Raw genomic sequence first — 114106 nt, 5'->3', positions numbered from 1 at the left:
TACGATGCATGTGACCTCCTTGACATCGGATTGTTGGATTCTGACGGTGTCGCCGGGTTGGTCTACAGCGCGGCCGTTAGCGCAAGCGGCAATGACGCGGATATAGTGTGCGCTCGTGCCTGCAAGGAAAGAATCGGCAGATCGGCTAACGGAACGGTTGGCCGAACAGTTTGCCAGGCGCCTTGGGCACGTTGTGATTATTGGGCGAAGTATAGAAGGTCACGCCGGATCGCGCAGGCGGTGCGCCATGCCCGCCGGCGCTGTCCCAAATGGCCGTCCGCCAACCTGTCGCCGTAAGGGAGTCTGCATGAATGTCACACTGAGCCTCGGCCCCATCGTTTCGCTGATCGCGGGCATTCTCATCCTCATCATGCCGCGCCTCTTGAACTACATCGTGGCGCTCTACCTCATCATCATCGGGCTCATCGGGATCTTCGGCATGGGCGCGTCGCATCTCTGAATGCGCGAGCGGCGCAAGCAATGCGTGCAGCCCGCAACGGCGCTGCACCAGCGCGAGCGGGCCGCCACGTTAGCCATTCGGACGACTGTTTCGTAGCCGGCTGCGGACTGACAATGAGCCCGTGTCAGTCGCAGGAGCCTTGTGCGCGAGCGTCGGGTGGGGTCAGCCGTTCGCAAGCTGGTCGAGGCGCAGCCTGCCCTGCAGTGACAAACCGCCCACGGCATAATGGCCGTCGCCGTCGCGGTAACGCTTGAAGCAGGCTCGCTCGATCAGGAACGCCGCAGCCGTTTCCATCCCGTTGCGGGTCAGCCCCAGGCGGCTCGGGTCCAGTGACAGCAGGGAGTCGTCGGCAAGTTCGCTTGCAGCGGAAAGAATCGTGATGCAATCGGATTTCGACAGCATGGCTTCTATCCTCGAAAACGTCGCGTGGGGCTCAACACGACGAGGCGAAAAGGACCGGCACACGTATCACAACCCGTGCACGGCGCGCTGCGATGAAGAGGTGACGCAAAGGGAACTGCAGACGCATCGGCGGTTGTGCTTCAATCATCTCGCCGTCGCCCGCTGTGGGATTGTAAGCAGTGAAAATGTCAAACGCTAGCGCCAAATGTCCAGATACCGGGTAAATGATGAGTCACGCCTGATGAGCAAGCGGCTGCGTCTCGCCGCGCACGGTGTCCCGGTAACATCGGTCTTACTCCGCTGCACCGAGCACACTTCTCGCGCATTTCTTACCTTCCGATCATGCCCGCCCTGATTGAAGACTACGCACTCATTGGCGACGGCCACACCGCCGCGCTCGTCTCGCGCTCCGGTTCGGTCGACTGGCTCTGCTGGCCTCGCTTCGATTCCGCCGCGTGCTTCGCCGCGCTGCTCGGCACGCAGGATCACGGCCACTGGCAGATCTCGCCGGCGGTAGGCGGTGACGTGAAGATTACGCGCCGCTATCGCGGCAAACCCGGCGGCGAAACGCTGATTCTCGAGACCGACTTCGAGACGTCCGAAGGCGCCGTTACGCTCATCGACTTCATGCCGCCCGGCAACGGCTGGTCCGAACTCGTGCGCATCGTCGTGGGCCGGCGCGGCACGGTGCCCATGCATATGAGGCTCGCGCTGCGCTTCGACTACGGCTTCTCCGTGCCGTGGGTCAGCCGCCTCGTCTACGAGAGCGGCATCAAGGCGATTGTCGGCCCCGATACCGTGGTGCTGCGCACGCCCGTGGAGCTCCGCGGCGAGAATATGCACACCGTGGCGGACTTCACGGTCTCCGAAGGCGAACGCGTGCCGTTCTCGCTCGCCTACGCGCAGTCGCATCTGCGCCTTCCGCCGCCGCGCGACCCGCACTCCGCGCTGGCGCGCACGGAAAACTTCTGGGCCGAGTGGTCCTCGCGCAATACCGTGACAGGCCGCTGGGCCGCGCCCATCCGGCGTTCGATGCTCACGCTCAAGGCGCTTGCCTACGAGCCCACGGGCGGCATCGTCGCTGCGCCCACCACCTCGCTGCCCGAGCAACTGGGCGGCACGCGCAACTGGGACTACCGCTACTGCTGGCTGCGCGACGCCACCATCACGCTGCTCGCCCTCATGCGCGGCGGCTACTACGACGAGGCACGCGCGTGGCGCAGCTGGCTTGGCCGCGTGATGGCGGGCTCGCCGCAGCAGTTGCAGATCATGTATGGCATTGGGGGCGAGCGCCGGCTGCCCGAGTCGGAGATCGACTGGCTGCCCGGCTACGAAGGCGCGAAGCCGGTGCGCATCGGCAACAACGCGGTAGGCCAGTTGCAGCTCGACGTCTACGGCGAAGTGATGAACGCGCTGCATCTGGCGCGCGTGGGCGGCCTACAGGCCGACGAGACCGCGTGGTCGATCCAGTGCACGATGCTCGAACATCTGGAAACCATCTGGGAACAGCCGGACGAGGGCATCTGGGAAACGCGCGGCGGCCGGCAACACTTCACGTTCTCGAAGGTCATGGCATGGGTTGCGTACGACCGGGCAATCAAATCGGCCGAGTCGTTCGGGCTGCCGGCGCCGCTCGAACACTGGCACGCGATGCGCGCAAAGATTCACGCGTCCGTCTGCGAGCACGGCTGGAACCCGCGCATCAACGCATTCACCCAGGTCTACGGCGGCGACGATCTGGACGCGAGCGCCCTCCTGCTGCCGCTCCTTGGCTTCCTGCCGCCCAAGGATCCTCGTATAGCGGGCACGGTTGCTGCGATAGAAAAGCATCTGATGCACGATGGGTTCGTGATGCGCTACCGCACCATGGACGTCGACGACGGTCTGCCGCCCGGCGAAGGCACGTTCCTCGCCTGCAGCTTCTGGATGGTCGATAACCTCGCGCTGCAGGGTCGCGTGCAGGAGGCTCACGAGATGTACGAGCGCCTGATCGGGCTCGCCAACGACGTCGGGCTGCTCGCCGAGGAATACGATCCGGAGGCTGGCCGGCTGGTAGGGAATTTCCCTCAGGCGTTCTCGCATGTCGCGCTCGTCCATACCGGCCTGAATCTGATGCGCCACGAGCAGGAAATGGCCACGGCGACAGGCCAGCCGCCGCACAACGGCAAGGGAGACCGGCACGGGAGCGGCAGCGCGTTCAGCGACGCGAGCACGTCGCAATGACTGCACGATGAAGGATTACCCCTATATTGTCGGACTGTTGTTGCGTTGCACAATGATTGCCCGTCGGATATCATCGATCGACGCCATTGGCCGATAATTACATTGACCGTTTACCAGCCAAAAGCCAGTCACACGCAACCTTAAGCAACCCCCGGAAGGCCCGCCTCCAGGACCGCGCCAGCCCCGCGGCCCCGTGCGAACCGCCCTAACGCCCGGAGCGCCCACATGCTCTATCAGTTTCATGAATTCCAGCGGGCCCTGCTGGGCCCGCTGACCGCTTGGGCTCAGGCCGCGTCGAAATCGTTTGCCAATCCGGCCAGTCCGCTCGCCTATGTGCCGGGCGCGTCGCGCCTGTCGGCCGGGTACGAGCTGCTGTACCGGCTCGGCAAGGATTACGAGAAGCCCCAGTTCGACATTCACCAGATCGTCAAAGACGGCCACAACATCCCGATCGTCGAACAGACCATCGTCGAAAAGCCGTTCTGCCGGCTGTTGCGCTTCAAGCGCTATGCCGACGACAGCGAAGCCGTCTCCCAGCTCAAGGACGAACCCGTCGTTCTGGTGTGCGCGCCGCTCTCGGGCCACCACTCCACGCTGCTGCGCGACACCGTGCGTACGCTGCTGCAAGACCACAAGGTCTACATCACCGACTGGATCGACGCGCGCATGGTGCCGGTGGAAGACGGCCCCTTCCATCTCGACGATTACATCGCCTACATCCAGGAGTTCATCCGCCACATCGGTGCGAAGAATCTCAACGTGATTTCGGTCTGCCAGCCTACGGTGCCGGTGCTCGCGGCCATCTCGCTGATGGCGAGCCGCGGCGAGGACACACCGCGCACCATGACGATGATGGGCGGCCCGATCGACGCGCGCCGCAGCCCGACGTCGGTCAACTCGCTCGCCACGCAGCACTCGTACAGCTGGTTCGAGAACAACGTGATTCACACGGTGCCGCCCAACTATCCGGGCGTGGGGCGCCAGGTGTATCCGGGCTTCCTCCAGCACGCAGGCTTCGTCGCCATGAACCCTGAACGGCACGCCGCCTCGCACTGGGACTTCTATCAAAGCCTCCTGCGCGGCGATGAAGAGGATGCCGAAGCGCATCGCAACTTCTACGACGAATACAACGCAGTGCTGGACATGGCCGCGGAGTATTACCTCGACACCATCCGCATCGTGTTCCAGGAGTTCCGTCTGGCCGAAGGCACGTGGGACGTGGCGGGTGAGCGTGTGCGTCCGCAGGACATCAAGCACACGGCGCTCTTCACGATCGAAGGCGAGCTGGACGACATCTCCGGCGACGGCCAGACGCGTGCCGCGCAGGACCTGTGCAGCGGGATTCCCGAGGCGCACCGGCGTCATTTCACCGCAGAGAAATGCGGGCATTACGGCATTTTCTCGGGGCGGCGCTGGCGCACCATCATCTATCCGCAGCTACGCGACTTCATTCAGGAACACGCGAAGGCACCGCGCGTCGAGACAGAACACGCCGAAGCTTGAGGTTCCTCCGCCGCAACAACGCTTGTTGCGCAGCCGGTTCACACGCCGGCTGCGCGCATGGACCCCTGCACGGTGCTCAAAGGACGGTCAGCTTCAGCGCCTCATGAGATACGCGAGCAGCATCTCCGTATTCATCTGGACAAGCTCGGAGCGCTCGGCGGGCGTGCTGAAATCGCGGCCCAGCGTAGCGGTCAGCGTGAAGCGGTTGGACACGATGTAGTAGCCCATGCCGGAGAGCGTCACATAAAAGCGCAGCGGATCGACGTTGCTGCGAAAAAGCCCCGCCTTCTGCCCGCGTTCGAGAATGCTGCCGACGGTAGCGACGATCGGCGAGATCATCTCGCGAATGCGCGATGACTTCTGCATGTAGCGGGCTTCGTGCAGATTTTCGTTGTTCACGAGCCGCAGCAGATCGGGATGATCCCGGTAGTAGTCCCACACAAAATGCGCAAGGCGCGTCATCGCTTCCACAGGCGCCACGCCGTTCAGATCCAGCGAGCGTTCGGCCTCGTTGAGTGCGCTGAACGCGTACTCGAGTACCGCCGTGAAAAGCTGTTCCTTGCTGCCGAAGTAGTAATAGAGCATGCGCTCGTTCGTTTCTGCGCGCCTCGCGATCTGATCGACGCGCGCTCCGAAGAGCCCTCCGTTCGCGAACTCCTCCGCGGCCGCCAGCAGGATACGGCGACGCGTGCCTTCAGGATCTCTTTTGATTTTTGGCTGGTTCATGGTCTCAAGATGCTGCGTGAGCCGCGTTATCCGGGCCGCTGCCGAACGTCTCCTCGCCATGCATCGGCAGCGGTGAACTGGAGCGCCTTGGCTGGCGCGCCCCGCCGTTCCTGGGGTCTTTCCTGTAAAGCGTTTTGATTATGGCACATGGGTCGCCAATGGCAATCGGGGAAATCGGCGATAATGCCGCATTTGGCAAACGCGCGGCGGCAAGGCCTCTCCGAGCCCTGTTCACCTCATAACAGGCCGCCCAACACGGTGCAAACAGGCCGATCAGCAGGCTGATTTGCAGCCGTTTTGCGACCGTTTCGGCCAGCTCCTCATGTCGTGACCGTGACCGATTCGAAGACACTCGCAGATCGCATCGAAGATCTGCTTCCCCAGACGCAATGCACGAAGTGCGGCTACGACGGCTGCCGGCCCTACGCCGAAGCCGTCGCCGCCGGCACGGCGAACTACAACCAGTGCCCGCCCGGCGGCGCCGAAGGCGTGGCGCGCCTTGCCCGCCTGCTCGGCAAGCCCGTGATTGCGCTCAATCCCGTCAACGGCGTAGAACGGCCGCGTCCGCTCGCCGTGATCGACGAGAACCTGTGTATCGGCTGCACGCTGTGCATGCAGGCATGCCCCGTCGATGCGATCGTCGGGGCACCGAAACAGATGCATACGGTCGTCGCACCGCTCTGCACAGGCTGCGATCTGTGCGTGGCGCCGTGCCCCGTCGATTGCATTTCGATGGTGCCCGTGACGGACGGTGCGACGGGCTGGGACGCCTGGTCCCAGGAACAGGCGGACGCCGCACGTGAGCGTCACGACCGGCGCCTCGCGCGCATGGAGCGCGAGCGCGAGGCCGCGGAAGCGCGCGTGGTAGCCCGGCGCGCGGGCCTGCACACCGCACAGCAGGCAGCAAACCCCGCCACTCCGTCAGCCGAAACCGCGGCCCCAGCGCAGACGCAGATGGCCGCGACGCCTGCCGCGCCCGCCGCTCCGGCAAGCGACGCCGAGGCGAAGAAGCGCGCCATCATCCAGGCTGCGCTGGACCGCGCCCGCAAGAAAAAGGAAGAACTGGCCGCCAAAGGACTGGGACCGCGCAATACCGACCATGTCACCGCCGACGTGCAGGCGCAGATCGACGAAGCCGAAGCGCGCCGCCGGCGTCTCGGCATCGGCACCGACGAGGAAGGTGACGCGCCCTCGCGACCCGATACCGAATGACCGCCCAGCCAGCGCTGATCCTCGCCTCCACCCTGCACTCATTGCCCGCATGAACGCGAACAAACGCCGCGCCATCTTCGAGACGTTGCAGAGTCTCAACCCGCATCCGACCACCGAGCTCGAATACACCACTCCGTTCGAACTGCTGATCGCCGTGATGCTCTCGGCGCAGGCGACGGACGTATCGGTCAACAAGGCCATGCGGAAGATGTTCCCGGTGGCCAATACGCCGCAGCAGATCGTCGAACTGGGCGAAGCAGGCGTGGCCGACTACATCAAGACGATCGGGCTGTACCGCACCAAGGCGAAGAACGTCGTGGCAGCGAGCCGCATCCTGATCGAGCGCTACAACGGCGAAGTGCCCGAGGATCGCGAGGCGCTGGAAAGCCTGCCCGGCGTGGGCCGCAAGACGGCCAACGTGGTGCTCAATACCGCGTTCGGCCATCCGACCATCGCGGTGGATACGCACATCTTTCGGGTTGCGAATCGAACGGGACTCGCGCCCGGCAAGGACGTGCGCGCCGTTGAAGCGGCACTCGAGAAGTTCACGCCCGAGCCGTTTCGCCAGGACGCGCATCACTGGCTGATTCTTCACGGGCGATATGTCTGCAAGGCGCGGCGGCCCGAATGCTGGCACTGTGTGATCGAACCGCTGTGCGAGTTCAAGCAGAAGACTCCGCCGCCGCAGATGTGAGCCGCGGCGCCTCAGGTATGCTGGGGCCGCACCTGCGACAATTTGTCGCCACCCCTCAGCAACCGCCAATACGCCGCAACTGCCCCAACCCCGTAACGCACTCCCAAGCCGATCGCCCACGATGTTCAATCCCAGCCGTGACGAAGTCCGCCGCTTTTTCACCGAAACCTGGCGCAAGCAGCGCGAAGGCGAAATCCTGACGCCGCTCGAGGCCATTGCCGCCGACTGGATCGTCGAGCACCCCGAGTACCATGCCGCACTCGCCGACACCGACAGCGCGAATGCCGAGCATTACTCACCCGAGCGCGGCGAGACGAACCCGTTCCTGCATCTCTCGATGCACCTCGCCATCAGCGAGCAGCTTTCCATCGACCAGCCGCCCGGCATTCGCGCCGCGCACGAACGCCTCGCCGCGAGGCTCGGCTCGAGCCACGACGCACATCACGCGATCATGGAATGCCTCGGCGAAACGCTCTGGGAAGCCCAGCGCACCAACACGCCGCCGGACAGCGACGCGTATCTCGCCCGCATCGAGCGACGCGCCACGCGGGACTAAGACCACGCGGAACGGCGGGGCCCGCACGCGTCCGGACGCGCGCACATAAAAAAACGACACCCCGCCGGAAAGCGGGGTGTCGTTCTGTCATCGTCGTCGCCAGCCATCCGGCAACCAGGCTGCGGCGTTGGGCGCCGCGCAGCTTACTTCTTCTGCACGAGGTCGCCCGGAAGCGACTCGACATAGGCCGCGATGTCCTTCATGTCGCCCTGCGAAAGGCTTTGCACCTGCGCCTGCATGATCGGATTGTTGCGGCCCAGATGCGGGTTGCCGTTGCCCATCTGATACTGGCGCAGCGCCCAGTACACGTAGTCGGCGTGCTGGCCCGCGAGCTTCGGATACTCGGGGCTCACCGGCTTGTTGAGGCCCGCGCCATGGCAGGCCGCACAGTTGTGGCTGTCGGCGAGCACCTTACCGTTCGCGGCGTCGGCCGCGTGGGCGCCGGCAGCAAAACCGGCCAGCGCGAGCGCGGCACAAGCCGTCTTGAGCATCGCTTGAAGGGTATGAAGAGCCGTGTGGGGCTTGTTCATGAATTCTCCTGTCCCGTGAAATTAGAGTGCCGGGTGACCGCGCCGGTCACTTCTCGGGATTGTTCTTCGACGTGGACGACTGGGCCGCGTAGTAGGCCGCGATGTCCGCAATGTCCTGATCCGACAGCGAAGCCGTGATGGCGTGCATCGTGTCGAAGTGGCGATCGCCCTTCTTGTAGCCGTGCAGCGCGTTCTCGAGATATTTCTGGTTCTGGCCGCCGAGCATGGGAACCCGGTAGACCTCGGGATACGCGGTGCGGTAGTCCGGAATGCCGTGGCAACCAATGCACATCGCGACCTTGCCCTGGCCCGCCTTCGCGTTGCCGACGACGTCCGCGTTCGCGTTGGCGGCGAAGCCCGCGAGCACAGACACCGCTGCGATCACGACGTGTTTGCCGACGAATTTGTTCATAGCATGTAACCTGGCTTGAGGGGAAACGGACGCCCGAAAAGGCCACGGCCCGCGCCGTTATTTCTTCGAGGGCCGGACGCAGGCCAAAAAAATCGACCCGATTGTACCGCGACGCCGTGCCGCACGTCCACACGGCCAACAAGGGCGGCGGCCCGCCGGGCACGGCTCCTGCGGGTTGTCCCGAGGCTCGCCGACGATCGCCGGGAAAGCGCGAAGAGCGCAAGGCAACGCGGTTCGCGAATAGGCGATGGACGCCCGCGAACCAGAAGCGAATGCGCCGGAGAAAGCCCGGCTGAACGATACCGGAGCCCCTCCCGAGGCAACAGGGCTTCTGACTTATACTGGATTTTTTTCGCCCAGGTAGCCGCCATGCGCTTCGAAGGCTCTTCTCACTACGTCGCCACCGACGATCTCAAGCTCGCGGTCAACGCCGCCGTGACGCTCAAGCGTCCGCTCCTCATCAAGGGCGAGCCCGGCACCGGCAAGACGATGCTCGCCGAAGAAGTGGCCGCGGCGCTGAACATGCCGCTCCTGCAGTGGCACATCAAGTCCACCACGAAGGCGCAGCAGGGGCTCTACGAATACGACGCGGTCTCGCGTCTACGCGATTCGCAACTGGGCGACGAGCGCGTCAAGGACATCCGCAACTACATCGTGAAGGGCGTGCTGTGGCAGGCGTTCGAAGCCGATCAACCCACAGTGCTGCTCATCGACGAAATCGACAAGGCCGACATCGAGTTTCCCAACGACCTGCTGCGCGAGCTCGACCGCATGGAGTTCTACGTGTACGAGACGCGCGAACTCGTGCGTGCGGTGCACCGGCCGCTCGTCATCATCACGTCGAACAACGAGAAGGAACTGCCCGACGCGTTTCTGCGCCGCTGTTTCTTCCACTACATCCGCTTCCCCGATCCGGCCACCATGGAGCAGATCGTCGAGGTGCACTACCCCGGCATCAAGAAGACGCTGCTGCGCGCGGCGCTCGAAAGCTTCTTCGAGCTGCGCAACGTGGCGGGGCTGAAGAAGAAGCCGTCGACGTCCGAACTGCTCGACTGGCTCAAGCTGCTGCTCGCCGAAGACATTCCGCCCGAAGCGCTGCGCTCGCCCGACAACCGCCAGATCGTGCCGCCGCTCGCGGGCGCGCTGCTCAAGAACGAGCAGGACGTGGGCCTCTTCGAGCGGCTCATCTTCATGAACCGCAACAACCGTTGAAGGCCGCGGCGCATTCGCCACGGGTGAGCCATGAAGGAAGTTCCGGCATGCTGATCGATTTCTTCTACTCGCTGCGCGAAGCGAAACTGCCCGTTTCGGTGAAGGAGTACCTCACGCTCATCGAGGCGCTCAAGGCGAACGTGATTGCGCCTTCGCTCGACGAGTTCTATTACCTCGCGCGCATGATCCTCGTGAAGGACGAGCAGTACTACGACCGCTTCGACGCGGCATTCGGGGCGTACTTCCACGGCGCCGAGGCGAAGTCCACGCTCGCCTTCGAGATCCCCGACGAGTGGCTCAAGAAGAAGCTCGATCGCGAATTCACCGCCGAGGAAAAGGCGCAAATCGAAGCCATGGGCGGGCTCGACAAGCTGATGGAGCGCCTGAAGCAGCTCTTCGACGAGCAGAAGGAACGCCACGAGGGCGGCAACAAATGGATCGGCACGGGCGGCACGTCGCCCTTCGGCCATGGCGGCTACAACCCGGAAGGCGTACGTATCGGCGGCGACGCGGCGGGGCAGCGTTCCGCCGTGAAGGTGTGGGAAGCGCGCGCGTATCGCGACTACGACGATCAGGTCGAAATCGGCACGCGCAACATCAAGGTCGCGCTGCGCCGGCTGCGGCGCTTCGCGCGCGAAGGCGCGGCCGAGGAACTCGATCTGCCCGACACGATTCGCAGCACGGCCGCGAACGCCGGCTGGCTCGATCTCAAGATGGTGCCCGAGCGGCACAACAACGTGAAGGTGCTGATGCTGCTCGACGTGGGCGGCTCCATGGACGATCACATCCGCCGCACCGAAGAGCTTTTCTCGGCAGCGAAGACGGAGTTCAAGCACCTCGAGTTCTACTACTTCCACAACTGCGTCTACGACTTCCTCTGGAAGAACAACCGGCGCCGTCACACCGAGCGCACGCCGACGTGGGACGTGCTGCACCGCTTCACGCCCGACTACAAGCTGATCTTCGTCGGCGACGCCACGATGGGCCCCTACGAAGTGCTGCAGCCGGGCGGGTCCGTGGAGTACAACAACGCCGAAGCGGGCGCCGTCTGGCTGCGCCGGCTGGCCGACCACTTCCCGCACTTCGCGTGGCTGAATCCCGAACCGGAGGCGCTGTGGCCGTACCGTCAGTCGATCTCGGTGATTCGCGAGGTGCTCGGCCAGCGCATGTACCCGCTCACGCTCGCCGGACTCGAAGCGGCCATGCGCGTGCTCTCGAAATGACGCGGCACGGCGGTCGCGGTGTCAAAACAGCATCATCCGATTCGCCATAAAATAGCAGCACGAAGTGGCGCCTCAAGCCATACTGGCCGCCCCGGCAACACCCGCGGCAGAACCCGGCAAAACAACGGGCAGCCCAACGAACCACCTGACGGGCGGCCCCCCTTTCAACTCTTCTGGACCACGGCGCTCACGCGCTTTTCAAGGCTCGACATGACTACCTCACTCGACCAGCTGAAACAGTACACGACCGTCGTCGCGGATACCGGCGACTTCCAGCAGCTCGCGCAGTACAAGCCGCAAGATGCGACCACCAATCCGTCGCTGATCCTCAAGGCCGTCCAGAAGGACGACTACAAGCCGCTGCTCGAAAAAACCGTGCGCGACCACGCGTCGAAGCCGGTGGGCGCCATCATCGACCATCTGCTGATCGCGTTCGGCACCGAAATCCTCAAGATCATTCCGGGCCGCGTCTCGACCGAAGTGGACGCACGGCTTTCGTTCGACACGAAGGCATCCATCGACAAGGCCCACGAAATCATCAAGCTCTACGAAGCGGCCGGCATTGGCCGCGAGCGCGTGCTGATCAAGCTCGCCTCCACGTGGGAAGGCATTCGCGCGGCCGAGGTGCTGCAGAAGGACGGCATCAAGTGCAACATGACGCTGCTGTTCTCGCTCGCGCAGGCCGCGGCCTGCGCTGAAGCGGGCGCGCAGTTGATCTCGCCGTTCGTGGGCCGCATCTACGACTGGTACAAGAAGGCCGCCGGCAGCAACTGGGACGACGTGAAGAACGGCGGTGCCAACGACCCGGGCGTGCAGTCCGTGCGCCGCATCTACGCCTACTACAAGAAGTTCGGCTACACGACCGAGGTGATGGGCGCCAGCTTTCGCACCACGAGCCAGATCGTCGAACTGGCCGGCTGCGATCTGCTCACCATCAGCCCCGACCTGCTGCAAAAGCTGCACGACAGCACGGAACCGGTGCAGCGCAAGCTGTCGCCCGAAACCGCGAAGGGCGAGCAGATCGACCGCGTGCCGGTAGACGAGCCGTCGTTCCGCTTCCTCGTCAACGACGACGCGATGGCCACCGAAAAGCTGGCCGAAGGCATTCGCGCGTTCGCGGCCGACGCGATCAAGCTCGAAAAGCTGATCGAAGCGCTGCGCTGATCCCCGTCACGCTCGCGTGTCGTTGAGCGGATCACGGTGCTTGCCACCGTGCCGTGATCCGTTCGGTACAGCGAAGCGGTCGTCTGCCGTCACGGCCGAAGCGAGTCACGAAGCCGCGGCGTGCCGCTCGATATTCCACTGCGGCTCGGTTTCCACGAGCAAGGCTCGCAGGCAATCCACCTGCCCCGCAATGCGTTGCCCTAGCCAGCACGGGCCCAACAAGTCCAAAGAAGCACCGGCTGACGATGCAGCCTCCACTGCGCTGATCTCTCCCTCCGGCACCCCGACCATCGGCGTATTCGCCATCCGCAACCCTTTCGCGCCCGCGAACCGCAAGGCTCTTGCCATCGCGAGCAGGGCCGCCCTCACCTCCGGCGCATCGACATTCGCCGCGCGTGCGAATGCTGCGCGCGCGGCGGGATCGGTCTGTCCGAGCGCGGCTGTCGAAAGCATCTCCAGCGCGCTCAGGAGCGAGCGATGCAGCCGCTGGATGTCTTCCAGTGTGCTCATCGGCACGCCGGTCTCCTTCGTCACGGACGGCATCAGCGAGCGCAGCTGCACGAGCCGCTCGCCGAGGCGCAGAAAGGTCTGCACCTGCGCTTCGGCGTCGAGCGCTTCGCCGCTCATGATCTTCGCGTAGACGCGCGCGGATTCACGCAGATTCTGCGCAAGACGATAGCGCCACGAGTACGTCGCATAGAGCGGCAGCGCAAACGAAAACGCGAGCGCGATCACGATGCCCACCAGCACGTTGAACGTGCGCCACAGGCCGACCGAGATGAGGTTGTCGCCGTGGCCCGCCACGATGTACATCGTGATCGCCGTGAGCAGCGCGACGTAGGCCGGCTTGCCGATCGCGTAGTAGCCGCACACGCCGGCCACGATCGACATCAGCACATAGGTGAGCGCAGGTGATCCGATGACGTTCGCCTGCAGGATCACCGCAAGACCGATCACCGCGCCGAGCAGCGTGCCGATGGCGCGCTCCGCCGCCTTCTTGCGGATATTGCCCTGATGCTGAAGGCCGCCGATTACCACGAGCAGCGTCACCGAAGCCCAGATGCCATGCGGCAAGTCGATGCCCGTCGTCGCGAGAATGGAGACGAGCATGGCGAGCCCCACGCGCACGCTGTGAATCACGGCCGCATTGCGATAGCGGTAGTACGGCGACGTGACCGCGCGCCAGGCACGCGAGACGTGCGAGAGCGGCGCGCGGCGGCGCGTGCTGGCAGAGCGGGGCGAACGGTCAGGATCGGATGAAGCCATGGGCGAACGAGGCAAGGTATCGAAGGCAGGCACAAGGGGAATGCCGTGAGCCGCAAGACGAAGCAACGGGCGATCAGCACGCCGGGCGAGGCTCAAGCACTCAAGGCAGGCACAGGCGAACCCAGGCAGGCTCGATATCGTGCACCGGAAAAACAAATGCCCGCAACCTTGCGGTGCGGGCATCGGTGTCGGCGTGTCGAAACGCCGGTGAAGCCGCTACGAAGCCGGTCAGCTTTCGACCACGTCCAGATAGTCCTCCGGCCGCGTGCGGTCTTCGGCCTTCTTCACGCCCGCCACGTGGATCAGCACGCTCACCACCACGGCCACCACGAGGTTCACGATGAGCGACCACACGGCGGCATAACCGGGAATCGCCATCCCGAACAGATGCACCGTGAAGATGGAACTAGCGAGCTTCAACGACACCGCCATCCACGTGCCCGTCACGATGCCCACCGCCCAGCCGATCAGCAGACCGCGATAGTCCAGCACACGCGTGTAGAGCCCGAGCACGATGGCCGGCAGCGTCTGGATGATCCAGATGCCGCCCAGCAGTTGCAGCTGGATCGCGTACGTGAGCGGCAGCCCGAGGATGAACGCCACTGCGCCCACCTTCACGATCAGCGAAACCAGCTTCGCGACGTTGGTCTCCTGCTCGTGCGTCATGTTGCGGTTGACGAACTCCTTGTGGATGTTGCGCGTGTAAAGGTTCGCAGCCGCGATCGACATGATGGCCGCCGGCACCAGCGCCCCGATGCCGATAGCCGCGAACGCGACGCCGACGAACCACGACGGGAAGAAGTGCAGGAACAGCGCCGGCACGGCGAAGTTCGGACCGAAGGCCTTGAAGTACGGCGCGAATTCCGGCATGTCCTTCACGCCCGAGGCCAGCGCCATGTAGCCGAGCAGCGCGAGCAGGCCGAGCACGAGCGAGTACGCCGGCAGCATCGCCATGTTGCGGCGAATGGTGTTGCCCGACGACGACGAGAGAATCGCCGTCACGGAGTGCGGGTACAGGAACAGCGCCAGCGCCGAACCCACGGCGAGCGTGGCATAGGCGCTGAAGCCGTTCAGGCTCGCGGCATCGGGCGCCTTCAGCAGCAGCTTGGCCGGCGGCACCGCGCTGAAGATGTGGCCGAAGCCGCCCATCTGCGCCGGAATCACGATGATCGCAACGGCGATCGTGACGTAGATGAGCAGGTCCTTGACGATGGCGATCATCGCCGGCGCACGCAGGCCCGACGTATACGTGTACGCCGCCAGAATCGCGAACGCGATGATGAGCGGCAGGTCGCCGACGAAGCCTGTCGTGTCGAAGCCGAGCGCGCCGATCACCACTTCGATACCGACCAGTTGCAGCGCGATGTACGGCATGGTCGCCACGATGCCCGTCACGGCGACCGCGAGCGCCAGCGTGCGGCTGCCATAGCGCGCGTTGACGAAGTCCGCCGAGGTCACGTAGCCGTGGCGCTTGGCGATGCTCCAGAGCTTCGGAAACACCACGAACGCAAACGGGTAGATCAGGATGGTGTACGGCAGCGCGAAGAAGCCGGTTGCCCCCGCGCCGAACACCAGCGCCGGCACCGCGACGAACGTGTAGGCCGTGTAAAGATCGCCGCCCAGCAGGAACCAGGTCACGATGGTGCCGAAACGGCGGCCGCCCAGACCCCACTCGTCCAGATGCGCCAGGTCGCCCTTGCGCCAGTGCGCCGCAACGAAGCCCAGGATAGTGACGCCGATGAAAAACAGCACGAAGACGAACGTGGCAGTGAGGTTCATCGTGCGCCTCCCGTCGTGCCGCTACCCTTGCGGGACTTGGTCTTGTGATAGACGAGCGCGGTGATCACGGCGCTGATCAGCACCCACAGCAGCTGGTACCAGTAGAAGAACGGGAAATCCCACAGCGTGGGCTCGATCTTGTTGTACGAGGGGACCCAGATCATTGCGAGCCAGGGAAGCACCAGCAACCAGAGCCACGCTTTGCGTGACTTGTTCGCGTCGGCGTCGTGTGCCATGACGTCTCCTTTTTCCTTTTATATTGAGTTGCCGCATCGCCTGGGGTGGGCAACCGTCCCGCAAGCGGATAGCCCGCGGGATACCCCGAAACCAGGACAGAGTATAGGCGCGCCGAACGGGCGGTCAAGCAGGGGCGACCCGGAGCGCCGCGCGGCGTGCGGCTCCCCGGGCGGTCAGCCGTTATCGACGGCTATGGGCTGGAATGCTGGCGGGCGGCTCGGGTGGGCACGCCACTGACGGGCGGCGAGCAGGTCGACGAGATCTGATGCCAGCCAGCCCGTTGGATTCAGATGGCAAACGACGCGCCCGTCTGCCCCGTCGATTCGCGCAGACCCTTTATCCACTTGCGCGCGGGCAGCCCGAGCTTCGCCTCGATCAGCTTCGCGCGCTGCTCCAGCTGTGCGTACGGCACGTCGAGCGCCGGGCCGGAGAACGCGATGGCGATCCGGTTACCTTCGTGCACTTCGGGCAACGCAACCACGCGGCCATCGAAGGCGGCCTTCAGATGCTTCATGTTGCGCACGAAGCTCGGGTGGTCGCCGAACAGGTTGATGGTCACGACGCCCGCCTCCGTGAGGCAGGCCCGCACCGCGCGATAGAACCCGACACTGTCGAGCACGGGGCCACGCGCCGTGGCGTCGTAGACGTCGATCTGCATGGCCCCGACGGTGCCGTGGTTGGCGCGGTCGTTGACGAAGTCCCACGCGTCGCGCTCGTGCACGGTGAGGCGCGCGTCGTCGGGCGGCAGCGCGAACATGGTGCGCGCGGCCACCACCACGGCCGGATTCAGCTCCACCGCTTCCACTTTCGCGGGACGCAGGAAGCGGTACGCGAACTTCGTCAGCGCCGCCGCGCCGAGCCCAAGCTGGACGATCCGCTTCGGCGTACCCAGGAACAACAGCCACGCCATCATCTGCTCGGCATACTCCAGTTCGATGACGTCGGGCTTGCTGAGGCGCATGGCGCCTTGCACCCACTCCGTGCCGAAGTGCAGGTAACGCACGCCACTCTCTTCGGAAAACGTGACGGGGGCGAAGCGCGGCTTGCGCGGCGCCTCGATGAGGTACGCGTTGTCCGTTGCAGCGTCGGATGTCGCGCCGTGGCGCCGCATGCGCTTCGGGCGCGCGGTCTCGTGGCGGTTGCCGGCTTTCGGGCCTGGAGCCGCGACAGCGAGGCCAGTGCGGGTTTCGCCGCTGTCGCGGCTGTCACGAGCAGGACGAGAGGCGCGGGCCTCGGCGGAAGCGCGTTTGATAAGCGTGGTCATGAAGGAAGGCCGGCTGAAGTACCGAAATTTCAAAGGATCGAGAGGATAGCATCCGGCGGTGCGGCGGCTGTCCGCGGGCCGCCGCTGCGGCAAAGGACCGGCAGGCCCTCGCGCGAACGCCATCGCCGCACGGCGCGGCTGCGGCTGCAGCACGTCACGCGCACCATTGCGCCCACATCTGGCGATACGCGCGCTCCACATTCGCCGCGAAGCGCGCGCCGTCCATCAGCGGCGACTGCGTCATACGCGGCCGCAGGCTCGCGCGCAACGTCGCCAGCCGTTGCGTGTCGTGGGCCAGATCAACGGCAAGCCGGACGAACTGCTCATCCGTGGAAGCGGCGAGTTCGGTGAGCCCCAGGTTTGCCAGTTGACTCAGTCCACCCCGTCCCACCACCGAGCGGCCCATCCGCGTGACGACCGGCACCCCCATCCACAGCGCGTCGAGGCTCGTCGTGTGGCCGTTGTACGGGAACGTGTCGAGCGCGAGATCGATTTCGCGATACGTCTCCAGATACTGCTCGCGCGGACGGAAAGCGCGGAACACCACGCGCTGCATATCGATGCCGTGCGCCGCAAGCCGCGCCGCGAGGCGCTCCCGCACCTGGCCCGACGGCGCCATCAGAACGAGGCGCGCTTCGGGCACGGCGCGCATGACCGGCGCCCACATGCCGAGCGTGCGGTCCGTGAGCTTGCAGGGATTGTTCAGGCAGCCGAACGTGAACTGTTCGCCCGGACGTTGCGGCGAAGGCTCGACAGGCGGCACCGAGCTGTGCGGGTCGTAGCACCAGAACGAGTCCGGCAGACGCACGGAGCGCTCGCTGTATTGGCTGTCTACGTGAGGGTCGCCAGCCGGATCGAGCCACGGGTCCGTCAGCCGGTACCCGATCGCCCGGCTGCCCGTCGTGCCCGGATACGCCAGCCACGCCACCTGCACCGGCGCGGGTTGCCGCGCGAACAGCAGCGGCCGGCCGTCGGCCATGTGCATCGTGAGGTCCACGAGAATATCGATGCCGTCGTCGCGAACGGTTTGCGCGAGCTGCGCGTCGTCGAGCGTGCGCACGTCGCGCCAGACGTCGGCCCACCCGGCGATGCGCTGCGTAAAGGTGTCGGGCCGCACCACGCTCGAATAGCAGACGATCTCGAACGCCTCGTGATCGTGATGCGCGAAAAGCGGCGCGGTGAAGAGCGACTGGCAATGATCGCGAAAATCCGCGGACACGTAGCCGACGCGCAGACGCTTATGCGGATCGCGACGATTCGCGTGGCTTGGCGCGCCGGCGAGCAGCGGTGCCTCGTGACGCGCGGCGAAGCGTTTGCACTCGTCGAGCACGGCATAGCCGTCCTCGGTCTGGAACGTGAGCCCGTACGCCAGGTTGCTGTGCGCCACGACGTTATGCGGATCGCAGTCGAGCGCCCGCCGATAGCAGTCGAGAGCCTCGTCCAGCGCGCCCGTGTCTTTCAGCACGTTCCCGAGATTGTTCCAGCTTGCCGAATGACGCGGGTCCGCCGCGAGCGCCGCGCGGTAGCGCGCCTCGGCGTCGTCCATGCGACCGAGCGCGCGCGCGAGGCTGCCCGCGTTGTTGTACGCGGCAACGAAGCCGGGCCGCGCGCGGATGGCCGACTCGAACGCCGCGGCCGCGGCCTCGTGGTCGCCCAGTTCCTTGAATAGGTTGCCGAGGTTGTTGTGGGCGTCGGCATGGGCGGGCGCGAGCGCGATGGCCGAGAGGTAGTGCGCACGCGCCTCCTCGCGTCGACCTTGCGCGTGCAGCACGCTCGCGAGGTTGTAGGCGGCATCGGCATGCTGCGGATCGAGCGCGCGCGCCTGCTCGAGGACTGCGGTGGCTTCGGCGTGTTCGCGTTGTTCCGCGAGCGCCACGCCCAGGTTAACGCGATGCGCCGCCACGCCCGGCTCGGCAACCACCGTCTCGCGCAACAGCGCAACAGCTTCGTCCAGATGGCCGCGCGTCTGAAGAAGCGTGGCGAGATTGGCGAGCGCGCTCGCGTGAGCAGGCTGTGCGGCGAGTGCGCGTCGATACGCCCCTTCGGCCTGCGCGATGTCGCCCTGCTGCCGGTAGCAGTTGCCGAGATTGTTGAGCGTGTCCGCGTGGAACGCATCGAGTTCGAGCAGCGCGGCATAGGCCCCGATCGCTCCCGCCCGGTCCCCGGACGCTTCCAGCACGGAGGCGAGCGCGAACCACGCGTCGATACTCGCCGGCGCATGCGCGAGCGCCTCGCGATACGTCCGCACCGCCTGCTCGTAGCGGCCCAGGGTGGCGAGGATCTGCCCTTCGCCCAGGCAGTAGCGCGGCTCGGCCGGATGTTGCTGCCGCGCGAGCCCCACCCATACCAGCGCCTCGTCGGTCTGCCCCGTCTGTAGCGCCAGGATGCCCAACCGGAAGGTCACTTCATGGTTCGAAGGCGCAATGGCCAGAATGCCGTGGTAAAGCTCGCGCGCCGCGGCGAGATCGCCGGCCAGGTGTCGCGCCTTGGCCTCGGCAAAGCGTTCTTCGATCGACATGACCCGTTGTCTCGCAGGAATGGAAGCCGCGATTCTAAACGGGCCGGATTACATAAAGCCGATGCAAGGAAGACGCGAACGGGCCGCTGCAGGCGGCTTCGGTGATTGGGCGTCCTCACACCTTCGCCACACACGCCGGGCCGCCAAACCAGGTGCCTGCCTGCGCAGCGGCCCGCGCGTTTAGCCTGGCCGGCGGAACTCGTTTTCCACCCAGCTAGCGGCGCTCGCCTTGCTCAGCTTGAAGTTCGGCGGCACCTGCACTTGCGCGAGCTGCTCGCCGAAGGCGTCGAGCGCCGTCAACAGTGCGTAGGGCTCGTCCTCGTCGGGAACGATGTCCAGCGTGATTTCCAGTTCGCCATCGCCCTCTGCGGCCGCTACGGTCACGCTCTTGTGCAACTGGGCACGCAGTTGCTGCTCGTGCCGACGCAAGACCTCCGAAGCGGTTTTCACCAGCGTATTGAAGGCCGCGGTATCGAGCGGCTTCGGGTCCTTCTTGTTGCGGCCCATCGTCCACGGGCCGACGAGGGCCGGCTCCTGCTCGCCGTCCTTGATCATCTCGACGGCCCAGCCATCGTCGTCCTCGTTCTTGATGACGCGCGCGGTCCAGCCGCCGTCACGCCACAGGCCGTCCTCGTGCACGGTTTCGGGCACGTCTGCGTCATGGCGTTCGGCCGCGGAATCGAGGGTGGAGTCGGACGAGGAAAGGGACGTGTCGGTCATGTGTGGTTCGCTGATTTCGTACGGTGCATTCGGCACAATGCATGCGATTTTACCTGCGGCGGCACGCGAAAAATGCAGCGCTATAACGAACGGATAAGACGGTCGCGTTGCTGCGTCGCCCGATCGCCGATTGCCGCGCAATGCGGGAATCCGGCATGAATTGGCCGCGAAAAGCGAAATTCATCATTGCGGACAACGCACCTAGTGCTCTGCTGCCGCTTTCCTAAACTTGGCATTACGCGGCGCAGACTCGATTTCGTACAGTCGGCTAATTGCAACCCGTCGATGCTGCGCAATGCCAGCCCCACCAATCGTACCGTGCGCGGCTTGAATGAACGGGTTTTGTCTGCGTCGAAAATTCCGGTCCACAGTCCAATCAGAGAGGAGCGAGTCATGAACAAGGCAAACAGCACACTGATCGCAGCCGGTATTGCATCCGTTATTGCACTCATGCTGTCGGGTGGTGCTTATGCACAAGGCAACAACACACTGGCGACACCGACCACAAAGTCGCCGGCCGATACAAAGAGCGGTTACGGCACGCCGAGCGACACCAACTCGGAAAGCGGTAGCGGCTCGCCGACGCCGAGCCAGCGCAACAGTACGAACACCGGCACGGCGTTACCGTCGTTCGGGGGCAACAACACGCTCGCGACGCCCAGCACGAAATCACCCGCAGCCCACGATTAGCCACACGAAGAATAGTCAAAGGCGTGTCGTCGAACATGCGCAAGATGCGCCAAGGCAGGCAAGCGACTGAGGAACAGCGCGTGTGCAGGCCGTCCCGCCACATCAGCCTGGCGACGCGCTTACTCCAACCACGTCCGCAACGCCTCCCACGCCTTCAACTTCTCGGCGTAGGGAACGGCTGCATAAGCGGGGCTGCTTGAGGGAAGCCTGACGAGATCGAGCGACAGGCGGCTCTCCGCCAGCGCCTGCATACCGATCTTTGCGGCCGTGCCGCCGTTGAACGCGACAGCGACAAGATTCGGCAGACCGGCCACGAGCGCGGCAAGATCGTTCGTCGCATGGTCGCGAATCCGGCTGTCCAGGCTGCCCTCTCGCCGCGCTTTCGCGATCACATCCCAAAGCCCGACGCGATGATCGAGGAGTGCCTGCAGCCGCGCCTCATAGTCCATGCCGGGCAGCGGCTCCCCAATCACATCGCCGATCAGGTGCCAAAACCGATTCTGCTTGTGCGCGTAGTACTGCCCTTGCGCGAGCGACATCTCGCCGGGCAGGCTGCCGAGTATCAGGAGCCGCGTATTGCTGTCCACGACGGGCGCAAAGCAGCGTTTCAGTGACATAGGATCGGACGCTCTCAAGAGCGCGGGCGCCCAAGCGGCGCCTCCATCGCGCCGCGACGCCTCTGCGCGACGCCTTCATTGCTCGCGGGCCGTACATCAGCCGCATGCCATCCATGTGCCGTATGCGCGCGCGAAGCGACATGATCGAGCGGACCACGCCCGCGCAACGAATGCGCGCCGCGCGAGACAGCGGCCGTCATCGCATCGAGGTGCGCCCACAGCGCCGGCAGCATGCATTCGGTCACCATGAGCGGCGCGCCGTATCGCGTGAAGACGGAGCGCCGTGCCACCAGCGCGTGCGGCCGCTTCTCTTCGCCGCCCAGCGCCGCAGCCAGCCGATAGAGCGGATGCCGCGCATTCACGCGCCGGCTCACGAGCGCCGAGCGCGCCACGCTGCTGTCGCTGTAGAGCAGTTCGGCGAGCGGCCGCGTGCGCAGCCGCCGCATGGCCTGCCACACGCCGATGCTCGCTGCGAGCGGTGCAACGCTGTGTGCCGCGACGAACGGCACACCGTCCACGGCCAGCACGACCTCGCGCACCCACACGGGCGCACGCGGCGCGAGCCCCAGCGGACCATGCTCGTCGGCCCACGGCAACGCCACGGCCTCGCGCGTCACGCGCACCGCGACCGGCCCGAGCGTGCGCAGATGCGCGGTGAGCGAGCCACCGCGCGTGAGCCAATCTTTCTGATGGGATGTGAAGCCGGGCATGGGCGCGACGCGCCAGTGCGCGTCGGCAGCATCGAAACGGATAACCATGGCGGGCATTATAGGACGGGGGCCGCACCGGCGACGGCGAGCCGCCCGACAGCGGCCCGCCGCTCAACGGCCCCTGCTGCCCTGCTGCCCGTTACCCCGCCCGCGCGATCAACAGCGCATTCGTGCGCTTCACGAAGGCCGCCGGATCGTCCAGCGCGCCGCCCTCGGCGAGCAGCGCCTGATCGAAGAGCAGATGGCACCAGTCGTCGAAGTCCGCGCTGTCGGTGCGCAGCGCCTTCACGAGCGCATGCTCCGGGTTCACTTCGAGGATGGGATGGAACATGGGCGCCTGCTGGCCCGCCGCCTTCAGCATGCGCTGCAGGTAGCCGCTCATCTCGCCCTCGTCGGCCACGAGGCACGACGGCGAATCGGTCAGGCGGAACGTGAGGCGCACGTCCTTGGCCTTGTCCTTGAGCGCCTCTTTCATCTTCTCGACGAGCGGCTTGAGTTCGTCGGAAACCTTCTCCTGCTGCTTCTTTTCCTCGTCGTCGAGCGCGCCCAGGTCGAGGTCGCCGCGCGCCACGCTTTGCAGCGGCTTGCCGTCGAACTCGGTGAGGAACGAGAGCATCCATTCGTCCACGCGGTCGGTGAGCAGCAGTACTTCGATGCCCTTCTTGCGGAACACCTCGAGGTGCGGGCTGCTCTTTGCGGCCTGCCACGTGTCCGCGGTGACGTAGTAGATCTTCGTCTGCTCGGGCTTCATGCGTGCCACGTAGTCGGCCAGCGACACGTTCTGCTCGGCCGAATCGTTGTGCGTCGAAGCGAAGCGCGCGAGCTTCGCGATGCGCTCGCGGTTCGCGAAGTCTTCGCCGATGCCTTCCTTCAGCACCTGGCCGAACTCCTTCCAGAAGGTGGCGTACTTCGCCTTGCCTTCATCGGTCTCGGCGTTCGCCAGTTCTTCGAGCATGGACAGCGCGCGCTTCGTGACGCCTTCGCGAATCGCCTTCACGTCGCGGCTTTCCTGGAGAATTTCGCGCGACACGTTGAGCGGCAGGTCGCTCGAATCCACCACGCCCTTCACGAAGCGCAGGTAGGCCGGCAGCAGTTGCTCGGCGTCGTCCATGATGAACACGCGCTTCACGTAGAGCTTCAGGCCGCCGCGATGGTCGCGGTTCCAGAGATCGAACGGCGCATGCGCGGGCACGTAGAGCAGCTGCGTGTATTCGCTGCGGCCTTCCACGCGGTTGTGCGTCCACGTGAGCGGGTCCTGATGGTCGTGCGAGAGGTGCTGATAGAACTGCGTGTACTGCTCGTCGGTGATCTCGCTCTTCGGACGGGTCCACAGCGCGCTTGCCTGGTTGACCGTTTCGTCTTCGTCCTTCGTGACCATCTCGCTCTTTTCGGCGTCCCATTCCTCCTTCTTCATGAGGATGGGCAGCGCGACGTGATCCGAGTATTTCTGGATGATCGACTTGAGCTTGAAGGTGGAGAGCAGGTCGTCCTCGCCTTCGCGCAGATGCAGCGTGATGGTCGTGCCGCGTGGCTTGCGCTCGATGGTCTCCACCGCGAAGTCGCCCTCACCCGCGCTTTCCCAGCGCACGCCTTCGGAAGCCGGCAGACCGGCGCGGCGCGTTTCCACGGTGATGCGGTCGGCCACGATGAAGCCCGAATAGAAGCCCACGCCGAACTGGCCGATCAGCGCCGCGTCTTTCTGCTGGTCGCCCGAGAGCTTGCTGAAGAATTCCTTGGTGCCCGAGCGCGCGATGGTGCCGAGGTGCGAGATCGCCTCGTCGCGGCTCATGCCGATGCCGTTGTCGTCGATGGTGACGGTGCGCGCCGCCTTGTCGTACGAGACGCGGATGCGCAGGTTCGGATCGTCTTCGTAAAGCGCGCTGTCGGCGATGGCTTCGAAGCGCAGCTTGTCCGCCGCGTCCGAAGCGTTCGAGATCAGCTCGCGAAGAAAGATCTCCTTGTTGCTGTACAGCGAATGGATCATCAGTTGCAGAAGCTGCTTCACTTCTGCCTGAAAGCTCATGGTTTCTTGTGCCATGGTCGAATTTCCCTTCGGTTGCTGGTTGAGCCAGTGTCGTTGATCACGCGAGCGCCGAAATGGGGCCGGCGCCCGCTCTTTTCAAGAGGCCCGGCGCACCACGCTTTCCAGATAGCGATTGAGGAATGCGGGCAACGCCGGGTCGCCGCAATTGGCGACGTTGAAGCGCATCCAGGTGGAGGGCGACTGGTTCGGCGAGAACAGGCTGCCCGGCGTGAACAGGAAGCCGGCCTCGTGCCCGGCCGCGGCGAGCGCGTCGGAATCCACGCCGGTGTCGGCCCACAGGAACATGCCCGCGCCCGGCGCCGAGAAGAGCCGCAGTCCGGTCTTCTCGAGCATCCGGGCGGCCTTGTCGCGCACGCCGTCCAGCCGCGCACGCAGGCGCTCCACGTGGCGCCGGTAGTGCCCTTCGGTCAGCACTTTGTACAGCACGCGCTCGTTCAGTTCGGGCGTCGTCATGCCCACCAGCATCTTCTGGTCGGTCACGGCTCTCGTCACCGGCAGCGCGGCGGCGACGAAACCCACGCGCAGATTTGCCGCGAGCGTCTTCGAATAGCTGCCGAGGTAAATCACGCGCCGCAACTGGTCGAGACTGGCGAGCCGCGTGGCCGGATAGCCCGGCGGGCACAGGTCGCCGTAGATGTCGTCTTCCACCACGATGAAGTCGTACTCTTCGGCCAGACGCAGAATGCGGAACGCCTGCGCCGCGGTAAGCGACGTGCCCGTGGGGTTCTGCAGCACCGAATTCACGACGAGCATGCGCGGCCGCCAGGTCTGCACCAGCGTTTCGAGCGCGTCGAGGTCCGGCCCTTCCGGCGTGTACGGCATGCCGACCAGCCGCGCGCCTTGCGAAACGAAGCGGCCGAACATCTGGAACCACGCCGGGTCGCCCACCACAACCGTGTCGCCGGGCTGCACGTAGAGGCGCGCGAGCAGATCGATGGCCTGGGTAATGCCGGAGACCAGCACGATCTGTTCCGGCGACGCGCCGATCTCCAGTTCCTCGAGCCGCGTCTGCAACTGCTGGCGCAGCGGCAGAAAGCCTTGCGGCGTGCCGAAACCGAGCAGCTGGCCGCCGCTCTGACGGCCGAGCGAACGCAGCGCGCCCGCAATCAGTTCGCCGTTCAGCCAGCGGTTGGGCAGGTAGCCGAGACCCGGCCCCTTCTCGGGCCGCGTCGAGGTGTGCAGCATGTTACGCAGGAGCCAAACCACATCGATGGTGCTCGGCGCGGGGCCGGCATCCATTACGTTCGCCGCGTTCGCGGCTCCGCCGCCCGCGGCGCGGCGTTCGCCCGCCACCGGCGCGATGAGCCGTTCGCGCACGTAGAACCCCGAGCCGCGCCGCGAATCCAGATAGCCCTGGGCGACGAGCCGCTCGTATGCTTCCACCACGGTGAAGCGCGAAACGCCCTTGTCGAGCGCCAGCTTGCGGATGGAAGGCATGCGCATGCCCGGCCGGAACACGCGTTCCTCGATGCGGCGGCGGCCCCACTGCACGAGCTGGTCGACGAGCGTGAGCGTGGCCGCGTCGTGCGGCGCGGGAATCTGGTCGAGCGGGACGGACATGGCGGCTCCAACTGTACCGAACATTACCCGGCCGATTGTACCGTTACTGTGCAGGTCAGAACCGTTACATTCGACCGGACACGCTGCTTACCCTGGCGTCCTTTTGCCTTCCGAACGCTCATGACCGCACCGAAGCTCAGTCTCGACCACCTCGTCATCACCGCCCGCACCCTCGAAGAGGGCGCCCGCCATGTCGCCGACACGCTGGGCGTGGAACCGACCGGCGGCGGCGCGCATCCGCTGATGCGCACGCACAACCGCCTCGTGAACCTCTGGGGCGGCGTGTACCTCGAAGTGATCGCGATCGACCCGGACGCGGTGGCCCCGGCAGCCGGCACCCGTCCCCGGCTCTTCGCGCTCGACGACCCGCTCACGCACGCGCGCCTCGAAAACGGTCCGTACCTGTCGCATTGGGTGGCGCGCGTCGAGCGGCCGCGCAATCTCGCCCTGTGGCAGGCGCAGTACCCGGAGCGCATCGCGCCCGTCGTGCCCATGACGCGCGGCAACTTCAGCTGGACACTCACCGTTCCCGCGGACGGCGCCTTCCCCGCCTGGCACGGCGCGGGCGACGGCATCGTGCCCTCGCTGATCCAGTGGGACACGCCGCAGCATCCCACGACGGTGTTGCCCGAAACCGGTATCGCGCTGCGCTCGCTGAAGGGCTTTTGTCCGCCCACGCAGGTCGCGGCGCTGCGCGAGCAACTGGAATGGCTCGGCGCCGCGCATCTGATCGAGCTGAACGAGTGTGCCGAAGACGCGCTGCCGTCGCTCGCCGCCGAATTCGAAACACGCGACGGTTTGCGCACGCTGGGCGGAGCGACGCGATGAACGCACGCGAAGCGAGTTCCGGCTCAGGCCCGGCCACGATAAAGGCGGGCCACGCGCGCGAATCCCAGGGCATGCTGCTCGGGCTTGTGGGCGTCGTGATCTTCAGCCTCACGCTGCCGATGACGCACATCGTCGTCGAGCAGTTTCATCCGCTGCTCAACGGGCTGGGCCGGGCGCTCGTCGCCGCCGTGCCGGCCGGCGTGCTGCTCGCATGGCGGCGCGAACGCCTGCCAACGTGGCCGCAGGTGAAGGGCCTCGCGCTCGTCGCGCTGGGCGTGATCGTGGCGTTTCCCGTGTTCTCGGCATGGGCGATGAAGACCGTACCCGCCTCGCACGGCGCCGTGGTGGGCGGCCTCCAGCCGCTTTGCGTCGCGCTCTATGCCGCCTGGCTCTCGCACGAGCGGCCGTCGAAGGCGTTCTGGGTCAGCGCGTTGGCGGGCAGCGCGATCGTCGTCGCCTTCGCGTTGCAAGCCGGCGGCGGTCGGCCCGCCGCGGGCGATCTGCTGATGCTCGTGGCCGTGGGCATCGGCGCGCTGGGCTACGCCGAAGGCGCGCGGCTCGCGCGGCAAATGGGCGGCTGGCAGGTGATCTGCTGGGCGCTCGTGCTCTGTGCACCCATCCTGCTCGTGCCGGTGGGGTGGCTTGCGTGGCAGCATCATCTCCAGCATCCCGAACCCGTCGCGCTCAGAACGTGGCTCGCGTTCGGCTACGTGACGCTCTTCTCGCAATTCATCGGCTTCTTCGCCTGGTACGCGGGGCTCGCCATGGGCGGCACTGCACGCGTCGGCCAGGTGCAGCTGCTGCAGATTTTCTTCACGATGGCGTTTTCTGCGCTGTTCTTCGGCGAGGCCGTCGCACCCTCGACGTGGCTTTACGCGGCAGCCGTGATCGTCACCGTCGTGCTCGGCCGCAGGGCCGCGGTGCACACGGCGCTCAAGCCCGCCCGCGCCGCCTGAGGAACTCGCGTCATAATTGCAGTCTTTCCCGCGGACGTGGGGCTTGATACCCACGTCCGCGCAACCCGATTCATACACCGAGAATCACGCCCCCACCGAACGAGGAGACATATGGACCATAGCGACCTTCGCGCCCCTGCGTGGCAACTGTCCGAACGCGCCCGCAAGCTCACCAGCTCGGCGATTCGCGAAATCCTCAAGGTCACGGAACGGCCCGAGGTCATCTCGTTCGCGGGCGGCCTGCCCTCGCCCGCCACGTTCCCGGTAGCGCAGATGCGCGAAGCCTCGGAGCGCATTCTGCGCGATGCGCCCGCCGCCGCGCTCCAGTACAGCGCCACCGAAGGCTACCTGCCGCTGCGCGAGTGGGTGGCCGCGCGCTACTCGGTGGGCGGCGTGCAGATTCGCCCGACGCAGGTGCTCATCACGACGGGCTCGCAGCAGGCGCTCGATCTGCTCGGCAAAGTGCTGATCTGCCCGCAGAGCCCGGTGCTCGTGGAAACGCCTACCTACCTCGGCGCGCTCCAGTCGTTCTCGCTCTACGAACCGCGCTACGTCCAGGTGCCGACCGACGACGCCGGCCTGATTCCCGCCGGGCTCACGTCCGAACTCACGGCGGGCGCGCGCCTGCTGTACGCGCAACCGAATTTCCAGAATCCGACGGGCCGGCGCCTGTCGCTCGAACGCCGCCGCGCGCTGGCCGAATTCGCCATGAATGCGCCCTTCCCCGTGGTGGAAGACGATCCCTACGGCGCGCTCGACTACGCGGGCGAGCCGCTGCCTACGCTGCTTTCGATGGCGCCCGAGCACATCGTGCATCTCGGCTCGTTTTCGAAGGTGCTCGCGCCGGGCCTGCGCGTGGGCTACATCGTCGCGCCCGAGGAACTGCACTTCAAGCTCGTGCAGGCCAAGCAGGCAACGGATCTGCACACGCCCAGCTTCACGCAGCGCATCGTGCACGAGGTCGTGAAAGACGGCTTCCTCGACCGTCACGTGCCCACCATCCGCGCGCTGTATCGTGACCAGTGCGCCGCGATGCTGGCCGCGCTCGAACGCTACATGCCCGAAGGCGTGAGCTGGAACCGGCCCGAGGGCGGCATGTTCATCTGGGTGTCGCTGCCGGCGCACATCGACAGCATGAAGCTGCTCGAAGCGGCCGTCGCGAACAACGTGGCGTTCGTGCCGGGCGCACCGTTCTATGCGGACCATCCCGAGCACAACACGCTGCGTCTGTCGTTCGTTACCGTGCCGCCCGCGAAGATCGACGAGGGCGTGGCGAAACTCGCGGCGCTCGTGCGTACGCACCTGTAAACCTGTAAGCGGGTAAAAACGCGCGCCACCCCACCTTCTTTTTTGACCGAACCGAACGAGGACCTCTCACCATGGCTCAATCCAACGTCTACGACCGTCTCAAGGAACTCGGCATCGAACTGCCCGTGGCCGGTGCGCCTGCCGCCGCCTACGTCATGAGCGCGCAGACCGGCAACACGGTTTATCTGTCCGGCCATATCGCGAAGAAGGACGGCAAGGTGTGGGCCGGCAAGCTCGGCGACACACTGGCAACGGAGGAAGGCAAGGCCGCCGCGCGCGCCATCGCCATCGACCTCATCGCCACGCTGCACGCGCATGTGGGCGACCTGAACCGCGTCACGCGCATCGTGAAGGTGATGAGCCTCGTGAACTCCACGCTGACGTTCACGGAGCAGCATCTCGTGACGAACGGCGCGTCCGAACTGTTCGTGGAAGTTTTCGGCGAGCGCGGCAAGCATGCACGCTCGGCATTCGGCGTGGCGCAGATTCCGCTCGGCGCGTGCGTCGAGATCGAACTCGTGGCCGAAGTCGAGTAAGCCATGCCTGCGCAAACCGTGCGTTTCGCGCAGGTCGACGTCTTCACCGCAGTGCCGTTCAAGGGCAACCCGCTCGCCGTGGTGTTCGACGCCGACACGCTCACGACCGACCAGATGCAGCAGATCGCGCGCTGGACCAATCTGTCCGAGACAGCGTTCCTGCTTGCGCCTACGGACCCGGCCGCCGACTACCGCGTGCGCATCTTCACGCCGGGCGCGGAGCTGCCGTTCGCGGGACATCCGACGCTCGGCAGCGCCCACGCGGTGCGCGAGAGCGGCTATCAGCCGAAGCAGCCGGGCCGGCTCGTGCAGCAGTGCGGCGCCGGTCTCGTCGAGCTGACCGCGCGCGGCGGGCACATCTGGGCCTTCGCCGCGCCGCCTTGCCGCATCACGCCGCTGCCGGCAGAGCGTTATGCGGCGCTGTCTGCCGGGCTCGGCCTCGACGTGGATGCACTCGTCGAGGCGACGGGCGAACCGCCCTTCGCCGTGGACAACGGCGCGCCGTGGCTCGTCGTGCGGCTGCCCTCGGCCGAGGCTTGCCTCGCGGTGACCGCCGATCCTGCCGCGCTCGGGCCGGTCACGCACGCGGCAGGCACGCATGGGGTCGCGCTCTACGCGCCTCATCCCGCAGGCGGTCCTGCCACGTTCGAAGTACGGTGCCTCATGTCCGGCGGCGGCTTCGGCGTTGGCGAAGACCCCGTCACGGGCAGCGCGAATGCAGCCATCGCCCAGCTTCTGTCGTTGCGGCAGAAACAGCCGGGCCCGTCCTACACCGCGCGCCAGGGCACCGCACTTGGCCGCGACGGACGCGTCTACGTGGACTACGACCCGGGCGCCGGCAAAACCTGGATCGGCGGCGAGTCCGTCACGGTGATCGAAGGCACGTTCCGGCTGCCGTGAATGGGCAGCGGCGTTCGTGCCGGGGTTCGTGCCGTGGCGAACGCCGCCACGAACGCCTTCGATCGCCCCCACCTGCCTCCGCCGTTTTCCGGCCACGCGTTCCCTCCCTATCCATTGCTCATATCCGCCAAAAGCCGCGGCATGACAAAACAATGCAGACTGGATAGGAACGGCGCAAAACGATAAGACCAGGAAAGAAAACATTGGCGGCACGGCACGCCGCGTGCGGTGGATGAAATCCTCGAAAAGCCGCGCGGTGTCTGGGTTTGACCGCCGGCTGGGGAGCCCCGGCATAGCGGCGTTTTAGCGTGCCATTTCAGGGGCGCGTATACCCGGAGCGGCGACGCTTCCTTATTCCATTGCCATTCAGTAATATCGGGCCGTATATGGCGCCTGGTTGCGGCGGGCGCCTTCTCGTTCCCGTTTCCGTGCAGGCTTTGCGTTCCATTCCAGACCTTCATGCAGGGTTTGCACGCCACGGTTTGAGCACGGGGTTGTGCACATCGCCTCGCTCCGTCCGGTACTTCTGATCACCATGCAGCCAACCACTCGATACGCGCGGTCGACGTACACGGAGCCACTCGCTCGACATCAGGGGCGCCGGCCGGCACGATGAATCCTCTCCGGTTCCCCACGACGCGCGACGCCCTGTCCTGGCGTGATCCGGCCTCGGCCTTGTCGCGCCGGCGAGCGCTGCTTGTCATTCCCGCGCTCGGCGTCCTGATCCTGGTGCTGCTGTGGGCGGTCATCTTCGCCCGGCTTTCGGTGGAAAAGGAATCGGCCTATCGGGAAGCCATGGCGTCCGCGGCCATTCTTTCCTCGGCGCTCGAACAGCACACCGTGAAGGCGATTCACCAGGTCGACCAGATCACGCGCTTCGTCAAGTTCGAGTTTGAGAAGTCGCCGGACCGTTTCGATCTGTCCAGCACCGTGGAAAAAGGCGTCGTGCAGAGCGACACGCTGATCCAGGTCTCGCTGATCGACGAGCACGGCAAGCTCCTCGCCAATACCGCGGACCCGAACGCAAAGCACATCGACCTCTCGGACCGCGAGCACTTCCGCGTGCACGAGCACGAGAACGACGACCAGCTCTTCATCAGCAAGCCGGTGCTGGGCCGCGTGTCGGGCCACTGGACCCTGCAGATGACGCGTCGGCTCAATCATCCGGACGGCTCGTTCGCGGGCGTCGTGGTGGTGTCCGAAGATCCGAGCTACTTCACGAGCGATTTCTACAACAACGCCGCCATTGGCCGCGACGGCGTAATCGCCGTGATCTCGGACAACGGCACGGTGCTCGCGCGCCGCACGGGCAGCGCCGAGCGGGCCCTGGGCGCCTTCACGGCAAGCGGCATCTATCCGACTTCGGAGCACGTCTCGGGCACCTACGTCGACCCGATCGATCACGTGACGCGCATCGTCTCGTACCGGCATATCGACGGCTATCCGCTCGGCGTGCTGGTGGGCCTCTCGCAGGCCGAGGAATTCGCGGACTACAACCACACGCGCAACGTCTACCTGCTGATGGCGACGTTCATCTCGCTCGCCATGCTGTCGTTCTTCGCGGTGGCCACGGGTCTGATCGGCAAGCTGCTGGGGCGCGAGCGCGAGATGACGCATCTCGTCGAATACGACCTGCTCACGGGCCTGCGCAACCGCTACGCCACGCTGCAGAACCTGCGTCACGACGTGGCGCTGCCCGCGAACCTGGGGCGCCTCGCGATCCTCTTCATCGACCTCGACGACTTCAAGGCGGTGAACGACACGCTCGGCCACAACGCCGGCGACATCGTGCTGCAGATGACCGCCACGCGCCTCGCCGTGGCCGTGGGCGAAGCGGGTACGCTCTCGCGCATCGGCGGCGACGAGTTCGTGGTGGTGGTGAAGGGCGACAACGTCGAGAAGCGCGCCGTCGAACTGGCCGGCGCGATTGCGGGCGTGTTTTCGAAGCCGTTCGAGGTGCGCGGCAGCTCGTTCGTGCTGCATGCGAGCATCGGCATCGCGCTCTATTCGGTGGCGCACGAAAGCGAAATCGATCTGCTCAAGAAGGCGGACCTCGCGATGTACAGCGCGAAGGACGCCGGCAAGAACTGCTACCAGTTCTACTCGCCACAGCTTTCGCACCGCGCGGATCACCTGATGAAGTGGGAGCAGCAACTGCGCGTCGCGCTGGCCGAAGGGCAGCTCTTTCTCGCCTACCAGCCGAAGATCGATCTCGCGCAGCGTTGCATTACGGGCTTCGAGGCGCTCGTGCGCTGGAACCATCCGCAATACGGGCTCATTCCGGCCAACGAATTCATTCCCGTTGCGGAATCCACGGGTCTCATCGTGCCGATCGGCGACTTCGTAATTCAGACCGCCTGCCGCCAGCTGGCCGAGTGGCAGCAGCAAGGGTACGAAACGCTCTCCCTCGCGGTGAACATCTCGGCGGTGCAGTTCTGGCGCGGCGACCTCTATGAAACGGTCTCGCAGGCCGTGGAGGAAACCGGCATTTCGGCGCGGCGCCTCGAACTCGAAATTACCGAGACGGCGATGATGGAGTATCCCGAACTCGTGTCCGAAAAGATTTTCGCGTTGAAGCGCCTCGGCATACGTATCGCGCTGGACGACTTCGGCACCGGCTACTCGTCGCTCTCGTACCTGAACCGTTTTTCGGTGGACACGCTGAAGGTGGATCGCACCTTCGTGCAGGCCATTCCCGGCGACCGAAGCGTCTGCGTGATGGTGAGCGCCATCGTGAACCTCGCACGCTCGCTCGGCCTCACGGTCGTGGTGGAAGGCACGGAAACCGAAGAGCAGATTGCCTGGCTCGCGCAGCTCGGTCAAATCGAAGCGCAAGGCTTCCTGTTCTCGAAACCCGTGCCTGCGGAAGGCATTCCGGCGCTGCTCGAACGCTTCGGCGTCTGCGGCACCGAACGTCAACCGATTGCGCACGAGGGCCACGCCGACATCAGCGACGCGTCCAGCGCGGGCTGAGCGGCTGAGCGGCTGGGTATCAGCCTCGCTGACGTTGTCGGTTTTTCGCCCGCACGGCAACAGCCCGTCACTATCAATAACGGGCGCACACGCAGTCGATACAGTTTGGCCCGCGCCGTCCGGCCTGACGGCGCAAGGCCGCGCATCCATCCGGCCGAAAGAGGAGCACGCGCGCATTGCGAGCGCGCCGCAATCATGCCGACCACGACGACTGTCGAAACCACCGCGAGCACGAGAGCCGCCGAGAGTCGGCAGGAGCCGCTTTGGGTGCTGTTCCGCGTGGTGTTCCTGCTTTCCGCGATGTCGTGGGGCGGGCTCGCGTTGATGGCGCAGCTCGAACATCACTACGTGGAGCGCGAGGGCCGGCTTTCGCGCGTGGCGTTCTCGGACCTGATCGCGCTCGCGTGGATGGTGCCGGGCCCCGTGGGCTGCAACGTCGCTGTCCAGCTGGGTCATACGTTGCGCGGCAGTGCAGGTGCCTGGGTGGCCGGCGTGGCGAGCGTGCTGCCCTTCTTCCTGTTGATGACGCTCTTCGCGACCTTCTACCAGACACCCGCCATGCGCGCGATGGTGTCGCCCACGCTCATCAATCACTTCAGCGTGGTGCTCGCGTCGCTAATTCTCGTCACCTGGTACAAGCAGACGCGTGCGCTGGTGCGCGGCAGGCTCGAATGGGCCGCCATGCTCGCGGCCACGGTAGCGCTCGCCTACGCGCACGCCGCGGCGGCCTACGTGGTGATCCTCTGTGCGTCCTTCGGCGCGGGCTGGGCCGCGAGTCCCGAACGTCAGTCGCGGTTGAGACTCACCGTGGCCCGCGGCGACTGGCAATTGATTGCCGGCCTCGCCGGATTGATCGTCGTGTTTGCCGTGCCGCTACCGCATCGCTTCGAACTTGCGTTGCTGTGGCCGCGGCTCGCGGGCGCCGGCATGACGCTGTTCGGCGGCGGGTTCTCGGCGCTGCCCGTGTTGAAGACCTTGTTCGTTACGCCCGCCGTGGGCATTTCCGACAGCGACTTCACGCTCGCGTTCTCGCTCTCGCCGTTGTCGCCGGGACCGCTGCTCAACGTCGTGCCGTTCTTCGGCTACCTGGTGGACGGCTGGCCGGGCGCGCTCATCGCCACGCTCGCGCTCTTCGTGCCGTCGGGATGTCTTGTCGTGCTCGCGCGGCGCCATCTGCTTCAACTGAAGACGAACGCCCGCTTCGAGCACGGGCTGCGTCTTCTGCGCGCGGCCACCACGGCATTTCTCGCCGTGGCCGTGTTGCGCATTGCACGACATGTGCCGTTGCAACCGGCCTACTTCGTTACCGCCGCGTTCTCATGCGTGTGTTTCGCGCGGCTCAAGCTGCCGGTCTATCTGGTGTACGGCACTGTCGCCGTGGCGTGCGGACTGTGGCTCTTCTACGCGCACGTGCTGTGACGTGGCATGAAAAGAGGCGCCTATGCGCGCCTCGTCAGAAGGGTCTTGCGGGAATGCCTAGAAGCCCCGACCCAGCACCGCCATCCCCACCGTCACCACGCCCAGCACGATGTTGATGATCACGAGCTGACGCATGGTGCCGACGGCGCGCGCGCCATCGGGCCACTTCTGCGCCTGGACGGCACGTTGGATACGGGGAAAGACGGCAAAGCGGATGTGGCCGAAGATCAGCATCATCACGACGCCGATGCCGGCCATGGCGTGCATGGGCCACGACGCCTGGCCGCCGCCGAACTTGACGAGCAGAAAGCCGCCGGTGCCGAGAATGACGAGCACCGAGCCCGCCACCCAGTTGAAGAAGCGCCCGAACACCGACGCGACGAGCGGCAACCGCAACTGCGGCGACAGGTCTTCGAGTGCGGGGCGCAGGCAGAAACTCGCGAACACCATGCCGCCCACCCAGATGGCGACGGCCAGCAGATGCAAAAAGAGCGCGATGTCGATCGCCTTGCCCATGTGTGTCTTCCTCTCGTGATATAGAACCGCCGCGCAAGCCAGCTTTCGACCCGTCTCGCGCGGCGCAGTTCAGTGCATCGACGCATTCGAACGCAGTGCAGTGCAGCGCACCGCGACCGATGCCTCGATCAGTTGCCGGAGCCCGCCGGCAGCGCAGGCCGCAGGCTGCTCACCTTGAGCCGCGTCTCCGGCGCGCGGCCTTTGCGCGCACGCTTGCCGACGTGCGGTGCGAGCGCCGCACCCGCGAGCTTCTCTTCGGCCGCCTTGCCGCCGCGCCCCGTGCCCATGAGCACCACGCCCGCATCGCTGATCGCGAGGGCCTGGATGAGCGGCTCGTCGGGATCGAGCGCCATCAGCGTCACGCCGCGGCCGCCGCCCGAGAGCGTCTTCATCTCGTCGAGGCCGAACACCAGCAGCCGGCCGCCACCCGAAAGACACGCCACCTGGGTCACGCCCGGGAACATCGGCATGGGCGCGAGCGGTCGCGCGCCTTCGTCGATGGTCATGAACGACTTGCCCGCCTTCACGCGGCTCACCATGTCGCCCACCTTCGCGATGAAGCCGAAGCCGTTGCTCGACGCGAGCAGCAGCGCCTGCTCGGCGGGCGCCGCGAAGTAATGCATCAGATGCGAACCCGATTCGAGTTCGATCAGTGACGTCACCGGCACGCCGTCGCCGCGCCCGCCCGGCAGCAACGCCACGGCCACCGAGTAGACGCGTCCGTTGCTGCCCCATGCGATGAGCGTGTCCGGCGTGCGGCACTGGAACGCCGCGTAGAGGCCGTCGCCGGCCTTGAACGTGAAGCCGGCCGGATCGAGCCCATGCCCCTTGAGCGCGCGCACCCAGCCGCGCTGCGACACGACCACCGTGACCGGTTCGTCCACTACGCGCGCTTCGAACGTGGCGCGCTTTTCCTGCTGGATCAGCGTGCGGCGATCGTCGCCGTATTGCTTCGCGTCAGCCTCGATCTCCTTCACGATGAGGCGCTTCATCGACGACTCGTTCGCGAGCAGTTCTTCGAGCTTCGCCTTCTCGTCGCGCAGCTCTTCGAGTTCCTTCTCGATCTTGATCTTCTCGAGCCGGGCCAGCTGACGCAGCCGGATTTCGAGAATGTCGTCGGCCTGGCGCTCGGTGAGCCCGAACGCGGACATCAGCGCGGACTTCGGTTCGTCCGACTCGCGGATGATGCGGATCACCTCGTCGATATTCAGGAAAACGATCATCCGCCCTTCGAGGATGTGGATGCGATCGTTCACCTTGGCGAGCCGATGCTGGCTGCGCCGCGTGACGGTGGCGAAGCGAAAGCCGATCCACTCGGCGAGAATTTCGCTGATGCCCTTCTGACGCGGCCTGCCGTCCCCGCCGATCATCACGAGGTTCAGCGTGGCGTTCGATTCGAGACTCGTATGCGCGAGCAGCGAGTTCACGAACTCGGTCTGGTCGATGCGGCTCGACTTCGGCTCGAACACGAGGCGCACGGGCGCATCTTTGCCCGACTCGTCGCGCACGGTGTCGAGCAACGCGAGCATGGACTGCTTGACCTGCAACTGCTCGGGCGTGAGCGACTTCTTGCCGAGCTTGATCTTCGGGTTCGTGAGTTCCTCGATTTCCTCGAGCACCTTCTGGCCCGAGGTGTTCGGCGGCAGCTCGGTAATGACGAGCTGCCACTGGCCGCGCGCGAGGTCTTCGATCTTCCAGCGTGCGCGCACCTTGAGGCTACCGCGGCCCGTTTCATACGCGGCGGCAATCTCGGCTTCGCTCGAAATGATCTGGCCGCCGCCGGGGAAGTCGGGCCCCGGCAGCTTCTCCATCAGTTCCGCGTGCGAGATGTTCGGATTGCGGATCATCGCCACGGCCGCCGAGGCGACTTCGCGCAGGTTGTGCGACGGAATCTCGGTGGCAAGACCCACCGCAATGCCCGATGCGCCGTTCAGGAGCAGCATCGGCAGACGCGCCGGCAGCGTCTTGGGCTCCTGGAACGAACCGTCGTAGTTCGGCATGAAGTCGACGGTGCCCTGATCGATTTCGTCGAGCAGGAGCTTCGCAATGGGCGTAAGCCGCGCTTCGGTGTAGCGCATGGCCGCCGCACCGTCGCCGTCGCGCGAGCCGAAGTTGCCCTGGCCGTCGATGAGCGGATAGCGCATCGAGAAGTCCTGCGCGAGACGCACGAGCGCGTCGTAGGCGGACTGGTCGCCGTGCGGGTGGTACTTGCCGAGCACGTCGCCCACCACGCGCGCCGACTTCACGGGCTTGGCGTTGTCGCCCAGCCCCATCTCGTTCATCGCGAACAGGATGCGGCGCTGCACCGGCTTCTGGCCGTCGCAGACGTCGGGCAGCGCGCGGCCCTTCACCACGCTCACGGCGTAGTCGAGATACGCGCGCTCCGCGTAGTGGCCGAGCGTCAGGAACTCGCCCTCGGGGGCTGTCGGCTCGGTGAAAAGATCGTCCTGTTGGTCCATTGAATCAATCCGTGTTCTGGTCCTGTCCTGCGTGGTGCGCGGGCCTCACACGTGCACGCGCGCCGCGCTCAGATGTCCGCTTCGACTTCGTTGCCCTTCTCTTCGAGCCAGCTGCGCCGCGCAGCCGCTTCGCCCTTGCCCATCAGCATGGTCATGCGCGCGACGGTGGAATCGAAGTCGAGGTCGCCGAGCGCCACGGGCGAGAGACGCCGGGTGTCGGGGTTCATGGTGGTGTCCCACAGCTGCTCGGCGCTCATTTCGCCGAGGCCCTTGAAGCGGCTGATGGTCCATTGCGATTCGCGCACGCCGTCCTTGCGCAGCTTGTCGAGAATGGCGTCGAGTTCGCCTTCGTCGAGCGCGTAGAGCTTCTGCGCGGGCTTCTTGCCGCGCGCCGGCGCATCGACGCGAAAGAGAGGAGGACGCGCCACGCACACATGGCCGCGCTCGATCAACTGCGGGAAATGCTTGAAGAACAACGTGAGCAGGAGCACCTGGATGTGCGCGCCGTCCACGTCGGCGTCGGAAAGAATGCAGATCTTGCCGTAGCGGAGGTTGGAGAGGTCGACGGTGTCGTCGGGTCCGTGCGGATCGACGCCGATCGCCACCGAAATGTCGTGCACTTCGTTGTTCGCGAAGAGCCGGTCGCGCTCGGTTTCCCAGGTGTTGAGCACCTTGCCGCGCAGCGGCAGGATGGCCTGGTATTCCTTGTCGCGGCCCATCTTCGCCGACCCGCCCGCCGAGTCGCCTTCCACGAGGAAGAGCTCGTTGCGCGAGATGTCAGTGGATTCGCAGTCGGTAAGCTTGCCCGGCAGCACCGCGACGCCCGAACTCTTGCGCTTCTCGATCTTCTGGCCCGCGCGCGTACGCGCCTGGGCCTGCTTGATGACGAGATCCGCGAGCTTCTTGCCGTGCTCGACGTGCTGGTTGAGCCACAGTTCGAGCGCGGGCCGCGTGAACGAGCCGACCAGCTTGACCGCATCGCGGCTGTTCAGACGCTCCTTGATTTGCCCCTGGAACTGCGGATCGAGCACCTTGGCCGAGAGCACGAACGAGACGCGAGCGAACACGTCTTCGGCCAGCAGCTTCACGCCCTTGGGCTGCAGATTGTGCAGCTCGATGAAACTCTTCACGGCCTGAAAAAGGCCTTCGCGCAAACCCGCTTCGTGCGTGCCGCCGGCGGGCGTGGGAATCAGGTTCACATACGACTCGCGCATGAGCGAACCTTCCTCGCTCCATGCGACCACCCAGGCCGCGCCCTCGCCTTCGGCGAAGGTGTCGTCGCTCGCGCGCGAACCTTCGGCATAGCGCTCGCCTTCGAAGAGCGGAATCACGAGGTCGCTGCCTGCGAGCCCTTCGAGCAGATAGCCGCGCAGGCCGTCTTCGTATTTCCAGCTCAGGCGCTCGCCGGTTTTCTCGTTGACGAGCACGACCTCGACGCCGGGCAGCAGCACCGCTTTCGAGCGCAACAGGCGCTGCAGCTCGCCCACCGGCAGGTTGGCCGAATCGAAGTACTTCGCGTCGGGCCAGACGGTGACGCGCGTGCCGCTCTTCTTGTCGTCGCGCGTCGCCGCACGCGTCTTCAGCGGCTTCACGACCTCGCCGTGCGCAAAGCCGATGTCGGCCACCTTGCCGTCGCGCCAGACCGTGACGTCGAGCTGCTTCGAGAGCGCGTTGGTGACCGACACGCCCACGCCGTGCAGGCCGCCCGAGAAGGTATACGCGCCGCCCGCGGCCTTGTCGAACTTGCCGCCCGCGTGCAGGCGCGTGAACACGATTTCGACCACGGGCACGCGTTCTTCGGGATGCAGGCCGAACGGAATGCCGCGGCCGTCGTCGTCCACGGACACGGAGCCGTCCGTGTTCAGCGTGACGGTGATCTGCTTGCCGAAGCCGCCGAGGGCTTCGTCGGACGCGTTGTCGATGACTTCCTGGATGATGTGCAGCGGATTCTCGGTGCGCGTGTACATGCCGGGCCGCTGCCGGACCGGTTCAAGGCCTTTGAGTACCTTGATGGACGCTTCGCTATAGGCCGCGTTTGACTTCTTCGTAGACATGGTGGATTGGGGTCCGTCCGTTCATCGTGGTTGTCCACATGTTCTGTGGACATCTGCGTGGACAAGGCGTTGAGTTTTCAAAATATCCGATACGAAACAACGGGCTGGATTGGGTTGCTCGCTACGCGGGCGGACCTGCGGCTGCCGGCTCATACGACAGGCCGGGCCGCACGGCGCGCCTGCGAAGGCGTTCGCGGCGGGCGCAGGACCACGGCACAGGGCCGCCGGCTGGCGGGTTCGCGGGGTATTTTACTGATTTCGCCCTGGGCGGCAATTCGCGACGCGCGGCACGCGCCTGGGTCGTGCACGCCCCGCGCCACGCAAGCACGCTCACTTGCGCTTGCTCTCCAGTTCTTCCCAGCGCTCGAGCGCGACCAGCAGTTCCTCTTCGATTGCGCCGTAACGCTCGGTGAGGCGCGTGCCCTCGGCGGCGTCTTTCGCGAAGATGGAGCCGTCTTCGAGTTGAACCGCAATGGTCTTCTGCTCGGCTTCGAGCGACGCGATGCGCTCCGGCAGCGCATCGAGTTCGCGCTGCTCCTTGAACGACAGCTTGACGGCGCGCGGCGCACTGCGCGCAGCGGCACTCTCCTTGTTCGGCGCTTCCTTCGCGCTCTCACGCGGCGCCTGCGCTTCGCGTAGCTGTTCCGAGCGATCGCGCTGGATCTGCCAGTCCGTAAAGCCGCCCACATACTCGCGCCAGCGGCCTTCGCCCTCCGCCGCGATCACGGAGGTCACCACGTTGTCCAGGAACGCGCGGTCGTGGCTCACGAGCAGCACCGTCCCTTCGTAGTCGGTGAGCAGCTCTTCGAGCAGTTCGAGCGTGGGAATGTCGAGGTCGTTGGTGGGTTCGTCGAGCACCAGCACGTTCGCGGGCCGCGCGAACAGGCGGGCGAGCAGCAGACGGTTGCGCTCGCCGCCGGAGAGCGACTTCACCGGCGAACGGGCGCGCTCCGGCGCGAACAGGAAGTCGCCGAGGTAGCTCATGACGTGCTTTCGCGCGCCGTTGATCTCGACCCAGTCGCTGCCGGGGCTGATGGTGTCGGCGAGCGTCTTTTCCATGTCGAGCTGCGCGCGCATCTGGTCGAAGTACGCGACCTGCAGATTGGTGCCGACCCGCACCTGGCCTTCGTCCGGCTTGATCTCGCCGAGAATCAGCTTGAGCAGCGTGGTCTTGCCCGCGCCGTTCGGGCCCACGAAGCCGATCTTGTCGCCGCGCATGACGGTGGCCGAGAAGCGGTCGACCACGGTGCGGTTGCCGTAGCGCTTCGTCACGTCGGTGAGCTCCGCGACGATCTTGCCCGACTTCTCGCCCTGCCCGACATCGAGCTTCACGTTGCCCTGCACGTTGCGGCGTTCCTCGCGCTCGCGGCGCATCTGCACGAGCCGCGCGATGCGGCCCACGCTGCGCGTGCGGCGCGCCTCCACGCCCTTGCGGATCCACACTTCTTCCTGGGCGAGCAGTTTGTCGAACTTCGCGTTCTCGATCCGCTCCACTTCGAGCTGCTGCGCCTTGCGCTCCTGGTAAGCGGAAAAGTTGCCCGGATACGAGAGCAGCCGGCCGCGGTCCAGTTCGACGATGCGGGTGGCCACCCGGTCGAGGAACGCGCGGTCGTGGGTGATGAAGAAAAGACTGGCGCGCTGGGAGAGCAACAGATCTTCGAGCCAGCGGATGCCGTCGAAGTCGAGGTGGTTGGTCGGTTCGTCGAGCAGCAGCACGTCGGGCTGCACGACGAGCGCCCGCGCCAGCGCCACGCGCTTTTGCATGCCGCCTGAGAGCGCGCCCACGCGCGCCTGCCCGTCGAGGCCGATCTGCGCGAGCGTGGTGGAGACGCGCGTGCGCCAGTTCCATGCGTCCGCCGCATCCAGCGAGGATTGCAGCGCGTTCATGCGCGCAAGCAGCGCGTCGTGCTCTGCGCCTTCAGGCGTCTCGGCGAGGCGGTGCGCAACGGTGTCGTATTCGTCGAGCAGTTGCTGCGCATCGGCGAGACCGGAAGCCACCGTGTCGAACACCGTTGCGTCGACGTCGAACTCGGGCTCCTGAGGCACGTAGACCGTCGTGAGATTCTGCTGGCGCGTGACGAGGCCGTCGTCGGGCTTCGTCAGGTCCGCGACGATCTTGAGGAGCGACGACTTGCCCGCGCCGTTGCGGCCGATCAGGCCGACGCGCTCGCCCGCTTCCAGCGAGAAGTCCGCGTGGTCGAGCAGCGCGACGTGGCCGAACGCGAGATGCGCGCCGGTGATGGTGTAAAGCGACATGGAAGAGACCGAGAAAACTGCGATGGACCGGAATCGCTCATTGTACCGGGCGTCGCGGCAGCGGCAGCCTGGCCAGATGGACAGCGAATGCGGCAGGGCCGGCAGAAGCGACCCAGGCGGGCCGCGCAGGCGCCCGCGCGGCGAATTCCGGTAAGATTGCGGCTCGCCGCCGCCCGGCGAGCCGCAGAGCCGGTCGCGCCTCGTGGCAATCGCACCGAATGTGCATTGAACGGATCGAAGAGTACGCCGTGAGTGATGTTGTCGAATACAAAAGCTGGGTCTGCCTGATTTGCGGCTGGATCTACAACGAAGAAGAGGGACTGCCGGACGAAGGCATCCCCGCCGGCACCCGTTTTGCCGATATTCCCGAAGACTGGCGCTGCCCGCTTTGCGACGTGGGCAAAGGGGACTTCGCGGTCGTGGAGTTCTGAAGAACCTTGCCGGAGTGCGTCGCGCGGTTCGGCTCAGCCCGGCAACGCGTGGTCACGGCTTCATGAGCGTGTCGCCACCACGATCAATTCAGGCGAGTCGGCGCCCAACGGCGCGCCCGACCAGTCGCCATACCACTGCGTCACGCTGAATCCGGCTTCGTCCAGCGTGGCCGCGAGTTCGTCCTTCGAGCGGAATCGCAACTCGCTCCGCACCACCACCTCGTCGTCCGTACGCTCGAACCGGTAGTGCGTCTCGAAGCGCACGCGCTGGCCGTCTCCGTCGGTTCGCACCTCGATCAAGCGCTGCCACACGACGGTCGCGCCGACTACCGGATGATCGACGGTTCGACGCGATCGCTCCGGCGTCCACCGCTCCCAGGGCCGCGCCTGCGGATTGCGGCTCTCGAACGCCAGCCAGCCGCCCGGATACAGCGCGCGACGAATGGCGGTCAACGTGGCGAGCCAACTGGCGTCATCCAGAAAAATCTGGGCGACGTGGCCCGTCATGAGCGCAAGCCCCGCGCTTGAAGGCGCCGCCGCGCGCGCGTCGCCCTCGATCCAGCGCACCTGCTGCGCTCCGCCGGCTCGCTGCCGCGCGACTTCGAGCATCGCACGGGCCGGGTCGATGCCCGTCACGTCGTGGCCGCGCCGCGCCAGTTCGCTGGCAAGCAAGCCTGTGCCGCAGCCGATGTCGAGGATCGGCACCCGCGGCAACGTCGCCGCAAGGTGCAGATAGAACGCCGTGTCGGCGGCGAATGGATTCAGCGCGTCGTAGAGCGCGACGAGGCGTGCATCGGTGTAGAGCGACATGGGGTCAGGCGTGGTCATGCAGCCATCGTAGCGGCTTGCCGATGCCTGAACCATCGTCCGAACGGTCATTCTCCGGCCCGACCGGCTTTGCTATACTCTTGCCCCTGCGGCGCCCGGTCCCTCTCCCCGTAGTTCAATGGATAGAACAAGTGCCTCCTAAGCGCTAGATACAGGTTCGATTCCTGTCGGGGGGACCAGCAGCGCCACGCCCCCTTTCCTCGCAGCAACCGCCGCCCCCCCTTCCGCTCCGTCACGTTTCCATCGTCCACGCCACGTCGTGCCATCGGCGCGAGGTCTTCGACCCGAGCCTGTTGGGCGGATAGCGGCCATTCTGGAGTTCGGCGAGCGCGCGCTCGTCGATTGCGGGATCGCCGCAGCCGCGCTTGAGCTGAACCGCCTGCACCCGGCCGGCATCGTCCAGCAGCACCCGCGCCAGCACGCGTCGCTGCGTACTTTGCTGCGGATTGGTTTTCGCGAGTAGTTTGTCCAGCAGACTCATCGTTGCGCCCTCCTCCACTGTTCACTGTTCCATTGCAGAACGACCCGAGCGGGCCATGTGCGAGAGGCAATTGTGGGTACTTCGCGCCGTTGCGCCCACCAATGTCAAGACGATCGCCGCCATTCTTTACAATCGCCGCCGCGGCACCTCGATGATGTCAACCCACGCCGCGTTGATACAGCGCACCGGTCCCTATCAAAACTGACAGGTAGCGCGACGTGCAAAACGTCATACATTACGAACATAGCAAGCAGCGACGTCCCGAACGTCGACAGAAACGCAACATCCATCACGGGGGCACACCATGGTCAGCCTTCTCGACCAGGAAATCGCGCACATTCAACGTGTGATGCGCGCATCGCTGGCAGTCGATGCCACCCGGGCGCTTTTGCCGCCCAGCTACTGGCGGCACCGCCTGCAGCGACTGCTCGCCGGCAAGCGCATCACCCAGCAGCAGTTTTGCGCCATCGACGGCCTGCTCGTCCAGCTCGACGCCTTCGATCACACCACCCCGCCAGCCCATGAAGTCCACGCCAAGGCCAGTTGAGTGAAATCGGCCGGCTGGCTGATCCGCCGCCACGGCGTCGCCGCGGGGCGGCGGATGAACTCCGGCCGACGCCAGCAGGCGCCGCCGTGCTGACAGCCCCACAGCGAGCCTAACGATGCACGGCGCGCCGCACGCCGCAGCCCGCCCGCAGCCGGGATACCGCAACATCGGGACATCCCGGACTCAAGTAACCGCCCAACGTGCCGTAAAACAGAGATGGCAGATCCCGCGAAATCGCAGGTGGGCTCGTATATGGCGAGCCTGATAGACGAAGACATCGCTCATATCGAGCGGGCGATGCGGCTTTCGTTCGCCCCCGATTACGACAGCAACGTGCTGCCCGCGGGCTACTGGCGCAAGCGCCTGCACCAGTTGCTGGACACCGTGCATCTCAACAAGGCCCAGTTGCGCGGCATCGACGCCCTGCTGCTGCAGCTCGATCGCCTCGAAGCTGAAACGGGACGCCGGCTCGCCGCCGCCCCGTCGCGCGCGCAAGCCGCCGAGGAAACGACGGTCGTGCCGCTGCGCCGCCAGGGCCAATGATCTGACGCCGTTGCGTCCAATTCCTCAAGAGCTCGCGCATTCCTTTTCCGTTCGCGACGCCACGTAGCAAAATCCCCTCGTTCCAGAACCAAAGCGCGACCGCGGGTCGTCTATCGGTCATAATGTCCGCCAAAATTCCCAGCGAGGACCTTCCGTGACCCCGGCTCCCCTGCCAGATCTGCTCAAGCAGGCACGCACCCGATTCACCCAGCGGCAGATCGCCGATCACGTCGGCAAGGACGTCAAGACCGTGCGTCGTTGGGAAAAAGGCGAAACGCCCTGCCCCGCGATGCTCGAAGCCGCCCTGCGCGAACTGCTGCGCACACCCGCGGCGACCCGCGTGCCGGAGGCGCCGCGCTTTCGCTTCGTCGACCTCTTCGCCGGCATCGGCGGCATCCGCATGGGCTTCGAGGCGCACGGCGGCCAGTGTGTGTTCACGAGCGAGTGGAACGAGTTCTCGAAGAAGACCTACATCGAGAACCACGGCGCCGACCATCGCTTCATCGGCGACATCGTCTCGTTTCCGGCCGCCGACGTGCCCGCCCACGACGTGCTGCTCGCCGGCTTTCCGTGCCAGCCGTTCTCGATTGCGGGCGTGAGCAAGAAGAACGCGCTGGGACGCCCGCACGGCTTCGAATGCACGACGCAGGGCACGCTCTTCTTCGACGTCGCGCGGATCATCGCGGCAAGACGCCCCGCGGCGTTCCTGCTCGAAAACGTGAAGAACCTGCTCTCGCACGACCGCGGCCGCACCTTCGAGGTGATCCTGCAAACGCTGCGCGACGAGCTGGGCTATGAAGTCCACTACCGCGTCATCGACGGCAGCCACTTCACGCCGCAACATCGCGAACGCATCATCCTCGTGGGCTTTCGCGAGCCGAGCGCGTTCTCGTGGGACGACCTGCGGCTACCGGCCGACGGTCCGCGGCTCGGCGCCATCCTGCATCGCACGGACGGCAGCGAGCCCCTGCTGCCGTGGGACGGCGACCGCTTCTTCGACCACGCGGCGCGCTGCGTGCAGCCGCGCTACACGCTGACGCCCGGTCTCTGGACGTACCTGCAGCAGTACGCCGAAAAGCATCGCGCCGCGGGCAACGGGTTCGGTTTCGGCATGGCAACCGCGGACAGCGTTACGCGCACGCTGTCCGCGCGCTATCACAAGGACGGCTCCGAAATTCTCGTGCATCAGGGCAACGCACAGCGTCCGCGTCGCCTCACGCCGCGCGAGTGCGCGCGCCTGATGGGCTTTCCCGACACCTTCCGCATTCCCGTGAGCGACACCCAGGCCTACCGCCAGTTCGGCAACAGCGTCGTGATGCCCGTGATGCGCGAGGTGGCGCGCATCATGCTGCCGCATCTGGGTGTCGCCACGAGCACGGCGGCCGTCAAACGCAGATCCGTTCGCACCGCGGCCGCGCTCGCGGCCTGAGCGCCAACCGCCGCTCGCCGCCCGCCGGATGCGCCCGCAGGCGGCAGAGGAGCCATGCAACATGGTGGATGTCGTCGACGCCGCAACGCGCAGCCGCATGATGTCCGGCATTCGCGGACGCAATACGAAGCCCGAGATGCTGATTCGCCGGCTACTGCACCGGCGCGGCTTCCGCTTCCGGCTCGATGTGCGCGAGCTGCCGGGACGCCCCGACATCGTGCTGCCCCGCTATCGCGCGGCGATCTTCGTACATGGCTGCTTCTGGCACGGCCACGACTGTCCGCTCTTCAAGTGGCCGCAGACGCGCCCTACGTTCTGGCGCGAGAAGATCGCGCGCAACCGGGCCAACGACGCGAAGGCGCTTGCCGCGCTCGCCGCGCAGGGCTGGCGCATCGCCATCGTGTGGGAGTGCGCGATTCGCGGCGCGGATCGCGACGTCGACGCGCTCATCGAACGACTGGACGCGTGGCTGCGCAGCGGGGCGTTCACGCTTTTCGAAGCACGCGGACCGCGCGCGGCTGAGCCGTTGCGGGCGCCTCGCTGAGATTGTCGGTCGGCGCTCGGGCTGCAACGGCCCGCACGCAGCTCGCTGCACCTGGCTGCAAGGAGCACCGCACATCGTGATGACGGGAACGATTCGTGCCCCTAGCAGACTGGCAGACGTTCGGTCTCATCGGCCCGTAGTCGGTAGCCCGTGGAGTGAAAGCACCATCCGTGCTGCTGCGCTAAACTCGGTCGATTGCGCCGGCCGCCTGCAGTAACCGCTATCGCGGCAACCGAGGCGGCGAACATCGCCGCCGACTTCCGGCAAAACGGCGTGGCAGTGGAAGACCCCATGGCCTGCGGTTTCATCCCACGCTGAACCGTTCTTGAGGAGACGTCCAATGGCTGATTTCCGGATCTGGTCCGACGACTTTCCGGCCAACGGCTTCATGCCGAAGGCGCAGGAACTGAACGAGCCCGCGTTCGGCTCCGACGGCGAAAACATCTCGCCGGCGCTGCAATGGGACGCGCCGCCCGCCGACGCGCAAAGTCTCGCCCTCACCGTCTACGACCCCGATGCACCGACCGGCAGCGGCTTCTGGCACTGGGTCGTGGTCAACCTGCCGCCCGATGCGCGGTCGCTGCCCCGCAACGCGGGCAAAGCCGACGGCAGTCTGCTGCCGCCCGGTGCGGTGCAGGTGCGCAACGACTACGGCACGGTAGGTTTCGGCGGCGCCGCGCCGCCGCGCGGAGACAAGCCGCATCGCTACATCTTCCGCATTCACGCGCTCAAGGTGCCGCAGTTGCCCATCACCGCGGATACGACGAACGCGGTGGCGCGCTTCATGATTCACCTGAACGAAATCGACTCGACAACCTACACGGGGCTCTACGAACTGAAGTAGCCCGCAACGGCGCTGCCGTTCTGATGGACCGCAGCGCAGGATGGCGTGGCGGCACCCAGCCGCCGCGCCGCTTCGATACCACCGATGCGCACCTCATTCCTTTCATCCGCACCCTCATCCGAAACCCTCGGCGCTGCCGCTGTGTCCGACGACACGCTCGCCGCATCCGGCGAGGCGCGTGCCAGCCGCCCTGCCGACGCCGGACAGCCGCCGCCACGCGGCAACGATCCCGAGCCGGGATTGCCATTGCCGCAGCGCTACGCGGCTATCGTCGTCGTGGCGCTCGGCATTACGCTCGCCGTGCTCGACAGCGCGATCGCCAACGTGGCGCTGCCCACCATCGCGCGCAACCTGCACGCGAGCGCCGCGTCGTCCATCTGGGTCGTCAACGCGTATCAGCTCGCCGTGACGATTTCGCTGCTGCCGCTCGCCTCGCTGGGTGATCGCATCGGCTACCGGCGCGTGTATCTCGCGGGTCTCGCGCTTTTCACGGCGGCGTCTTTGGGCTGTGCGATGTCGGGCTCGCTGCCGGTGCTTGCCATGACGCGCGTGATCCAGGGGTTCGGCGCGGCCGGCATCATGAGCGTCAACACGGCGCTCGTGCGCATGATCTATCCGCCGGGGCTGCTCGGACGCGGCGTGTCGATCAACGCGATGGTGGTGGCCATTTCGTCGGCCGTGGGGCCGACCGTGGCATCCGCGGTGCTTTCGGTCGCGCCGTGGCCGTGGCTCTTCGCCATCAACGTGCCGATCGGCATTGCGGCCTTCGCGTTGGGTATGCGCGCGCTGCCCGTCAACGTGAAGCACCGCGCGCCCTACGACTACGTGAGCGCCGTGATGAACGCGATCGTGTTCGGATTCCTGATCTTCGCAGTCGACGGTCTCGGCCACGGAGAGTCGGGCGTCTGGGTGTCCGCGCAGTTCGTCGTGGCCGCCGTGACCGGCTGGTTCTTCGTGCGTCGCCAATTGACGCGCCCCGCGCCGCTCTTGCCCGTCGACCTGCTGCGCATTCCCGCGTTCGGACTTTCGGTGGGCACCTCCGTCTGCTCGTTCTGTGCGCAGATGCTCGCCTTCGTTTCGCTGCCGTTCCTGATGCAGGAAACCTTCGGGCTCTCGCAGGTCGAGACCGGTTTTCTCATGACGCCATGGCCGCTCGTGATCGTGGGCGCCGCGCCGCTCGCCGGCATCCTCTCGGACCGCTACCCGGCGGGCATCCTCGGCGGCATCGGGCTCGCCGCGCTGACGGTGGGCCTGCTGCTGCTCGCCACGCTCGGCGCTCATCCTTCAGCCGTCGATATCGCGTGGCGCATGGCACTGTGCGGCGCGGGCTTCGGCATGTTCCAGTCGCCGAACAACCGCCAGATGCTCGCTTCCGCGCCTCGCGAACGCAGCGGCGGTGCGAGCGGCATGCTGGGCACCGCGCGGCTCACGGGCCAGACGCTGGGTGCCGCGCTGGTCGCGCTGATTTTCGGCGTGTCGCCGCATCAGGGGCCCGTCATCGCGCTATATCTGGCGGCGGGCTTTTCGATGCTTGCCGCTGCGGTGAGCCTGCTGCGGCTGAGACAGCCGGCGAACAGCGCGGCGGCTTGACGCGTACGCTGGACCAGGTCGTTGCGACTGCACGCGTGGCGCGCGTCCCCGCAAAAGAAGGAAGAAGAGAAAAACGACGGGCGCGGCGGAAGGATCTTGTGCCTTCCGCCGCGCCCGTCGTTCGTAGCTTGTGAGGCTGCTGCGTAGCGCTTACGCGGCGGCCATCGGGTAACCACCACGCGCCACTAAGCCGCCTTTGCGTGCGCGAGTTTGATCGGTTGCTTGACGGCCTTCGCCGTCACCGATGCCGCCGTCGCGACGTTGCGCAGATCCGCGAGGAACGTGTCGCGCCACACCGAGAGGTTGTTCTCGCGCAGCGAGGTCATCATGTCGGCGTGCCGCGCCTGACGCTCGGCGAGCGGCATCGAGAGCGCGCGCTCCAGCGCCTCGGCCATCTGCGAGAGATCGAACGGATTCACCACGAGCGCGCCCGGCATCTGCTCGGCTGCGCCCGCGAACTGCGAGAGCACGAGGACGCCCGGGTCCGAAGGATCCTGCGACGCCACATACTCCTTCGCGACGAGATTCATGCCGTCGCGCAGCGGCGTCACGTAACCCACCTGCGAGGTGCGGAAAAGCGCCATCAACAGATTGCGTTCGTACTTGCGGTTCAGGTACTGGATCGGCGTCCAGTCGAGTTGGGCGAAACGTCCGTTGATACGCCCCGCCTCGCCTTCCAGGTTCTGCCGAATGCGCTGGTAGGTCTGCACGTCCGAGCGGGTAGGCGGCGCGATCTGCACGAGCGAGACGCGCCCGTGCCAGCCCGGCCCATTCTGCAGCAGCCGCTCGAAGGCCTGGAAGCGTTCCACGAGGCCCTTCGAGTAGTCGAGCCGGTCCACGCTCATGATCAGCTTGCGGCCGCGCAAGCCGTCGCGCAGGCTGCGCACGGCCTTGCGGTCGGTGTACTGCGTGGCGGCCTTGGCGATCGCATCCGGATAGATGCCGATGGGGTACGCGGCCACCTTCAGCAGACGGTCGTAGGCATGCAGCATGCCGTCCTCGCTCGCCGAGCCGTGATGCCCGCGCTCAATGAAGTCGATGAACGACTGGCGATCCGCTTCGGTCTGGAAGCCGACCACGTCGTAGTCGCACATGAAGTGCACCAGTTCCTGGTGCGGCGGCACGGTGCGCAGCACCTCGGGCACGGGAAACGGAATGTGCAGGAAGAAACCGATGGGGTTCGTCACGCCCAGATTGCGCAGGCAGCGAGCGAACGGCAGCAGGTGATAGTCGTGCACCCAGATGATGTCGTCCGGGCGGATCATCGTGACGAGGCGTCGCGCGAGTGTTTCGTTGACGCGCAGATACCCCGCATAGTCTTCGCGCTCGAAGTGCGAGAGGTCGTTCCGGTAGTGGAACGTCGGCCACAGCGTAGTGTTGGAAAAGCCGCGGTAATACTGGTCATAATCGCGCCGCGTGAGACCCACGGTCGCGTACGTGACGTTGCCCTGCTGCTCGATTACCGGCTCTGATGGTTCGCCGACGATCTCGCCGCTCCAGCCGAACCAGACACCGCCCGTTTCCTTGAGCGCGTCCAGCACGCCGATAGCGAGACCGCCGGCGGAAGGTCGCCCCTCCTGGGTCGGCGCGACACGATTCGATACCACGATTAGTCTGCCCATGCAGCAGTACCTCCTTTCTCGTTGCATGCGGGATGCCCGCCGAACACACGCAATTCGCGTGCCGCCTTGCCCGAGAAAGAAAAATAAAACCGCAAGGCGCGGGCACGCCCGAGCGAATCTGTGCCACCTCGCGCCGCGAGGTAGCAATAAACTTTCCGCTGATACGACTGAAACGCGAATATTGCTTAGGCGTCCTGCTCTGAACCCAGATCCCGTTGGTAGTCGAGACCTTCGGCACGCGCGCCGCCCTGGTTGTGCTCGCCGTCTGCCGGGATGCCGGGCGCGGGGCGGTTTTGCGCCGCCGGGTCGCTCAAGTCCGGCGGCGGACCGCCCAGTACACCTTGGGGTGCGCCGTCGCGCGCGTTGCGCTTGCCCGAGTGACGTGCAGAACGCCGCAATGCAGGGTGTCTCATGATCGAAGCCTCCAGGTGGAAGCGGTCACCCACGCGGGTGACATCTTTTCAGTCTAGGTCCGGCGAACCGGATTGCCGGTAAAAAAGTTGGGCTGCCTTGTAACAAGTACATCAATTCGCATCCGGTGGCGGGTGGGGTCATACCAGCATTTACAAGCCGCGAAGTTCGCCGCGGTGCCCGTGGCCCGGCGCTTTCGGCACGGCGTGCGGTACCTCGCCCGGCTGCGCGGGCGGATCGCCAATCGGCGGTGCCTCGGGTTCGTCCGGCTCGTGCGAAGGTTCGGGCGGCATCGGCGTAGGTTCGCCGGGCTCGGGCGGGTCCTCGGGCTGCGGGGTATGGGCACGTACGGGTATCGCGGGCAATACGACCCAGGCCGCCGAGGGCTGCATGGGAAGCGATGGCAGGTGACGCAGCATGTCGGGCTCCTTCGTCGTGTCGTTTGTCGATGAAGTGCGCGGTGAACTGCGCAACGAACTGCGCGGTGCACGACGCGTGCCCCAGTGCGTTGCCCGGCACGCTCGTGCAGCATGCCGGGCGCAACGCTCACACGTTCGCGCGCCCCACCGCCTGCGATTCGTCGCTGGCTTCGCCTTCTGCGAGCTTCGCGTCGTTGCCGTACTCCACGAGCCGGTTATAGAGCGTCTTCAGGCTAATGCCGAGAATTTCGGCCGCGCGCGTCTTCACGCCACCGCATTGCTCGAGCGTGGCGAGAATCAGTTGCCGGTCCGCTTCGGCGAGCGACGTGCCGAACGGAATGGTGATCGCGGTACCCGCCGAGGGCTTCGCAATGGAGATCTGCAACGGCACGACGGCGGTGGCGTCCGAATCCGCGCTCGACATGATGTGCGCGCGCTGCACGTAGTTCTTCAGTTCGCGCACGTTGCCGGGCCACGGGTACGACAGCAGCATGTCCTTCACCGCGGGCGGGAAGTGCTTGCGCGTGCCGTACCGCTCGTTGAGTTCTTCGAGAAACGCCTGCGCCAGCAACTCGACGTCTTTGCCGCGCTCGCGCAGCGGCGGCAGGCTGATCGGAAACACGTTGAGCCGGTGATAGAGGTCGAGCCGCAGCTTGCCCTCCACGACGGCCTGCTCGGGGTCGCGGTTGGTGGCCGCGATCAGGCGCACGTCGGTCTCGATTTCCTTCGTCGTGCCGACGCGCATGAACATGCCTGTCTCGAGCACGCGCAAGAGCTTCACCTGAAGCTCCACGGGCATCTCGGTGATCTCGTCGAGGAACAGCGTGCCGCCGTTGGCGCGCTCGAAATAGCCCTTGTGTTGACGGTCCGCGCCCGTGAACGAGCCGCGCTCGTGGCCGAACATCTCGGACTCGATGAGGTTCGGCGAAATGGCGCCGCAATTCACGGCGAGGAACGCATGCTTGCGGCGCAGGCTCAGCTGGTGCACGGTCTGCGCGGCCACTTCCTTGCCGGTGCCGGACTCGCCTACGAGCATCACCGATGCCGCCGTGGGCGCCACGCGGCCGATCTGGTCGTAGACCTCCTGCATGGCCGGCGAGCTGCCGAGCATCAGTCCGAAGCGTCCCATGCGGCGCAGCTCGCCGCGCAGCGTGCCGATCTCGGCCTTGAGGTCGCCGGGTCGCGGCAGGCGGCTCAGAATCGCCTTCACGCGCTGCATGTTGATGGGCTTGACCAGATAGTCGGTCGCACCCATCTTCAGCGCGTTCACGGCCGACTCCACCGTGGCATGGCCGGTAATGACGATGACTTCGACGCCCGACGTGGGATCGAGGTCTTCGAACAGATCGACGCCGCTGCCGTCGGGCAGCTTGAGGTCGGTGAACACCACGTCCGGGGTCTGGCGCACGAGCTGGATGCGGGCCTCGCGCAGGTCGCCGGCCAGCGCGGTCGTCAGACCGTCTTGCGCGATGATGGCGGCCAGCGCCTCGCGGGTATCGGAATCGTCGTCGACAATCAGTACGTGTGACATCGCTTCTCGTCAGGGTTGAACATGAGCGAACCGGGATGCGGCGGCGGCGCGGGAACTGCCATCCGGCCAATCTGCGGATGCTCCCACGCCCAACTGAAGCGTTGCCGCCTTCGGCTCTTGAAACGCGCGGCAGCGCGGCCGCGCGGCGGTTTCGGGGCGTCGCGTTTCGCGAAAATGCGCCCCGTTCGGCGCATAGCTTCAGCAATGAATTCGCGAAAGCTGCATGCACAACGGTGTGCACGCCAACATGCAGCCACGCGAATCCAAACATTGTAAGACGATATCGATGGGGCCGTAACGGCCTTCACGTACCGAGCGACTCGAGCGGTGCCCCAGCGCCTGCTCAGCCGCGCGGAAACGGCCAGGCGTCCCTGCGCGCGGAGTGGTCTTCGCCGTTTGCCATCGCGCGCTGTGCCGCCATCGAATGGGCCGGCGCCTGCTGGGTTGCGTCAGTCGTATTGACGACCGTGCCGCCCTCTTCCTCCCAGCGGCTCAGATCGCGATTGAGCCACGCCTGCGAGGCGCGATGCTTCTGCGCCCAGCGCCACGCCAGTACGCCGCCCACGGCAACCAGGGCGCCGAATATGCCGATTTTCTGTCGAGCCATGGGTCTAGCCATCTCTTGCTCCTTCTTCTGCTGTATCGGATGAGCCCGCCTGCATGCATGCCGCTACCAGCGTCACGCAACGGGCCTTCCCTTTGCCGACGCGCCTCAGCTCGCCACGAGCACGCCCAGCAAAAAGCCGGCGCCGGCCGCCATGGCGAGCGACTGCCACGGATTGCCGCGCACGTAGCGTTCGGTACGCACCGTGGCCGCGCGATACTGCCGCTGTGCCGTGGACTGCGTCGTGGCAAGCGTGCCCTGCAGGGACTCGACGTGCATGCGCAGACGTTCGCGCAGCGCCTCCACACCCTCGCCCGTGAGCGAGGCAGTGAGCCGCAGCATCTCTTCGGAATCGGTCAGCAAAACGCGAAGGTCGTCGGCAATCTTCTGCCGGCCGAGAGCGAGTTGCTCGGTGGTCGGGGACATCGACGGAGACATCGTGGTGGACATCGGGCTCCTCCTTCGTTCGGTTTCAGTCGTTGTTTCAGTAGTCGCGTTGCAGCAGGACCTGCAACCGCTGCGTGTGCCGGTGAACGTGTCCGGTACTTGTCTGTCGATCGTTTTGCGCGTGACGAGTTCCACATGAGAGCGCCACCGCATGGGCACGGTGCGCCAAAACGGCAAACCTTGCCTGGACGCAAAACGCCGGCAGTCAATGTTGCCGCACTGCGCTACAACTAAAGCCCTCGTTCACGCCCGCGGAAAACGGTACGTTGCGGCGCGCGCCTGGCCAGTGGTTAAATGTTGACGAGATTCGCGCGGCAAGCCGGCCATGTCGAAGAGGCAAGGAACGATCCCGGCCCGCCGCCGCGCCAGCGAATGCCGCGCAGACGCAACCAGGAAGTGACAGCGACGATGCGTTGCGGCAAGAACCCTTTTATGCGGAACACCTTCACCATGGCGTCAATCGAGCTGGAAGCGCCCACCTCCGACCGCGCAGCGGCCGGGTCGGCGAACCCACGCGCTGGAGCGCTACAGTCGTACGGATTGCTGTACGGCTCGTCGCCGGCAATGCAGGAGTTGTACGAGCAGATCGAACGCGTGGCGAGCACCGATGCGACGGCGCTCATCATCGGCGAATCGGGCACGGGCAAGGAGCTGATCGCGCGCACGATTCACGAGCAGAGCACGCGCAAGGAAGCGCCCTTCATCGCCGTGAACTGCGGTGCGATTCCCGACGAGCTGATCGAAGCCGAACTGTTCGGCCACGAAAAAGGCAGCTTCACGGGCGCCATCCAGGGCCGCGTGGGGTACTTCGAACACGCGAACGGCGGCACGCTGTTTCTCGACGAGGTGACGGAAATGACGCCGGTGCGCCAGGTCAAACTGCTGCGCGCACTGGAAACCGGCACGTTCTATCGCGTGGGCAGCAGCGAGGCGAGTTATAGCGACGTGCGCGTGATTGCGGCCACCAATCGCGACCCCGTGACGGCGGTGAAAGAGAACGGACTGCGCGAGGACCTGATGTACCGGCTCGCCGTATTTCCGCTGCGCGCACCGCCCCTGCGCGAACGCGACGGCGATCGCGAACTGCTCGCCCAGCACTTCCTCAATGAACTGAACGAGCGCGAAGGCACGCAGAAGGTGTTCAGCAAGCGGGCGCTCGAAACGGTACGCAGCTGGTCGTGGCCGGGCAACGTGCGCGAACTGAAGAACGCGGTGTATCGCGCATTCATCCTCGCCGAGAAGGTGGTGGAGATTCCGCACCCGCACCTCGTTTCGAGGGTGAAGAAGCCTGTCACGCAGGGCGACGCGATGAGCGTGTGGATCGGTACGCCGCTCGCCGATGCGCAGAAGCAGATCATCCTCGGCACGCTCAAGTACTGCGGCGGCGACAAACGCCGTGCGGCGCGCGCCCTGGGCGTCAGTCTGAAGACGCTCTACAACCGGCTGGGCGCATACGGCAGCGAGGAACGCGAGGGCGAAGAAGAAGCTTGAGGCGTTCGAGGGCGCGAGCGCGCCGCGGTACGTTGCGAACCGCGCGCCGTCGCTCGGCCGGCACCTTCACGACACGCTGAGACTCGCATTCATACGCGCGTGTGCAATGCACGCGCTTTTGCAATTGCTTGCATTTTTTCTATGTCGCTCACACTTCGCGTATTGCACAATGCTGCACCGTGAGAAGCGCGCGGCACACGGGCTCATCACTCATTTGAGCCCGTAAAACAAGGCCCGCGCGCACGATACGGCCACGGGAAATGTTCAAAACAAAGCTTCCGATGCAGCGCATCACGCGCTGTCGCAACACGCCGCACGCACTGCACCGCGCCTTCGTCGTGAGCGCGCTCTGCACCACACTCGGCGCCACGGTACTCAGCGGCTGCAGTTCGATGTATTCGGAAGGCGCCACGGCGGGCGCCGGTATCGCAGGCGCCGCGCTCGCCAGCAAAGTGACGCGCAATGCGGCCGTCGCCACGGGCATCGGTCTGGGCACCGTCGCGGCGGCGAAGGCCGGCGTGCAGTACTCCGAACGCATCGTTCATCGCGACACCCAGGACACCATCGCGCGCGCGGCAGGCAGCCTCGACGTGGGCGCCGTCGCGCCGTGGTCGGCCACACATTCGGTGCCCATCGAAGACGACGAGCATGGCCGCGTCACGGTGAGCCGCACCATCAGCAGCGGCACGCTCGACTGCAAGGAGATTGTGTTCTCGGTCGACACGGCGGCGAAGCAGAACGCGCCTGCATCGAGCGCCTTCTATGTGGCTTCGATCTGCCGCGACGGCAATGCATGGAAGTGGGCCTCCGCCGAGCCCGCGACCGAACGTTGGGGCGCGCTGCAATGATGGGCGCCCTGCCACGATGGCATCGTCAGGCACGACCGGGCGGCGGCGAACAAAGTCGAAGCACGGCATGCACGACGAGCCTTGCACGCATCGCTGCCACAGCCGCGCTATGCGTTGGCGCAGCGCTCGTGATGAGCGGCTGTGGGTCGATTGGTGCCGCGAGCGGTGCGGCGGCGGGTGCCGCGTCGGGCCTCGTCACGGCCAACCCCGCGGTGGGTATCGGCGTGGGCATCGCCGTTCAGGCGGCCACCGACGAAGCCGTGAACCGCTACATGCGCGAGATGCACGGCGACCAGCAGGACATGATTGCGTCGCTCGCGGGTTCGATGCCGGTCGGCGACGCAAAGCCGTGGCGCGTGAAGCACACGCTGCCCATCGAGAACGGTCACGGCGAAGTGCGCGTTACGCGGGCGTTCACATCGGCGCTCGCGATCTGCAAGGAGTTCGTGTTTTCGGTGGTGGACGGCGACGACGCGAATGCGCCGACGCACTGGTTCACCGGCAGCGCGTGCCTTCAGGACAAGGGGTGGAAATGGGCCGCGGCGGAACCGGCTGTGGAGCGCTGGGGCACGCTGCAATAGGTCGGCATCCGCTGGTTGGCCGTGTGCCTGCGCGATAAGCGAGCGGGCCCCTGGTGTGGCATCTCCAGCCGGCGCTCAAGACTCCACATCCTCGAGACTGAAGATCTCCGTCTGGTCGTTATACGAGAAGATCTCGGCATAGCGCCCCCAGTCGATCACCGTATCGAGCGTCTCTTCCGCGGCCTGGTCCGACAGGAAGTCTTCCAGCTCCTGCTCGAAGCGCACGCGCGGTGCGCGGTGCCCCGGCCGCTCGTTGAGCACCTTCTTGATACGCGCGGCCAGCGGCACGTTGCGCAGCAGGTGCTCCGCGAACATCATCTTGCGCTCCTGCGTGCCGAACTCCGCGAACACCCGCCCCGGCGGCGTCAGGAACACGTCCCCCTCACGCACGTCCGCGAACCCCAGGTGCTGCAGCATCTCCGCGATCGGAAACAGGTCGTCCACCTCCAGGTGCAGCGAGCGCGCAATCTCCGGCATGTCCGCCCGCCCGTGGTACGGCGGCATCGCCAGCGTCTCGATCAGCCCCGCCATCAGGTTCGTCGACACCTGCGGCAGCCAGCTGCCCAGCTCCAGCTCCTTCTTGCCCCATCCGCCCGTCTGCCGCGCCGTCATCTTCGCGTAGATGTCGTCCACCAGCCGCCGGAACGCCGGGTCCAGCCGGTTGCGCGGATGCCGGAACGGCACCCGGATCTCCGCCAGCACCCGCCCGGGGTTCGACGACAGCACCAGGATCCGGTCGCACATGAACACCGCTTCCTCGATGTTGTGCGTCACGATCAGCACCGAGCGGATCGGCAGCCGACCCTGCGTCCACAGGTCCAGCAGGTCCGTGCGCAGCGTCTCGGCCGTCAGCACGTCCAGCGCCGAGAACGGCTCGTCCATCAGCAGCAGCGTCGGGTCCACCACCAGCGCACGCGCAAACCCCACCCGCTGCCGCATGCCGCCCGACAGCTCGCGCGGGTACGCGTTCTCGAACCCGTCCAGACCAATCAGGTCGATCGCCGCCAGCGCCCGCTCGCGGCGCTCGCGCGCCCCCACCCCGCGCGCCTCCAGCCCCGCCTCCACGTTCTGCAGCACCGTCAGCCACGGAAACAGCGCGAAGGTCTGGAACACCATCGCCACCCCCTCGGCCGGGCCCCTGAGCGGCTGCCCCAGGTACTCCACCTCCCCCGAGGTCGGCTCGATCAGCCCCGAGATGATGCGCAGCAGCGTCGACTTGCCCGAGCCCGAGCGCCCCAGCAGCCCCACGATCTCCCCCTCGTGCAGCGTCAGGTTCGCGTCGTCGAGCACCAGCAGCTCGCCCTGCGCCTTGTTGAAGCCACGGCTCACGTGCTTCACGTTCAGGATCTCGGCGCCCGCCACCGGCGCCACGTTCGCCGCGGGCGTCTGTCCGCCCGCCGCCGTTACCGTCTTTGGTTCCTGCATGATCTGCTCTCCGCTTCGCGCATTCAGTCGAGCCGCAGCCGCGATTCGGCGTACGCGTACAGCGGACGCCACAACAGCCGGTTGAACAGGGTGACGAACAGCGACATCACCGCCACCCCAAGGATGATCTTCGGGAAGTCCCCGTCGGCCGTGGTCTGCGCGATGTACGCCCCCAGCCCGTGCGCCACCAGCTTCGTGTCGCCCCACTGCACCGCCTCCGCGACGATGCTCGCGTTCCACGCCCCGCCCGAGGCCGTGATGGCCCCCGTGATGTAGTACGGCAGGATGCCCGGCAGCATCGCCTGGCGCCACCACTGCCAGCCCCGGATGCGGAAGTTCGTGGCCGCCTCCCGGTAGTCGTTCGGGTAGGCGCTCGCGCCCGCCACCACGTTGAACAGGATGTACCACTGCGTGCCCAGCACCACCAGCGGCGAGAGCCAGATGTCCGGGTTCAGGTGAAAGCGCACGATCGCCATCACGAACACCGGAAACAGCAGGTTGGCCGGAAACGCCGCGAGAAACTGCGCGAGCGGCTGGATCTTCTCGGCCAGCGCCGGGCGCAGCCCGATCAGCACGCCCAGCGGCACCCACACCAGCGACGACAGCGCGATCAGCACCACCACCCGCAGCAGCGTGATGAAGCCCAGCACGAACACGTGCAGCACCTCGTCCATGCCCACGCCCGTGTGCACGTACGCGATCACCCGGTACAGCACGTAGGCGGTGAGCAGCACCACGAAGATGCCCCACACGATGTCGGCCGCGCGCGTGCCCAGCGTGCGCGTCACGCCGAACGGGCTGGGCCGCTCGAACGCGGGCAGCTTCAGCGGCACGCGTGCAAGGCGCGCCAGCAGCCAGCCGAACGGCACCAGCATGCGGTGGATGAGCCGCGTGCGCCGGATCAGGTCCAGCAGCCAGGAGCCGGGCGCCGTGCCCGAACTGGTGTTCTCCATGCGGAACTTGTCGGCCCAGGCCACCAGCGGGCGGAACAGCAGCTGGTCGTAGGCGAGGATCACCACCGTCATGGCCAGGATCACCCAGCCCACCGCGTGCAGGTTCTTCTGCGCGATGGCCTGCGCCAGGTACGCGCCGATGCCCGGCAGCGTGATGGTGCTGTTGCCCACCGTGATGGCCTCCGAGGCCACCACGAAGAACCAGCCGCCCGACATCGACATCATCATGTTCCAGATCAGCCCCGGCATCGAGAACGGCACCTCCAGCTTCCAGAAGCGCTGCCAGGCGGTCAGGTGAAAGCCGCGCGAGACCTCGTCCAGGTCGCGCGGCACGGTGCGCAGCGACTGGTAGAAGCTGAAGGTCATGTTCCAGGCCTGGCTCGTGAAGATCGCGAAGATGGCCGCCAGCTCCGCACCCAGCACGCGCCCCGGAAACAGCGCGAGGAAGAACGTCACCGTAAACGAGATGTAGCCCAGCACCGGCACCGACTGCAGGATGTCGAGCACCGGCACCAGCACCATGCCCGCGCGCCGGCTCTTGGCCGCCAGCGTGCCGTAGGTGAACGTGAACACGAGCGACGCCACCATCGCCGCGAGCATGCGCAGCGTGGTGCGCATGGCGTACTCGGGCAGCATCGCCGTGTCCAGCGAGATGGCCTGCGTCTGCAGCGTCGACATCGGCGCGAGCGTCTGGTGAAAGCCGATGGCCGCCATCGCGATCAGGCACAGGATCAGCGGGAACGCCACAAAGTCCCAGCCGTTAGGCAGCAGCCGCCACGCCGAGGCGTTCGCGGTGCGGTTCAGGTTGAAGCGGAAGTCCATCTCAGCGAGCCTCCACAGATGCACCGCCGTGATAGTCGCCCACGGCAGCGCCATTCCATGGCTCGGTCATCGAGCGGAAGGCGGCGACAGGAAACGTGGGGAAACGGTCGGGAAAGCAGCGATGAGACATGGCAAAACGCATAGGCGCGTCATCCGTAGCAGTTCGATAAATACGTCGTCCGGCAGGCGCGACACGCCCGCATGGCACGCGACACGCATGCGACCTTGCCGCCACCCGCGGCTTGCACCTTGCCGCAGAGACCTCTCGCGCGAGGGCGCCTTGCGCTTGCGGTTGCCGTTCCAGGTTGCGGTTCTTTAGGACCGCATGACACTACTACAACCTGTGTGACAGGCACAACCGCGAGGCACAACAGCGAAACGCAACGTCTGGGGCCCGGCCTCGGCCGGGGACGAGCAAGCCGCCCGCCCATCGCGCATGCCATCGCAGAGGTAAAATCGCCGGACTGGCTGCGGGCCATGCCGGGCGGCGGAGACACCCCACGCGAGCCCGCCCTCGCAGACGCGAACACCCCGGCATCATGGCTTCCGGGGCCCGGCAGGACGGCATACGGCGGACGATCTCTCCCTACTGCCTTCATACGGATACCAGACAAATCGAAAGGCCGATGAACAGGACACCCTTGCGCCAGCTGGCGGGACCACTCGGCCTCGTGCTCGCGGCGCTTCTCTGCTGGTTCGCCGCGGGCGCCATCGCCGACCGCATGGTGCAGCAGGAACTCGCAGCCGCACTGGGCGCGCAGCGGCAGGTGACCTCCTCGATCGTCGACAACATGGCCGAAGTCATTGCAAGCGACCTCGCGCTTTCGCGCGCCATGCCATCGACGATGGCCGAGCTCGGCGCCGTGCAGGACGCCCTCGTCGCGGCCCGCCAGTATCGACCGGACGACGGAAAATCCGACGCCGGGCGACGGGCGCAGCTTACGGGCGTGCCCGCGCTCGCGGCCATCAACCGCTTCCTTCACGACGCCCAGGGCTTCTCGGGGCTCGACGCCATCTGGCTCATCAACGCCAACGGCCTGTGCGTGGCATCGAGCAACGCGACCAGCGCTCATCCGTATATCGGCAGGGACATGCACACCCGCCCCTACTTCCTCAACACGCGCCTCGGCGCCTTCACGGAAGCTTACGGCGTGGGACGACAGACCGGCGACCCCGGCATCTTCATCGCCGCGCCGGTCTATAACGAAGGCTTGCTCGTCGGCGCGGTGGCCGCGCGGATGTCGCTCTCACGATTTCGGCACTGGGTGGCACATCCCGGTTCGTTCGTGACGGACCAGAACGGCGTCGTCATCATGGCCAACGACAACCAGCTCGAAGGACACACGCTGCCGAATGCGCCGGTCCTCACGATGAACCCGGTCGAGCGGGTCAACACGTACCTGCGCGACCGGTTTCCGCCGTTCGAGATCCGCTCGCTGAGCGCGGACATGCGCGAACAGGAGCCGTGGGTGCCGAGCGCGGCCGCCGCCCAGTTGTTCGACATGCCGAAACACCCCACGCCGGCGCTCTACGAATCGCGCGACGGACTCAATTCCGGCCTGTCCGCCCATCTCGTCGACCCGATTGCCACCTGGCCCGAACTGCGCAGCTCGCACCGGCGCGATCGGCTGCTCGTGTTCCTCACGCTCGTGGGGACGGTAACGCTGACCTGGGTGATCACCGTATCGTGGAGGCGCGAGCTGCGGCACCACCGCGCCACGCGCGATCTCGCCCAGCAGTTGCAGGCGGCCAACGCGCTGCTCGCCGCCGAAGCGCGGCACGATGCGCTAACGGGCGCGCTCTCGCGCCGCTACTTTCTCGATTTGCTGCGACACGAGATCGACCGCGCGCGTGCAAGCGGCACGCCGCTTTGCATGGCGATCGCGGACCTCGACCACTTCAAGCAGATCAACGACTGCTACGGCCACGCGGCCGGCGACCGCGCGCTAGAGCATTTCGTCGATACGTGTCGCGCCGAGCTGCGCGGCTCGGATGCCGTTGGACGTCTGGGCGGCGAGGAATTCGGCATCGTGCTGCCCTCGACGCGGCTGGCCGAAGGCATCGACGTCATGGAGCGACTGCGCCGACGGTTCAAGGGATCGCAGCCCGCGAAGCTGCCCGAGGACATCGAACTCGCCGTGAGCATCGGCATTACCGAGTATGCGGCGGACGATCTGCCGGAGCGCCTCATCAGCCGCGCCGACATGGCGCTTTATGCCGCGAAGTCGGCGGGACGCGACCGGACCGAAGCTCACGCACCCGGCGACAGCCCGCCGCCTGCACGCACGTCGGCCAACGCTTCATGGCAGGCGTAGCAGGCGCGATAGGGTGGCAACGAGCGGCACCGCCACTCGACGCCTGCACGACCGACACCCTGCCCGCCGTTCCTCGCCCACACGCGGCACGCCGCCTTTAGCGGTTATCATCGGTCGGACATGAGGGCTTCGCGCCCTTGCACGGTTCTCGTTGATACGTTCTATCGGAGGTGTGCATGAAGGGGAATCTGGTCATCGTCTGCCGCGACCAGGATGCTCATGCGTTCGACCAGCTGATGGCCGAATACGGAGCGTTCCAGACGCGCCTGTCGTCGACGGCGTGGTATCTGAAGCTCGACGTGGCGCCCGAAGTGATTCAGGAAGAAATTCTGGCGCGTCTCGGCAAGTACACAACGAACTACATCTTCGAAGCCGACACGGTGACCTACAACACCGTGGATAGCGACGCCGCCGCGGCGCTCGATTCGCTGTTCTCCGAGTAGCCGCATAGCGCACGCCACTCACGTCGCTCACGAACCGCTCGCGCCGGCCGCCTGCGAACCGTCAAGGGATGCAAGGCATAGGCGGCCGCCTCACCAGGCGCTTTGCTGCGCCTCCTCTTTCACGCCACGCGGCATGGCGTCCTGCGAAAAAGTCATCAGCACGCGCAGGCCGCCGCCTTCGTGGTTGCCGATTTCCCATTCGCCGCCCGCACGACGCACGAGGCGCTCCACGATGGCGAGGCCCAGCCCGCTATGCCCGTTGCCGCCGCGCGCGGGGTCGAGCCGCACGAACGGGCGGCTTGCGTTGATGAGATCTTGCGGAGCGATACCTTTGCCGCTGTCGCTGACCGACAGCGTGTAGCCGGTGGCCGTACGCGCCGTGGCCACCACGACGGGCGGTGCGCCGTAAGCGTGCGCGTTGTCGAGCAGGTTCGACAGGACGCGCTCGAGCGTCGCCGCAGGAAGCTTGAAGCCGCTGCCTGCGGCAAGCCGCATCTCGATCGCGGCGGCGCCCGGTGCGACGGCCCGATACGAGCGCACCACACGCCGGCATTGCTCGTCCACTTCCACCGGTTCGCTGCGGTCCGCGCCGTCGTGCGCAAAGACGAGAAACTGGTCGACGATGTGCGCCATGGAATCGACGTCCCGCACCACGCCGTCGCGCATGCGCGCTTCTTCCATCATCTCGGCGCGCAGCCGCAGCCGCGCAAGCGGCGTCTTCAGGTCGTGCGCGACGCCGGCCAGCATGACGGCGCGGTCGTTGTCCGTACGCGCCACTTCCTGGACCATCTGGTTGAAGCCGTGCGTGAGCTGGCGCAGTTCGCGCGGTCCTCGTTCCGGCACGGGCGGCACGGGCAGCCCGCGGCCAAAGCGCGACACGGCCTGCGCGAGCGAGCGCAACGGCTGCTGAAGCTGCCAGGCCGCCACGAGCGCGGCGATGAGCGCCGCCGAAAAGATGATGATGAACCACGGCACCATCTTTTCGATGGGCCTCAGCAGGCGCAACGGCTGCACCGGCACGACGATCCAGCTGCGATCGGCCGGCGAGCGCACCCACAACGTGGGCGGATGCCCCGGCGTACCGACGCGCACGTCGGTGCCGGGCGGCATGCGGTCGCGCACGTCTTCGAGGAAGCGGCGCAGCGACGGCGGGAGGTCATCGGGATTGATGGGGACGTCGCGGCTGGTGGGGTCGACGAGCCGCACGCGCGAAGGCAACGGCTGGTCCGGCGTGCGCGCGACGTGCTGCCGCACCGCCTCGACGAGAAAGGTGGCCTCTTCGACGGCATAGCGCGTCTGCAGCTGGTTGCGTTCGAGCCGCATGAGCGCGAACCACGCCACGTGAGACAGCAGCAGCACCCCGATGAACAGCAGGGCCAGCCGCCCGAACAGCGAATCAACCGGTCGACGCATGAGCGTTCGGCTCTCCGTCCGGTACAAAGACATAGCCACGGCCGCGCACGGTCTGGATGAAACGCGGCGTGGAAGGATCGGTTTCGAGAATGCGGCGCAGGCGCCATACCTGCACGTCGATGCCGCGGTCGGTGCCGTCGTATTCGGGACCGTGCAGCAGTTCGAGCAGACGCTCGCGCGTGAGCGTGCGCATGGGGTGATTGACGAAGATCTTCAGGAGCGCGAATTCACTGCCCGACAGCGTGAGCGGACGGCCCTCCTGATGCAGCGCGCGCGACTGGAAGTCGAGCACGAAGCGGCCGAACGCGAACGGCTCGCGCTGCTCGGGCGCCGCGGCCGACGGCAGCGTACGGCGCCGGCGCAGCACCGCCTGCACGCGCGCGAGCAGTTCGCGCGGATTGAACGGCTTGCCGAGGTAGTCGTCGGCACCGAGTTCTAGACCGACGATGCGGTCCACGTCGTCGGCGCGCGCGGTGAGCATGATCACGGGAATGTCGTCGCCCGACGCGCGCAGCTTGCGCAGCGCCGTGAGCCCGTCCACGCCGGGCATCATCAGGTCGAGCACGATGAGGTCGGGGCGTTCGCGTTCGAGCCGGCGCTCCAGCGAGCCGGCGTCGTGCAGCACCGACACCTCGATGCCCTGTTTGACCAGATAGTCGCGCAGCAGGTCGCGCAGTTCTACGTCGTCGTCGACGACCAGGATTTGAGTAGCCATGGCGGCAGTTTACCGTGGGGTCCGTTACGTTTGCCCCCCGACTTTCCCCAAAGGGTTACGGGGTGTTACTACGAAAGGCTGCCGTAATGTCGCGTAACGACGCCGAACGGGGCCGTAACACGGCGCATCGTGCGCCTCTCTACGCTGTGCATCACCGGTTGCGGCAATGCGCGTCCATCACCGCGCACCCGCTCCGACTGACGATCACACAAGGAGCATCACGATGTACAGGAAGCCCTCTCGCATTCTCGCCGTTGCCGCCGCTGCGCTGACGCTTTCGCTTGGCGCCGCTTACGCCCAGATGCCGCCGCCCGGTGGTCCTGGCGGCCCTGGCGGTCCGGGCATGCACGAGCATTTCATGAAAGAGCTCACGCAGGTGCACGACCGGCTCAAGCTGAATGCGGACCAGGAAAAGCAGTGGCAGGCCGCGCTCGACACCATGAAACGCGACCACGAAGCCCAGCGCGCGCTTCACGAGAAGATGCGCCAGCAGTTCGACGCCATGAAGCAGCAGCCCATTCTCGATCTGAACGCCTTGCACGCGGCGCATCAGCAGGCCGAACAGCAGAGCGCGCAACTGCGTGAGGAAACGGCGCAGGCCTGGCTTGCGTTCTACAACGGCCTGAACGACCAGCAGAAGACGACCGTGAGCACGGAGCTCAAGACGCGCTTCGAGCGGATGGAAGCGCACCGCGAGAAAATGCGTGACCGTTGGGAACATCGCCGCGGTGCGGCGAGCGCGCCGGCACCGGCTGAGCAGTAAGCTCGCCCGGCGGCTGGGCACGCCTCGCGTGGTGTCCGGCCGCCGGCCCCTACGGTGACATCCCGGTTCCCTGACGGACCGTCCTTCCGTTCTTCCCCTTCCAGCCGCTTCGGCGCTCCAACGATACGCCCGCGCGTCCGTGGGCCGTGGGTAGACGCCGCCCCTTCCGGCCCCTTGCAGCAGCGCTGGCACACCCATCCGGTTCAGGTAAAATACCGCGCTTTTCGGCCCGCGCCCGCCTCGCCGCGCCTCAGGCAGGCGTCGGCGCAAGACGGGCAGCGCCCGGAACACCGGCTTCGCGCCCGCTTCGATGCGACGTGAAACCGGGCGCAAGCTGCGCCACAAGGCAAGGCCGCGGTCCATGACCGGGCCGAGCATGCCCGCCGTCCAGCAGGGCAAAAAAGCAGTGTCGCCAATTTTTGACCGCCTAGAATAGCGGCGGCCGGTCACGAGCCGGCCGGCGGATGTCGCGCAGCCACAGCGACAGCCGCCAAGTATCAGGAGAATCATGAAGAAGCTCGCAGTTTGCGTGGCGCTCGCTGTCATGGCCACGGGGGCCATGGCGAAAGAATGGAAGACCGTGCGCATCGGCGTCGATGCCAGCTACCCGCCGTTCGAGTCGAAGGCGCCCACCGGTCAGATGGTCGGCTTCGAAGTCGATCTCACGCGCGCGCTGTGTGCGCGGATGAACGTGAAATGCGTCTGGGTGGAGCAGGACTTCGACGGCATGATCCCGGCCCTGAAGGCGAGGAAGTTCGACGCAATCGTGTCGTCCTACACCGTCACCGGGCAGCGCCGCCAGCAGATCGCTTTCTCCGACAAGATGTATGACGCGCCCGCGCGCATGGTCGCCCAAGCCGGTTCGCCGCTTTTGCCCACCGCCGCGTCCCTCAAGGGCAAGCGCGTGGGCGTCGAGCAAGGCTCGACTCAGGAAGCGTACGCCAAAGCCTGGTGGGAGCCGAAGGGCGTGACGGTCGTGACCTATCCGAATCAGGATCAGGTCTATGCGGACCTGCTCTCGGGACGGCTCGACGCCACGCTGCAAGACGAAGTGCAGGCGGGCGCCGGCTTCCTCAAGACGCCGCGCGGCAAGGGCTTCGCCTTCGCGGGTCCCGAAGTGAAGGACCCGAAAACGATCGGCGAAGGCACGGCGATCGGGCTGCGTTCCGAAGACGTCGAATTGAAGTCGATGTTCGACACAGCGCTGGCCGAAGTCCATCGGGACGGCACGTTCCGCAAGCTCGCGAAGCAGTACTTCGACTTCGACATTTACCCGGGCAGTCAGTAGCACCCGCGCCCGGGCGAGCACCAATGGTGTTTCGTACGGCTGCGGTAATAGAGTCCACGACACCGTTTCGCCGGCAACGGCGGGACACCTCTGGTTTCATTTGCACAGCGGCACGCGAAGTGCCGCGTCTTTCGCGGCGCGCCCGACGCGCCGTCAAGGACCTCGATATGCTCTTTCAAGGCTACGGCCCGCTAATCCTCGCCGGCACATGGCAGACCGTCAAGCTGGCAGTTCTCTCGCTGGCGCTTTCGTTTCTGCTGGGCCTTCTCGGCGCGGCGGCGAAGCTCTCGAAGAACCGGCTCTCGCACGGTGTCGGCGCGCTCTACACCACCCTCATTCGCGGCGTGCCCGACCTCGTGCTGATGCTGCTGCTCTTCTACGGCATCCAGATCTGGCTCAACAACCTGACGGACCTGCTGGGCTGGGACCAGATCGACATCGACCCCTTCGCGGCCGGCGTGATCGTGCTCGGCTTCATCTACGGTGCGTACTTCACCGAGACGTTTCGCGGCGCGTTTCTCGCCGTGCCGCGCGGCCAGCTCGAAGCCGGCCACGCCTATGGCATGACGGGCTGGCAGGTATTCCACCGCATCATGTTCCCGCAGATGATGCGCTTCGCGCTGCCCGGCATCGGCAACAACTGGCAGGTGCTCGTGAAGTCGACGGCGCTCGTCTCGATCATCGGCCTCGCCGACGTCGTGAAGGCTTCGCAGGATGCCGGCAAGGGCACGCTGCGGTTCTTCTTCTTCACGCTGCTCGCAGGGGCGATCTACCTCGGCATCACGACGGTTTCGAACTTCGTGCTCATCTGCCTCGAAAAGCGCTACTCGACCGGCGTGCGCAAAGCGGAACTCTAAGGCGAAACCATGCTCGAGCTGATCCAGCAATACTGGCGCAACTACCTCTACACCGACGGCTACCGTTTTACCGGCGTCACGATCACGCTGTGGCTGCTTGTCGTGTCCATCGGACTCGGCTTCTGCCTTTCGGTGCCGCTCGCGGTGGCGCGCGTCTCGAAGAGGAAATGGCTCGCCGGCCTCGTGTGGCTCTATACCTACATCTTTCGCGGCACGCCGCTCTACGTGCAACTGCTGCTCTGCTATACGGGCCTCTACAGTCTCGAGATCGTCCGCTCGCACGAACTCACCAACGCGTTCTTCCGCGAGGGCATGAATTGCACGCTGCTCGCCTTCACGCTCAACACCTGCGCCTACACGACGGAAATCTTCGCCGGTGCCATCAAGGCCACGCCCTACGGCGAGATCGAAGCGGCTCGCGCCTATGGCATGTCCACCTTCACGCTGTACCGGCGCGTGATCCTGCCGTCGGCGCTGCGTCGCGCGCTGCCCTACTACAGCAACGAAGTGATCCTGATGCTGCACGCCACCACGGTAGCGTTCACCGCCACGGTGCCGGACATCCTCAAGATCGCGCGTGACGTCAATTCGGCGACCTACCAGTCATTCGGCGCGTTCGGCATCGCCGCGCTCCTCTACCTGGCCATCTCTTTCACGCTCGTGTGGCTGTTCCGCCGCGCCGAGCACCGCTGGCTCGCCTACCTGCGGCCGCAAGGCAAGTAAACAAGCGCCCGCTCAAGGATTTCGATGGACTCCCAGACGCACAAGCAGAAGCTCTTCGTCGATACGCTGCACAAGCGGTACGGCGACAACGAGGTATTGAAAGGCGTGTCGCTCAAGGCAAACGCCGGCGACGTGATCAGCGTGATCGGCTCCTCCGGTTCGGGCAAGAGCACGATGCTTCGCTGCATCAACTTTCTCGAACAGCCCAACGCGGGCCGCATCTTCGTGGATGGCGAAGAAGTTCGCACGCTGCAGGACAATCGTTCCGGCGCGCTGCGCGTGTCGGATCACAAGCAGTTGCAGCGCGTGCGCACCAAGCTTTCGATGGTGTTCCAGCACTTCAATCTGTGGGCGCACATGAACGTGCTTGAAAACATCGTCGAGGCCCCCGTGCACGTGCTCGGCGTGCCACGCCGCGAGGCGGAGGAACGCGCACGCACGTATCTGGAGAAAGTGGGCCTCGCGCCGCGTGTCGAGAAGCAGTACCCCTCGCATCTGTCGGGCGGCCAGCAGCAGCGCGTGGCAATTGCGCGCGCGCTCGCCATGCAGCCCGACGTGATGCTCTTCGACGAACCGACGTCGGCGCTCGACCCGGAACTCGTCGGCGAAGTGCTGAAGGTGATGCAGACGCTCGCCGAAGAAGGCCGCACGATGATCGTCGTGACCCACGAAATGGCGTTCGCGCGCAACGTATCGAACCACGTGATGTTCCTGCATCAGGGACGCGTGGAGGAAGAAGGCCATCCGAGCGAAGTGTTCGGCAATACCAGGAGCGAGCGCCTCAAGCAGTTTCTGTCGGGCAGTCTCAAATAGAGGGAAGCACGCGGCGGTATATCGCGGCTCTGAAGACCCTACGTCGTCCTTGTTGTTTCGATACGGGACGACGTATGTAGTCAATGTAGTTTTACAAGGCGCTTACGGCGCCTTTTCTTTTGCACTCGCGATTCTGCTCGCCTCGCGCGAAGGCCGCAAAAAACCCTCCAAAACTGGCTCAAACGGCCGTTCTTTCGCACTACTCCGGGACTTTTCCGGCGTCAATACAGGGAATCCTGAACACTCCCTGCCCAAAGCCGTGAGTCCTTTATCAGACAAGGCCAGGCGGAATTTTCACTGCCGTGGTCAGGCGTCCCGCAGCATCGATCTATTGCAATTTGACGACACCTGACCGAAGTCACACGAATTTGTTCGCCCGAGCGAGTCTTTTTTGCTAAATTAGTAACCAAAGTAGCAAAACAAAGTTGATTAAAAGTAGTTTCACTTCAAAAACGGAGGAGACACCGGTCAACGCAGGGTCGGCATGACGGGATAAGAGCCAGTTGTCTGGCCGCGTCACACCACAGCGATCCTCCGCGCACCGTCTCCCAATTCCGGTTCCTGTTCGCCGCGTGATGCGTGCGAACACCATTCGCAGTACTGGGTTGACTTCTTGACAGGGTATGGAGGAGAAGATGAAGAAAGCTTTGCTCGCAGCAGCTCTGATGTCGGCTGGCGTGGTTGCGCACGCACAGAGTAGCGTCACGCTGTATGGGCGCCTGGACGCAGGTCTCGAGTACATCAGTGGGCTGCCGAACAACAGCTACACCGGTTCGACCTCGCGCTGGCGCGCAGAGAGCGGTGACTGGGGCACGAGCCTGTGGGGCATGAAGGGCGTCGAAGACATCGGCGGCGGCAACAAGGTGCTGTTCCAGTTGGAAGGCAGCTTCAACACGATGAACGGCCAGGGTCCTGGCGGCGGCGGCCTCTTCAATCGCTGGGCGACCGTCGGTATGTCGAACGACAACTACGGTACCCTGCTCCTGGGCCGCGAACTGTTCATCTCGAACGGCGTGTGGGACTTCGATCCGTTCGGTCAGTCGAACTGGTCGTCGGCGTCGCTGGTGCGTGGCCGCAACTGGCCGCAGTCGAGCAACAACATTTCGTACCAGTCGCCGAAGCTCTACGGCTTTGACGTGTATGGCCAGTACGCGCTGTCGAACGCGACGAACTGGAACGGTAACGGCACGACGTCGCAAGGCCGTGAAGGCGGTCTGCAACTGACCTACACGTCGTCGCTCTTCCAGGTGCGCGGTATCTACGACGAAATCCGCAACAACGCCAACGGCCTCTTCACCGACGCATTCAACTTCTCGCGTGAATACACGGCTGCGGTCAACGTGTTCCTCGGCCCGTTCAAGATCCAGGGCGCGTATCAGGCGATCCGCACGTCGCATGACGCCACGCTGGCCGGCGCTTCGCCGACCTCGCTCGATCACGAATGGGGTGGTGTGACGTGGCAAGCCACGCCGGCCGCCGCCCTGATCGCGGCGGTCTATCACGTGAACGCGAACAAGGGTGGCGGCAACGCGACGATCTACACGATCGGCGGTTCGTACAACCTCTCGAAGCGCACGCTGCTCGACCTCCAGATCGCGACGGTGCGTAACAGCAAGACCGCGAACTTCGGCCTGGATGCAAACGCAGCCGGTGCGGGCGGCACGGTTTCCTCGACCACCTACAACGAGAACCCGCTGCAAGGCCACAGCCAGACGGGCGTGTACGCCGGCATCCAGCACTCGTTCTAATCGACGGGTGACGACAGAACAGCTGTAGAAACACTTTCACGCTGCTGCGAGAGGCGCGTATCGGTGCGGTACCCGAAAGGGTGTCGCACCGTTTTTTATTTGGCGGGCCCGCTTTGGATTGATCTATTGCGAGCGCCGCCTTGCCGGTGCGCGGTCTTTAAACCGCTGCCTCGTTTTCCTCGCCGGTGCGGATGCGGATCACGCGTTCCACTTCCGCCACGAAAATCTTGCCGTCGCCGATCTTGCCCGTGCGCGCCGCGCCGATGATCGCGTCGATCACCTGGTCGGTCTGCTCGTTCGCCACCACGACTTCGATCTTCACCTTCGGCAGGAAGTCCACCACGTATTCGGCGCCGCGGTACAGCTCCGTGTGACCCTTCTGACGACCGAAGCCCTTCACCTCGGTCACGGTCAGGCCCGTGAGGCCCACTTCGGCCAGCGCTTCGCGCACTTCATCGAGCTTGAACGGTTTAATGATGGCGGTGATGCGTTTCATGGCTTACCTCGTCTCGTATCAGTGTTCGAACGTTCAAAAAAAGAAAGGGTGCGTCGATTCTACGCCGGGGCCGGCACGCAGCCGACGCTAACCCCGTTCATTGCAGCGGCTCCGTGTAGCGCGACGTGATCGGATAGCGCCAGTCGCGGCCGAACGCGCGGTGCGTCACGCGAATGCCGATGGGCGCCTGACGCCGCTTGTACTCGTTGATCTTGATGAGGCGCGTCACGCGCTGCACGTCTTCCGGCGCGTAGCCGGCGGCGACGATCTCGGCGAGCGACCGGTCCTCTTCCATGTACATGCGCATGATGGCGTCGAGCACGTCGTAGGGCGGCAGGCTGTCCTGATCGGTCTGGTTCTCGCGCAGTTCGGCAGAAGGCGCACGCGTGAGAATGCGTTCCGGAATGACGTTCTGCGTGGCAAACCCAGGCGCCGCGTTACGGTAGTGGCACAGCCGGTAGACCAGCGTCTTGGCGATGTCCTTAATCACGGCGAAGCCGCCCGCCATGTCGCCGTAGAGCGTGCAGTAGCCCACGGCCATCTCGCTCTTGTTGCCCGTGGTGAGCACGATGGAGCCGAACTTGTTGGAGAGCGCCATCAGCAGCGTGCCGCGAATGCGGGCCTGGATGTTCTCTTCCGTCGCGTCTTCGGGGCGGCCGGCAAATTCAGCGGCGAGCGCGCCGCGGAAGGCGTCGAACATGGGCGCAATCGCAATCTCGTCGTAGCGCACGCCGACGCGGCGGGCCATGTCGGCGGCGTCCGTGGTGGAGATGTCGGCCGTGTAGCGCGAGGGCATCATCACGGCGCGCACGCGGTCTGCGCCCAGCGCGTCGCAGGCCACCGCGAGCACGAGCGCCGAATCCACGCCGCCCGACAAGCCGATGATCGCGCCCGGAAAGCCGTTCTTGCCGATGTAGTCGCGCACGCCCATCACGAGCGCGCCGTAGACCTTCGCTTCGAGCGACGTCTCGGGCGCGAGGGCAGCGGGCAACGGCCGCGGCGCGCCGCCTTCCGTTTCGATCTCGACGATCGCGTGCCCTTCCTGGAACTGCGGCATGCTCGCCACCACCTCGCCGTGTGCGTCGAGCACGAACGATCCGCCGTCGAACACGAGTTCGTCCTGGCCACCCACCATGTTCACGTAGACCATCGGCAGGCCGGTCTCGCGAATGCGCGCGCGCAGAATGTCGACGCGCGTGGCTTCCTTGTTCAGGTGATACGGCGAGCCGTTAGGAATCAGCAGCACCTGTGCGCCTGCCGCCTTCGCCATTTGCGCGGCCGACGCGTGCCACGCGTCCTCGCAGATCACCACGCCGTACTTCACGCCGTCGAGTTCGAACACGAACGGCTTCGCACGCGAGGCGAAGTAGCGCTTTTCGTCGAACACTTCGGTGTTCGGCAGGTCCTGCTTGAGGTAGGTGCCCACCACGTCGCCGTCCACGAGCAGCGATGCAGCGTTGAACGTATCGACAGGCGGCAGGCCGCGCTCGATCGGCGCGTTTGCATTACCATGGCCCTTCGCGCTGCCGGCGCCATCGTGCGCATCGCCGCTATCGCGCCACGGATGACCCACCACCACGTGCAGTCCCTTGAAGGGCTTCAGCTCCTGGGCAAGCTGGGTGAGCGCGGCCGCGCTCGCCGCGTAGAAGGCGGGGCGCAGCAGCAGGTCTTCGGGCGGATAGCCGGACAGCGCGAGCTCCGGGGCAACGACGAGCCGCGCACCATCCTCGTGCGCTGCGCGCGCGGCGGCCACGATCTTCGCGGTGTTGCCGGCGAAGTCGCCGACGGTGACATTGAGTTGGGCAAGAGCGATTCGGGTCTTCATGGCAGGGACAAGGGCAACGCGGTGAGAGCGCGCCGCCACGGTGGCTCGACGGGGACGCCCTCTACCTCACAGGCGCAACGGGTCGAACGGTGAAACGACGGTCAGAAAGATTGAATCAGGAACGCTTCGATTATCGCACGGGCATTCTGGGCTCACCGCTCGAGGTGGGCCGCGACGAATGGAACGCCCTTCTCGCGCAACAGGCCCAGCCCACGCCCTTCCTGCGCCACGAGTTTCTCGCGGCGCTCCACGAGACGCAGTGCGCCGTGGCGGACACCGGCTGGGCGCCGCGCTTCGTGACGCTCACCGACGATCGCACGAATCGCCTCGTTGCCGCAGCGCCGGTCTATCTCAAGGGCCATTCGTACGGCGAGTACGTGTTCGACTGGGCTTGGGCCGACGCCTACAAGCGCAACGGGCTGGAGTACTACCCGAAGCTGCTCTGCGCCGTGCCGTTCACGCCCGTGCAGGGCACACGGCTTCTCGCCGTGGACGATAACGCCCGCCGCCATCTCGCGGCCACGCTCGTGGCGTTCGCGGAGCAGGCCGAAGTGTCGTCGCTGCACGTGCTCTTTCCGACCCCGCAGGAAGCACAAACCTTCGCCGACGTCGGCATGATGCTGCGCGAGGGTGTGCAGTTTCACTGGATCAACGCGGGCTACCGCGACTTCGACGACTTCCTCGCGACGCTCGAACAAAAGAAGCGCAAGAACATTCGCGCCGAGCGGCGCAAGGTGCATGAGGCCGGCGTCACGTTCCGGCGCGTGCGCGGCGAGGACGTGACAGACGCCGAGTGGCGCTTCTTCAACCGCTGCTACCGACAGACTTACCGCGAGCATTTCTCCTCGCCGTATCTGAATCTCGACTTCTTCCGGCGTATCGGCGAAACGATGCCCGAGAACCTGCTGCTCGTGATCGCCGAACGCGAAGGCAAGCCCATCGCCAGTTCGCTCGTGGCCTACCAGCGCGGCGCAGCGAGCGAAGCGGGCACCGCGAGTCCGAGCGGCACACTCTACGGACGCTACTGGGGCGCGCTCGAACATGTGCCGTGCCTGCACTTCGAGACCGCGTACTATCAGCCGCTGGAATTCTGCATCGAAGAAAAGCTGGCCACCTTCGAAGGCGGCGCGCAAGGCGAGCACAAGATGGCGCGCGGCTTCCTGCCCACCGCCACGCATTCGGCCCACTGGCTCGCGCATCCCGCTTTCGCCGACGCCGTCGCGCGCTTTCTGTCGAGCGAAACGGAGACCATTCACGCCTACGTCGACGAACTGCGCGAGCACAATCCGTTCAGGAACTGACGCGCCCTACGCTTGCGCGCCTCGTCAAGCGCTCGCTCAGTCCGCACAAACGCCTCCACACAACCGAAAAAATTGATCGCCTCATGCCGTGGTTCCTCTATCTGATCGAATGTGCCGACGGCAGCGTCTACACCGGCATCGCCACCGATGTCGCCGCCCGCTTCGAAAAGCACGCGAGTGGCACCGGCGCGCGCTACACGCGCTCGCGCAAGCCGCTGCGGGTGCTGGCGTCGTTCGAGGTGGCCGATCGGGCGGCCGCCTCGCGCGCCGAATATTGGGTCAAGCAATTGCCGGCCCGCGAAAAGCGCGCGCTCGCCGCGGGCGCGCGTACGCTCGAATCAGTGCTGCCGACCACCTCGGCGGACGATGCGGCACTCACGGACGCCACGACCATCGAACCGGCGACGCTCGAATCGCTCGCCACCGACAACGCCGCGCCCCAGTCGCCCAACGTACGCAACGCGCAATAAAAAACCGCGCGGCCCTGCGGGCTCGCGCGGTTCCTGCTACCTGTCCGGCAGCGTCTACGCTTACTTCTTGTAGTTCGCCACGCCGTCGCTGATTTCCTTGTGAGCGGCATCCACGCCGGCCCAGCCTTCCACCTTCACCCACTTGCCCTTCTCGAGCGCCTTGTACTGCTCGAAGAAGTGCTTGATCTGGTCCTTCAGGTATTGCGGCACGTCGTCCACGGACTTCATGTGCGCCGTCATCGGGCAGATCTTGTCGTGCGGCACGGCGATCAGCTTGGCATCGACGCCCGACTCGTCGGTCATCTGCAGCATGCCGAGCGCGCGGGCGCGCACCACGGCGCCGGCCAGCAGCGGGAACGGCGTGATCACCAGCACGTCGACAGGGTCGCCGTCGCCGGAGAGCGTCTGCGGAATGAAGCCGTAGTTCGCCGGGTAACGCATGCCCGTGCCGATGAAGCGGTCGACGACGAGCAGGCCCAGTTCCTTGTCGGCCTCGTACTTCACCGGATCGCTTTGCGCCGGAATTTCGATGATCACATTGAAATCGTGCGGCAGATCCTTGCCGGGGGGTACGGTGTTGAAGCTCATGAGCGCTCTCTGGTGAGGATGAAATCCGGAACGCGGCGCGCGGCGCTCACGCGGCACATGCGCCGCGCGAAAGCCGGACCGTCGGGGAATGCGTCATTATAGCCAATCGGACCGTGGCGCCCGCCGCCGGCGGGGACGCCGCGCCCAAGGTGAAGCACGGCCTGTCCGGGGCGATAATGCACCGACCGGCCGGGCCCAGCGCGCGTCGGGTCCGGCTTGCATCCATCCGCACGATCCACCTGAGATCAAGAGGCGAGGCGCACGATGATCGAAGCGAAGCACTTCATTGGCGGCGAATGGTGCCCGCCGTCGAACGGCGAGACCCTCGCCGTACTCGACCCGTCCGACGGCAAGCCTTACTCGCGCATCGCGCGCGGCACGGCGGCCGACATCGATCGCGCCGTGCGGGCGGCCCACACCGCATTCGGCGGCGCCTGGGGCGCGGCCAGCGCCGCGGAACGCGGGCGCGTGCTGTACCGGCTTTCGATGCTCGTGGCCGCCTGCGGCGAAGAACTCGCGCAGATCGAGGCACGCGACACCGGCAAGCCGCTGAAGCAGGCCCGCGCGGACGCCGCGGCGCTCGCGCGCTATTTCGAGTTCTACGCCGGCGCCGCGGACAAGCTGCATGGCGAGACGCTGCCCTACCAGGCCGGCTACACGGTGCTCACCGTGCGCGAGCCGCATGGCGTGACGGCACACATCGTGCCCTGGAACTATCCGATGCAGATCTTCGGGCGCAGCGTGGGCGCGGCGCTCGCGGCGGGCAACGCCTGCGTGGTGAAGCCGGCCGAAGATGCGTGCCTCTCGGTGCTGCGCGTCGCCGAACTCGCCGCCGAAGCCGGACTGCCCGCGGGCGCGCTCAACATCGTGACGGGCTACGGCCACGAAGCCGGCGCGGCGCTCGCGAGCCACACGGGCATCCATCACATCTCGTTCACGGGCTCGCCGCAGACAGGCAAGCTGGTCGCGCACATGGCTGCCGAAAACCACGTGCCGGTCACACTGGAACTGGGCGGCAAGTCGCCGCAGATCGTCTTCGCCGATGCCGACCTCGACGCTGCCCTGCCCGTGCTCGTTTCGGCCATCGTGCAGAACGCAGGACAAACCTGCTCCGCCGGCAGCCGGGTGCTGATCGAACGCGCGGCGTACGAACCGCTGCTCGACCGGCTCGCCACGGCGTTCAACGCGTTGCGCGTGGGCCCCTGGCATGCCGACCTCGACTGCGGTCCGCTCATCAACGCGAAGCAACAGCAGCGCGTGTGGGACTTTCTCTCCGATGCGCAGCACGACGGCATCGCGATGGCCGCCCACGGCCAGGTCGTCGCGGACGCGCCCGAAAGCGGCTTCTATCAGGCGCCGACGCTGCTGCGCGACGTGCCCGCCAGCCATCGCCTGGCCCGCGAGGAAGTGTTCGGCCCCGTGCTGGCCGCCATGTCCTTCGAAAGCGAAGACGAAGCCGTGGCGCTGGCGAACGGCACCGACTATGGACTCGTGGCCGCCATCTGGACCCGCGACGGCGCACGCCAGTTGCGCATGGCGCGGCGCGTGCGCTCGGGCCAGGTGTTCATCAACAACTACGGTGCGGGCGGCGGCGTCGAGTTGCCGTTCGGCGGCGTGGGCCATTCAGGGCACGGCCGCGAAAAAGGCTTCGAGGCGCTCTACGGCTTCACCGTGCTGAAGACCATCGCGATCCGCCACGGTTGAGCGGCGCGGCAAGAAAGCGAACGCAACGCACAGCAGTGCAGGTATGGAAGGTGCGCCCCGAGCCTTTCCACCCAGACGCCCCTCCGAACGACAACAAAAGGAGACGACATGCGACTCACAGGCAAGACAGCCATCGTTACCGGCGCAGGCTCAGGCTTCGGCGAAGGCATTGCGAAAACGTACGCGCGCGAAGGCGCCAACGTCGTGGTCAACGACCTGAACGGCGCCGCAGCCGAGCGGGTAGCGAGCGAAATCGCGCTCGCGGGCGGCAAGGCCATTGCCGTGACGGGCGACGTCACACGCGAAGCCGACTGGCACGCGCTGCGCGAGGCTGCCCTGGAAGACTTCGGCAGCGTGCAGATCGTCGTGAACAACGCGGGCACCACGCACCGCAACAAGCCGGTGCTCGACGTGACCGAAGCCGAGTTCGACCGCGTCTACGCCGTCAACGTGAAGAGCCTCTTCTGGAGCGTGCAGGCGTTCGTGCCGTATTTCCGCACGCAGGGCGGCGGCGTGTTCGTCAACATCGCGTCGACCGCCGGCGTGCGGCCGCGCCCGGGGCTCGTCTGGTACAACGGCAGCAAGGGCGCCGTCATTGTCGCGAGCAAGGCGCTTGCCGTGGAGTTGGGCGGCGAGCGCATTCGCGTGAACTGCGTGAATCCCGTGATCGGCGACACCGGCCTCACCGCGCAATTCATGGGCGTGGAAGACACGCCCGAAAACCGCCAGCGCTTTCTCGCGGGCATTCCGCTCGGGCGCTTTTCCACGCCGCAGGACGTGGCCAACGCGTGCCTCTATCTGGCTTCGGACGAAGCCTCGTTCATCACCGGCGTGTGCCTCGAAGTGGACGGCGGGCGCTGCGTGTAGTGAAACCGAGCGTGAGGCCGCGCCCCGATAGCGCGGGCGAAATCACGCGCGTATAGTGCGCGCAGATCGTCTTTCCACGCACTCAAAACATAAACGAGGAGACAAGATGGCCAGTCCTGCGAATCCCCTGCCTCATTCCGGCGCCGGCGTGCCGCCTTCCAGCTTCGAGGAGGCGACGTACCGGAAAGTGGCCTGGCGGCTCACGCCGCTCCTGATGCTCTGCTACGTGGTGGCGTATCTGGACCGCGTGAACGTCGGCTTCGCCAAGCTTCAGATGAGCACCGACCTGCATCTGTCGGACGCGGTCTATGGCTTCGGCGCCGGCATCTTCTTTCTCGGCTACTTCATTTTCGAGGTGCCGAGCAACGTGATCCTGCACCGCGTGGGCGCACGGGTCTGGATCGCGCGGATCATGGTGACGTGGGGCATCATCTCGATGCTCACGATGTTCGTCACCACGCCGACGATGTTCTACGTGATGCGCTTTCTGCTCGGCCTCGCGGAGGCCGGCTTCTTCCCCGGCATCATTCTTTACCTCACCTACTGGTATCCGGCGCATCGGCGCGGCCGCATGACCACCTGGTTCATGACCGCCATCGCGCTCTCGGGCGTGATCGGCGGGCCGGTGTCGGGCTTCATCCTGAAGTCCTTCGACGGCCTGAACGGCTGGCACGGCTGGCAGTGGCTGTTCCTGCTGGAAGGGCTGCCGTCCCTCGTGGTCGGCGTGCTGGTGTTCCTCGTGCTGGACGACGGCATCGGCAAGGCGAAGTGGCTCACGGCCGAAGAGCGGCAACTGCTCGAAAGCCGCATTACCCATGAAGACGCGTCCAAGGAAGACCTGCCCATCGGCCGCGTGCTGGCAAGCCCGCGCGTGCTGCTCATGAGCCTCATCTATTTCTCGTTCGTGATGGGCCTTTACGGCGTGAGCTTCTGGCTGCCCACCATCATCAAGTCGACGGGCGTCACCGATGCCTTCGCGATCGGCCTGCTTTCCGCCGTGCCGTTCGCGGCCGCGGTGGTGGCGATGGTGCTGGTGGCGCGCAGCGCGGACCATCGGCGCGAACGCCGCTGGCACGTGGCGCTGCCGGCGGCGGCCGGCGCCGTCGGGCTCGTGTTCTCGGTGATCTGGGCGCACAGCACGGTGCTCGCCATGGCCTCGCTCACGCTCGCGACCATGGGCATCCTGACCACGCTGCCGCTCTTCTGGAGTCTGCCCACAGCGTTCCTCGCGGGCACGGGCGCCGCAGCCGGCATCGCGATGATCAACTCGATCGGCAACCTGGCCGGGTTCCTGAGCCCCTATGCCGTGGGCTGGCTCAAGCAGGCGACGGGCGCGAACGACTCCGGCATGTTCATGCTGGCCGCGTTCATGGTGCTGGGGGGATTGCTGGCGCTTTCCGTGCCGGCACGGCTCGTCAGCAAGTAAAGGAAGAAGGAAGGATCTCTCTCGTGGCTCCGTGCGGCGTAGAGACCGCACGGAGCCACGCACAGAGGCGTCAAACCACGTTCATCGCGAGCGCGCTCTGCCGGTAATGCTCGGCGGCCTTCTGCGTGTCGCCCAGTTGCTCGTGCAGGCGCGCCAGCGCGCGGTGCGAGCGGATCTTCAGCGGTTCGTTGTCGGCCAGCTTGAGCGCGGCTTCGAGGAACGACTGCGCCTTGCCCCACAGTTGCTGCTGCAGGCACAGCCGCCCCAGCGCGAATTGCAGGTCGGCGTCGTCGGGGCGTTCCTTGCGCCAGGCCTCGGCCTTCTGGATGAGCGGCAGCGCGTCGTCGCCCGCCGTATCCGGATAGCGGCGCAACAGCCGCGCGTCCCAGTTCTGCGCAAGCGCCTCTTCGACGATGCGCCGCGCGTCCTGTTGCCGGTTCAGCGCGATCAGCAGTTCCGCGGCGAGGTCGGCAAGGCGCGGCGAATGGCGTTCGACGGGCGAAAGCGACTGCCACAGTTCGAGCAACGCGTCGGCGTTGTGCCGCCGGTCGCGCAGCAGATTCTCCGCGGCGAGCTGGCGCAGGCGCACGGCCACCGCCGGGTGCAACGCCTCGCGCTTTTCGAGCGTTTTCACGAGCTTGAGCACTTCGCCCCAGTTCTTGAGCTGCTGCTGCGCGCGCAATGCGATCTGCTGGGCGTGGATGCGGCGACCGCCCTGCGACTGCATATCGGTGAGCGCGGCGAGTGCGCCGTCCGGGTCCCGGCCGTCGGCACGCATGTCGGCTGTGGCCATGAGCCGGGCATCCTGCCAGTCCGCATCGTCGATCTGCGCGAGCCATTCGTCGCGGCGCGCGTACTCATGCATGCGATGCGCTGCGTTGGCCGCGATCAGGCCGGCTGCGCCCTTGTTGGCCGAATCCGTGAGCGAGTCGCGCGCGGCCTTTTCAGCGCGCGTGAAGCGCCCCGCGTAAAGGTTGCCGATCGCGTCGCGCAGCGCCGCGGCCGCCTTCGCGGCGCGCGAGCGGGCACGGTACGCCGCGACGCGCTGCGGCATGTGCAGCACGCTGCGCACGAAGCGCAGCAGCGTGTAGATGACGATGAACAGCACCACCACGCCCACCACGAACAGGTTGAGCGAAACGTCCACACGATAAGGCGGATAGACGAACAGCACTTGCCCCGTGTCGAAGCGGCCGACGATCGCGAGCACCACCGCGATCGCGAACAGCAGCGCGAGCCAGACGAGTCCACGGATCGCCATGATTACCCCCGGCTCCGGTATTGACGGACGGCCTGCAGGCTCGTGTTCAGGTTCGGCAGCTCGACGGCGGCCGAGCCCGCGTCCACCTGCTTCACGAGATCGCGCACGTTCTGGGTCTGTTTCGAGGCGTTGTCGAAGTAGCGAGCGAGCGCGGCATCCGCGGCGTGCAGGTCGGACTTGAGCGCGGCCTGGTTGCGCGAGAGCAGCGAGATGCGCGCCGAGAGCAGGCGCAGCTTCACGTTCTGGCGCACGAAGTAGCCCTGATCGGGCGCGACCAGCATGGCGTCGGCGTTGTCGATGCGGCGCACCTGCACGAGGCTCGTCAACTGATGGCCGATGCCGCTTGCGAACGACTGGAGCCACACCTTCCAGCGCGGCTCGCCGGTGGCGGCGGCCAGCTTCGCCGTATCGGCCGGCTTGGGCGCCTGCGGCTTCGCGTGCGCCACGGGCGCCTCGCCCGCGAGCGGCAACGAATCCACGGCGTCGATGGCATTGTCGAGCTTGATGCCGAGGCCGGTGAGATCGGTGGACGGCGCGGCCTTCAGCTTGTCGATGTCCTGCGCGATGGCCTTGCGCACGGCGAGGGCCTGCGCGCCGTCGGAAGCCGCGAGCCGCTGGTCGGCGCTTTGCAGCGCGAAGAGCGCCAACTGCGTATTGCCCGTGAGCTGCAGCTGCTCGCTTGCGCTCGAAAGCATCTGGCCCACTTCGGCGAGCGTCCAGTCGTCGCGGTTGCGCGCGAGGTCGGCGTACTGCTGCGCGAGCGCCTGCTGGGCGTTCTGCGCGTCCGCGAGCTTGCCTTCGAGCTGGGCGATCTGCGAATCCATCTGATGCACGGTGGCGACGGCCTGATCCGTCTTCACGCGCAGCTCGGCCGTTTGTGCGTCGTTGGCCTGCTGGCGCTGCGCGAGACGCTCGTCCATGCGCGTGACCTTGCGGTTGAGCGCAAAGCCCCCCACGCCCGCCGCACACGCGATCACGACGACGACGAACCACAGCAACGGCCCGCTTGCGCTGCGCCGCAGCTTCAGGGCTTCGTAAGGCGTGAAGGGTGCGTTGACGGGTGGGACGGAGGACGAGCCCGGCGGCAACGGTGCCGTTGCGCCTCGCTGGGGTGAAGTGTTGTTCGAGTCGTTCGAATCAGTCATGCGTGAGTGAGCCGGGTTGGTCGAGACCGGTTTAACGTCGGGATGAACCTGAACTGCAGGCTCCGCTGCAGGATGAGCCGCGGCAGGAACCGCTGCGCGCAGGGCGCGGACGATGCGCTCGTCGCCCGCGCCGGACACCGTAATGCTATCAAAACCCAATCCCCGCGCCGTTTCGGCGATACGCGGATGCGGCGTGACGAGCGGCGCGCGCTTCAGCGCGGCGAGCTCGCCCGCGGTGAGGTGCTCGCGCGCGAGTTCGTCGAGATTGCGCACGCCTTCGGAACTGGTGACGAGCCACACGTGACGCTTGCCGCCCAGCAGCGCGTGCACGCGGTCCCACGCCGCGATGGAGGGCTCCGGCACGATGCGCCGATAGGCCGCCACGGGCTGAACCTCGGCGCCGGCCTCGCGCAGCCGTTCCGCAAGCCACTCGCGGCCGCCGTCGCCGCGTACGATCAGCACACGTTTGCCTTCGAGCGCGCGCTCGCCGAGGGTCGCTTCGATCGCGGCGAAGAGCGCTTCGGAATCGAAGCGTGCCGCCTCGTCGTCGGACGAAGCCGCTGCGGGGCTGATCACGCGCCAGGCGGGCGCCACCACGCCGTGCCGGGCCAGCGCGGCCACACTGCCCGGCCCCACCACGCCGATAGGCAGCGCATGCGGCCAGATCGCGCCGTAGCGGGCGAAAGCCTGATCCACGGCGTTGGGCGACACGAATACGACGAGCGCGTAACGGTCGAGCGAGGCGAACGCTTCGCGCAGCGGCGCTTCGTCTTCGGCCGGGCCGATCGCGATGAGCGGGAATTCGAGGGTATCGATGCCTTCGGCGGCAAGCCGCGCGAGGAGGTCCGCCGACTGCCCCGCGGGCCGCGTGACGACCGCCGTGAAACGCGCACCGTGCCGCGCGCCGGGGGTTCCTTCGAATGGTTCGCTGGTGGGTCCGGTCATGGGGTCTGTTGTTTGCGGCTGATTTGCGGCTATGGTTGGGCGCGAGGCGCGTGCGCACGGGTCGCCGTCATGGCTCGCGCCGCGCGGCGCTCAGGGCGTACCGCCGGGCTTGCCGCCGGTGCTGTCGTCGTGCGTATCGGCGCCGCTATCCGGCACCGCCGCGCTTTCAAGCGCGCGCACGATGTCGAGCGCGCCCTGCCCGATCAGCGCATCGGCCACTTCGCGGCCCAGTTCCAGGGCACGATCCACGGTGCCAGCCGATGCCGAGGCGCGCGCCTCCACCACGCGGCTCGCGTCAGGCGTCGCCACCTTGCCGCGCAGATGCAGCGCGCCGTCGTGCCAATAGCCGTAGGCCGCGAGCGGCACCTGGCAACTGCCGCCCAGCGCGCGCGACACCATGCGTTCCGCCTCGACGGCGAGCGCCGTATGCATGTGATGCAGCGGCGCGAGCCACGCCGCGAGTTCGGCGCGATCCGCGCGAATCTCGATGCCGAGCGCGCCCTGCCCGGCCGCCGGCAGGCTGTCCTCAGGATCGAGCCGCGCGCGGATGCGATCGGCCAGACCCAGCCGTACGAGACCGGCCGCGGCCAGGATGATCGCGGCATAGTCGCCGCGGTCCAGCTTGGCGAGCCGCGTATCGAGATTGCCGCGCAACGGCTTCACGACGAGATGCGGCCACGCGGCACGCAGCATCGATTCGCGCCGCAGGCTCGAAGTGCCCACCACGCTGCCCGGCGGCAGATCGGCAAGCGATGCGTAGTCGTTCGAAACAAAGGCGTCGCGCGGGTCTTCGCGCTCCATGACGACGGGCAGCGCGAAGCCGGCCGGCAGTTCCATGGGCACGTCCTTGAGCGAGTGCACCGCGAGATCGGCGCGGCCGTCCGCGAGCGCGTTTTCGAGCTCCTTCACGAACAGGCCCTTGCCGCCCACCTTCGAGAGCGTGCGGTCGAGTATCTGATCGCCGCGCGTCGTCATTCCGAGGATTCGGACGTCGCAAGATGGATATAATTTGTGCAGCGCACCGCGCACGTGTTCGGCCTGCCACATGGCGAGCCGGCTCTCCCGCGAAGCGATGACAAGCGTGCGGGGCGGTTGCGCGGATAACAGCTCGGAGTTCATTGCAGGAGACATCGCGAGGCGGGGTGGCTTGGGGGGATCGGATAACGGGCAATGTTAGCACGCGCCTTTGCGTACCTTTGCCGCCGCCGTGACCGCCCTGATCGCCCTTACCCGCCTGCGGCATGCGTTTGCAGCACATGGCAGAGCACGAGGCACGACCGTTCGCGCAACGTGCCGAGGGCTCTGCGATCATGCGACGCTCCGCTCGTCGCCGCCCGGCATCTCCTCTGCCGCAGCGCAACGGCAGTTCGACCGTAGTTTCCGAAGTTGCTCCTGAAGTTGATCCTTAGCTGGTCCCGCAGTAAGTCCTGTAGTTGGCAGCCTTTCATCAACAGACCCTGGCTTTCCCGAGGAAACCCATCGTGACGTCTTCCGGATCGGCGCGCGCCGCGCGCCGCAACACTACATCGCTGAACGCTTCACCGAACACCGCCACAGTGCCCGCGCCCAAAAAAGCCGGCGGCACGGCCAAAACGGCCCAGGCCGCCAAGCCGGGCAAAACCGCCAAACCGGATACCGCGAGGCTCGACGATGTGACGAACGGCAAGGCGCCCGCCGGCGGCGACGCGGCCCCCACGAAGCGCAACGGCCGCACCCGCGAGGACAAGGACAAGCCGCTCTTCGAGGACATCCGCTTTCTGGGCCGTCTGCTCGGCGACGTGGTGCGGGAACAGGAAGGCGACGCGGTGTTCGAGGTGGTGGAAACGATCCGGCAGACGGCCGTGCGCTTTCGTCGCGAAGACGACAGCAGCGCCGCCCAGGCACTGGAAAAGAAGCTGCGCGCGCTCTCGCCGGAACAGACCGTGAGCGTGGTGCGCGCCTTCAGCTACTTCTCGCATCTCGCGAACATCGCCGAAGACCGCCATCGCAACCGGCGCCACCGCATCCACGATCTGGCCGGCTCGGTGCCGCAGCCCGGCACGATGGCGCACTCGCTGGAGCGGCTCGTGGCCGCGGGCGCGGCGGCCACGCCGATGCTCCAACAGTTCTTCAACGAGGCGCTGATCGTGCCCGTGCTCACCGCCCACCCCACCGAGGTGCAGCGCAAGAGCATTCTCGATGCCCAGCACGACATCGCCCGGCTGCTCGCCGAGCGCGACCAGCCGCTCACGCATCGCGAACGCGCGCAGAACGAAGCGCTGCTGCGCGCGCGCGTGACCTCGCTGTGGCAGACGCGCATGCTGCGCGACTCGCGCCTGACCGTGGCCGACGAGATCGAAAACGCGCTCTCGTTCTACCACGCCACCTTCCTCGAAGAGATCCCGGCGCTGTATGCCGACATCGAACTGGCGCTCAAGGACCACGGCCTGCCCGCGCGGCTGCCGCCGTTCTTCCAGATGGGCAGCTGGATCGGCGGCGACCGCGACGGCAATCCGAACGTCACCGCGCCTACGCTCGAGCATGCCATCTCGCGCCAGGCCGCGGTGGTCTTCGAGCACTATCTGGAGCAGGTCCACAAGCTGGGCGCCGAGCTTTCCGTGTCGAACCTGCTCGCGGGCGCCAGCGACGATCTGAAGAAGCTCGCGGCCGCCTCGCCCGACCAGTCGCCGCATCGCGTGGACGAGCCTTATCGCCGCGCGCTGATCGGCATGTACACGCGGCTCGCGGCGAGCGCCCGCGTGCGTCTCGGCGAAGGCGTCGTGCATCTGCGCAGCGCGGGCCCCGGCGCTCCGCAGATTCGCGCCACGCCGTACGCGGACGCCTCCGAGTTCACGCGCGACCTGCACGTGCTGATGGATTCGCTCGCCGCGCACTACGGCGCCTCGCTCGCCACGCCGCGGCTCGCGCCGCTCGCGCGCGCGTCGGAGGTGTTCGGCTTTCACCTTGCGAGCATCGACCTGCGCCAGAGCTCCGACATCCACGAAGCCGTGGTGGCCGAGCTGCTCGCGCGCGCCGGCGTGGAAGCGGACTACGCGTCGCTTTCCGAAGACGACAAGCTCATCGTGCTGCTTGCCGAACTCGCGCAGGTGCGGCCGCTGCGCTCGCCCTATCTCGACTACTCGGACCTCGCGAAGAGCGAACTCGGCGTGCTCGAAATGGCCCGCGTGACGCGCGAGAAGTTCGGCGCGCGTGCCGTGCGCAACTACATCATTTCGCACACGGAAACGGTGAGCGACCTGCTCGAAGTGATGCTGCTGCAAAAGGAAACGGGCCTGCTGCAAGGACGCCTCGGCCACACGAACGAGCCCGCGCGCGGCGGCGTGATGGTGATTCCGCTCTTCGAAACCATCGCCGACCTGCGCAACGCCCCGCACATCATGCGCGACCTGCTCGCGCTGCCCGGCATCGACTCGCTCATCGAGCATCAAGGCGGCGAGCAGGAAGTGATGCTCGGCTACTCGGACAGCAACAAGGACGGCGGCTTCCTCACGTCGAACTGGGAGCTCTACCGCGCCGAACTCGCGCTCGTCTCGCTCTTCAAGGAACGCGGCGTGAAGCTGCGGCTCTTCCACGGCCGTGGCGGCACGGTGGGACGCGGCGGCGGCCCGACCTACCAGGCCATCCTCTCGCAGCCGCCGGGCACGGTCGAAGGGCAGATCCGCCTCACCGAGCAGGGCGAAGTGATTGCGAGCAAGTTCGGCAACCCCGACATCGGCCGACGCAATCTCGAAACGGTGGTGGCGGCCACGCTGGAAGCGTCGCTGCTGCCGCACGGCAATGCGCCCGCGCAGCTGCCGGAATTCGAAGCCACGATGCAGCAGCTCTCGGACACGGCCATGGCCGCGTACCGCGCGCTCGTCTACGAAACGCCGGGCTTCACGGACTACTTCTTCGCGGCCACGCCCATCACCGAAATCGCGGAACTGAATATCGGCAGCCGGCCCGCGTCGCGCAAGCTGCAAGACCCGAAGCACCGCAAGATCGAAGACCTGCGCGCCATTCCGTGGGGTTTCTCGTGGGGCCAGTGCCGGCTGCTGATTACGGGCTGGTACGGCTTCGGCGCGGCGGTGGGCACTTACCTCGACGAAGCCGGCAGCGACGCCGAACGCAGCCGGCGCCTCGCGCTGCTCAAGAAGATGAACCGCACGTGGCCGTTCTTCGCGAATCTGCTCTCGAACATGGACATGGTGCTGGCGAAGACCGACCTCGCGGTGGCGTCGCGCTACACGCAACTCGTCGCCGACAAGAAGCTGCGCAAGCGTGTGTTCGACCGCATCGTGGCCGAGTGGGAGCGCACCTCGCGCGTGCTCTCGGAGATCACGGGCCACGGCGAGCGTCTGGCGGACAACCCGCTGCTCGCGCGCTCCATCAAGAACCGCTTCCCTTACCTCGATCCGCTCAACCATCTGCAGGTGGAACTGATCAAGCGGCACCGCGCCGGCGACACGAACGACCGCGTGCGGCGCGGCATCCATCTCACCATCAACGGGATTGCGGCGGGGCTGCGTAATACCGGTTGAGTCGCCACAAGGCAGCACGAGTGCAGTAAGCGAAGCCCGGTGCGCAGCGGTTTGCGCACCGGGCTTTTTTTGCGGCGGGCAAAAGACGCTGCGTTTGGTCCACCTCTAGTCCACCTCCGGTCCGCCTCTGACGCGCCTTTTTACTGCCTGCGCGCCTCGATCATCAACGCGTCGAGCTTGAACGAGCCGTCCTCCTGCACCTCGAAGTACTGACGTACTTCGTCGGGCGCGTGGGTCCACAGCGAACGGATGGCCTCGGCCCGTACTTCGGGCGTGCGCATGCGCGCAATCCACGTCGCGAATTCGATGGGAATACGCCAGCGTTCGCGGACCGTCGCCTCGAAGCCCGCATCGTGGAAAAAGGCGAGCCATTCGTCCGCGCGGTAATTGCGGATATGCGAGCCGTCGCGCAACACTTCGGCGGCCTGGAAATGCGTATCGAAGAGAGGATCGTCCGCGCCCGCCACGTCGATGAACAGCACGCGCCCGCCCGGCTTCAGCACGCGATGCACCTCGGCCAGCGCCTTCGGCACGTCGCGCCAGTGGTGGGCGCTCAGCCGGCTGATGGCCCAGTCGAACGATGCGTCCGCAAACGGCAGGCTCTCCGCCGCACCCTGCTGCACGCGCACGGTGGCCAGCCCGCGCTCCTTCGCCGCTGCCGCGACGGTGGCCAGCATGGGCGGCGCGATGTCGTAGGCGACGACTTCGCGCACGTAGGGCGCCACCGCGAAGCTCGCGTGGCCCGCGCCGCAACCCATGTCCAGCACGGTGGCCCCGCCGCAGGTGGCCTTGAAGGTCGCGGCGAGCGTGTCCAGATCGGCGCCCGTCGCATGCACGTGGCTCGTGAGATAAGCGGCGGCGGTCGAGCCGAACGCATCGGCCACCTGGTCGTGATGCTTCATCGAATGCTCCTTGGCCCGGGTTGGCTGTCCGGGAGGGTAGGTGTGAGAACGGCTTCTTTTCACGGATGAACGCGCGCGGGATGCAATCCCTGGTCATTTCAGGCGCCGCAGGCGTCATCTGCCGCTACAATAGGCGCCGCCCGGTACCAGTACAAGTTAAGCAGTTATTCTGGTATCTCCAGCACCCGTCATACGTTCGATCACCGCTGTACGTACCTGCCCGCTGCCTGCGATGAACCTCTCACATTCGTCCTCCACGGCCAAGACGCTCGACCCCACGCCCGCGCGCGCGCTCGGCGAATTCATCCGCGCCCACCGCGAACGGCTTTCGCCGAACGCGGTGGGCTTGCCGCCCGGTCCGCGCCGGCGCACGCCCGGCCTTCGCCGCGAGGAAGTGGCGCAGCTGTGCGGCGTGAGCCCCACCTGGTATACCTGGATCGAGCAGGGCCGGCCGGTGTCGGCCTCCGCTGACGCGCTCGCGCGCATCGCCGTCGCGTTGCAACTCTCGCGCGCGGAGCGCGCCTATCTGTTCGAGCTGGCCGCGCAGCGCGACCCCGCCGAGCCCGACCCGGCCGCGAGCGACGCGCCCGCGGCGCTCATCGAAACCGTGAAGCTCGTGGATTCGCCGGCCTACGTGCTGGACCGGCAGTGGAATGCGCTCGCCTGGAACCGCCAGGCCGCGGACCTGTTCGTGGGCTGGCTCGACGAAGGCACGAGCGATGCTCAAACGCGCAACCTGCTGCGCTTCACGTTCACGCAGCCGCTTGCGCGCGAGTTGATCGTCGACTGGGAAACGCGCGCACGGCGGCTCGTGGCGGAGTTTCGCGCCGACTCTATCCGCCACCTCAACGACGCGCCCACGCGCGCACTGATCGACGCCCTCGCCTCGGCAAGCGACGACTTCGCGCGCTTCTGGGCGTCGCAGGACGTGGGCGAGCGCGAAGGCGGCCTGCGCGAATTCAACCATCCGCGCGAAGGGCGGCTCGCGTACGACCAGATCACGTTCAAGCCTGCCCAACGCGAAGACCTGAAGCTCGTGGTGCTCGTCGCGCGCGGGCCGCGCGGGCCGCGTTGACCCGACGCCGGGCGCGGCACGCGTGCGCGGCAGGCCGGCGGCCGTTGCGGCGCGCGATGTTAAAATCGGCGACTTCCTCGCGCCGCGGCCTGCACCGCAGCACCGCGCCATCGCGGCGAGCTTTCCCTGTACGCGGCCTCGCACCGCACGTTCACTGCCAACATCATGACGTCCCAACTGCACAAAAAAGGCGAAGCCTGGTCGGCTCGCTTCTCGGAGCCGATGTCGGAGCTCGTCAAGCGCTACACGTCGTCGGTCTTCTTCGACAAGCGGCTGGCGCTCGTCGACATCGAAGGGTCGCTCGCGCATGCGTCGATGCTCGCCGCGCAAGGCATCATCGGCGCCGACGACCTCGCCGCCATCCAGCGCGGCATGGCGCAGATCAAGGGCGAAATCGAACGCGGCGAGTTCGAATGGCAGCTCGATCTCGAGGACGTGCACCTGAACATCGAGGCGCGTCTCACAGCGCTGATCGGCGACGCGGGCAAGCGGCTGCACACGGGCCGCTCGCGCAACGACCAGGTCGCCACCGACATCCGCCTGTGGCTGCGCGGCGAGATCGATCGCATCGGCGGCCTGCTCACCGATCTGCGCACCGCGCTCATCGACCTCGCGGAGCAGCACGCGGCCACCATCATGCCGGGCTTCACGCACCTGCAGGTCGCGCAGCCCGTCACGTTCGGCCATCACCTGCTCGCCTACGTCGAGATGTTCTCGCGCGACGCCGAGCGCATGCGCGACTGCCGCACGCGTGTGAACCGTCTGCCGCTGGGCGCGGCGGCGCTCGCCGGCACGAGCTATCCGATCGACCGTCACGCGGTGGCGAAGACGCTCGGCTTCGACGGCATCTGCGCGAATTCGCTGGATGCCGTTTCGGACCGCGACTTCGCGATTGAATTCACCGCGGCCGCGGCGCTCGTGATGACGCACGTCTCGCGCTTCTCGGAAGAACTCGTGCTCTGGATGAGCCCGCGCGTGGGCTTCATCGATCTGGCCGACCGCTTCTGCACGGGCTCGTCGATCATGCCGCAGAAGAAGAACCCCGACGTGCCGGAACTGGCGCGCGGCAAGACCGGCCGCGTGAACGGGCACCTGATGGCGCTGCTCACGCTCATGAAGGGGCAGCCGCTCGCGTACAACAAGGACAACCAGGAAGACAAGGAACCGCTCTTCGACACCGTGGACACGGTGGCCGACACGCTGCGCATCTTCTCGGAAATGGCCGCGGGCATTCGCGTACGCCCCGAAGCGATGCGCGCCGCGGCACTGCAAGGCTTTTCCACGGCCACCGATCTCGCCGACTACCTCGTCAAGCGCGGCCTGCCGTTCCGCGACGCGCACGAGGCCGTCGCGCATGCAGTGCGCATCTGCGTGGACCGCAACTGCGACCTGGCGGATCTGTCGCTCGACGACATGCGCCGCGAGCTTCCGGCGGTCGCGCATCTGCTGAGCGAAGACGTGTTCGACGTGCTGACGCTGGAAGGGTCGGTGGCAAGCCGCAATCACCCGGGCGGCACGGCACCGGCGCAGGTGCTGGCGGCGGCGAAGGCCGCGCGGGCAGCGCTTGGGAAGTGAGGTTGAGAAGACCCGTCACGCGCCGCGCACGAAGCTGAACGAGCCGCGCTCAAGCTGAAACGCGCCAACGAAAAGGGCGAAGGACTGCGAACGCAGCACCTTCGCCCTTTTCACATGGACGGACGCATTGTGGGCGTCACGCCCCGCTACCAGAAATCAATCGTTGCCCACCGTCTCCGACAATCGCTTGAGCGTGGCCACCCGTGCGCCGATCAAGTCGAGCCGGCTGCGTGCATCGACAAGCGGTGTCGTGGCGTCGCGATACGCGAGCCACGCACGCTCGGCGCGCACGAGCACTGCGCGCGAACGCGCCGGCATACGCACGTAGAGCCGGCGATAGTAGCGATTCAGGTCGAACTCCGCGTGTTCGCACTGCGCGTCGCCACCGCAGCCCGGCGAGCCCGGCGGCGTGTTCACAGCATCCGTTCTCGCGGCTTCCGCGCGCAGCATCAACGCGCGATCGCGCACCGGTTGCAGTTCCATGTCGGCTTGCGAAAGCACGTAGGCCGTGCCGTGCGTCGTCGCGAATACCGCCTGCAACAGCGGCCGTTCCGCATCACGCCAGGCGCTCCAGCGCTTCTGGCTCTCTTCCCAGCCCTTGCGCCGCGCGTCGGAACCCCTGGTCATCAGTTGCCGGTACGCGATGTCGGTGGCGCCTTTCCATGCGGCGCGAGCCGTGTCCATGCACTGCACCTGCCCCGAGGTCGACGACATGTCGGCGCGCGCCGAACACGCGCGCATGGCTGCATCGATGGGATCGGCCGCGGCGACTTCGGCTTGGGCCGTGCCGATCGATCCCGCGAGCGGCAGAATCAGCGCGGCAGCAAGCGCGATACCGCCGGCCACCGCAGCCGCGACCGGCCTCGCGCGCCGGCGCGCGTCGCGGGCAAGCTGCCGGGCCGCCTCGAACAGGCGGTCTGCCGTTGCGCCGCCGATGTGTTTCCGCTCGGCCATCAGTCGCGCACGCAATCCACGAAGTACTCGATGCGGCCGTTGATCATCTCGCCGACCAGCCCGTGGATATCCGTATGGAAGCCCGGGAAGCGCTCGTTGAACTCGCGCGCAAAGCGCAGGTACTCGACGATCGTGCGATTGAAGCGTTCGCCCGGAATGAGGAGCGGAATGCCCGGCGGATACGGCGTGAGCAGCACGGTGGTGACGCGGCCTTCGAGCTGATCGATGGGCACACGGTCCACCTCGCGGTGCGCGAGCTTCGCGAACGCGTCCGAAGGCTTCATCGCGGGCTCCATGTTCGAGAGATACATCTCGGTCGTGAGGCGCGCGATGTCGTTCGCGCGGTACACGCTGTGAATCTGCTCGCACAGGTCGCGCAGACCGATGCGCTCGTACGCGGGATGCAGCGCCACGAACTCGGGCAGCACGCGCCACAGCGGCTGGTTGTTGTCGTAGTCGTCCTTGAACTGCTGAAGCTCCGTCACCATCGAGTTCCAGCGGCCCTTGGTGATGCCGATGGTGAACATGATGAAGAACGAGTAGAGCCCCGTCTTCTCGACGATGATGCCGTGCTCCGCGAGGTAGCGCGTGACGATGGCGGCGGGAATGCCGTTCTCGCCGAACTCGCCGTCCACGTCGAGCCCCGGCGTGATGATGGTCGCCTTGATGGGGTCGAGCATGTTGAAACCTTCGGCCAGCGCGCCGAAGCCGTGCCAGCGGTCGTTCGGGCGCAGCATCCAGTCGTCGCGCGAACCGATGCCTTCTTCGGCCAGTTCTTCAGGACCCCATACCTTGAAGAACCAGTCGTCGCCGTACTCGGCGTCGACCTTGCGCATGGCGCGGCGGAAATCGAGCGCCTCGGCGATCGATTCCTCGACGAGCGCCGTGCCGCCCGGCGGCTCCATCATCGCGGCGGCCACGTCGCACGACGCGATGATCGCGTACTGCGGGCTCGTGGACGTGTGCATGAGATACGCCTCGTTGAAGCGATGGCGGTCGAACGTACTGTTCTCGGAGTCCTGCACGACGATCTGCGATGCCTGCGAGATGCCCGCGAGCAGCTTGTGCGTGGAATGCGTGGCGAACACGAGCGCGCCCGTGCGCGGACGCCCCGCGCCGATGGCGTGCATGTCCTGATAGAACGGGTGGAACTCGGCGTGCGGCAGCCAGGCTTCGTCGAAGTGCAGCGTATCGAGCAGGTCGCCGAGCAGGTCTTTGATCATCTCGACGTTGTAGATCACGCCGTCGTAGGTGCTCTGCGTGATGGTCAGGATGCGCGGCTTGAGATTCGGGTTCTTCGCGAGCGCCTCGCGCGCGAACGGGTTCGCCTCGATCTTGCGGCGAATGTTCTCCGGCTTGAACTCGTCGCGCGGAATCGGACCGATGATGCCGAAGTTGTTGCGCGTGGGCGTGAGGAACACCGGAATCGAGCCCGTCATCATGATGGCGTGCAGGATCGACTTGTGGCAGTTGCGGTCCACCAGCACGATGTCGCCCGGCGCGACCGTGGCGTGCCAGACGATCTTGTTCGAGGTCGACGTGCCATTGGTCACGAAGAACAGGTGGTCGGCGCTGAAGATGCGCGCGGCGTTGCGTTCGGAGGCCGCAACAGGGCCGATGTGATCGAGCAGCTGGCCCAGTTCGTCCACGGCGTTGCAGACGTCGGCGCGCAGCATGTTCTCGCCGAAGAACTGGTGGAACATCTGGCCAAGCGGGCTCTTGAGAAACGCGACGCCGCCCGAGTGACCCGGGCAGTGCCACGAGTACGAGCCTTCGTCCGCGTACTTCACCAGTTCCTTGAAGAACGGCGGCGCGAGCGAATCGAGATAGACCTTCGCTTCGCGGATGATGTGGCGCGCGACGAACTCCGGCGTGTCCTCGAACATGTGGATGAAGCCATGCAGCTCGCGCAGGATGTCGTTCGGCAAGTGGCGCGAGGTGCGCGTCTCGCCGTACAGGAAGATCGGAATGTCGGCGTTGCGGCGGCGCACTTCGGTCACGAACGCGCGCAGCTCGATGATGGCCGTGGCGAGTTCCGGCAGCTCGCCGTCCGGACCTGTTTCGCCGAGCATCAGTTCGTCGTCGTCGATCGAGAGGATGAAGCACGACGCACGGCTCGACTGCTGGGCGAACGAAGTGAGATCGCCGTAGCTCGTGAGCCCGAGCACCTCCACGCCCTCTTTCTCGATGGCTTCGGCAAGCGCCCGTATGCCGGAGCCCGAGATGTTCTCGGAGCGGAAATCTTCGTCGATGATGACGACAGGAAAACGAAACTTCATGGGGCGATTCTCCAAAAAGAACGACCGCTGCCCGTGTTGCGCAGCGGCCACCCGTCAAGCCGGTGAGTCAGCGCGCAACCGTTACGTCTTGGGCAACGTCACGCCGTGCTGGCCTTGATATTTGCCGCCGCGGTCCGCGTACGACACCTCGCAGACCTCGTCGCTTTCGAAAAAGAGCACCTGCGCGACGCCCTCGTTCGCGTAGATTTTGGCAGGCAAAGGTGTCGTATTCGAGAATTCGAGCGTGACGTAGCCTTCCCACTCAGGCTCGAACGGCGTCACGTTCACGATGATCCCGCAGCGCGCGTAGGTGGACTTGCCGAGGCACACGGTCAGCACGTTGCGCGGAATGCGGAAGTACTCCACCGTGCGGGCAAGCGCAAACGAATTGGGCGGGATGATGCAGACGTCGCCCTTGAAGTCGACGAACGACTTTTCATCGAAATTCTTCGGGTCGACGATGGTCGAGTTGATGTTCGTGAATATCTTGAATTCGTCCGCGCAGCGGATGTCGTAGCCGTAGCTCGACGTACCGTAGCTCACGATCTTGCGGCCGTCCTGCGACGCGCGGACCTGGTCCGGCACGAACGGCTCGATCATCTTGTGCTGTTCGGCCATGCGCCGAATCCACTTGTCGGATTTGATGCTCATATTGGGACGCTACGCCACGAATTAGGATGGAAGGCGGATCGGCATACGGCGGCGCGCACAGGCGCATCGCAGGCGCTCACGGGCGCCGGGCTGTTCAGTGCCCGCCGACGAAAGCCGCTTATTTTACGCGATATGGGTGACGCTGCCGGGAACACCCGGATGCCCCGGCCGGCACGGCCATCACTGCGAAGCACGGGGCCGAAAGCACAGACAAACGGAAAAGGGCAAACGGCCGGCCGCGAGCGCGGGGCGCAAGCTGCGGCGCTGCACCATACGCCCCGCACTGCGCGCGATGCAGCAACGTCATTGCTGGCGGATGACCCCGCAGGCAAGCGCCGGACCGGCTCCGTGCTGCGGAAACGCGTAGGGGTCGCCCGCGTCGCGATGAACCAGCACCGAGCGCTGCAACACGGAGCGGATGCCGTCGAGCGAAACGTCCGGCGCCACGATGAAACCCGTGGCCACGCCATTGGCATCGGCGTGAATGTTGCCGAGGTCGCCCTCCACGCGCGTACCGCTCTTCAGCCGCTCGGCGGCGGGCGCGAACACGGGACCGGCGCTCGATCCGTCCGCGGCATTGCAGTCGCCGCGCTCGTGCACCTGAAGCGCGTGGTCGCTGTTGGGCGGCAGGCCTGCCAGGTTGTAGGTGACCTGAACGCCGTCCGAGTGTTCGAGGAATGTGACGGTACCGCGGACCTGGTTGGCCACGGTGGGGAGCAACTGCGCGTCGGCGCGCTTTTCCTGTGGTCTCAGGAACACGCTGCAGGCGGCGAGAAGCAGGCTGCCCGCAGCCAGGACGATGAGTGTGAATGCGCGCACCGCCTGCCCGTCGAGTCGTTTCTTCATGCGATCCTCTTGTCGGCGCGGCACCGCCCCTGCGGCGCCGGACCGGACCTGACGAAGCCCACATGATACCGCGACACCCACGCGGATTGACGCATCGGCAAGTGCGCACGCGTACACACGTGCGCGCCGGTCCTCGAATCGTCAGGTGTTCTGCACGACGATGTTCGGAAACTTCGAGGTCATGTCGCGGGCGCGCTCGGCGATGTGGATCGCGACCTTGCGCGCAATCTCGCGATAGATGCCGGCGATGCGGCCCTGCGGGTCGGCCACCACGGTAGGCTGACCCGAGTCGGCCTGCTCGCGGATCGAGATATCGAGCGGCAGGCCGCCGAGCACATCGACGCCGTACTCCTTCGCCATGCGCTCGCCGCCGCCCGCGCCGAAGATGTGCTCTTCGTGGCCGCAGTTCGAGCAGATGTGCGTGCTCATGTTCTCCACGATGCCGAGGATCGGAATGCCCACTTTCTCGAACATCTTGAGGCCCTTCTTCGCGTCCAGCAGGGCAATGTCCTGCGGCGTCGTCACGATCACGGCGCCCGTCACCGGAACGCGCTGCGCGAGCGTGAGCTGGATGTCGCCCGTGCCCGGCGGCATGTCCACCACGAGATAGTCGAGATCGCGCCAGTTCGTCTGCCGCAGCAACTGCTCGAGCGCCGAGGTGGCCATCGGGCCGCGCCATACCATCGGGTTGTCCTGCTCGATCAGAAAGCCGATCGAATTGGCCTGCACGCCGTGGCCCGCGAGCGGATTCATCGACTGCCCATCGGGCGACTCCGGACGGCCCTCGATGCCGAGCATGGTGGGCAACGACGGGCCATAGATGTCGGCATCCAGAATGCCCACCGACGCGCCCTCGGCGGCCAGCGCGAGCGCCAGGTTCACGGCCGTCGTGCTCTTGCCGACGCCGCCCTTGCCCGAGGCCACGGCCACGATGTTCTTCACGTTGGGCAACAGCTTGACGCCGCGTTGAACGGTGTGAGTCTCGATCTGCTGCGACACCTGGACGCGCACCTCGGCCACGCCCGGCACCTGGGCAAGCGCCCCGGCCACCAGCGCGCGGATCGCGTCGTACTGGCTCTTCGCCGGATAGCCGAGCACCACGTCGAGCGCCACCGTTGCGCCCTCCACGGTCACATTCCTGAAACCCTTCGCTGCCGCAAACGGACGGCCCGTATTGGGATCCGTGACGGCCGCGAGGGCGGCGTCGACCAAAGCCCGATCAATGCTCATTGATACTCCGTGGGGAACACTCGTGGCGCGGCCCGATCGAATCATCTGGCCGACAGCCGGAATTTGAAAAAGTTTGTTAGGCGGCATTGCGCGAATCGCACCTCGGAGGCACGCTTCGGCGGCTGCTAGCTCAAGGTCCGCATCGCGGTCCGGCCAGGGTCCTGCGACTTCGCATCCAGGTCCTGCCGACCCGGTGCACGCCTTCAGCCGCCATTGTAGTGGCTCGGGCGGCGCGCCGCCCCGAAGACCCTGCTACGCTGTCGGCGCTTGCCAGCAGGCTCATCGTCGCTGAGATCGGTTTCATTCAAAGAAAGGACCCAGAAAATGAAGACAAGAATCATGACCCGGCTGTCGGTTTTCGCTGTTGCCGGTGCGCTCGTCGCCGGCTGTGCAACCCAGCAAGGAACTAACACGGCTGTCGGCACGGGTGTGGGCGCCGGCGTGGGCGCCGGGCTCGGCGCGCTGATCGGCGGCGGCAAGGGTGCCGCCATCGGTGCGGGCGTGGGCGCGGTTGCGGGCGGTGTCACCGGCTACAACTGGCAAGCCATCCGCAACAAGCTCTCGGGCGCGACCAAGGGCACCGGTACGCAGATCACCGAACAACCGGACGGCTCGCTCAAGCTCAACATCCCGAGCTCGGTCACGTTCGATACCAACAGCTACGCGATCAAGCCGTCGTTCGCGCCGGTTCTCGACCAGGTCGCGCAGACGCTGAACCAGAATCCGGAAGTGGTCGCCCAGGTGGTGGGCCACACGGACAGCACCGGCCAGGCGGCATACAACCAGACGCTGTCGGTGAATCGCGCGCAAAGTGTCGCGAACTACCTCGCGCAGCACGGCGTGGCAGGACAGCGACTGTCGGCAACGGGCATGGGCGCAAGCCAGCCGATCGCGGACAACAACACGGAAGCGGGCCGCGCCCAGAACCGCCGCGTGGAAATCTATCTGCGCGCGACGGCTCAACACCAGGGCTAAGCGGGATACCCGGACAGGGTTGATCGCGAAATCCGCCGCCGGCCGCGCTGCGGTCGGCGGGAGGCGGGCCTGTGTCTCGACGGCGAGCGGCCCGGCTCCGTCAGGAAACTGCAAGGAAAGCGGGCGTTGGACGCCGGATCAGCAAGCCCGAAGGCAACACACGTAAGAGGCGCGTCAGCCACCCGGACAGCCAGCCGAAAAAATTTTCGGAACCGCGCGAACTCTCTGCAACGTTTGCTGTCTCTTTGTACGGTACGTGGCTGCGATGCTGCCGCGTCACCATTCTCCTCTTGTCGTTGTTGCTCCGGGGCCAGTGCCCCGGTTTTTTTTGCCCGCGCCCCTTGCGCCGCCGCGCTCGCGGCCGGCTCCTGCGCCTGCCGCGCGCTCCTAACCCGTCAGCATTCCGGTACCGCCGCCTCGCCCATCCGGCCAGGGACGTCGGCTCGTTGTGCCCTGCTAGAATCGAACCTTCGTCCCCTTCGCAACACCGGCAATACCGGAAATCCCCTATCCCTATGTCAGAACCCGTCACCGACCTCTCCGCAGCAGCCGGCGCGCCGTCGGGCCGCCGCCAGATTCTCGTCACGTCTGCCCTGCCCTATGCCAACGGGCAGATCCATATCGGCCACCTGGTCGAATATATCCAGACGGACATCTGGGTGCGCGCGCTGCGAATGCACGGGCACGAGGTCTACTACGTCGGGGCTGACGACACGCACGGCACGCCCGTCATGCTGCGCGCCGAGCAGGAGGGCTTGACGCCGAAGGCGCTGATCGACCGTGTCTGGCAGGAGCACAAGGCCGACATGGACGCGTTCGGCATCTCGTTCGACAACTACTACACGACCGATTCGGAAGAGAACCGCGTGCTCTCCGAATCCGTGTATCTGGCGCTGAAGGAAGCGGGGCTCATCGACGCCCGCGAGATCGAACAGGCGTACGACCCGGTCAAGAACATGTTCCTGCCGGATCGCTTCATCAAGGGCGAGTGCCCGAAGTGCGGCGCGAAAGACCAGTACGGCGACAGCTGCGAAGTGTGCGGTTCGACCTACCAGCCCACGGACCTCGTGAATCCGTATTCGGTGGTCTCCGGCGCCACGCCAGTGCGCAAGACGTCGACGCACTACTTCTTCCGGCTGTCGGATCCGCGCTGCGAAAACTTCCTGCGCGGCTGGGTGGAAGGGCTCGCGCAGCCGGAAGCCACCAACAAGATGCGCGAATGGCTGGGCGCGCCGGGCGAAGCGAAGCTCGCCGACTGGGACATTTCCCGCGACGCACCCTATTTCGGCTTCGAGATTCCGGGCGCGCCAGGCAAGTACTTCTACGTCTGGCTCGATGCGCCGGTCGGCTACTACGCGAGCTTCAGCAATCTCGCGCAGCGCCTCGGGCTCGACTTCGACGCGTGGGTGAAGGCCGGTTCCGCCGCCGAGCAATACCACTTCATCGGCAAGGACATCCTGTATTTCCACACGCTGTTCTGGCCCGCCATGCTGGAATTCTCGGGCCACCGCACGCCCACCAACGTGTTCGCCCACGGCTTTCTCACCGTGGACGGCGCGAAGATGTCGAAGTCGCGCGGCACCTTCATCACGGCGAAGAGCTACATCGACACGGGGTTGAATCCCGAATGGCTGCGCTACTACTACGCGGCCAAGCTCAACAGCACGATGGAAGACATCGACCTGAGCCTCGAAGACTTCCAGGCGCGCGTGAACAGCGATCTGGTGGGCAAGTACATCAACATCGCGAGCCGCGCCGCGGGCTTCCTGATCAAGCGCTTCGAGGGTCGCGTGCAGGACAGCGCCATGCAGCATCCGCTGCTGGGCACGCTGCGCGCAGCCATCCCGCAGATCGCGGCGAACTACGAGGCGCGCGAGTACAGCCGCGCGCTGCGCCACACCATGGAACTCGCCGACGCGGTGAACGCCTACGTCGACGGCGCGAAGCCCTGGGAGCAGGCCAAGGATCCGGCCAATGCCGCGGCGCTGCACGAGACCTGCAGCGTGAGCCTCGAAGCCTTCCGGCTGCTGTCGCTCGCGCTCAAGCCGGTGCTGCCGGGCCTCGTGGCCGGAGTCGAAACGTTCCTGTCGATCGCGCCGCTCACGTGGGCCGACGTCGGCGTACCGCTCTCCTCACAGCAGCCCATCAACGCGTACAAGCACCTGATGACGCGCGTGGAGCCCAAGCAGATCGAGGCGCTGCTCGAAGCAAACCGTTCGTCGCTGGCGCCGACCGAAGGTTCGGCAGCGAGCGCGACTGCCGCGGCGAACGGCGGCAAGGCAGCCACGTCGGCCGCCGCGAGGCCCGCGAAAGCCGGCAAGAACGCGCCCGCGGACGAAACGTCCGACGTCATCTCCATCGACGACTTCGCGAAGATCGACCTGCGTGTGGCGCTCATCGTCGATTGCCGCACGGTGGAAGGCTCAGACAAGCTGCTGCAACTCACGCTCGACGTGGGCGAAGACAAGCCGCGCAACGTGTTCTCCGGCATCCGCTCGGCCTACAAGCCCGAGGACCTGGTGGGCAAGCTCACGGTGATGGTGGCCAACCTCGCGCCGCGCAAGATGAAGTTCGGGCTCTCCGAAGGCATGGTGCTCGCCGCCTCCGCCGCCGACGAGAAAGCCGAACCGGGCCTCTACGTGCTTGAGCCGCACAGCGGCGCGAAGCCGGGCATGCGGGTGCGCTGAGGGCCGTCAGGGCTTTTCCCCACCTCGGCGGGGAAAAGCCCTCTGCGCGGCGCTACCACCGGATCCGGTCGAAGCGCCGCGTATAGAACAGATCCACGCCTTTGAACGTGCCGCCGTAGGCCGCCACCGACCAGTAGCGCGTCAGGTTCACCGTCGCCTTGATGGCGTTGGCGGCGGACTGCAAGCCCTGCTCGTAGCCCAGCACGAGCCATTCGTTGATCGCCTTCGAAACCAGCACCACCTGCGGGTCGGTCAGACCCACGTCGCTGCGTCCCACCGAAACTTCGTCGAGCCCCACCGTCTGCGCAATGCGTTTGCCGCCCGCGCTACCCAGCAGCGCGAGCGCGGTCGTCATCGAGCTCTGCTGACCGAGGTTGTTGCCTTGATCCGTGCCGTGACCGAACAGCAGCCACGAGAGCTTTTCGTTGTCCGGCACGTTCGGCTCTGACACGAGCCTCACATCCGGCGACTGCACCGTGCCCGTCACCTGCACGCCCGCTTCCACCTGCTGGTTACGCCGCATCGCGAGAATGTTGATGCCCGGATTCGCCACCGGCCCGTTGAACGTGAAGAACCCGTTTTCGATGGCGAGCTTGCGGCCGAACGCCGTATAGGTGGAGCCCTCGGTCACGCGGACGTTGCCCACCGCGCGCAGCGGCAGGTTCGGCGCGCTCATCGCGGTGATGGTGCCGCGCAGCCCCAGGTCCGCGCCCACGCCGCGGAAGCGGAAGTCGTTGCCCAGATCGATGTCGATGTTGGCGCGGGGCGCAAAGCGCCCCACCGGCTTGTTGCTGCCGCCCACCGGCGGCAGCTTGCCGCCGCGCGTGGTGCCGTCCGGCCGCACGATCACGACGTCGTCGCCCAGTTCCGGCGCAGACTGCTCGGGCATGTCGAAAAGCGCATGATCCACGCGGAACTTGCCGTTGATCGAAAGGCCGCCCGCGACCCCGGCGTTGGCCACGCTCGCGCTGCCGGAAAGCGACAGCCGCCGGTCCGGCGACGCGAAGAGTTCCAGCTTGTCGGCGACGATGCTCGCCGTGAGATCGGGCTCGTCGCTGTCCAGCCGCACGCGCCCCGTGGCGCGCAGCGTACCGCTCGCGCCGTGAAATTCGACCTGCTGGAAATCGACCAGGTTTTCCGTGAGCGCGATGTGGACCACGCCGTCCTTCAACTGCACGCCCTGGTCCACCATCGTCGCGGAAAGCCCGTCGCCCAGCAGCGACCCCGAGACGTTCGGTTTGCCGAGCGTACCCGCCAGCACGAGCTTCAACGCGACGTGCCCGTCGAGCAGGTAGCCCGGGCCGAACAGTCCGCCCGTGGTTTTGAGCTGCGGCACGTTCGCGTTGATGGCGCCCGTGAGCGGCGACGTTTCGTCCGCGGTCAGGACGCCGTCGCGCATCACGAGCGTCGTGGCGGCGTTGGCGTCGATCACGCCGATACGGCTCGCCTGCGCGTGCAGCGTGGTGTTCACGCGATTGCCGTTGCTGAAGTCGGCGCGCGCCGCGATTTCCGTGATGCCGAGCGGCGCGAGCCCGCGCGACACTTCGAGCGTGATGTCGCCCGAGCGGCGCTTCACGGCAATGTGGCCCGTGGCCGTCTCGGCGAGCGCGAAGTCCCAGTCGCTGTCGAATACGAGGTCGGTGCGCAGCGTAGGCGACGGCGCGCCCGTGATCTCGTGACGCAACTCGAGCACGCGCGCGAGCGATACGCCCGTCAGCGTTCCCGCCGAGCGGATGCGGCCGTGGTCGTAGGCGAACGACTTGAGGTCGAGCGAAGCGCCTTCCAGCGTGAGCCGCGTCGCGCCCAGCGTCACCTTGCCCGGCGCCACCGCCAGCGCAAGCGGTGCTTCGAGGTTTGCCCGCGGTGTGCCGCGATTCGCGAGGCGCGTGACCGTGCCGTCCCAATGCGTGCCGTCGCTCGCGTCCGTGAGACGGCCGTTGGCGGCGAGCGTCAGATCGACGGCCTGGTCCTGGATCTTGCCCACCGCGGCGGCTTCGAGCGTGTGCTTCGCCCGCGTGCCGGAGAGCCGCGCGGTGAGCGTGGAGAGGTTCACGCCCGCGGTCGTGAGGTCGCGGGCGTCGGTCGTGAAGGCGAGCATGCCGTTAGGGCCGTCGCGCATCTCGGCGTGGCCCTGCGCGTGACCGATGCGGTTCGAGCCCACCACCACGCCGTCGGCCTGGTAGTCGAGCGCCACGTCGGGATGCGTGAACGTGCCCGTGACGTCGCCGGCCGCGGAGACGAAACCCGCAAGGCCGAAGCCGAGGCGCTCCAGCTGCGGCGCGTTGACCTTGAAACGCAGCCGGTCGCCGCGCGCGCCGAAACTGCCTTGCAGATCGACCTCGTTGCCCGCCACCGAAAGATTCACCTTGCTCGGCAGGATGCGCGAGCCGGCGAGTTGCACGGTGCCCGAGCCGGTCATCGGCAGGTTGTCGTAGACGCTCGGTCCCAGGTGGAATTCGGCGCGCGTCGTGAAGGTGGGCGCGAGCACGCCCGTGGCGGCGAGCGTGCCGTTCACGCGCGCCTCGATGCGGCGCGACGGCGCGGCGGGCTTTGCCGTGGTTCGGCCGGCTTTTGCCGCGGCCCTGGTAGTCGCGTTCCCTGCGCCCCGCACGGACGCCGAAGGGCCTTGCGAGGTCAGCGTGAGCGGGTCGAAATCCGTGAGCGTCGCCTTCAGGTTCCAGGTGGAGCTGGCGTCGTGCTTGATCGCGCCGGACAGATCGATGCGGCCGCGGCCTGCGCTCACGCGCACGTCATTGAAGCTGGTGCGGGCCGGGTCGAACGTCACCTTGCCCTGGGCGCGCAGCGCCGCCTTGGAGTCGGCGAGGTCGAGCGTGATGGTCCGGATGTCGTCGTTGAGGCGAATGCCGATGGGCCCGGACAGGTCCGTGGGCCGCACGCCGGCTTCGAGCGCGTTCAGGTCCAGTCCCGCCACGCGCAGATCGAACTGCCCGCGCTTGCCGGCGAGCGTTCCGCCGCCCGTCACCGTGGCGTTCTTCACGAGCCTTACATTGAGGTTGGAGAGGCGCTGTGTCCTGGCGTCGAGCCACACGTCCGAACGGGCGTCGATGAGCGGCAGCAGTTTCGCGTCGAGCGCGCCGGGTTTGGCGTTGGTGATCGAAACCGAGCCAGCCACGGCGAAGGCATTGGCTTTCCGTGCGGGGGTAGCGGCAGCGGCGGCGCCCGTAGCGGTGGCGGGGCCGCCAATCGAAGCGACACCGGACGCAGCACCCGAAGCAGCGCTCGCGCCAGCCACGCGCGACGCAGCACGCGCGGACACCGCCGAAGCACCGCTCGCCCCCGTCGCCGAAGCGCCGCTTGCACCGACGCGCGATGCCCCGCCCGCCGGCTCGCCGCCCTGCCCCTGCCCTTGCTCCGCTCCCGCGGCCGGCTGCAACTCGGCACGCACGGCGAGATCGGCGAACGGCGCCGAAGGCGAAAACGCCTGCGGATTGACGTGATCGAAGGCCACCGTCGCTCGCTTGAGCGGCACGTCGGCAAAGGGCGTTGCTTCCACGTGCGCGTGGCCGGTCAGCTTGAGCCCGCTCGCATCCACTTCCGCCGCGAGCGACTCCAACGTGCCCGTGAGATGCGCGCGCACCTGCACGTCTTCGTCGTTGACCTTGCCCGAATAGCCGGCGTCGCCCGCCAGCGCGAACGGCCGCCTGCCGTCGAGCGTCGCGTGCGCCGTGACCGCGCCATACGGCGTGTCGAGCCGTTCGACCGACGCCTCGTGATGCCGGCCGTCGCTGCGGCCGTGAAAGACGAAGCGCGAGAAGGTGGTGGTCGATGCGCCCTCGTGCAGCACGAGCTGGTCCACCTGCACGTCGCGCAGGTCGAGTGCGAGCGGCAGTTGCAGGTCCTGCGGCAACGTGATGGGCCCGGACGATGGCGACGGCACGACGCGCGCCTCGATCGTGCCCACGTGGAGGTAGTCGACGGTGAAGCGCCACGGCTGCCGTGACAGCGCCCATTGGCCCGCGATGCGGTCGATCTTGATGTCCGTGCCGTCGCCGCCGCGCCATTCCACGCGCCGCAGCCGCACGCCGGCGGCCAGCGTGCCGCCGTCCAGCTGACCGGTCAGCTTGCCGCCCAGCAGCTTCACGGCGGCCTGCCACGTCCAGGCCGTGCCCCGCTCGGTGGTGAGCGCGCCGTACAGCAATCCCACGACGAGCACGGCCAGCACCACGGGCACGCCGATCAGCCACGCCAGCAGCTTGCCGGCGCGCGCAAGGCGGCCCGGACGCGGCGGCTCGCCGTTGCCCCCGGAACCCGCGGACGCAGGGCCGTCGGGTTCAGGCGCGGGCGGATGGGTGGATGGGTCCGTGGTCATGCTCGCTGCAAGGTCAAAGGTCAGTCAGTAAATGGCGGTTGATCGGAGACCCGAATGCGCGGGTCGATAAAGTCCAGACGCCATGAGCGGCATCAGAACGCGATGCCCAGCGTGAGATACGGCCGCACGCTGTGATTGCGGATGCCGTACGCCAGGTCCACGTTCACCGGCCCCACCGGGCTGCGCCACCTGGCGCCCACGCCCACGCCCGGATAGAACACTTTCTCGTGCCAGGAGTCCGCGGCGGTACCGATGTCGAAGAACGCCGCCGCGCCCCAGTCGTGATTGAACCAGTGCTGGTATTCCGTGGACGCCGTCATCAGGTATTTGGTCGGCAGGATCGAGCCGTCCACGTTGCGGCCGAGGCTCTGGTAGCTGTAGCCGCGCACCGAGTTCGAACCGCCCGCGCGAAACAGCAGCGAGGCCGGGATGCCCGCCGAACTGCCGCTCGTGAACACGCCGCCCAGCTCCGCCCGAAAGAGCACGAGGTCGTACTTGCCGATGGGCAGGTATTGCTGGCCGCGCACGTAGCCGCGAATGAACGACTGGTCGGTGAGCACGTGCTTGACGGCAAAGCCCGCCTCGGCGCGAATCAGGTTGCCCGAGCGCGGAAAGAGCGGATCGTCGACGTTGCGGCGCGTCCACGACCACGCCGGCACGAGCGCGCGGCTCGTCGTGGGCGCGCCCGTGTTCTGCGTCAGCCGGTCCTGGTAGTAGAGGATCGAGTAGCCGTAGTCGATGCGCTGCGACGTACGCGTGCGCTGCAAGCCGGCACGCGCGCTGTAGATGTGCGTGTCCGACACGTCGGTGCTCGTGTACGACGCCAGCGCGCTGTTGGTCCACGCGCGCGGACCCGGCGGCATGGCGAGTTCGATCTGTCCGTACTGCTGGATCTGGTCGATGCGGCCGTCCACGGAAAACGGCCACGCGCGACCGAACGTGTCGAGGTACGAATAGGAGCCCTGCACGTGCGGCCCGGTATCGGTGGAGTAGCCGACGCTGCCGCGAAAGCTGTTGTACGGGTACTCGCTCACCTTCACGTGAATGGGCGTGTCGAGCGGCTTGCTGGTGTCGTTGTCGACGTCGATGGCCACGCTCGCGTAGTACGGCGTGTTCTGCAACTGGCGCTGCAGTTCGCGAATGCGCTGGGCGTCGTAGATGTCGCCCTGGGACACGGGGTTCACGTCGCGCACGATCTGCTCGGGATAGCGGCGCGTACCCGACACGTCGAGCGGGCCCATCGTGAAGGTGGGGCCGCTCTCGAAGGTGACCGACAGCTTCGCGTCGTGCTTTTGCGGATCGATGCGCGCCTCGGACTGCGCGATCTTCGCACCCAGGTAGCGGCGCGCCTGCAACGCCTTGAGTGCGGCCTTCTTGGCGTCGTCCCAGCCGGACTGCGAGAACGCGTCGCCCTCGTGCAGCGAGAACGCGAAGCGCGCCGTGTTCTCCTGGGCCGGGTCTTCGGTCAGGATAGGTCCCTTGAACGACAGCGAAACCGACGAGATCGTGGTCTGCTCGCCGGGGTCGACGAACACCGTGACGCGCTTTCTGCCGTCCACCGTGCGCACGTCGGTGCGCACCACGGGCGAAAAATAGCCGTCGGTCGCCACGAGGTCGCGCGCCTGCTGCGGCGTGGCGGTGACGAGAAAGTCGAACTGGTCGTCCGAGATGTCCTTGCGCGTTGCGAAGCGCACGATGTCGAGATGCGCTTCGAGCAGCTTGCGCACCGAGCGCGGCGAGGCCTCCACGTCCACGTCGTACGCGCGCGACGCCGCATGCGCCGCGCCCCAGAACACGAGCACAAAGCACGCCGCGACCCGCGCCGCGATGGTCCATGCTCTTCGCCTACGTGACGGTTCGATTGCACACCCCGCCAAACGGGACCTCCCTGCGGCCGTTGTTGAATTCGTTTCAGTTGAAGCAGAAGCAGTGGCGGCGCTCGCCGCGCCGGCGCCACGGGCATGCCGGGCACAAGTGCTGTATTTGACCACATCGCCCCTGTCGTTGAGCGCATGGGCCGACATCGTGGCCCGCGCTGCACACCGGGCGCGCATGGCCGGGCGCCGCCGCACGCGGGCGATTGGACGCGCCTGCCCGCCGGTTGTTCCTCGGCCCGGCGCTTGCGGTAAAATTACGCGCCACACGAGAATCGACGGATCACCGGCGGCCGGCCACGCCGGAGCCGACGGGCCGCCGGTAGCCTTTTTGACGGACTTGACGGACGACGTGCCATGTATCAGTCGGATATCACCCAGTTCCTGAACCAGCTCAAGCAGCAAAAGCCCACCCTCGAAGAAGAGCAGCGCCGCGGCCGTGCACTGCTGTGGGACAAGCAGCCCATCGACCTCGAAGAACGCGCCGACCAGCAGGCCTCGCGCGTGAAGCAAACGCCGTACGTCTACTACCAGAACTTCTGATGTCGGCCGCGGACAGCGGCACGCCGGACGAAGGCGCCGCGCTCGCCACCCCCGCTACGGATTCCACGCCCGACACCGTCGACGGCGTGGCGTTCGCGCGTCTGTACGGCGAGCCGCTCTTCAAGGTGCCGCAGGATCTGTACATTCCGCCGGACGCCCTCGAAGTCTTTCTCGAAACCTTCGAAGGCCCGCTCGACCTGCTGCTGTACCTGATCCGCAAGCAGAACTTCAACGTGCTGGACATTCCCATGGCGGAAGTCACGGCACAGTATCTCGGTTACGTCGACCAGCTGCGCCACACCAATCTCGAACTTGCCGCCGAGTATCTGCTGATGGCGGCCATGCTCATCGAGATCAAGTCGCGCATGCTGCTGCCGGTGAAGAAGGCCGACACGGGCGAGGAAGCCGAAGACCCGCGCGCCGAACTCGTGCGGCGCCTGCTCGAATACGAGCAGATGAAGCTCGCGGCGCAGCGCCTCGACCAGTTGCCACAGCTTGGCCGCGACTTCCTGCGCGCCGAGGTCTACATCGAGCAGAGCATCACGCCGCGCTTTCCGGACGTGAACAGCGACGACCTGCGCGCCGCCTGGGCCGACGTCATCAAGCGCGCGAAGCTCGTGCAGCACCACAAGATCACGCGCGAAGAACTTTCGGTGCGCGAGCACATGAGCGTGATTTTGCGCAGGCTGCAAAACGCGCGGTTCATGGAATTCTCGGAGCTCTTCGACGTGACGCGCGGCGTGCCGGTGGTGGTGGTCAACTTCATCGCGATGCTGGAGCTTTCGCGCGAGTCGCTGATCGAGATCACGCAGGCCGAGCCGTTCGCGCCCATCTACGTGCGGCTCGCGTACTTGCCGGCTTGATGCTCGCGGCGGCGTGATTTTTCGCCTGTTCGAAGCGCTGTCGGCGCGGCGTGCCGCACCGCCGCCGCACCGAACCGAGGCATGCCTCGAATCGGTGCGTCAGAGAGGCAAATCGACTACAATCCGGCGCTTCGGACGCCGTCCCGCCGCCCTCGCGCGCCGCACGGAGCCGATACCCGCAGACACGGAGCCGCCACGGGGCGCGCCCGTTGCAGCCACCGTTCCGACCCGCATCGCGCGAATCCACTCAGTCCGATCATGAAAGTCATCAGCTCCATCCAGGAATTGCGCGACCAGTTGCGCGGCCAGAACCGCACGGCTTTCGTGCCCACCATGGGCAACCTGCATGAAGGGCACCTCTCGCTGATGCGCCTCGCGCGCCAGCACGGCGATCCGGTGGTGGCCAGCATCTTCGTGAACCGTCTGCAGTTCGGCCCGAACGAGGACTTCGACAAGTACCCGCGCACGCTGCAAGACGACATCGAGAAGCTTCAGAAGGAAAACGTGTACGTGCTGTTCGCGCCCACGGAGCGCGACATGTATCCGCAGCCGCAGGAATACCGCGTGCGTCCGCCGCACGACCTCGGCGACATTCTGGAAGGCGAATTCCGGCCCGGCTTCTTCGAGGGCGTCTGCACGGTGGTAATGAAGCTGATGTCGTGCGTGCAGCCGCGCGTGGCCGTGTTCGGCAAGAAGGATTACCAGCAGCTGATGATCGTGCGCGCCATGTGCCAGCAGTTCGCGCTGCCGGTCGACATCGTCGCGGCGGAAACCGTGCGCGACACCGACGGCCTCGCCCTCAGTTCGCGCAACCGTTACCTCTCGCCGGTCGAGCGCGCCGAAGCGCCGCAACTCGCGGCGACGCTCCAGCAGGTGCGCGAGGCCATCCTCGAGGGCCGGCGCGATTTCGAGCAGATCGAGCGCGAAGCGATGGCGCTGCTCGCGAGCCGCGGCTGGCAACCGGACTATGTGGCCGTGCGCAAGCGCGCCGATCTGTTGCCGCCCGGCGCCGCGGATACCGAGGCGCCGCTCGTCGTGCTCACGGCCGCGAAGCTCGGTGCCACGCGCCTCATCGACAACCTCGAAATCTGACGCGACAGCGCAGCAGGGAGACGAACATGCAACGCCACATGCTCAAATCGAAGATCCACCGCGCCGTGGTCACGCATTGCGAACTGCACTACGAGGGTTCGTGCGCCATCGACGAAAACCTGCTCGAAGCGGCGAACATCGTCGAAAACGAGCGCATCGACATCTGGAACATCAACAACGGCGAGCGCTTTTCGACCTATGCGATCAAGGGCGAGCGCGGCAGCGGCATGATTTCGCTGAACGGGTCGGCGGCGCGGCGCGCGCAATTGGGCGACCTCGTCATCATCGCGGCGTTCGCGGCCGTGGACGAAGCCGAACTCCAGGCGGGCTGGAAGCCGAATCTCGTGTTCGTCGACGAGCACAACCGCATCAAGGGCAGCCGCGACCACGTGCCCACGCAAAGCTGGAGCTGAGCGGATCAGCGGCTTCGCTCAGTGGCCTCACTCATTGGCTTCGATTAGCGGCCTCACTTAGCCGCCTCGATTAGCCGCCTCGATTAGCGCCCGGCAGCGTTCACCCATTCGAGGATCGGCTGCCACTGCTCCAGGTCCTTCTCCACACGGCTTTTGGCAACGTCCCACAGCGTGAGGCCGTGCGCCGCCAACTGCACGTAGTTCTGCGTATCGCGCAGATAGCCGAGCACGGGCAGATCGAGCCCTTCCACGAAACGGTGCAGCTGGTCCGCCGAGCGCGTGCGCGCATCCACGCGCATGCCCACCACGCCGACCTGGATCGAGCCCTTGCGCACAGCCTTTTCCTTCGCGAGCCGCTCGAGGAAGTCCTGGGTCGCGAGAATGTCGAAGAGCGACGGCTGCAGCGGCACGATGACCTTGTCCGCGAGTTCGAGCGCCACGCCTAGACGGTTGCCGTGCAGCCCCGCCGGCGTATCCACCACCGCGTGCTCAAGCCCCTTCGGCGGCTTCGCGGGCACATCCAGATCCACTTCCCAGGTTTCGATGGGCGGCAACCCCGCCGGCCGCAGGTCGAGCCACGCGTGCGCCGACTGCTGCCGGTCGAGATCGGCGAGCGCCACCCACTCGCCTTGCGCCGCAAAATAGCCCGCCAGATTGGTGGACAGCGTGCTCTTGCCCACGCCGCCCTTGGGATTCGCCACCACAATCACCGTCATGAAAACTCCCGTCAAGAAGGCTGGCGTACCGCCAGCCGGTTTGCCGTCGCCTGCGCCGGCTCGTCGCTGCGTCGGGTAGGACGTTGCCTGCGGCCAGAAACCGCGCGCCTGCCGCATGGCCACCCACGTTGGCCCATTCCGCAGCGGATTGCCGTATAGCCGTTGATAATATCGGCAAAACTGGCCGCGCCGAAGCCCCGCCGCGGTCATTCGACCATCCGGCCACCCGCCTGGAGCATGGAGACGACCCGATGAGCAAGCTGCGCGCGAACATGACCACCGATTTTCTGCGGGAGCGGCAACGCGGCCGGCTGCCCGAACTGCTCGGCGTGCGCACCGTCGCGGTGGAGCAGGACCGGCTCGTCGCGGAACTGGAGGTGCGCGGCGAGCTGCTCGCGCCCAACGGCTTTCTGCATGCGGCGACCGTGATCGGGCTGGCCGACACCGCCTGCGGCTACGCATGCCTCGCGCATCTGCCCGAAGCCGCGCGCAACTTCACCACGGTCGAACTCAAGAGCAACTTCCTCGGCACCGCGACCGAGGGGACCATCCGCGCCGAAGCCACGGCGGCCCATCTGGGCCGCAGCACGCAGGTATGGGACGCGAAGGTGACGGGCCCGGACGGCCGCACCATCGCCCTCTTCCGCTGTACGCAGATGGTGCTGTACTGACCGCCGCGCGGGCGGCATCGAGCAAGGGGAAGGGGGCCGTTCGAACGCGCGACCGAAATACAGGAAGGCCGTGCTCCCTCGCGGGAGACACGGCCTTCGCGTTTTGCGTTTCGATGCGGTGCGGCGGCGCCGCGGCGGCGTATCGAAACCGTCAGGCGGCGACGGCTCCTCGCGCCGCCTTGGCCTGCGAGCCCGACACCGCGGCGAGCCCGCCGCCCAGCAGCGACTGCACCACGAGCGTCACGGCCCAGAACGCCGGATATTCCCAGCCGCCGTGCGGCGACGCGAAGCCCCAGCCGTTGTGCAGGTGCGCAGACGTCGCGCCCAGCATGAAGGGCAGCAGCACGAGCGCGACCCAACGCACCTGGAAACCGGCGAGAAGCGCGATACCGCCCGCCAGTTCGATGAACGCCGTGACGTAGCCGAGCCAGCCCGGCAGCCCCAGCGACACGAAGAACGCGGCCGTGCCGGGCAGCGTGAAGACGAAAATCTTTTGCAGTGAATGAGCGAGGTACAGGACGCCGAGCGCGAGGCGCAGGATCAGCGCGGCGGCATCGGCGGTACGGGTGGAGTTCATGGCGGTTCCTTTGGACGGGCGGACGCCGGAGGGCGGCGTCGATGTCCCGCACTATATTCGAACCGTATGCGACAAAAAACCGCTGCCGTGGCGCAGATTGTTTCTCAACAGGAACGAATGAGCCCCTGCCGAGCTAGCGGATGGCCGCCATCAGGCGTGCGAGGTCCAGATGCCCGGCCAGCGTATCCGCCAGCCGGTCCAGCGACGCCTCGCGCAACGCCGCGTAGTCCACGGCTTCCACCCTAGCCAGGCCCGCCCAGGCGAGCAGCGCCTGGCACGCGCCCGGTGTATCGAAGAGGCCATGCACGTAGGTCGCGAGGATCTGGCCGTCGGCCGACAGGGCGCCATCGGGACGTTGGCCCCCTTCTGCCGTGTCGAGCAGCAATGCCGGTGTCTCGAGAGCGGCGCCTTCGGTCACGCCCATGTGGATTTCGTAGCCCGACACCGCTGCGGCGCCGGGCAGCGCGAGTGAGCCGCGGACGTTCACGAGTGTCTTCTCGCGCGTGAGCGTGGTCGCGAAATCGAGCCAGCCCAAACCTTCGTCCGCGCCGGGCACGCCTTCCACGCCGTGCGGGTCGGCAATCTCGCGGCCCAGCATCTGCATGCCGCCGCAAATACCGATCACGCGTCCGCCGTAGCGCAGATGCCGCCGCAGCGCCTCGCCCCAGCCTTGCTCGCGCAGCCACGCGAGGTCGCTGCGCACGTTCTTCGAGCCCGGCAGAATGACGAGGTCCGCCGCCGGCAGCGGACTGCCGCCGCGCACGTAGCTGAATTCGACCTGGGGATGCGCGCGCAGCGCATCGAAGTCGGTGTGGTTGCTGATGTGTGGCAGCACCGGCACCACGACACGCAGCACCGCGCCGCCCTTCGTCTGCGCGCGGCGATGCAGGTCGCGCGGCAGCATGTCTTCGGCGTCCAGCGTGAGGCCGTGCAGATACGGCAGCACGCCGAGCACAGGCTTGCCCGTCTGCGCCTCCAGCCAGTCGAGCCCCGGTTGCAGCAAGCTCACGTCGCCGCGAAAACGGTTGATGACGAAGCCCTGCACGCGCGCGCGCTCGCTCTCCGAAAGACAGGCGAGCGTGCCGACCAGATGCGCGAACACGCCGCCGCGGTCGATGTCGGCCACGAGCACCACCGGGCAATCCACCGCTTCGGCGAACCCCATGTTGGCGATGTCGCCTTGCCGCAGGTTGATCTCGGCCGGACTGCCCGCGCCTTCCACGAAGATCGTGTCGTACCGCTCGCGCAGCCGCGCATACGACGCGAGCACCGCCTCGCGCGCCACCGGCTTGTAGTCGTGATAGGCGCGCGCATCCAGATTCATGCGCACGCGGCCATGCACGATCACCTGCGCGCCGCAGTCGCTCGTGGGTTTGAGCAGCACGGGGTTCAGGTCCGTGTGGGCGTCGATGCCCGCGGCCACCGCCTGCAACGCCTGCGCACGGCCGATCTCGCCGCCGTCCACCGTCACGGCGCTGTTGAGCGCCATGTTCTGCGGCTTGAACGGCGCCACGCGCGCGCCCGCGTGACGCGCGAGCCGGCACAGGGCTGCGACGAGCGTGCTCTTGCCGGCGTCGGACGTGGTGCCCTGGATCATCAACGTGCCGCGCGGCACGCGCAGCCCTGGCGGCATGGGAACGGTCATCGGCATGGAAGGAACGGGAAGCGGACGGCAAAGGAAACGACAAAGAAAACTGAGGCGCATTCGGTGCACGAGGCGCCTCGCGGCGCCGTGCATTATCCCATCGCCCTGCACGAATTCCGAAGCGCCGGTGCCCGCAGCGCAGCCGGTACAATCACGCGATGATTTCGCGCGACCTCTCCTTCATCGTCGGCGGCGCGCGCTCGGGCAAGAGCGCGTACGCCGAGCGGCTTGCCGCGGCAAGCGGCCTCGCCGTCACCTACATCG

99 protein-coding genes, 1 tRNA gene and 1 pseudogene (2 of these 101 only partly in view) are annotated in these 114106 nt (G+C 66.3%); 52 read left to right on the top strand and 49 right to left on the bottom strand.

The genetic code is table 11. The features are described 5' to 3' along the window. Window positions 1-10: the beginning of a lactonase family protein gene (locus tag U0042_RS23910; RefSeq protein WP_232833493.1), read on the bottom strand. Its footprint begins 1262 nt before the window's first position; the window shows 10 of its 1272 coding nt (coding positions 1-10); the start codon lies at window positions 8-10; its stop codon lies beyond the left edge, outside the window. A gap of 297 nt (window positions 11-307) precedes the next feature. Here U0042_RS23910 and U0042_RS23905 point away from each other — a divergent pair, with 297 nt between their 5' ends. Further along, the gene (locus tag U0042_RS23905; RefSeq protein WP_114813623.1) at window positions 308-460 is read left to right on the top strand and encodes a DUF3096 domain-containing protein; all 153 of its coding nucleotides are present in this window, start codon (window positions 308-310) and stop codon (window positions 458-460) included. 162 nt (window positions 461-622) lie between these two features. Here U0042_RS23905 and U0042_RS23900 read toward each other — a convergent pair whose 3' ends face one another. Continuing rightward, window positions 623-862, bottom strand: coding sequence for a hypothetical protein (locus U0042_RS23900; protein WP_114813625.1), 240 nt, complete (start codon window positions 860-862; stop codon window positions 623-625). 342 nt (window positions 863-1204) lie between these two features. Here U0042_RS23900 and U0042_RS23895 point away from each other — a divergent pair, with 342 nt between their 5' ends. Then, the gene (locus U0042_RS23895; RefSeq protein ID WP_114813627.1) at window positions 1205-3085 is read left to right on the top strand and encodes a glycoside hydrolase family 15 protein; all 1881 of its coding nucleotides are present in this window, start codon (window positions 1205-1207) and stop codon (window positions 3083-3085) included. Window positions 3086-3310: 225 nt separating this feature from the next. Next, on the top strand, window positions 3311-4588 hold the full coding sequence (locus tag U0042_RS23890; protein WP_114813629.1) for a polyhydroxyalkanoate depolymerase: 1278 nt from the start codon (window positions 3311-3313) through the stop codon (window positions 4586-4588). Between the two features lie 93 nt (window positions 4589-4681). On the opposite strand, the gene U0042_RS23885 is transcribed toward U0042_RS23890, so the two are convergent. Beyond that, the gene (locus tag U0042_RS23885; protein WP_114813631.1) at window positions 4682-5314 is read right to left on the bottom strand and encodes a TetR/AcrR family transcriptional regulator; all 633 of its coding nucleotides are present in this window, start codon (window positions 5312-5314) and stop codon (window positions 4682-4684) included. A 297-nt stretch (window positions 5315-5611) separates the two neighbouring features. Between U0042_RS23885 and rsxB the strand changes: the two genes are divergently transcribed. The 3 genes from rsxB (at window position 5612) to U0042_RS23870 (ending at window position 7776) form a co-directional block, all read left to right on the top strand. Next, window positions 5612-6526, top strand: a complete 915-nt coding sequence (gene rsxB, locus U0042_RS23880; RefSeq protein WP_114813633.1) for an electron transport complex subunit RsxB — start codon at window positions 5612-5614, stop codon at window positions 6524-6526. Window positions 6527-6575: 49 nt separating this feature from the next. Continuing rightward, window positions 6576-7220: an endonuclease III gene (gene nth, locus U0042_RS23875; protein WP_114813635.1), complete on the top strand. Its 645-nt coding sequence runs from the start codon at window positions 6576-6578 to the stop codon at window positions 7218-7220. A gap of 121 nt (window positions 7221-7341) precedes the next feature. Continuing rightward, the gene (locus tag U0042_RS23870) at window positions 7342-7776 is read left to right on the top strand and encodes a DUF1841 family protein (protein WP_114813637.1); all 435 of its coding nucleotides are present in this window, start codon (window positions 7342-7344) and stop codon (window positions 7774-7776) included. Between the two features lie 143 nt (window positions 7777-7919). Here the strand turns inward: U0042_RS23870 and U0042_RS23865 are convergent, their stop codons facing one another. Both U0042_RS23865 and U0042_RS23860 read right to left on the bottom strand, forming a co-directional pair. Beyond that, entirely contained in the window at window positions 7920-8306 is a 387-nt protein-coding gene (locus U0042_RS23865; RefSeq protein ID WP_114813639.1) for a c-type cytochrome, read from the bottom strand. 46 nt (window positions 8307-8352) lie between these two features. Further along, the gene (locus U0042_RS23860) at window positions 8353-8718 is read right to left on the bottom strand and encodes a c-type cytochrome (protein WP_114813641.1); all 366 of its coding nucleotides are present in this window, start codon (window positions 8716-8718) and stop codon (window positions 8353-8355) included. A gap of 369 nt (window positions 8719-9087) precedes the next feature. Here U0042_RS23860 and U0042_RS23855 point away from each other — a divergent pair, with 369 nt between their 5' ends. The 3 genes from U0042_RS23855 (at window position 9088) to tal (ending at window position 12317) form a co-directional block, all read left to right on the top strand. After that, window positions 9088-9930, top strand: coding sequence for an AAA family ATPase (locus U0042_RS23855; RefSeq protein ID WP_114813643.1), 843 nt, complete (start codon window positions 9088-9090; stop codon window positions 9928-9930). Between the two features lie 47 nt (window positions 9931-9977). Further along, a complete protein-coding gene (locus U0042_RS23850; RefSeq protein WP_114813645.1) occupies window positions 9978-11153 on the top strand; it encodes a vWA domain-containing protein in 1176 nt (391 codons plus the stop codon). A 210-nt stretch (window positions 11154-11363) separates the two neighbouring features. Further along, window positions 11364-12317, top strand: a complete 954-nt coding sequence (gene tal / locus U0042_RS23845; protein WP_114813647.1) for a transaldolase — start codon at window positions 11364-11366, stop codon at window positions 12315-12317. A 105-nt stretch (window positions 12318-12422) separates the two neighbouring features. Here tal and U0042_RS23840 read toward each other — a convergent pair whose 3' ends face one another. From U0042_RS23840 to U0042_RS23815, 6 genes are all read right to left on the bottom strand, one after another. Further along, window positions 12423-13583, bottom strand: coding sequence for an FUSC family protein (locus U0042_RS23840; protein ID WP_198665377.1), 1161 nt, complete (start codon window positions 13581-13583; stop codon window positions 12423-12425). 228 nt (window positions 13584-13811) lie between these two features. Next, window positions 13812-15362 (bottom strand): monocarboxylate uptake permease MctP, encoded by a 1551-nt coding sequence (gene mctP, locus U0042_RS23835; protein WP_114813649.1) that lies wholly within the window; start codon window positions 15360-15362, stop codon window positions 13812-13814. Beyond that, on the bottom strand, window positions 15359-15598 hold the full coding sequence (locus tag U0042_RS23830) for a DUF3311 domain-containing protein (RefSeq protein ID WP_114813651.1): 240 nt from the start codon (window positions 15596-15598) through the stop codon (window positions 15359-15361). The genes mctP and U0042_RS23830 overlap by 4 nt, the downstream gene beginning before the upstream one ends. A gap of 287 nt (window positions 15599-15885) precedes the next feature. Further along, a complete protein-coding gene (locus U0042_RS23825; RefSeq protein ID WP_114813653.1) occupies window positions 15886-16863 on the bottom strand; it encodes a spermidine synthase in 978 nt (325 codons plus the stop codon). Between the two features lie 154 nt (window positions 16864-17017). Then, entirely contained in the window at window positions 17018-19381 is a 2364-nt protein-coding gene (locus U0042_RS23820) for a tetratricopeptide repeat protein (RefSeq protein WP_114813655.1), read from the bottom strand. A gap of 180 nt (window positions 19382-19561) precedes the next feature. Beyond that, window positions 19562-20101 (bottom strand): hypothetical protein, encoded by a 540-nt coding sequence (locus tag U0042_RS23815; RefSeq protein ID WP_114813656.1) that lies wholly within the window; start codon window positions 20099-20101, stop codon window positions 19562-19564. Window positions 20102-20494: 393 nt separating this feature from the next. Between U0042_RS23815 and U0042_RS23810 the strand changes: the two genes are divergently transcribed. Beyond that, the gene (locus U0042_RS23810; RefSeq protein WP_114813658.1) at window positions 20495-20791 is read left to right on the top strand and encodes a hypothetical protein; all 297 of its coding nucleotides are present in this window, start codon (window positions 20495-20497) and stop codon (window positions 20789-20791) included. Window positions 20792-20910: 119 nt separating this feature from the next. On the opposite strand, the gene U0042_RS23805 is transcribed toward U0042_RS23810, so the two are convergent. The 4 genes from U0042_RS23805 to U0042_RS23790 all read right to left on the bottom strand — a co-directional run bounded on the left by U0042_RS23805 (window position 20911) and on the right by U0042_RS23790 (window position 25722). Beyond that, window positions 20911-21408 carry a DNA-deoxyinosine glycosylase gene (locus U0042_RS23805; RefSeq protein WP_114813660.1) on the bottom strand — a complete coding sequence of 166 codons (498 nt, stop codon included), beginning with the start codon at window positions 21406-21408 and terminating at the stop codon, window positions 20911-20913. Window positions 21409-21422: 14 nt separating this feature from the next. Beyond that, window positions 21423-22166 (bottom strand): chorismate--pyruvate lyase family protein, encoded by a 744-nt coding sequence (locus U0042_RS23800; RefSeq protein WP_114813662.1) that lies wholly within the window; start codon window positions 22164-22166, stop codon window positions 21423-21425. A 91-nt stretch (window positions 22167-22257) separates the two neighbouring features. Next, window positions 22258-24156: a molecular chaperone HtpG gene (gene htpG, locus U0042_RS23795; protein ID WP_114813664.1), complete on the bottom strand. Its 1899-nt coding sequence runs from the start codon at window positions 24154-24156 to the stop codon at window positions 22258-22260. An 81-nt stretch (window positions 24157-24237) separates the two neighbouring features. Continuing rightward, window positions 24238-25722 carry a PLP-dependent aminotransferase family protein gene (locus tag U0042_RS23790; RefSeq protein ID WP_114813666.1) on the bottom strand — a complete coding sequence of 495 codons (1485 nt, stop codon included), beginning with the start codon at window positions 25720-25722 and terminating at the stop codon, window positions 24238-24240. A 120-nt stretch (window positions 25723-25842) separates the two neighbouring features. On the opposite strand from U0042_RS23790, the gene U0042_RS23785 reads away from it, so the two are divergent. The 7 genes from U0042_RS23785 (at window position 25843) to U0042_RS23755 (ending at window position 34642) form a co-directional block, all read left to right on the top strand. Then, window positions 25843-26550, top strand: coding sequence for a VOC family protein (locus tag U0042_RS23785; protein ID WP_114813668.1), 708 nt, complete (start codon window positions 25843-25845; stop codon window positions 26548-26550). Beyond that, a complete protein-coding gene (locus U0042_RS23780; protein ID WP_114813670.1) occupies window positions 26547-27506 on the top strand; it encodes a DMT family transporter in 960 nt (319 codons plus the stop codon). The genes U0042_RS23785 and U0042_RS23780 overlap by 4 nt, the downstream gene beginning before the upstream one ends. A gap of 111 nt (window positions 27507-27617) precedes the next feature. Then, window positions 27618-28814: a PLP-dependent aminotransferase family protein gene (locus U0042_RS23775; protein WP_114813672.1), complete on the top strand. Its 1197-nt coding sequence runs from the start codon at window positions 27618-27620 to the stop codon at window positions 28812-28814. A gap of 71 nt (window positions 28815-28885) precedes the next feature. Further along, window positions 28886-29350: a RidA family protein gene (locus U0042_RS23770; protein ID WP_017774310.1), complete on the top strand. Its 465-nt coding sequence runs from the start codon at window positions 28886-28888 to the stop codon at window positions 29348-29350. 3 nt (window positions 29351-29353) lie between these two features. Continuing rightward, complete coding sequence (locus tag U0042_RS23765) at window positions 29354-30250, top strand: PhzF family phenazine biosynthesis protein (RefSeq protein ID WP_114813674.1); 897 nt, start codon at window positions 29354-29356, stop codon at window positions 30248-30250. A 612-nt stretch (window positions 30251-30862) separates the two neighbouring features. Beyond that, window positions 30863-33223, top strand: coding sequence for an EAL domain-containing protein (locus U0042_RS23760; RefSeq protein ID WP_114813676.1), 2361 nt, complete (start codon window positions 30863-30865; stop codon window positions 33221-33223). A gap of 195 nt (window positions 33224-33418) precedes the next feature. Next, window positions 33419-34642, top strand: coding sequence for a chromate transporter (locus U0042_RS23755; protein WP_114813678.1), 1224 nt, complete (start codon window positions 33419-33421; stop codon window positions 34640-34642). 57 nt (window positions 34643-34699) lie between these two features. Here the strand turns inward: U0042_RS23755 and U0042_RS23750 are convergent, their stop codons facing one another. The 4 genes from U0042_RS23750 to U0042_RS23735 all read right to left on the bottom strand — a co-directional run bounded on the left by U0042_RS23750 (window position 34700) and on the right by U0042_RS23735 (window position 41927). Continuing rightward, entirely contained in the window at window positions 34700-35158 is a 459-nt protein-coding gene (locus U0042_RS23750; protein WP_114813680.1) for a DUF4149 domain-containing protein, read from the bottom strand. A 128-nt stretch (window positions 35159-35286) separates the two neighbouring features. Beyond that, window positions 35287-37617 (bottom strand): DNA topoisomerase IV subunit A, encoded by a 2331-nt coding sequence (parC, locus tag U0042_RS23745; RefSeq protein ID WP_114813682.1) that lies wholly within the window; start codon window positions 37615-37617, stop codon window positions 35287-35289. A 68-nt stretch (window positions 37618-37685) separates the two neighbouring features. After that, the gene (locus U0042_RS23740) at window positions 37686-39671 is read right to left on the bottom strand and encodes a DNA topoisomerase IV subunit B (protein WP_114813684.1); all 1986 of its coding nucleotides are present in this window, start codon (window positions 39669-39671) and stop codon (window positions 37686-37688) included. 330 nt (window positions 39672-40001) lie between these two features. After that, on the bottom strand, window positions 40002-41927 hold the full coding sequence (locus U0042_RS23735; RefSeq protein ID WP_114813686.1) for an ATP-binding cassette domain-containing protein: 1926 nt from the start codon (window positions 41925-41927) through the stop codon (window positions 40002-40004). Between the two features lie 218 nt (window positions 41928-42145). On the opposite strand from U0042_RS23735, the gene U0042_RS23730 reads away from it, so the two are divergent. Then, window positions 42146-42358 carry a rubredoxin gene (locus U0042_RS23730; protein WP_114813688.1) on the top strand — a complete coding sequence of 71 codons (213 nt, stop codon included), beginning with the start codon at window positions 42146-42148 and terminating at the stop codon, window positions 42356-42358. Between the two features lie 60 nt (window positions 42359-42418). Here the strand turns inward: U0042_RS23730 and U0042_RS23725 are convergent, their stop codons facing one another. Further along, window positions 42419-43186 carry a class I SAM-dependent methyltransferase gene (locus tag U0042_RS23725; protein ID WP_232833495.1) on the bottom strand — a complete coding sequence of 256 codons (768 nt, stop codon included), beginning with the start codon at window positions 43184-43186 and terminating at the stop codon, window positions 42419-42421. Between the two features lie 104 nt (window positions 43187-43290). On the opposite strand from U0042_RS23725, the gene U0042_RS23720 reads away from it, so the two are divergent. Next, window positions 43291-43365, top strand: a tRNA-Arg gene (locus U0042_RS23720). 53 nt (window positions 43366-43418) lie between these two features. Here the strand turns inward: U0042_RS23720 and U0042_RS23715 are convergent. Further along, a complete protein-coding gene (locus U0042_RS23715) occupies window positions 43419-43667 on the bottom strand; it encodes an energy transducer TonB (RefSeq protein ID WP_114813692.1) in 249 nt (82 codons plus the stop codon). A 304-nt stretch (window positions 43668-43971) separates the two neighbouring features. On the opposite strand from U0042_RS23715, the gene U0042_RS23710 reads away from it, so the two are divergent. The 6 genes from U0042_RS23710 to U0042_RS23685 all read left to right on the top strand — a co-directional run bounded on the left by U0042_RS23710 (window position 43972) and on the right by U0042_RS23685 (window position 49164). Beyond that, complete coding sequence (locus U0042_RS23710) at window positions 43972-44214, top strand: hypothetical protein (RefSeq protein WP_114813694.1); 243 nt, start codon at window positions 43972-43974, stop codon at window positions 44212-44214. 216 nt (window positions 44215-44430) lie between these two features. Beyond that, window positions 44431-44757, top strand: coding sequence for a hypothetical protein (locus U0042_RS23705; RefSeq protein ID WP_232833496.1), 327 nt, complete (start codon window positions 44431-44433; stop codon window positions 44755-44757). A 154-nt stretch (window positions 44758-44911) separates the two neighbouring features. After that, a complete protein-coding gene (dcm, locus tag U0042_RS23700; protein ID WP_198665378.1) occupies window positions 44912-46186 on the top strand; it encodes a DNA (cytosine-5-)-methyltransferase in 1275 nt (424 codons plus the stop codon). A gap of 61 nt (window positions 46187-46247) precedes the next feature. Further along, window positions 46248-46730 carry a very short patch repair endonuclease gene (locus U0042_RS23695; protein WP_114813696.1) on the top strand — a complete coding sequence of 161 codons (483 nt, stop codon included), beginning with the start codon at window positions 46248-46250 and terminating at the stop codon, window positions 46728-46730. A gap of 340 nt (window positions 46731-47070) precedes the next feature. Beyond that, window positions 47071-47574: a YbhB/YbcL family Raf kinase inhibitor-like protein gene (locus tag U0042_RS23690; protein WP_114813698.1), complete on the top strand. Its 504-nt coding sequence runs from the start codon at window positions 47071-47073 to the stop codon at window positions 47572-47574. Window positions 47575-47658: 84 nt separating this feature from the next. Then, entirely contained in the window at window positions 47659-49164 is a 1506-nt protein-coding gene (locus U0042_RS23685) for an MFS transporter (protein ID WP_114813700.1), read from the top strand. 185 nt (window positions 49165-49349) lie between these two features. On the opposite strand, the gene otsA is transcribed toward U0042_RS23685, so the two are convergent. The 7 genes from otsA to U0042_RS23650 form a co-directional block, all read right to left on the bottom strand. Beyond that, the gene (otsA, locus tag U0042_RS23680; RefSeq protein ID WP_114813702.1) at window positions 49350-50786 is read right to left on the bottom strand and encodes an alpha,alpha-trehalose-phosphate synthase (UDP-forming); all 1437 of its coding nucleotides are present in this window, start codon (window positions 50784-50786) and stop codon (window positions 49350-49352) included. Window positions 50787-50971: 185 nt separating this feature from the next. Beyond that, the gene (locus U0042_RS23675; RefSeq protein ID WP_114813704.1) at window positions 50972-51199 is read right to left on the bottom strand and encodes a hypothetical protein; all 228 of its coding nucleotides are present in this window, start codon (window positions 51197-51199) and stop codon (window positions 50972-50974) included. 150 nt (window positions 51200-51349) lie between these two features. Then, window positions 51350-51616 (bottom strand): hypothetical protein, encoded by a 267-nt coding sequence (locus U0042_RS23670; RefSeq protein WP_232833497.1) that lies wholly within the window; start codon window positions 51614-51616, stop codon window positions 51350-51352. A gap of 127 nt (window positions 51617-51743) precedes the next feature. Beyond that, complete coding sequence (locus U0042_RS23665; protein ID WP_114813706.1) at window positions 51744-53147, bottom strand: sigma-54-dependent transcriptional regulator; 1404 nt, start codon at window positions 53145-53147, stop codon at window positions 51744-51746. A 343-nt stretch (window positions 53148-53490) separates the two neighbouring features. After that, complete coding sequence (locus U0042_RS23660; protein ID WP_419150464.1) at window positions 53491-53766, bottom strand: hypothetical protein; 276 nt, start codon at window positions 53764-53766, stop codon at window positions 53491-53493. 93 nt (window positions 53767-53859) lie between these two features. Further along, complete coding sequence (locus U0042_RS23655) at window positions 53860-54177, bottom strand: DUF883 family protein (RefSeq protein ID WP_114813734.1); 318 nt, start codon at window positions 54175-54177, stop codon at window positions 53860-53862. Window positions 54178-54488: 311 nt separating this feature from the next. Further along, window positions 54489-54650, bottom strand: coding sequence for a hypothetical protein (locus tag U0042_RS23650; RefSeq protein WP_157977875.1), 162 nt, complete (start codon window positions 54648-54650; stop codon window positions 54489-54491). On the opposite strand from U0042_RS23650, the gene U0042_RS23645 reads away from it, so the two are divergent. The 3 genes from U0042_RS23645 to U0042_RS23635 all read left to right on the top strand — a co-directional run bounded on the left by U0042_RS23645 (window position 54649) and on the right by U0042_RS23635 (window position 57118). Further along, window positions 54649-55689 (top strand): sigma-54 interaction domain-containing protein, encoded by a 1041-nt coding sequence (locus U0042_RS23645; RefSeq protein WP_114813737.1) that lies wholly within the window; start codon window positions 54649-54651, stop codon window positions 55687-55689. The genes U0042_RS23650 and U0042_RS23645 overlap by 2 nt on opposite strands. A 260-nt stretch (window positions 55690-55949) precedes the next feature. After that, window positions 55950-56537: a hypothetical protein gene (locus tag U0042_RS23640; protein ID WP_419150463.1), complete on the top strand. Its 588-nt coding sequence runs from the start codon at window positions 55950-55952 to the stop codon at window positions 56535-56537. 131 nt (window positions 56538-56668) lie between these two features. Continuing rightward, window positions 56669-57118, top strand: coding sequence for a hypothetical protein (locus U0042_RS23635; RefSeq protein ID WP_232833498.1), 450 nt, complete (start codon window positions 56669-56671; stop codon window positions 57116-57118). 75 nt (window positions 57119-57193) lie between these two features. Here the strand turns inward: U0042_RS23635 and U0042_RS23630 are convergent, their stop codons facing one another. Continuing rightward, window positions 57194-58543: a nitrate/sulfonate/bicarbonate ABC transporter ATP-binding protein gene (locus tag U0042_RS23630; protein ID WP_327204997.1), complete on the bottom strand. Its 1350-nt coding sequence runs from the start codon at window positions 58541-58543 to the stop codon at window positions 57194-57196. A 23-nt stretch (window positions 58544-58566) separates the two neighbouring features. Further along, window positions 58567-60318, bottom strand: a complete 1752-nt coding sequence (locus tag U0042_RS23625; RefSeq protein ID WP_327205069.1) for an ABC transporter permease subunit — start codon at window positions 60316-60318, stop codon at window positions 58567-58569. Between the two features lie 626 nt (window positions 60319-60944). Here U0042_RS23625 and U0042_RS23620 point away from each other — a divergent pair. Both U0042_RS23620 and U0042_RS23615 read left to right on the top strand, forming a co-directional pair. Next, window positions 60945-62633: a sensor domain-containing diguanylate cyclase gene (locus U0042_RS23620; RefSeq protein WP_114808876.1), complete on the top strand. Its 1689-nt coding sequence runs from the start codon at window positions 60945-60947 to the stop codon at window positions 62631-62633. A gap of 176 nt (window positions 62634-62809) precedes the next feature. Beyond that, window positions 62810-63076, top strand: coding sequence for a hypothetical protein (locus tag U0042_RS23615; RefSeq protein WP_114808877.1), 267 nt, complete (start codon window positions 62810-62812; stop codon window positions 63074-63076). A gap of 90 nt (window positions 63077-63166) precedes the next feature. Here U0042_RS23615 and U0042_RS23610 read toward each other — a convergent pair whose 3' ends face one another. Both U0042_RS23610 and U0042_RS23605 read right to left on the bottom strand, forming a co-directional pair. Then, window positions 63167-64489, bottom strand: a complete 1323-nt coding sequence (locus U0042_RS23610) for an ATP-binding protein (protein ID WP_114808878.1) — start codon at window positions 64487-64489, stop codon at window positions 63167-63169. Further along, entirely contained in the window at window positions 64473-65204 is a 732-nt protein-coding gene (locus U0042_RS23605) for a response regulator (RefSeq protein ID WP_114808879.1), read from the bottom strand. The genes U0042_RS23610 and U0042_RS23605 overlap by 17 nt, the downstream gene beginning before the upstream one ends. Before the next feature lie 223 nt (window positions 65205-65427). On the opposite strand from U0042_RS23605, the gene U0042_RS23600 reads away from it, so the two are divergent. From U0042_RS23600 to U0042_RS23575, 6 genes are all read left to right on the top strand, one after another. Continuing rightward, the gene (locus U0042_RS23600) at window positions 65428-65967 is read left to right on the top strand and encodes a periplasmic heavy metal sensor (protein ID WP_114808880.1); all 540 of its coding nucleotides are present in this window, start codon (window positions 65428-65430) and stop codon (window positions 65965-65967) included. Between the two features lie 508 nt (window positions 65968-66475). Next, a complete protein-coding gene (locus U0042_RS23595; RefSeq protein ID WP_114808881.1) occupies window positions 66476-67255 on the top strand; it encodes an ABC transporter substrate-binding protein in 780 nt (259 codons plus the stop codon). 167 nt (window positions 67256-67422) lie between these two features. Then, complete coding sequence (locus tag U0042_RS23590) at window positions 67423-68112, top strand: ABC transporter permease (RefSeq protein ID WP_114808882.1); 690 nt, start codon at window positions 67423-67425, stop codon at window positions 68110-68112. Between the two features lie 9 nt (window positions 68113-68121). Then, window positions 68122-68835: an ABC transporter permease gene (locus U0042_RS23585; RefSeq protein WP_114808883.1), complete on the top strand. Its 714-nt coding sequence runs from the start codon at window positions 68122-68124 to the stop codon at window positions 68833-68835. Window positions 68836-68859: 24 nt separating this feature from the next. Further along, the gene (locus U0042_RS23580; RefSeq protein ID WP_114808884.1) at window positions 68860-69648 is read left to right on the top strand and encodes an ABC transporter ATP-binding protein; all 789 of its coding nucleotides are present in this window, start codon (window positions 68860-68862) and stop codon (window positions 69646-69648) included. Window positions 69649-70283: 635 nt separating this feature from the next. After that, a complete protein-coding gene (locus U0042_RS23575) occupies window positions 70284-71396 on the top strand; it encodes a porin (protein ID WP_114809461.1) in 1113 nt (370 codons plus the stop codon). Between the two features lie 157 nt (window positions 71397-71553). Here U0042_RS23575 and glnK read toward each other — a convergent pair whose 3' ends face one another. Then, entirely contained in the window at window positions 71554-71892 is a 339-nt protein-coding gene (glnK, locus tag U0042_RS23570) for a P-II family nitrogen regulator (RefSeq protein WP_017773206.1), read from the bottom strand. Window positions 71893-71989: 97 nt separating this feature from the next. Further along, window positions 71990-73717, bottom strand: coding sequence for an NAD+ synthase (locus U0042_RS23565; protein ID WP_114808885.1), 1728 nt, complete (start codon window positions 73715-73717; stop codon window positions 71990-71992). Between the two features lie 110 nt (window positions 73718-73827). Between U0042_RS23565 and U0042_RS23560 the strand changes: the two genes are divergently transcribed. Then, window positions 73828-75018, top strand: a complete 1191-nt coding sequence (locus U0042_RS23560) for a GNAT family N-acetyltransferase (RefSeq protein WP_114808886.1) — start codon at window positions 73828-73830, stop codon at window positions 75016-75018. An 83-nt stretch (window positions 75019-75101) separates the two neighbouring features. Beyond that, window positions 75102-75392, top strand: a pseudogene (locus U0042_RS23555) (GIY-YIG nuclease family protein); the annotation flags it as partial. Between the two features lie 156 nt (window positions 75393-75548). Here the strand turns inward: U0042_RS23555 and ppa are convergent. Continuing rightward, a complete protein-coding gene (gene ppa / locus U0042_RS23550; RefSeq protein ID WP_114808888.1) occupies window positions 75549-76076 on the bottom strand; it encodes an inorganic diphosphatase in 528 nt (175 codons plus the stop codon). Between the two features lie 264 nt (window positions 76077-76340). Between ppa and U0042_RS23545 the strand changes: the two genes are divergently transcribed. From U0042_RS23545 to U0042_RS23535, 3 genes are all read left to right on the top strand, one after another. Further along, the gene (locus tag U0042_RS23545; RefSeq protein WP_114808889.1) at window positions 76341-77780 is read left to right on the top strand and encodes an aldehyde dehydrogenase family protein; all 1440 of its coding nucleotides are present in this window, start codon (window positions 76341-76343) and stop codon (window positions 77778-77780) included. A gap of 108 nt (window positions 77781-77888) precedes the next feature. Further along, a complete protein-coding gene (locus tag U0042_RS23540; protein ID WP_114808890.1) occupies window positions 77889-78647 on the top strand; it encodes an SDR family oxidoreductase in 759 nt (252 codons plus the stop codon). Between the two features lie 106 nt (window positions 78648-78753). Further along, on the top strand, window positions 78754-80073 hold the full coding sequence (locus U0042_RS23535) for an MFS transporter (protein WP_114808891.1): 1320 nt from the start codon (window positions 78754-78756) through the stop codon (window positions 80071-80073). Between the two features lie 70 nt (window positions 80074-80143). Here the strand turns inward: U0042_RS23535 and U0042_RS23530 are convergent, their stop codons facing one another. The 3 genes from U0042_RS23530 to hemC all read right to left on the bottom strand — a co-directional run bounded on the left by U0042_RS23530 (window position 80144) and on the right by hemC (window position 84543). Next, window positions 80144-81334 carry a heme biosynthesis protein HemY gene (locus U0042_RS23530; protein WP_114808892.1) on the bottom strand — a complete coding sequence of 397 codons (1191 nt, stop codon included), beginning with the start codon at window positions 81332-81334 and terminating at the stop codon, window positions 80144-80146. 2 nt (window positions 81335-81336) lie between these two features. After that, window positions 81337-83424 (bottom strand): fused uroporphyrinogen-III synthase HemD/membrane protein HemX, encoded by a 2088-nt coding sequence (hemDX, locus tag U0042_RS23525; protein WP_114808893.1) that lies wholly within the window; start codon window positions 83422-83424, stop codon window positions 81337-81339. A 90-nt stretch (window positions 83425-83514) separates the two neighbouring features. Continuing rightward, window positions 83515-84543, bottom strand: coding sequence for a hydroxymethylbilane synthase (hemC, locus tag U0042_RS23520; protein ID WP_114808894.1), 1029 nt, complete (start codon window positions 84541-84543; stop codon window positions 83515-83517). 362 nt (window positions 84544-84905) lie between these two features. Here hemC and ppc point away from each other — a divergent pair, with 362 nt between their 5' ends. Beyond that, window positions 84906-87944, top strand: a complete 3039-nt coding sequence (ppc, locus tag U0042_RS23515; RefSeq protein WP_114808895.1) for a phosphoenolpyruvate carboxylase — start codon at window positions 84906-84908, stop codon at window positions 87942-87944. Between the two features lie 140 nt (window positions 87945-88084). Here ppc and U0042_RS23510 read toward each other — a convergent pair whose 3' ends face one another. Then, on the bottom strand, window positions 88085-88846 hold the full coding sequence (locus tag U0042_RS23510) for a class I SAM-dependent methyltransferase (RefSeq protein ID WP_114808896.1): 762 nt from the start codon (window positions 88844-88846) through the stop codon (window positions 88085-88087). A 232-nt stretch (window positions 88847-89078) separates the two neighbouring features. Between U0042_RS23510 and U0042_RS23505 the strand changes: the two genes are divergently transcribed. Then, complete coding sequence (locus tag U0042_RS23505; RefSeq protein WP_114808897.1) at window positions 89079-89921, top strand: helix-turn-helix transcriptional regulator; 843 nt, start codon at window positions 89079-89081, stop codon at window positions 89919-89921. Between the two features lie 165 nt (window positions 89922-90086). Next, the gene (gene argH / locus U0042_RS23500) at window positions 90087-91496 is read left to right on the top strand and encodes an argininosuccinate lyase (RefSeq protein ID WP_114808898.1); all 1410 of its coding nucleotides are present in this window, start codon (window positions 90087-90089) and stop codon (window positions 91494-91496) included. A 156-nt stretch (window positions 91497-91652) separates the two neighbouring features. Here the strand turns inward: argH and U0042_RS23495 are convergent, their stop codons facing one another. The 5 genes from U0042_RS23495 to apbC all read right to left on the bottom strand — a co-directional run bounded on the left by U0042_RS23495 (window position 91653) and on the right by apbC (window position 97456). Further along, window positions 91653-92450, bottom strand: coding sequence for a lysozyme inhibitor LprI family protein (locus tag U0042_RS23495; protein ID WP_114808899.1), 798 nt, complete (start codon window positions 92448-92450; stop codon window positions 91653-91655). Next, complete coding sequence (locus U0042_RS23490) at window positions 92450-94729, bottom strand: Orn/Lys/Arg decarboxylase N-terminal domain-containing protein (protein WP_114808900.1); 2280 nt, start codon at window positions 94727-94729, stop codon at window positions 92450-92452. The genes U0042_RS23495 and U0042_RS23490 overlap by 1 nt, the downstream gene beginning before the upstream one ends. 81 nt (window positions 94730-94810) lie before the next feature. After that, window positions 94811-95380, bottom strand: a complete 570-nt coding sequence (dcd, locus tag U0042_RS23485) for a dCTP deaminase (protein ID WP_114808901.1) — start codon at window positions 95378-95380, stop codon at window positions 94811-94813. Window positions 95381-95683: 303 nt separating this feature from the next. Next, a complete protein-coding gene (locus tag U0042_RS23480) occupies window positions 95684-96226 on the bottom strand; it encodes a superoxide dismutase family protein (RefSeq protein WP_114808902.1) in 543 nt (180 codons plus the stop codon). A gap of 141 nt (window positions 96227-96367) precedes the next feature. After that, window positions 96368-97456: an iron-sulfur cluster carrier protein ApbC gene (gene apbC, locus U0042_RS23475; RefSeq protein ID WP_114808903.1), complete on the bottom strand. Its 1089-nt coding sequence runs from the start codon at window positions 97454-97456 to the stop codon at window positions 96368-96370. Between the two features lie 324 nt (window positions 97457-97780). On the opposite strand from apbC, the gene U0042_RS23470 reads away from it, so the two are divergent. Further along, the gene (locus U0042_RS23470) at window positions 97781-98431 is read left to right on the top strand and encodes an OmpA family protein (protein ID WP_114808904.1); all 651 of its coding nucleotides are present in this window, start codon (window positions 97781-97783) and stop codon (window positions 98429-98431) included. 515 nt (window positions 98432-98946) lie between these two features. Further along, window positions 98947-101118: a methionine--tRNA ligase gene (metG, locus tag U0042_RS23465; RefSeq protein ID WP_114808905.1), complete on the top strand. Its 2172-nt coding sequence runs from the start codon at window positions 98947-98949 to the stop codon at window positions 101116-101118. 52 nt (window positions 101119-101170) lie between these two features. On the opposite strand, the gene U0042_RS23460 is transcribed toward metG, so the two are convergent. Further along, on the bottom strand, window positions 101171-105448 hold the full coding sequence (locus tag U0042_RS23460; protein WP_114808906.1) for a translocation/assembly module TamB domain-containing protein: 4278 nt from the start codon (window positions 105446-105448) through the stop codon (window positions 101171-101173). Between the two features lie 92 nt (window positions 105449-105540). Next, window positions 105541-107325, bottom strand: coding sequence for an autotransporter assembly complex protein TamA (locus U0042_RS23455; RefSeq protein WP_419150536.1), 1785 nt, complete (start codon window positions 107323-107325; stop codon window positions 105541-105543). 354 nt (window positions 107326-107679) lie between these two features. Here U0042_RS23455 and U0042_RS23450 point away from each other — a divergent pair, with 354 nt between their 5' ends. From U0042_RS23450 to panD, 4 genes are all read left to right on the top strand, one after another. Beyond that, complete coding sequence (locus U0042_RS23450) at window positions 107680-107865, top strand: DUF3460 family protein (protein ID WP_114808907.1); 186 nt, start codon at window positions 107680-107682, stop codon at window positions 107863-107865. Further along, complete coding sequence (locus U0042_RS23445) at window positions 107865-108728, top strand: segregation and condensation protein A (protein WP_114808908.1); 864 nt, start codon at window positions 107865-107867, stop codon at window positions 108726-108728. Before U0042_RS23450 ends, U0042_RS23445 begins: the two co-directional genes overlap by 1 nt. A 258-nt stretch (window positions 108729-108986) precedes the next feature. Further along, window positions 108987-109820 carry a pantoate--beta-alanine ligase gene (gene panC, locus U0042_RS23440; protein WP_114808909.1) on the top strand — a complete coding sequence of 278 codons (834 nt, stop codon included), beginning with the start codon at window positions 108987-108989 and terminating at the stop codon, window positions 109818-109820. 26 nt (window positions 109821-109846) lie between these two features. Continuing rightward, a complete protein-coding gene (panD, locus tag U0042_RS23435) occupies window positions 109847-110233 on the top strand; it encodes an aspartate 1-decarboxylase (protein WP_114808910.1) in 387 nt (128 codons plus the stop codon). A gap of 83 nt (window positions 110234-110316) precedes the next feature. On the opposite strand, the gene U0042_RS23430 is transcribed toward panD, so the two are convergent. After that, window positions 110317-110949 carry a ParA family protein gene (locus U0042_RS23430; RefSeq protein ID WP_114808911.1) on the bottom strand — a complete coding sequence of 211 codons (633 nt, stop codon included), beginning with the start codon at window positions 110947-110949 and terminating at the stop codon, window positions 110317-110319. 251 nt (window positions 110950-111200) lie between these two features. On the opposite strand from U0042_RS23430, the gene U0042_RS23425 reads away from it, so the two are divergent. Next, window positions 111201-111620: a PaaI family thioesterase gene (locus U0042_RS23425; RefSeq protein WP_114808912.1), complete on the top strand. Its 420-nt coding sequence runs from the start codon at window positions 111201-111203 to the stop codon at window positions 111618-111620. Between the two features lie 151 nt (window positions 111621-111771). On the opposite strand, the gene U0042_RS23420 is transcribed toward U0042_RS23425, so the two are convergent. Continuing rightward, window positions 111772-112197: a DoxX family protein gene (locus tag U0042_RS23420; protein ID WP_114808913.1), complete on the bottom strand. Its 426-nt coding sequence runs from the start codon at window positions 112195-112197 to the stop codon at window positions 111772-111774. A 133-nt stretch (window positions 112198-112330) separates the two neighbouring features. Next, the gene (locus U0042_RS23415; protein WP_198665206.1) at window positions 112331-113848 is read right to left on the bottom strand and encodes a cobyric acid synthase; all 1518 of its coding nucleotides are present in this window, start codon (window positions 113846-113848) and stop codon (window positions 112331-112333) included. 152 nt (window positions 113849-114000) lie between these two features. Between U0042_RS23415 and cobU the strand changes: the two genes are divergently transcribed. Next, on the top strand, window positions 114001-114106 hold the 5' end (the start) of the coding sequence (gene cobU, locus U0042_RS23410; RefSeq protein ID WP_114808914.1) for a bifunctional adenosylcobinamide kinase/adenosylcobinamide-phosphate guanylyltransferase. The gene runs 437 nt beyond the window's last position; the window shows 106 of its 543 coding nt (coding positions 1-106); its start codon is at window positions 114001-114003; its stop codon lies beyond the right edge, outside the window.

Source organism: Paraburkholderia kururiensis, assembly GCF_034424375.1.
Lineage (GTDB): Bacteria > Pseudomonadota > Gammaproteobacteria > Burkholderiales > Burkholderiaceae > Paraburkholderia > Paraburkholderia kururiensis_A.
This window is presented reverse-complemented; position numbering and strand designations above follow the sequence as displayed.

Coding starts and splice junctions, on each gene's coding strand:
- U0042_RS23905 (WP_114813623.1), top strand. CDS start 308: ATGAATGTCACACTGAGCCTCGGCCCCATCGTTTCGCTGATCGCGGGC.
- U0042_RS23900 (WP_114813625.1), bottom strand. CDS start 862: ATGCTGTCGAAATCCGATTGCATCACGATTCTTTCCGCTGCAAGCGAA.
- U0042_RS23895 (WP_114813627.1), top strand. CDS start 1,205: ATGCCCGCCCTGATTGAAGACTACGCACTCATTGGCGACGGCCACACC.
- U0042_RS23890 (WP_114813629.1), top strand. CDS start 3,311: ATGCTCTATCAGTTTCATGAATTCCAGCGGGCCCTGCTGGGCCCGCTG.
- U0042_RS23885 (WP_114813631.1), bottom strand. CDS start 5,314: ATGAACCAGCCAAAAATCAAAAGAGATCCTGAAGGCACGCGTCGCCGT.
- nth (WP_114813635.1), top strand. CDS start 6,576: ATGAACGCGAACAAACGCCGCGCCATCTTCGAGACGTTGCAGAGTCTC.
- U0042_RS23870 (WP_114813637.1), top strand. CDS start 7,342: ATGTTCAATCCCAGCCGTGACGAAGTCCGCCGCTTTTTCACCGAAACC.
- U0042_RS23865 (WP_114813639.1), bottom strand. CDS start 8,306: ATGAACAAGCCCCACACGGCTCTTCATACCCTTCAAGCGATGCTCAAG.
- U0042_RS23860 (WP_114813641.1), bottom strand. CDS start 8,718: ATGAACAAATTCGTCGGCAAACACGTCGTGATCGCAGCGGTGTCTGTG.
- U0042_RS23855 (WP_114813643.1), top strand. CDS start 9,088: ATGCGCTTCGAAGGCTCTTCTCACTACGTCGCCACCGACGATCTCAAG.
- U0042_RS23850 (WP_114813645.1), top strand. CDS start 9,978: ATGCTGATCGATTTCTTCTACTCGCTGCGCGAAGCGAAACTGCCCGTT.
- tal (WP_114813647.1), top strand. CDS start 11,364: ATGACTACCTCACTCGACCAGCTGAAACAGTACACGACCGTCGTCGCG.
- U0042_RS23840 (WP_198665377.1), bottom strand. CDS start 13,583: ATGGCTTCATCCGATCCTGACCGTTCGCCCCGCTCTGCCAGCACGCGC.
- mctP (WP_114813649.1), bottom strand. CDS start 15,362: ATGAACCTCACTGCCACGTTCGTCTTCGTGCTGTTTTTCATCGGCGTC.
- U0042_RS23830 (WP_114813651.1), bottom strand. CDS start 15,598: ATGGCACACGACGCCGACGCGAACAAGTCACGCAAAGCGTGGCTCTGG.
- U0042_RS23825 (WP_114813653.1), bottom strand. CDS start 16,863: ATGACCACGCTTATCAAACGCGCTTCCGCCGAGGCCCGCGCCTCTCGT.
- U0042_RS23820 (WP_114813655.1), bottom strand. CDS start 19,381: ATGTCGATCGAAGAACGCTTTGCCGAGGCCAAGGCGCGACACCTGGCC.
- U0042_RS23815 (WP_114813656.1), bottom strand. CDS start 20,101: ATGACCGACACGTCCCTTTCCTCGTCCGACTCCACCCTCGATTCCGCG.
- U0042_RS23810 (WP_114813658.1), top strand. CDS start 20,495: ATGAACAAGGCAAACAGCACACTGATCGCAGCCGGTATTGCATCCGTT.
- U0042_RS23805 (WP_114813660.1), bottom strand. CDS start 21,408: ATGTCACTGAAACGCTGCTTTGCGCCCGTCGTGGACAGCAATACGCGG.
- U0042_RS23800 (WP_114813662.1), bottom strand. CDS start 22,166: ATGGTTATCCGTTTCGATGCTGCCGACGCGCACTGGCGCGTCGCGCCC.
- htpG (WP_114813664.1), bottom strand. CDS start 24,156: ATGGCACAAGAAACCATGAGCTTTCAGGCAGAAGTGAAGCAGCTTCTG.
- U0042_RS23790 (WP_114813666.1), bottom strand. CDS start 25,722: ATGTCCGTCCCGCTCGACCAGATTCCCGCGCCGCACGACGCGGCCACG.
- U0042_RS23785 (WP_114813668.1), top strand. CDS start 25,843: ATGACCGCACCGAAGCTCAGTCTCGACCACCTCGTCATCACCGCCCGC.
- U0042_RS23780 (WP_114813670.1), top strand. CDS start 26,547: ATGAACGCACGCGAAGCGAGTTCCGGCTCAGGCCCGGCCACGATAAAG.
- U0042_RS23775 (WP_114813672.1), top strand. CDS start 27,618: ATGGACCATAGCGACCTTCGCGCCCCTGCGTGGCAACTGTCCGAACGC.
- U0042_RS23770 (WP_017774310.1), top strand. CDS start 28,886: ATGGCTCAATCCAACGTCTACGACCGTCTCAAGGAACTCGGCATCGAA.
- U0042_RS23765 (WP_114813674.1), top strand. CDS start 29,354: ATGCCTGCGCAAACCGTGCGTTTCGCGCAGGTCGACGTCTTCACCGCA.
- U0042_RS23760 (WP_114813676.1), top strand. CDS start 30,863: ATGAATCCTCTCCGGTTCCCCACGACGCGCGACGCCCTGTCCTGGCGT.
- U0042_RS23755 (WP_114813678.1), top strand. CDS start 33,419: ATGCCGACCACGACGACTGTCGAAACCACCGCGAGCACGAGAGCCGCC.
- U0042_RS23750 (WP_114813680.1), bottom strand. CDS start 35,158: ATGGGCAAGGCGATCGACATCGCGCTCTTTTTGCATCTGCTGGCCGTC.
- parC (WP_114813682.1), bottom strand. CDS start 37,617: ATGGACCAACAGGACGATCTTTTCACCGAGCCGACAGCCCCCGAGGGC.
- U0042_RS23740 (WP_114813684.1), bottom strand. CDS start 39,671: ATGTCTACGAAGAAGTCAAACGCGGCCTATAGCGAAGCGTCCATCAAG.
- U0042_RS23735 (WP_114813686.1), bottom strand. CDS start 41,927: ATGTCGCTTTACACCATCACCGGCGCGCATCTCGCGTTCGGCCACGTC.
- U0042_RS23730 (WP_114813688.1), top strand. CDS start 42,146: ATGTGCATTGAACGGATCGAAGAGTACGCCGTGAGTGATGTTGTCGAA.
- U0042_RS23725 (WP_232833495.1), bottom strand. CDS start 43,186: ATGACCACGCCTGACCCCATGTCGCTCTACACCGATGCACGCCTCGTC.
- U0042_RS23715 (WP_114813692.1), bottom strand. CDS start 43,667: ATGAGTCTGCTGGACAAACTACTCGCGAAAACCAATCCGCAGCAAAGT.
- U0042_RS23710 (WP_114813694.1), top strand. CDS start 43,972: ATGGTCAGCCTTCTCGACCAGGAAATCGCGCACATTCAACGTGTGATG.
- U0042_RS23705 (WP_232833496.1), top strand. CDS start 44,431: ATGGCAGATCCCGCGAAATCGCAGGTGGGCTCGTATATGGCGAGCCTG.
- U0042_RS23695 (WP_114813696.1), top strand. CDS start 46,248: ATGGTGGATGTCGTCGACGCCGCAACGCGCAGCCGCATGATGTCCGGC.
- U0042_RS23690 (WP_114813698.1), top strand. CDS start 47,071: ATGGCTGATTTCCGGATCTGGTCCGACGACTTTCCGGCCAACGGCTTC.
- U0042_RS23685 (WP_114813700.1), top strand. CDS start 47,659: ATGCGCACCTCATTCCTTTCATCCGCACCCTCATCCGAAACCCTCGGC.
- otsA (WP_114813702.1), bottom strand. CDS start 50,786: ATGGGCAGACTAATCGTGGTATCGAATCGTGTCGCGCCGACCCAGGAG.
- U0042_RS23675 (WP_114813704.1), bottom strand. CDS start 51,199: ATGAGACACCCTGCATTGCGGCGTTCTGCACGTCACTCGGGCAAGCGC.
- U0042_RS23670 (WP_232833497.1), bottom strand. CDS start 51,616: ATGCTGCGTCACCTGCCATCGCTTCCCATGCAGCCCTCGGCGGCCTGG.
- U0042_RS23665 (WP_114813706.1), bottom strand. CDS start 53,147: ATGTCACACGTACTGATTGTCGACGACGATTCCGATACCCGCGAGGCG.
- U0042_RS23660 (WP_419150464.1), bottom strand. CDS start 53,766: ATGGCTAGACCCATGGCTCGACAGAAAATCGGCATATTCGGCGCCCTG.
- U0042_RS23655 (WP_114813734.1), bottom strand. CDS start 54,177: ATGTCCCCGACCACCGAGCAACTCGCTCTCGGCCGGCAGAAGATTGCC.
- U0042_RS23645 (WP_114813737.1), top strand. CDS start 54,649: ATGGCGTCAATCGAGCTGGAAGCGCCCACCTCCGACCGCGCAGCGGCC.
- U0042_RS23650 (WP_157977875.1), bottom strand. CDS start 54,650: ATGGTGAAGGTGTTCCGCATAAAAGGGTTCTTGCCGCAACGCATCGTC.
- U0042_RS23640 (WP_419150463.1), top strand. CDS start 55,950: ATGTTCAAAACAAAGCTTCCGATGCAGCGCATCACGCGCTGTCGCAAC.
- U0042_RS23635 (WP_232833498.1), top strand. CDS start 56,669: ATGAGCGGCTGTGGGTCGATTGGTGCCGCGAGCGGTGCGGCGGCGGGT.
- U0042_RS23630 (WP_327204997.1), bottom strand. CDS start 58,543: ATGCAGGAACCAAAGACGGTAACGGCGGCGGGCGGACAGACGCCCGCG.
- U0042_RS23625 (WP_327205069.1), bottom strand. CDS start 60,318: ATGGACTTCCGCTTCAACCTGAACCGCACCGCGAACGCCTCGGCGTGG.
- U0042_RS23620 (WP_114808876.1), top strand. CDS start 60,945: ATGAACAGGACACCCTTGCGCCAGCTGGCGGGACCACTCGGCCTCGTG.
- U0042_RS23615 (WP_114808877.1), top strand. CDS start 62,810: ATGAAGGGGAATCTGGTCATCGTCTGCCGCGACCAGGATGCTCATGCG.
- U0042_RS23610 (WP_114808878.1), bottom strand. CDS start 64,489: ATGCGTCGACCGGTTGATTCGCTGTTCGGGCGGCTGGCCCTGCTGTTC.
- U0042_RS23605 (WP_114808879.1), bottom strand. CDS start 65,204: ATGGCTACTCAAATCCTGGTCGTCGACGACGACGTAGAACTGCGCGAC.
- U0042_RS23600 (WP_114808880.1), top strand. CDS start 65,428: ATGTACAGGAAGCCCTCTCGCATTCTCGCCGTTGCCGCCGCTGCGCTG.
- U0042_RS23595 (WP_114808881.1), top strand. CDS start 66,476: ATGAAGAAGCTCGCAGTTTGCGTGGCGCTCGCTGTCATGGCCACGGGG.
- U0042_RS23590 (WP_114808882.1), top strand. CDS start 67,423: ATGCTCTTTCAAGGCTACGGCCCGCTAATCCTCGCCGGCACATGGCAG.
- U0042_RS23585 (WP_114808883.1), top strand. CDS start 68,122: ATGCTCGAGCTGATCCAGCAATACTGGCGCAACTACCTCTACACCGAC.
- U0042_RS23580 (WP_114808884.1), top strand. CDS start 68,860: ATGGACTCCCAGACGCACAAGCAGAAGCTCTTCGTCGATACGCTGCAC.
- U0042_RS23575 (WP_114809461.1), top strand. CDS start 70,284: ATGAAGAAAGCTTTGCTCGCAGCAGCTCTGATGTCGGCTGGCGTGGTT.
- glnK (WP_017773206.1), bottom strand. CDS start 71,892: ATGAAACGCATCACCGCCATCATTAAACCGTTCAAGCTCGATGAAGTG.
- U0042_RS23565 (WP_114808885.1), bottom strand. CDS start 73,717: ATGAAGACCCGAATCGCTCTTGCCCAACTCAATGTCACCGTCGGCGAC.
- ppa (WP_114808888.1), bottom strand. CDS start 76,076: ATGAGCTTCAACACCGTACCCCCCGGCAAGGATCTGCCGCACGATTTC.
- U0042_RS23545 (WP_114808889.1), top strand. CDS start 76,341: ATGATCGAAGCGAAGCACTTCATTGGCGGCGAATGGTGCCCGCCGTCG.
- U0042_RS23540 (WP_114808890.1), top strand. CDS start 77,889: ATGCGACTCACAGGCAAGACAGCCATCGTTACCGGCGCAGGCTCAGGC.
- U0042_RS23535 (WP_114808891.1), top strand. CDS start 78,754: ATGGCCAGTCCTGCGAATCCCCTGCCTCATTCCGGCGCCGGCGTGCCG.
- U0042_RS23530 (WP_114808892.1), bottom strand. CDS start 81,334: ATGGCGATCCGTGGACTCGTCTGGCTCGCGCTGCTGTTCGCGATCGCG.
- hemDX (WP_114808893.1), bottom strand. CDS start 83,424: ATGACCGGACCCACCAGCGAACCATTCGAAGGAACCCCCGGCGCGCGG.
- hemC (WP_114808894.1), bottom strand. CDS start 84,543: ATGAACTCCGAGCTGTTATCCGCGCAACCGCCCCGCACGCTTGTCATC.
- U0042_RS23510 (WP_114808896.1), bottom strand. CDS start 88,846: ATGAAGCATCACGACCAGGTGGCCGATGCGTTCGGCTCGACCGCCGCC.
- U0042_RS23505 (WP_114808897.1), top strand. CDS start 89,079: ATGAACCTCTCACATTCGTCCTCCACGGCCAAGACGCTCGACCCCACG.
- argH (WP_114808898.1), top strand. CDS start 90,087: ATGACGTCCCAACTGCACAAAAAAGGCGAAGCCTGGTCGGCTCGCTTC.
- U0042_RS23495 (WP_114808899.1), bottom strand. CDS start 92,450: ATGGCCGAGCGGAAACACATCGGCGGCGCAACGGCAGACCGCCTGTTC.
- U0042_RS23490 (WP_114808900.1), bottom strand. CDS start 94,729: ATGAAGTTTCGTTTTCCTGTCGTCATCATCGACGAAGATTTCCGCTCC.
- dcd (WP_114808901.1), bottom strand. CDS start 95,380: ATGAGCATCAAATCCGACAAGTGGATTCGGCGCATGGCCGAACAGCAC.
- U0042_RS23480 (WP_114808902.1), bottom strand. CDS start 96,226: ATGAAGAAACGACTCGACGGGCAGGCGGTGCGCGCATTCACACTCATC.
- apbC (WP_114808903.1), bottom strand. CDS start 97,456: ATGAGCATTGATCGGGCTTTGGTCGACGCCGCCCTCGCGGCCGTCACG.
- U0042_RS23470 (WP_114808904.1), top strand. CDS start 97,781: ATGAAGACAAGAATCATGACCCGGCTGTCGGTTTTCGCTGTTGCCGGT.
- metG (WP_114808905.1), top strand. CDS start 98,947: ATGTCAGAACCCGTCACCGACCTCTCCGCAGCAGCCGGCGCGCCGTCG.
- U0042_RS23460 (WP_114808906.1), bottom strand. CDS start 105,448: ATGACCACGGACCCATCCACCCATCCGCCCGCGCCTGAACCCGACGGC.
- U0042_RS23450 (WP_114808907.1), top strand. CDS start 107,680: ATGTATCAGTCGGATATCACCCAGTTCCTGAACCAGCTCAAGCAGCAA.
- U0042_RS23445 (WP_114808908.1), top strand. CDS start 107,865: ATGTCGGCCGCGGACAGCGGCACGCCGGACGAAGGCGCCGCGCTCGCC.
- panC (WP_114808909.1), top strand. CDS start 108,987: ATGAAAGTCATCAGCTCCATCCAGGAATTGCGCGACCAGTTGCGCGGC.
- panD (WP_114808910.1), top strand. CDS start 109,847: ATGCAACGCCACATGCTCAAATCGAAGATCCACCGCGCCGTGGTCACG.
- U0042_RS23430 (WP_114808911.1), bottom strand. CDS start 110,949: ATGACGGTGATTGTGGTGGCGAATCCCAAGGGCGGCGTGGGCAAGAGC.
- U0042_RS23425 (WP_114808912.1), top strand. CDS start 111,201: ATGAGCAAGCTGCGCGCGAACATGACCACCGATTTTCTGCGGGAGCGG.
- U0042_RS23420 (WP_114808913.1), bottom strand. CDS start 112,197: ATGAACTCCACCCGTACCGCCGATGCCGCCGCGCTGATCCTGCGCCTC.
- U0042_RS23415 (WP_198665206.1), bottom strand. CDS start 113,848: ATGCCGATGACCGTTCCCATGCCGCCAGGGCTGCGCGTGCCGCGCGGC.